Annotated in this window: 95 protein-coding genes and 2 riboswitches (2 of these 97 only partly in view); of the genes, 65 read left to right on the forward strand and 30 right to left on the reverse strand. The window is 60.7% G+C overall.

Going from position 1 to position 115,343, the window contains the following annotated elements; translation table 11 throughout:
- Nucleotides 1-243: the beginning of an HD domain-containing protein gene (locus tag ACI3L3_RS08940; protein ID WP_404844765.1), read on the reverse strand. 1,023 nt of this gene lie to the left of the window's left edge; 243 of the gene's 1,266 nt are visible here — the first part of the coding sequence; it begins with the start codon at nt 241-243; its stop codon lies beyond the left edge, outside the window.
- On the opposite strand from ACI3L3_RS08940, the gene ACI3L3_RS08945 reads away from it, so the two are divergent.
- The 4 genes from ACI3L3_RS08945 (at nt 242) to ung (ending at nt 9,606) form a co-directional block, all read left to right on the forward strand.
- The gene (locus ACI3L3_RS08945; RefSeq protein ID WP_404844766.1) at nt 242-1,210 is read left to right on the forward strand and encodes a biotin--[acetyl-CoA-carboxylase] ligase; all 969 of its coding nucleotides are present in this window, start codon (nt 242-244) and stop codon (nt 1,208-1,210) included. The genes ACI3L3_RS08940 and ACI3L3_RS08945 overlap by 2 nt on opposite strands.
- A 62-nt stretch (nt 1,211-1,272) precedes the next feature.
- Nucleotides 1,273-4,977, forward strand: a complete 3,705-nt coding sequence (locus ACI3L3_RS08950) for a pyruvate carboxylase (RefSeq protein WP_404844767.1) — start codon at nt 1,273-1,275, stop codon at nt 4,975-4,977.
- 220 nt (nt 4,978-5,197) lie between these two features.
- A complete protein-coding gene (locus tag ACI3L3_RS08955; protein ID WP_404844768.1) occupies nt 5,198-8,794 on the forward strand; it encodes a PEP/pyruvate-binding domain-containing protein in 3,597 nt (1,198 codons plus the stop codon).
- Nucleotides 8,795-8,934: 140 nt separating this feature from the next.
- Nucleotides 8,935-9,606, forward strand: a complete 672-nt coding sequence (gene ung, locus ACI3L3_RS08960; protein WP_404844769.1) for a uracil-DNA glycosylase — start codon at nt 8,935-8,937, stop codon at nt 9,604-9,606.
- 480 nt (nt 9,607-10,086) lie between these two features.
- Here the strand turns inward: ung and ACI3L3_RS08965 are convergent, their stop codons facing one another.
- Nucleotides 10,087-11,388: a M23 family metallopeptidase gene (locus ACI3L3_RS08965; protein WP_404844770.1), complete on the reverse strand. Its 1,302-nt coding sequence runs from the start codon at nt 11,386-11,388 to the stop codon at nt 10,087-10,089.
- 598 nt (nt 11,389-11,986) lie between these two features.
- Between ACI3L3_RS08965 and ACI3L3_RS08970 the strand changes: the two genes are divergently transcribed.
- From ACI3L3_RS08970 to ACI3L3_RS08985, 4 genes are all read left to right on the forward strand, one after another.
- A complete protein-coding gene (locus tag ACI3L3_RS08970) occupies nt 11,987-12,940 on the forward strand; it encodes a hydrogenase small subunit (RefSeq protein ID WP_404844771.1) in 954 nt (317 codons plus the stop codon).
- A gap of 62 nt (nt 12,941-13,002) precedes the next feature.
- On the forward strand, nt 13,003-14,721 hold the full coding sequence (locus tag ACI3L3_RS08975; protein WP_404844772.1) for a nickel-dependent hydrogenase large subunit: 1,719 nt from the start codon (nt 13,003-13,005) through the stop codon (nt 14,719-14,721).
- Nucleotides 14,722-14,815: 94 nt separating this feature from the next.
- Nucleotides 14,816-15,319, forward strand: coding sequence for a HyaD/HybD family hydrogenase maturation endopeptidase (locus ACI3L3_RS08980; RefSeq protein WP_404844773.1), 504 nt, complete (start codon nt 14,816-14,818; stop codon nt 15,317-15,319).
- 20 nt (nt 15,320-15,339) lie between these two features.
- On the forward strand, nt 15,340-15,606 hold the full coding sequence (locus tag ACI3L3_RS08985; protein WP_404844774.1) for a HypC/HybG/HupF family hydrogenase formation chaperone: 267 nt from the start codon (nt 15,340-15,342) through the stop codon (nt 15,604-15,606).
- A 279-nt stretch (nt 15,607-15,885) separates the two neighbouring features.
- Here ACI3L3_RS08985 and ACI3L3_RS08990 read toward each other — a convergent pair whose 3' ends face one another.
- Nucleotides 15,886-16,323 carry a CBS domain-containing protein gene (locus ACI3L3_RS08990; protein ID WP_404844775.1) on the reverse strand — a complete coding sequence of 146 codons (438 nt, stop codon included), beginning with the start codon at nt 16,321-16,323 and terminating at the stop codon, nt 15,886-15,888.
- A gap of 190 nt (nt 16,324-16,513) precedes the next feature.
- Here ACI3L3_RS08990 and ACI3L3_RS08995 point away from each other — a divergent pair, with 190 nt between their 5' ends.
- From ACI3L3_RS08995 to ACI3L3_RS09155, 33 genes are all read left to right on the forward strand, one after another.
- On the forward strand, nt 16,514-17,161 hold the full coding sequence (locus ACI3L3_RS08995; protein ID WP_404844776.1) for a protein-L-isoaspartate(D-aspartate) O-methyltransferase: 648 nt from the start codon (nt 16,514-16,516) through the stop codon (nt 17,159-17,161).
- A gap of 45 nt (nt 17,162-17,206) precedes the next feature.
- Nucleotides 17,207-18,166 (forward strand): DUF368 domain-containing protein, encoded by a 960-nt coding sequence (locus ACI3L3_RS09000; RefSeq protein ID WP_404844777.1) that lies wholly within the window; start codon nt 17,207-17,209, stop codon nt 18,164-18,166.
- A gap of 297 nt (nt 18,167-18,463) precedes the next feature.
- Nucleotides 18,464-19,360 (forward strand): Mrp/NBP35 family ATP-binding protein, encoded by an 897-nt coding sequence (locus ACI3L3_RS09005; RefSeq protein ID WP_404844778.1) that lies wholly within the window; start codon nt 18,464-18,466, stop codon nt 19,358-19,360.
- A 50-nt stretch (nt 19,361-19,410) separates the two neighbouring features.
- On the forward strand, nt 19,411-19,995 hold the full coding sequence (locus ACI3L3_RS09010; RefSeq protein WP_404844779.1) for a lytic transglycosylase domain-containing protein: 585 nt from the start codon (nt 19,411-19,413) through the stop codon (nt 19,993-19,995).
- Nucleotides 19,995-20,555 (forward strand): CDP-diacylglycerol--glycerol-3-phosphate 3-phosphatidyltransferase, encoded by a 561-nt coding sequence (pgsA, locus tag ACI3L3_RS09015; protein WP_404844780.1) that lies wholly within the window; start codon nt 19,995-19,997, stop codon nt 20,553-20,555. Before ACI3L3_RS09010 ends, pgsA begins: the two co-directional genes overlap by 1 nt.
- A 68-nt stretch (nt 20,556-20,623) precedes the next feature.
- Nucleotides 20,624-21,706, forward strand: a complete 1,083-nt coding sequence (locus tag ACI3L3_RS09020; RefSeq protein ID WP_404844781.1) for a type IV pilus twitching motility protein PilT — start codon at nt 20,624-20,626, stop codon at nt 21,704-21,706.
- Between the two features lie 13 nt (nt 21,707-21,719).
- Nucleotides 21,720-22,883 (forward strand): type IV pilus twitching motility protein PilT, encoded by a 1,164-nt coding sequence (locus ACI3L3_RS09025; RefSeq protein ID WP_404844782.1) that lies wholly within the window; start codon nt 21,720-21,722, stop codon nt 22,881-22,883.
- 34 nt (nt 22,884-22,917) lie between these two features.
- Nucleotides 22,918-23,553: a zinc-ribbon domain-containing protein gene (locus tag ACI3L3_RS09030; protein WP_404844783.1), complete on the forward strand. Its 636-nt coding sequence runs from the start codon at nt 22,918-22,920 to the stop codon at nt 23,551-23,553.
- Nucleotides 23,554-23,573: 20 nt separating this feature from the next.
- Nucleotides 23,574-23,849, forward strand: a complete 276-nt coding sequence (locus tag ACI3L3_RS09035) for a hypothetical protein (protein ID WP_404844784.1) — start codon at nt 23,574-23,576, stop codon at nt 23,847-23,849.
- A gap of 10 nt (nt 23,850-23,859) precedes the next feature.
- Complete coding sequence (locus ACI3L3_RS09040) at nt 23,860-24,189, forward strand: septum formation initiator family protein (RefSeq protein ID WP_404844785.1); 330 nt, start codon at nt 23,860-23,862, stop codon at nt 24,187-24,189.
- Complete coding sequence (locus ACI3L3_RS09045) at nt 24,173-25,087, forward strand: tetratricopeptide repeat protein (RefSeq protein ID WP_404844786.1); 915 nt, start codon at nt 24,173-24,175, stop codon at nt 25,085-25,087. Before ACI3L3_RS09040 ends, ACI3L3_RS09045 begins: the two co-directional genes overlap by 17 nt.
- A 174-nt stretch (nt 25,088-25,261) precedes the next feature.
- Nucleotides 25,262-26,062: a hypothetical protein gene (locus ACI3L3_RS09050; protein WP_404844787.1), complete on the forward strand. Its 801-nt coding sequence runs from the start codon at nt 25,262-25,264 to the stop codon at nt 26,060-26,062.
- A 194-nt stretch (nt 26,063-26,256) separates the two neighbouring features.
- On the forward strand, nt 26,257-27,279 hold the full coding sequence (gene fbp, locus ACI3L3_RS09055; protein ID WP_404844788.1) for a class 1 fructose-bisphosphatase: 1,023 nt from the start codon (nt 26,257-26,259) through the stop codon (nt 27,277-27,279).
- Nucleotides 27,276-28,376: a tRNA (adenosine(37)-N6)-threonylcarbamoyltransferase complex transferase subunit TsaD gene (tsaD, locus tag ACI3L3_RS09060; RefSeq protein WP_404844789.1), complete on the forward strand. Its 1,101-nt coding sequence runs from the start codon at nt 27,276-27,278 to the stop codon at nt 28,374-28,376. The genes fbp and tsaD overlap by 4 nt, the downstream gene beginning before the upstream one ends.
- 180 nt (nt 28,377-28,556) lie before the next feature.
- Complete coding sequence (gene trxA, locus ACI3L3_RS09065; protein WP_404844790.1) at nt 28,557-28,874, forward strand: thioredoxin; 318 nt, start codon at nt 28,557-28,559, stop codon at nt 28,872-28,874.
- Between the two features lie 218 nt (nt 28,875-29,092).
- Nucleotides 29,093-29,821: an outer membrane protein assembly factor BamD gene (locus ACI3L3_RS09070; RefSeq protein ID WP_404844791.1), complete on the forward strand. Its 729-nt coding sequence runs from the start codon at nt 29,093-29,095 to the stop codon at nt 29,819-29,821.
- Nucleotides 29,822-29,911: 90 nt separating this feature from the next.
- Nucleotides 29,912-30,793: a hypothetical protein gene (locus ACI3L3_RS09075; RefSeq protein WP_404844792.1), complete on the forward strand. Its 882-nt coding sequence runs from the start codon at nt 29,912-29,914 to the stop codon at nt 30,791-30,793.
- Between the two features lie 59 nt (nt 30,794-30,852).
- Nucleotides 30,853-32,904, forward strand: coding sequence for an elongation factor G (fusA, locus tag ACI3L3_RS09080; protein ID WP_404844793.1), 2,052 nt, complete (start codon nt 30,853-30,855; stop codon nt 32,902-32,904).
- Between the two features lie 37 nt (nt 32,905-32,941).
- The gene (locus ACI3L3_RS09085; RefSeq protein ID WP_404844794.1) at nt 32,942-33,451 is read left to right on the forward strand and encodes a DUF2062 domain-containing protein; all 510 of its coding nucleotides are present in this window, start codon (nt 32,942-32,944) and stop codon (nt 33,449-33,451) included.
- 170 nt (nt 33,452-33,621) lie between these two features.
- A complete protein-coding gene (gene otsB, locus ACI3L3_RS09090) occupies nt 33,622-34,404 on the forward strand; it encodes a trehalose-phosphatase (RefSeq protein WP_404844795.1) in 783 nt (260 codons plus the stop codon).
- A 151-nt stretch (nt 34,405-34,555) separates the two neighbouring features.
- On the forward strand, nt 34,556-36,031 hold the full coding sequence (locus tag ACI3L3_RS09095; protein WP_404844796.1) for a trehalose-6-phosphate synthase: 1,476 nt from the start codon (nt 34,556-34,558) through the stop codon (nt 36,029-36,031).
- 78 nt (nt 36,032-36,109) lie between these two features.
- Complete coding sequence (gene rsmA, locus ACI3L3_RS09100; RefSeq protein ID WP_404844797.1) at nt 36,110-36,919, forward strand: 16S rRNA (adenine(1518)-N(6)/adenine(1519)-N(6))-dimethyltransferase RsmA; 810 nt, start codon at nt 36,110-36,112, stop codon at nt 36,917-36,919.
- 303 nt (nt 36,920-37,222) lie between these two features.
- The gene (locus tag ACI3L3_RS09105) at nt 37,223-37,495 is read left to right on the forward strand and encodes an HU family DNA-binding protein (protein ID WP_404844799.1); all 273 of its coding nucleotides are present in this window, start codon (nt 37,223-37,225) and stop codon (nt 37,493-37,495) included.
- An 18-nt stretch (nt 37,496-37,513) separates the two neighbouring features.
- Nucleotides 37,514-37,702: a hypothetical protein gene (locus ACI3L3_RS09110; RefSeq protein WP_404844800.1), complete on the forward strand. Its 189-nt coding sequence runs from the start codon at nt 37,514-37,516 to the stop codon at nt 37,700-37,702.
- A 218-nt stretch (nt 37,703-37,920) separates the two neighbouring features.
- The gene (rpsU, locus tag ACI3L3_RS09115) at nt 37,921-38,121 is read left to right on the forward strand and encodes a 30S ribosomal protein S21 (RefSeq protein WP_404844801.1); all 201 of its coding nucleotides are present in this window, start codon (nt 37,921-37,923) and stop codon (nt 38,119-38,121) included.
- Nucleotides 38,122-38,282: 161 nt separating this feature from the next.
- Nucleotides 38,283-38,732, forward strand: a complete 450-nt coding sequence (locus tag ACI3L3_RS09120; RefSeq protein WP_404844802.1) for a GatB/YqeY domain-containing protein — start codon at nt 38,283-38,285, stop codon at nt 38,730-38,732.
- Between the two features lie 31 nt (nt 38,733-38,763).
- On the forward strand, nt 38,764-41,064 hold the full coding sequence (locus ACI3L3_RS09125) for an endonuclease MutS2 (protein ID WP_404844803.1): 2,301 nt from the start codon (nt 38,764-38,766) through the stop codon (nt 41,062-41,064).
- 111 nt (nt 41,065-41,175) lie between these two features.
- Nucleotides 41,176-42,924 carry a DNA primase gene (gene dnaG, locus ACI3L3_RS09130; RefSeq protein WP_404844804.1) on the forward strand — a complete coding sequence of 583 codons (1,749 nt, stop codon included), beginning with the start codon at nt 41,176-41,178 and terminating at the stop codon, nt 42,922-42,924.
- Entirely contained in the window at nt 42,911-44,680 is a 1,770-nt protein-coding gene (gene rpoD / locus ACI3L3_RS09135; protein WP_404844805.1) for an RNA polymerase sigma factor RpoD, read from the forward strand. The genes dnaG and rpoD overlap by 14 nt, the downstream gene beginning before the upstream one ends.
- A 116-nt stretch (nt 44,681-44,796) precedes the next feature.
- A complete protein-coding gene (locus tag ACI3L3_RS09140; protein WP_404844806.1) occupies nt 44,797-45,495 on the forward strand; it encodes a thermonuclease family protein in 699 nt (232 codons plus the stop codon).
- A gap of 448 nt (nt 45,496-45,943) precedes the next feature.
- Complete coding sequence (locus ACI3L3_RS09145) at nt 45,944-50,512, forward strand: glutamate synthase-related protein (RefSeq protein WP_404844807.1); 4,569 nt, start codon at nt 45,944-45,946, stop codon at nt 50,510-50,512.
- Between the two features lie 401 nt (nt 50,513-50,913).
- Nucleotides 50,914-51,180, forward strand: coding sequence for an RNA recognition motif domain-containing protein (locus ACI3L3_RS09150; RefSeq protein WP_404844808.1), 267 nt, complete (start codon nt 50,914-50,916; stop codon nt 51,178-51,180).
- An 870-nt stretch (nt 51,181-52,050) separates the two neighbouring features.
- Nucleotides 52,051-52,884 carry a carbohydrate-binding family 9-like protein gene (locus tag ACI3L3_RS09155; RefSeq protein ID WP_404844809.1) on the forward strand — a complete coding sequence of 278 codons (834 nt, stop codon included), beginning with the start codon at nt 52,051-52,053 and terminating at the stop codon, nt 52,882-52,884.
- A gap of 292 nt (nt 52,885-53,176) precedes the next feature.
- On the opposite strand, the gene ACI3L3_RS09160 is transcribed toward ACI3L3_RS09155, so the two are convergent.
- The 4 genes from ACI3L3_RS09160 to ACI3L3_RS09175 form a co-directional block, all read right to left on the reverse strand.
- A complete protein-coding gene (locus ACI3L3_RS09160; protein WP_404844810.1) occupies nt 53,177-53,656 on the reverse strand; it encodes a DUF1499 domain-containing protein in 480 nt (159 codons plus the stop codon).
- Nucleotides 53,657-53,758: 102 nt separating this feature from the next.
- On the reverse strand, nt 53,759-56,149 hold the full coding sequence (locus tag ACI3L3_RS09165; protein ID WP_404844811.1) for an FAD-dependent oxidoreductase: 2,391 nt from the start codon (nt 56,147-56,149) through the stop codon (nt 53,759-53,761).
- An 81-nt stretch (nt 56,150-56,230) separates the two neighbouring features.
- A complete protein-coding gene (locus ACI3L3_RS09170) occupies nt 56,231-57,865 on the reverse strand; it encodes a glutamate synthase-related protein (RefSeq protein ID WP_404844812.1) in 1,635 nt (544 codons plus the stop codon).
- Complete coding sequence (locus tag ACI3L3_RS09175; RefSeq protein ID WP_404844813.1) at nt 57,829-58,959, reverse strand: glutamate synthase; 1,131 nt, start codon at nt 58,957-58,959, stop codon at nt 57,829-57,831. The genes ACI3L3_RS09170 and ACI3L3_RS09175 overlap by 37 nt, the downstream gene beginning before the upstream one ends.
- Nucleotides 58,960-59,404: 445 nt before the next feature.
- Here ACI3L3_RS09175 and yajC point away from each other — a divergent pair, with 445 nt between their 5' ends.
- The 3 genes from yajC (at nt 59,405) to secF (ending at nt 62,621) form a co-directional block, all read left to right on the forward strand.
- Nucleotides 59,405-59,758, forward strand: coding sequence for a preprotein translocase subunit YajC (yajC, locus tag ACI3L3_RS09180; protein WP_404844814.1), 354 nt, complete (start codon nt 59,405-59,407; stop codon nt 59,756-59,758).
- A 187-nt stretch (nt 59,759-59,945) separates the two neighbouring features.
- Nucleotides 59,946-61,544, forward strand: a complete 1,599-nt coding sequence (secD, locus tag ACI3L3_RS09185) for a protein translocase subunit SecD (RefSeq protein WP_404844815.1) — start codon at nt 59,946-59,948, stop codon at nt 61,542-61,544.
- A 12-nt stretch (nt 61,545-61,556) separates the two neighbouring features.
- Entirely contained in the window at nt 61,557-62,621 is a 1,065-nt protein-coding gene (gene secF / locus ACI3L3_RS09190) for a protein translocase subunit SecF (protein WP_404844816.1), read from the forward strand.
- A 911-nt stretch (nt 62,622-63,532) separates the two neighbouring features.
- Here the strand turns inward: secF and ACI3L3_RS09195 are convergent.
- The 3 genes from ACI3L3_RS09195 to ACI3L3_RS09205 form a co-directional block, all read right to left on the reverse strand.
- Complete coding sequence (locus tag ACI3L3_RS09195; RefSeq protein WP_404844817.1) at nt 63,533-63,898, reverse strand: hypothetical protein; 366 nt, start codon at nt 63,896-63,898, stop codon at nt 63,533-63,535.
- Between the two features lie 300 nt (nt 63,899-64,198).
- The gene (locus tag ACI3L3_RS09200) at nt 64,199-66,616 is read right to left on the reverse strand and encodes a methyl-accepting chemotaxis protein (protein ID WP_404844818.1); all 2,418 of its coding nucleotides are present in this window, start codon (nt 66,614-66,616) and stop codon (nt 64,199-64,201) included.
- A 624-nt stretch (nt 66,617-67,240) separates the two neighbouring features.
- Entirely contained in the window at nt 67,241-67,510 is a 270-nt protein-coding gene (locus tag ACI3L3_RS09205) for a zinc ribbon domain-containing protein (RefSeq protein ID WP_404844819.1), read from the reverse strand.
- Between the two features lie 1,306 nt (nt 67,511-68,816).
- Between ACI3L3_RS09205 and ACI3L3_RS09210 the strand changes: the two genes are divergently transcribed.
- From ACI3L3_RS09210 to ACI3L3_RS09245, 8 genes are all read left to right on the forward strand, one after another.
- Nucleotides 68,817-69,467, forward strand: coding sequence for a YitT family protein (locus ACI3L3_RS09210; protein ID WP_404845214.1), 651 nt, complete (start codon nt 68,817-68,819; stop codon nt 69,465-69,467).
- A gap of 49 nt (nt 69,468-69,516) precedes the next feature.
- Nucleotides 69,517-69,804 (forward strand): hypothetical protein, encoded by a 288-nt coding sequence (locus ACI3L3_RS09215; protein WP_404844820.1) that lies wholly within the window; start codon nt 69,517-69,519, stop codon nt 69,802-69,804.
- A gap of 198 nt (nt 69,805-70,002) precedes the next feature.
- On the forward strand, nt 70,003-71,412 hold the full coding sequence (locus ACI3L3_RS09220; RefSeq protein ID WP_404844821.1) for a sigma-54-dependent transcriptional regulator: 1,410 nt from the start codon (nt 70,003-70,005) through the stop codon (nt 71,410-71,412).
- A 488-nt stretch (nt 71,413-71,900) separates the two neighbouring features.
- Nucleotides 71,901-72,707, forward strand: coding sequence for a FadR/GntR family transcriptional regulator (locus tag ACI3L3_RS09225; protein ID WP_404844822.1), 807 nt, complete (start codon nt 71,901-71,903; stop codon nt 72,705-72,707).
- Nucleotides 72,708-73,435: 728 nt separating this feature from the next.
- The gene (gene betA / locus ACI3L3_RS09230) at nt 73,436-75,088 is read left to right on the forward strand and encodes a choline dehydrogenase (protein ID WP_404844823.1); all 1,653 of its coding nucleotides are present in this window, start codon (nt 73,436-73,438) and stop codon (nt 75,086-75,088) included.
- Nucleotides 75,089-75,116: 28 nt separating this feature from the next.
- Entirely contained in the window at nt 75,117-76,592 is a 1,476-nt protein-coding gene (gene betB, locus ACI3L3_RS09235) for a betaine-aldehyde dehydrogenase (protein ID WP_404844824.1), read from the forward strand.
- A gap of 394 nt (nt 76,593-76,986) precedes the next feature.
- Nucleotides 76,987-77,913 (forward strand): glycine betaine ABC transporter substrate-binding protein, encoded by a 927-nt coding sequence (locus tag ACI3L3_RS09240; RefSeq protein WP_404844825.1) that lies wholly within the window; start codon nt 76,987-76,989, stop codon nt 77,911-77,913.
- 451 nt (nt 77,914-78,364) lie between these two features.
- Nucleotides 78,365-78,691 carry a MazG-like family protein gene (locus ACI3L3_RS09245; protein ID WP_404844826.1) on the forward strand — a complete coding sequence of 109 codons (327 nt, stop codon included), beginning with the start codon at nt 78,365-78,367 and terminating at the stop codon, nt 78,689-78,691.
- A 1,164-nt stretch (nt 78,692-79,855) separates the two neighbouring features.
- Here ACI3L3_RS09245 and ACI3L3_RS09250 read toward each other — a convergent pair.
- Nucleotides 79,856-80,188, reverse strand: coding sequence for a TraR/DksA family transcriptional regulator (locus ACI3L3_RS09250; protein WP_404844827.1), 333 nt, complete (start codon nt 80,186-80,188; stop codon nt 79,856-79,858).
- 365 nt (nt 80,189-80,553) lie between these two features.
- On the opposite strand from ACI3L3_RS09250, the gene ACI3L3_RS09255 reads away from it, so the two are divergent.
- Nucleotides 80,554-82,062 carry a catalase gene (locus ACI3L3_RS09255; RefSeq protein ID WP_404844828.1) on the forward strand — a complete coding sequence of 503 codons (1,509 nt, stop codon included), beginning with the start codon at nt 80,554-80,556 and terminating at the stop codon, nt 82,060-82,062.
- 210 nt (nt 82,063-82,272) lie between these two features.
- Here the strand turns inward: ACI3L3_RS09255 and nadB are convergent, their stop codons facing one another.
- Genes nadB through nadC form a run of 3 tightly spaced genes read right to left on the reverse strand, consistent with a single transcriptional unit; the run spans nt 82,273 to nt 85,796 of the window.
- The gene (gene nadB, locus ACI3L3_RS09260) at nt 82,273-83,853 is read right to left on the reverse strand and encodes an L-aspartate oxidase (RefSeq protein WP_404844829.1); all 1,581 of its coding nucleotides are present in this window, start codon (nt 83,851-83,853) and stop codon (nt 82,273-82,275) included.
- A 27-nt stretch (nt 83,854-83,880) separates the two neighbouring features.
- Entirely contained in the window at nt 83,881-84,912 is a 1,032-nt protein-coding gene (nadA, locus tag ACI3L3_RS09265) for a quinolinate synthase NadA (protein WP_404844830.1), read from the reverse strand.
- A gap of 5 nt (nt 84,913-84,917) precedes the next feature.
- A complete protein-coding gene (gene nadC / locus ACI3L3_RS09270; RefSeq protein ID WP_404844831.1) occupies nt 84,918-85,796 on the reverse strand; it encodes a carboxylating nicotinate-nucleotide diphosphorylase in 879 nt (292 codons plus the stop codon).
- Between the two features lie 119 nt (nt 85,797-85,915).
- Here nadC and mgtE point away from each other — a divergent pair, with 119 nt between their 5' ends.
- Nucleotides 85,916-87,274 carry a magnesium transporter gene (gene mgtE, locus ACI3L3_RS09275; RefSeq protein WP_404844832.1) on the forward strand — a complete coding sequence of 453 codons (1,359 nt, stop codon included), beginning with the start codon at nt 85,916-85,918 and terminating at the stop codon, nt 87,272-87,274.
- Between the two features lie 112 nt (nt 87,275-87,386).
- Here mgtE and ACI3L3_RS09280 read toward each other — a convergent pair whose 3' ends face one another.
- The 8 genes from ACI3L3_RS09280 to ACI3L3_RS09315 form a co-directional block, all read right to left on the reverse strand.
- Nucleotides 87,387-88,133, reverse strand: coding sequence for a protein phosphatase CheZ (locus ACI3L3_RS09280; RefSeq protein ID WP_404844833.1), 747 nt, complete (start codon nt 88,131-88,133; stop codon nt 87,387-87,389).
- 31 nt (nt 88,134-88,164) lie between these two features.
- Nucleotides 88,165-88,689 carry a PilZ domain-containing protein gene (locus ACI3L3_RS09285; RefSeq protein ID WP_404844834.1) on the reverse strand — a complete coding sequence of 175 codons (525 nt, stop codon included), beginning with the start codon at nt 88,687-88,689 and terminating at the stop codon, nt 88,165-88,167.
- Between the two features lie 21 nt (nt 88,690-88,710).
- Nucleotides 88,711-89,151 carry an NIL domain-containing protein gene (locus ACI3L3_RS09290; protein ID WP_404844835.1) on the reverse strand — a complete coding sequence of 147 codons (441 nt, stop codon included), beginning with the start codon at nt 89,149-89,151 and terminating at the stop codon, nt 88,711-88,713.
- Nucleotides 89,152-89,194: 43 nt separating this feature from the next.
- Complete coding sequence (gene ybgF, locus ACI3L3_RS09295) at nt 89,195-90,205, reverse strand: tol-pal system protein YbgF (protein ID WP_404844836.1); 1,011 nt, start codon at nt 90,203-90,205, stop codon at nt 89,195-89,197.
- Nucleotides 90,202-90,432 carry a PLDc N-terminal domain-containing protein gene (locus ACI3L3_RS09300; RefSeq protein ID WP_404844837.1) on the reverse strand — a complete coding sequence of 77 codons (231 nt, stop codon included), beginning with the start codon at nt 90,430-90,432 and terminating at the stop codon, nt 90,202-90,204. The genes ybgF and ACI3L3_RS09300 overlap by 4 nt, the downstream gene beginning before the upstream one ends.
- 38 nt (nt 90,433-90,470) lie before the next feature.
- Entirely contained in the window at nt 90,471-90,953 is a 483-nt protein-coding gene (gene lspA / locus ACI3L3_RS09305; protein WP_404844838.1) for a signal peptidase II, read from the reverse strand.
- Nucleotides 90,954-91,047: 94 nt separating this feature from the next.
- Nucleotides 91,048-93,870 carry an isoleucine--tRNA ligase gene (ileS, locus tag ACI3L3_RS09310; protein ID WP_404844839.1) on the reverse strand — a complete coding sequence of 941 codons (2,823 nt, stop codon included), beginning with the start codon at nt 93,868-93,870 and terminating at the stop codon, nt 91,048-91,050.
- Between the two features lie 126 nt (nt 93,871-93,996).
- The gene (locus ACI3L3_RS09315) at nt 93,997-94,497 is read right to left on the reverse strand and encodes a hypothetical protein (RefSeq protein WP_404844840.1); all 501 of its coding nucleotides are present in this window, start codon (nt 94,495-94,497) and stop codon (nt 93,997-93,999) included.
- A 228-nt stretch (nt 94,498-94,725) separates the two neighbouring features.
- Nucleotides 94,726-94,959: riboswitch (cobalamin riboswitch) on the forward strand.
- A gap of 250 nt (nt 94,960-95,209) precedes the next feature.
- On the opposite strand from ACI3L3_RS09315, the gene ACI3L3_RS09320 reads away from it, so the two are divergent.
- Genes ACI3L3_RS09320 through cobI form a run of 5 tightly spaced genes read left to right on the forward strand, consistent with a single transcriptional unit; the run spans nt 95,210 to nt 99,470 of the window.
- Nucleotides 95,210-96,004 (forward strand): sirohydrochlorin cobaltochelatase, encoded by a 795-nt coding sequence (locus ACI3L3_RS09320; protein ID WP_404844841.1) that lies wholly within the window; start codon nt 95,210-95,212, stop codon nt 96,002-96,004.
- Between the two features lie 21 nt (nt 96,005-96,025).
- Entirely contained in the window at nt 96,026-97,108 is a 1,083-nt protein-coding gene (locus ACI3L3_RS09325) for a FecCD family ABC transporter permease (RefSeq protein WP_404844842.1), read from the forward strand.
- A complete protein-coding gene (locus tag ACI3L3_RS09330; RefSeq protein WP_404844843.1) occupies nt 97,105-97,926 on the forward strand; it encodes an ABC transporter ATP-binding protein in 822 nt (273 codons plus the stop codon). Before ACI3L3_RS09325 ends, ACI3L3_RS09330 begins: the two co-directional genes overlap by 4 nt.
- A 34-nt stretch (nt 97,927-97,960) precedes the next feature.
- On the forward strand, nt 97,961-98,761 hold the full coding sequence (locus tag ACI3L3_RS09335; protein ID WP_404845215.1) for an ABC transporter substrate-binding protein: 801 nt from the start codon (nt 97,961-97,963) through the stop codon (nt 98,759-98,761).
- Nucleotide 98,762: 1 nt separating this feature from the next.
- Nucleotides 98,763-99,470, forward strand: coding sequence for a precorrin-2 C(20)-methyltransferase (gene cobI, locus ACI3L3_RS09340; RefSeq protein ID WP_404844844.1), 708 nt, complete (start codon nt 98,763-98,765; stop codon nt 99,468-99,470).
- Nucleotides 99,471-99,738: 268 nt separating this feature from the next.
- Here cobI and ACI3L3_RS09345 read toward each other — a convergent pair whose 3' ends face one another.
- Both ACI3L3_RS09345 and ACI3L3_RS09350 read right to left on the reverse strand, forming a co-directional pair.
- Nucleotides 99,739-100,272 carry a bacterioferritin gene (locus ACI3L3_RS09345; protein ID WP_404844845.1) on the reverse strand — a complete coding sequence of 178 codons (534 nt, stop codon included), beginning with the start codon at nt 100,270-100,272 and terminating at the stop codon, nt 99,739-99,741.
- Between the two features lie 226 nt (nt 100,273-100,498).
- Nucleotides 100,499-100,654 carry a rubredoxin gene (locus tag ACI3L3_RS09350; RefSeq protein ID WP_404845216.1) on the reverse strand — a complete coding sequence of 52 codons (156 nt, stop codon included), beginning with the start codon at nt 100,652-100,654 and terminating at the stop codon, nt 100,499-100,501.
- Between the two features lie 341 nt (nt 100,655-100,995).
- On the opposite strand from ACI3L3_RS09350, the gene ACI3L3_RS09355 reads away from it, so the two are divergent.
- From ACI3L3_RS09355 to ACI3L3_RS09365, 3 genes are all read left to right on the forward strand, one after another.
- Nucleotides 100,996-101,733, forward strand: coding sequence for a protein phosphatase 2C domain-containing protein (locus ACI3L3_RS09355; protein ID WP_404844846.1), 738 nt, complete (start codon nt 100,996-100,998; stop codon nt 101,731-101,733).
- 110 nt (nt 101,734-101,843) lie between these two features.
- Nucleotides 101,844-102,206, forward strand: coding sequence for a hypothetical protein (locus ACI3L3_RS09360; RefSeq protein ID WP_404844847.1), 363 nt, complete (start codon nt 101,844-101,846; stop codon nt 102,204-102,206).
- A gap of 70 nt (nt 102,207-102,276) precedes the next feature.
- Nucleotides 102,277-102,732, forward strand: a complete 456-nt coding sequence (locus ACI3L3_RS09365; RefSeq protein WP_404844848.1) for a hypothetical protein — start codon at nt 102,277-102,279, stop codon at nt 102,730-102,732.
- Between the two features lie 157 nt (nt 102,733-102,889).
- Here the strand turns inward: ACI3L3_RS09365 and ACI3L3_RS09370 are convergent, their stop codons facing one another.
- A complete protein-coding gene (locus ACI3L3_RS09370; protein ID WP_404844849.1) occupies nt 102,890-103,255 on the reverse strand; it encodes a hypothetical protein in 366 nt (121 codons plus the stop codon).
- Between the two features lie 491 nt (nt 103,256-103,746).
- On the reverse strand, nt 103,747-104,205 hold the full coding sequence (locus ACI3L3_RS09375; RefSeq protein WP_404844850.1) for a hypothetical protein: 459 nt from the start codon (nt 104,203-104,205) through the stop codon (nt 103,747-103,749).
- A 349-nt stretch (nt 104,206-104,554) separates the two neighbouring features.
- Nucleotides 104,555-104,705: riboswitch (FMN riboswitch) on the forward strand.
- Nucleotides 104,706-104,826: 121 nt separating this feature from the next.
- Between ACI3L3_RS09375 and ribB the strand changes: the two genes are divergently transcribed.
- A complete protein-coding gene (ribB, locus tag ACI3L3_RS09380) occupies nt 104,827-105,474 on the forward strand; it encodes a 3,4-dihydroxy-2-butanone-4-phosphate synthase (protein ID WP_404844851.1) in 648 nt (215 codons plus the stop codon).
- Between the two features lie 387 nt (nt 105,475-105,861).
- On the opposite strand, the gene greA is transcribed toward ribB, so the two are convergent.
- Complete coding sequence (gene greA, locus ACI3L3_RS09385) at nt 105,862-106,341, reverse strand: transcription elongation factor GreA (RefSeq protein WP_404844852.1); 480 nt, start codon at nt 106,339-106,341, stop codon at nt 105,862-105,864.
- A gap of 817 nt (nt 106,342-107,158) precedes the next feature.
- Nucleotides 107,159-108,637 carry a sodium/proline symporter PutP gene (gene putP / locus ACI3L3_RS09390; protein ID WP_404844853.1) on the reverse strand — a complete coding sequence of 493 codons (1,479 nt, stop codon included), beginning with the start codon at nt 108,635-108,637 and terminating at the stop codon, nt 107,159-107,161.
- A gap of 585 nt (nt 108,638-109,222) precedes the next feature.
- Between putP and ACI3L3_RS09395 the strand changes: the two genes are divergently transcribed.
- A complete protein-coding gene (locus ACI3L3_RS09395) occupies nt 109,223-110,722 on the forward strand; it encodes an alkaline phosphatase (protein ID WP_404844854.1) in 1,500 nt (499 codons plus the stop codon).
- A gap of 84 nt (nt 110,723-110,806) precedes the next feature.
- Nucleotides 110,807-112,000 carry a YibE/F family protein gene (locus ACI3L3_RS09400; RefSeq protein ID WP_404844855.1) on the forward strand — a complete coding sequence of 398 codons (1,194 nt, stop codon included), beginning with the start codon at nt 110,807-110,809 and terminating at the stop codon, nt 111,998-112,000.
- A 125-nt stretch (nt 112,001-112,125) separates the two neighbouring features.
- On the opposite strand, the gene ACI3L3_RS09405 is transcribed toward ACI3L3_RS09400, so the two are convergent.
- Both ACI3L3_RS09405 and ACI3L3_RS09410 read right to left on the reverse strand, forming a co-directional pair.
- Entirely contained in the window at nt 112,126-113,580 is a 1,455-nt protein-coding gene (locus tag ACI3L3_RS09405; protein ID WP_404844856.1) for a sigma-54-dependent transcriptional regulator, read from the reverse strand.
- A gap of 96 nt (nt 113,581-113,676) precedes the next feature.
- Nucleotides 113,677-115,343, reverse strand: the 3' portion of a protein-coding gene (locus tag ACI3L3_RS09410) for a PAS domain S-box protein (protein ID WP_404844857.1). The gene runs 286 nt beyond the window's last position; the window shows 1,667 of its 1,953 coding nt (coding positions 287-1,953); its start codon lies beyond the right edge, outside the window — the gene reads right to left on this strand; its stop codon occupies nt 113,677-113,679.

The raw sequence follows: 115,343 nt of genomic DNA on the forward strand, positions 1-115,343 counted from the left end.
AAGCTGGGCCTGCGCCAGCGCGCCGGGACCACTGCCGCAGCATGGGGCGCATGGCGAGCGGGGAAAGGCGTATTCGTGCCCGTCCATGATAAAGACAGGGAAGGCCTTGCCCACCTGCCGCGCGCTGGGAAAGCGCTGCTGGAATTCCTCCGCAGTGGCGTCCAGCACCAAAAAATCAAGATCTGTGGCGCTGCGGCCCGTGAGCATGTCGCGGACGGCGCCACCTACGAGGCATATTTTCATGCCTTCGGCGTATCATTTCTTGGAAATCGGGGCCAGTGGGATTGACCATGGCGACGCGGCGCAGTACTGCTGCGGCATGAACACGAACAAGGGCCTCTTTCTTTTGGGGCGGGGACTGGACGGCTTGGCCGACCCCCTGACCCCACAAACACTTGCGTCCTCGCACCCGGTGTGGGAGCGTGACGTTGCCGCGCACGGGCCGTGGCGTGATGCCGGAGAAGGGGCTTTCTCCGCTGCGTCATGGTCCCGGCAGCAGACAACACTGCTGTGCGGATCGTGTTCGTCCACGCTGGATGTGGCGCGTGATCCTGCCATTCTGGAGCGCCTTGGCGACTGGGACGGCGTGCTTGCGCAGTCGCAGTGGGCGGGGCGGGGACAGCTTCGGCGCGATTGGTCGTCGCCTGCCGGGAACATGTATTGCGCCCTGCGCATTCCCCGGCTGGACAAGGAATGGGACGCGGTTTTGCCGCTGCTCATTGGCTTTTTGTGCGCCGAGGCGCTGGACGCCTTTGGCATCCATGCCCTTATCAAGTGGCCCAACGACCTGCTGGTGGAAGGGCGCAAAGTCGGCGGTATTCTTATAGAAGAGCGCGCCGGATGCGTCATCGCCGGAATAGGCGTCAACATAGTGGCCGCACCGCCCGCAGGCACACTGCGCGAATCATGGTCCCCGCACGCCGCCGCACTTGCCGAGTGGTCCGGGGATGTTACGCCTTTAGCCCTGTGGGCCGCACTTGTGGATCGCTGTAAATATTGGTACAAGTCTGCGCTCTGCGGTGACACGTCTCGAATATTTCTTCAACGCATAGTCGGGCGCATGGCCTGGGTGGGTCATGACGTTCTGATTCATGGAACCGAAAAGGAATTTCGGGTCACCGTTGTCGGCCTTGCTCCTGACGGTGGGCTTGTCGTCAGGCGTGATGGGCGCCAAGAGATTCTTTACGCCGGAAGCCTCTCTCCGGCATAACGCCGGGCTCTCCTCCGGCCCCGCGTCCTGCGGGAGAAACGTTACGCATTGGGAGAATAGCCTTGTCAGGGAACAACTCGCGCGCGACCTCCTTCTCCGAGGTCCTGGAACATGTCAGGGAGAAGCGTATCCTCGTTGCCAACCGGGGTATCCCCGCGCGGCGCATCGCTCGCTCCATCCGCGAAATGTGGGGTGCCATCCCCGTGATGACCGCCACGAAGCAGGACAAGACCTCGCCGGCGTCAAACGGCGTTCAGGAGCTGTTACTGCTGGGTGATAATCCCCGCGCCTATCTTGATATCGACACCATTATCCGAAAAGCGAAAGCTCAGGGTGTCATTGCCATCCATCCCGGCTGGGGCTTTGCCGCGGAGGATGATTCCTTCCCCGAAAAGTGCCGTCAGGCCGGGATTGAATTCCTCGGTCCCGAGGCCGAACCCATGCGCATCCTTGGCAACAAGGTGCAGGTGCGTGAACTCGCCCGCAAACTCGGCGTGCCCGTGGTGCCGGGGTCCGATTCCGCCGTCAGCATCCCCGAGGCCCGCAAGGTTGCCGAGGAAATTGGCTATCCCATTATGCTGAAGGCAGAGGGCGGCGGCGGTGGCCGTGGCATCTATGAAGTCTACAAGCAGGAACAGCTTGAAGATGCCTTCGCCAAGGCGTCCACCATGGCGCAGGCCTCCTTTGGCAATCCGCGTCTGTACGTGGAGCGCCTGCTGACCAGCATCCGCCATATCGAGATTCAGGTCATCGCGGACAAGTACGGCAACGTCTTCGCCTTTGACGAGCGCGACTGTACCGTGCAGCGCAACCACCAGAAGCTGGTGGAAATTACGCCGTCCCCGTGGCCGAAGATGACCGAAGAACTGCGCGAGCAGCTCAAGGACTACTCCCGTCAGCTTGTGAAGGCCGTTGGCTACCACTCGCTGGCAACGGTGGAGTTCCTGGTGGATCAGGACGGGCGTGCCTACCTCATCGAGGTGAACACCCGCCTGCAGGTGGAGCATGGCATTACCGAATGCCGCTACGGCGTGGACCTTGTGGAAGAGCAGATCGCCATCGCCTTTGGCGCGAAGCTGCGCTTCAATGACGAGGACACCAAGCCGCTGAACCACGCCATGCAGGTCCGCGTGAACTGCGAGGACCCGCAGAACGGCTTTGCGCCCAACTCCGGCCTCATCACGCGCTACGTCTCTCCCGGTGGTCCGGGCGTGCGTATCGACTCCTGCGTGTGCGCCGGGTACGAATTCCCGTCCCAGTACGACTCCGCAGCCAGCCTGCTGGTCGCCTACGGCAAGACGTGGAAAAAGACCCTGCGCGTCATGGAGCGTGCGCTTCGTGAATATTTTGTCGGCGGCGTCAAGACGACCTTGCCCTTCCACAGGCAGATCATCCGCAACCGCCAGTTCCGCGATGGCGAGTACGATACCAACTTCATCGCCAAGACGCCGGAACTTATGCATTACCGCTACGAGGAGCCGGAGGCCCACCGCCTGACGCGCCTTGTGGCTGAGATATCCGCCAAGGGCTACAACCCCTATGTGCAGCTGGGCGAGTACCGTGGACGTACGGACAAGCGCATGGCGCGCTTTGAGCCGGTGCTGCCGGAGCTTGACCCCAAGCGCTTTGAGTCGCCCTATCCGCAGGGTGACCGCAAGGCGCTGCTGGACTACCTGCGCGACACGGACCATGTCCACTTTATGGACACCACCGCGCGCGACATCACGCAGTCCAACAGCGGCAACAGGTTCCGTCTGGCCGAGGATAAGCTCATTGGCCCGTACCTCGACAACTGCGGGTTCTTCTCGCTGGAGAACGGCGGCGGCGCGCATTTCCACGTGGCAATGCTGGCCAATATGACCTACCCGTTCACCGAGGCCGCGCGCTGGAATCAGTTCGCCCCCAAGACGTTGAAGCAGATTCTCATCCGCTCCACCAACGTGCTGGGCTACAAGCCCCAGCCGCGCAACCTCATGCGCCGCACGGGCGAGATGATCAACGAGCATTACGACATCATCCGCTGCTTTGACTTCCTGAACCACGTGGAGAACATGCGGCCCTTTGCCGAGGTGGCGCTGGCGTCCAAGGCGAATGTCTTTGAACCGGCCATCTCCATGTCGTGGGCGCAGGGCTTCACCGTCCAGCACTACCTGGGCGTGGTTGAGGAGATTCTGGGCCTTGTGCGCGATGTTGCGGGCGTGAGCCTGAAGCAGGCCGAGAAGATGATCATCCTTGGACTGAAGGACATGGCCGGCGTGTGCCCGCCGCACTTTATGCGCGAGCTGGTCGGCGCTATCCGCAAGCAGTACCCCGAACTGGTTCTGCACTACCATCGTCACTTTACGGACGGCCTCTTTGTGCCTGCCGTTGGCGCGGCCGCGCAGGCCGGAGCGCACATTGTGGATACCGCCATCGGCGCGTCCGTGCGCTGGTACGGGCAGGGCGAGGTGCTGTCCACCGCCGCCTACCTTGAGCAGGAACTCGGCCTCAAGACGAATCTGAACAAGGACATGATCCGCTCCTGCAACTTTGTGCTGAAGCAGATTATGCCGTACTACGACCGCTACACCGCGCCGTACTTCCAGGGCATCGACTACGATGTTGTGGACCACGGCATGCCCGGTGGCGCCACGTCGTCCTCGCAGGAGGGCGCACTTAAGCAGGGGCACATCCGTCTGCTGCCGTACATGCTCAAGTTCCTTGCCGGAACGCGCAAGATTGTACGCTATCACGACGTGACCCCCGGCTCGCAGATTACCTGGAATACGGCCTTCCTCGCTGTGACTGGCGCGTACAAGCGCGGCGGCGAGCGCGAGGTGCAGGAACTGCTGGACGTTCTGGACTTTGTGGTCAAGACGCCCGAAAACGAGCTGCCCGAGAATATGAAAAAGGCGCGTCTGGCGTTGTATTGCGACGCCAACGACGCGTTCCGCAGCCTGCTCCTTGGCGAGTTTGGCCGCCTGCCGCTGGGCTTCCCGGCGGACTGGGTGTACGAGAGCGCTTTCGGGCCGGAATACCAGTGCGCACTGGACCGCCGCACCGAGGCGTCTCCTCTCGAAACGCTGCCGGACGTGGACATCGACGCCGAGCAGGCTTCCTTGTCCGAGCGCCTGCGCCGCACACCCACGGAAGAGGAGCTGGTGATGTATCTGAATCATCCCGGCGACGCCCTTAAGACCATCGAATTCAGCGAAAAGTTCGGCGACTGCAATTGCCTGCCGCTGGATGTTTGGTTCGAGGGGCTGGAAGTGGGACGCGAGATGTTCTTTGAGGACTCCAACGGCAAGCCGCACTCCATGACCATCCTGCATATGTCCGAGCCGGACGAGCAGGGCATGTGCATTGTGCGCTATTCGCTGGATTCGGAATTCCTGAGCATGGAAGTGAAGGTTGCCGAGGCACAGGCCGCCGCAGCCGAGGGGATGGAAATTGCCGACCCCAAAAACTCCATGCAGGTCGGGTCCCCGTCCAATGGCGACCTTTGGGTGATGTACGTCAAGCCCGGAGATATCGTGGAAAAGGGCGAGGAGCTGTTCAATATCTCCATCATGAAACAGGAAAAAGCTGTGCTGTCGCCGGCTGCGGGCATCGTTAAGCGCGTGCTCAGGGCGGCGGATTATCAGGAAGACAGAAAAATGATTCCCGTCAAGGAAGGGGAGCTGCTCGTCGAGCTTGGGCCCATTCCTAAAACCTGCCCAACATGCAGGCAGCATATCCCTGCGGATGACTACGTGTTCTGCCCCGGATGCGGGCAGAAGCTCCAGTAGCGAAGCACCCGGGCAGGAGTCCATCCTGCCCGGTTTTTTTGCGGAGCAATCGTGTTGACGAGGCGAGGGGTGTAGGGGTATGTACAATCAGGTTATATTATTCACTTAGCAGATTGTGCTTGACCTACGCCGCGTTCATTATCTAAAGCCTGAGCGGCGCAAGCTTTTGCGCATGCAAATACAGATCATTATTCCCGATCCGCTCTCATAGGAGGAGAGAATGGCCAAAGGACAGCAGAAGGTAGCTGACGCTGAGAAAAAGACCGCCAAACCCACGAAAAAGCAGACATCAAAAGTGGACGCTCTTAAAGAAAAGATCGTGCTGAATGGCGCGGATATCGTCGCAATTGGCGAAGAGGCAGAGATCCTCGTCGGTGGCAAGAACTACAATACGGCCATCATCAGCCAGGTTGAAGGCATCAGGGCCCCCCAGTTCCGGGCTATCTCCTCCATCGCTTTCCATAAGCTCCTCGACGAAACCAAAGTCGATGCCGCTCTGGTTCGCTCTTCCGTTGAGGAAGAGTACAAGCGCATCGACTGGGGCGATGAAGAAGTCAATAAGGATTCGGATTATCTTCAGAAGTTTGTGCGGAACGTGGCCCGTAAGGTCCGCGATTCCGACTCCGAAGGCACCAAGGTCCGCCTGCGCTCCTTCGTGAATAACGTTGTGGACGGCTTTGCAACCTCTCCCGAGGGCATCGACCAGCTCCGCAAGCGTTCCGTCTTGGTGCAGACCGCCATCCTTTCCGTGGTGCTGCCCGCAGACGTGGAGCGCGAAGTTCGCTCCGCCTACACCGGCATCTGCAAGGAAGCCGGTCTTGAGGACGTGCCTGTGGCCGTCCGCTCCTCCGCAGCAGGCGAGGACAGCCGTAAAAAGGCGTTCGCCGGTCTTCAGGATACCTACCTGAACATCGTTGGCGAAAACCAGTGTGTGGAAGCCTACCACTGGGACTGCGCCTCTGCCTACAACCTGCGCAGCATGACCTATCGCCGCGAAGCCATCCTCGACGCCATTGCCGAGGCAGAGGCCACCGGCGACGACTCCATCGCCACCACGGCGAAGGAAGAGTGGGCCATCGAGAATACCTCCCTGTCCGTGTGCATCATGCGCATGATCAACCCGGTCATCTCCGGTACCGCCTTCTCCGCGGATACCGCCACCGGTTGCCGCGGCACCGACCGCAAGGACCTCGTCTCCGTTGATGCCAGCTATGGCCTCGGCGAAGCCGTTGTCGGCGGTATGGTCACCCCGGACAAGTTCTACGTCTTCAAGCGTGATGACAACGCCGAAGTCGTTATCCGCTCCATGGGCTTTAAGGATAAGAAGATTATCTACGATCCCGAGGGCGGTACCAAGATTGAGCGCGTTGATGATTTCAACGCTTACCAGTGGTCCCTGTCGCTTGCTCAGGCCGAGGAAGTCGCCCGCGGCGTCCGTGGCATCAGCAAGGCCTACGGCGGAATGATCATGGATACCGAATTCTGCATCGATTCCTCCGACCGTCTCTGGTTCGTGCAGGCACGCCCCGAGACCCGCTGGAACGAAGAATTCGAGCAGCACCCGCACACCATTTTCATGCGTCGCCTCGAAGTGGACCCCAAGGCGCTTACCCGCGCCGAGGTCATCATTGAAGGCAACGGCGCATCCCGCGGTGCTGGGCAGGGCGTTGTCCGCTTCCTGCGTTCCGCTCTTGAGCTGAACAAGGTCAACAAGGGTGACGTGCTGGCTGCAGAGCGCACCGATCCGGACATGGTTCCGGGCATGCGTATCGCCTCCGCCATTCTTGCCGATGTGGGCGGCGACACCTCCCACGCGGCCATCACCTCCCGCGAGCTGGGCATCCCCGCCATCATTGGCATCCAGCGCGCCGAAGTGCTGCGTAACCTCGACGGTCAGGAAGTGACGGTCGACGGCTCCCGCGCCAAGGTGTACCGCGGCAAGCTGCCCCTCATTGAGGTTGGCGGTGAGATTGATACCGCGAAGCTGCCGCAGACCAAGACCAGGGTCGGCCTCATTCTCGCTGACGTGGGCCAGGCGCTGTTCCTGTCCCGTCTGCGCAATGTGCCGGACTTCGAAGTTGGCCTGCTGCGCGCCGAGTTCATGCTGGGCAACATCTCCATCCACCCGATGGCGCTGGAAGCCTACGACTCCGGCCTGCTGGATACCCTCGTTGACAAGAAGCTCCGCGACCTTGACGCCCAGCTGACCAAGGTTGTGCGCGAGCAGCTCGCTTCCGGCGTGCGGACCCTCGACCTTAAGCTGCGCGACTACGTCGGCGAAATTACCGACCTCGCTCCGCAGATTCAGGCCTTGACCGAACGCGAAAGCACCCCCGGCGGCACCGAGGAAGTCCTCGCCATCCATCGCCACATGCGCGAACTGGACAAGCAGCTCGACTTCCATCTGGAGCAGGCCACCCATCGCCTCGACGTGCTCAAGACCTCCGAAGACCTTGAGGCCCACGTCGCCGTGGTTATGGGCTGGGCCGACGCCCTTGAGCAGTTCTCCGGTTCCGACACGCACAGCGTCAAGAGCCGTCAGGAGCTGCAGGCCAAGATCAACGAGCACATGCAGCTCGTGAAGGACAACCCCTACATCCAGGACGTCCTGCAGCGCATCGGCGAGATGCGCCGCGAAGTCGCCCGCCAGACCGGTCTGGCCAAGGAAATTGAGGAAGTCCGCACCCTGCCCGAGCGCATCCGCGAGCTTATCAAGTCCCGCGGCTACCGCAACGGCAAGGAGCACTACGTGCAGACCCTGTCCCAGAGCCTCGCGCTCTTCGCCATGGCCTTCTATGGCAAGGACATCGTCTACCGTACCACCGACTACAAATCCAACGAGTACCGCAACCTCATCGGCGGCAACCTCTTCGAAAGCTACGAAGACAACCCGATGATCGGCTACCGCGGTGTCTCCCGCAATATCCATGACTGGGAAATCGAAGCCTTCAAGCTCGCCCGTGGCGTGTTTGGCGGTAAGAATCTCCAGATCATGTTGCCCTTCGTGCGTACGCTGGAAGAAGCGCGCAGCATGAAGCGCTACCTTGAGCAGGTGCACAAGGTGAAGTCCGGCGAGGACGGTCTCAAGATCATCCTCATGTCCGAAATCCCGGCCAACGCCATTCTTGCCAAGCAGTTCATTGAAGAGTTCGACGGCTTCTCCATCGGCTCCAATGACATGACGCAGATGGTGCTCGCCACGGACCGAGACAACGCCAGACTTCAGCACATCTACGACGAAGAGGACCCGGCCGTTATCTGGGCCATCCTCGTGACCATCTTCACTGGTCAGAAGTACGCCAAGAAGGTTGGCTTCTGCGGTCAGGGTGTCTCCAACAGCGTGATTCTGCGCGGACTGGTTGCCATTGCCGGCATCACCTCCGCCTCCGTTGTGCCGGATACCTACCACCAGACCAAGGAAGAGATGGCCGCTGTTGAGGCGCTGAACATCCCGCTCGCCAACCTTGGCAAGTGGCTCGGACAGCAGCACCTCAACCGTCTCATCAAGCTCCTTGAGGAGGAGAACTACGGTCACATCCTCAAGAAGTACAAGACGCCTGCCGACTTCCTCGAATGGTACGAGGGCGAGCTTGCCCGCTTTGCCGAGCAGCTCCGCGAAAACCTCGACGCCGAGAAGGAAGAGTTCTACCGTCAGGAGATGCAGCGCTTCCGTGCCACCTTCCACAAGCCGGTTATTTACGCCAGCTGGGACTGGGAGAGCACCGTCCTCGACGCCCTGCATCAGGCCGGTTTCGCCAACTTCGACGAGCAGATCAAGGCGCTGGAAAAGCAGCGTAAGGCTCTCGGACTGGCCTAGTTCTCCGCACACCGGAGACCGCACGGCATCCGCATGCAAAGCCCCCCGGACCATCGGCCCGGGGGGCTTTTTTACACCGCAAGGGCCGCGCGCCACGCGTCCCGCACTTCGCAATGACAACCCACAGGGGAATCCGCCATATGCCCACTCCACAAGCGTCCCTCGCAGGCTGGGAACTGGCCGTGCCGCTTCTCGCCGAAGGGGCACACACCGCGCTCTTGAACACCGTTCACAGCATGCGCCAGTCCGCCACCATCTACCCGCCCGAAGGCCTCGAATTCAACGCCCTTGCGCAGACGCCATTTGACGCCGTCAAGGTCGTCATTCTGGGGCAGGACCCCTATCACGGCCCCGGTCAGGCCCATGGGCTTTCCTTCTCCGTCCCCGAAGGCGTTCGCGTGCCGCCATCCCTGCGCAACATGTTCAAGGAGATTCAGGCCACCGTGTACAACGGCGAAGAGCGCCAATGCTCCACCGACCTCACCCGCTGGGCGCAGCAGGGCGTTTTGCTCCTGAATGCCATATTCACCGTTGAGGCAGGCAAGGCCGGCTCCCATCGCCGACTCGGCTGGGAGCGCATCTCCGACGCCATTGTTTCGGCCATTTCGGATCAGCATCAGCACGTCGTCTTTCTCCTGTGGGGCAGCTTCGCCCGCAGTAAAGCCGCCCTTATTGACACCACCAAGCACCTCGTCCTCGAAGCCGCCCACCCCTCGCCACTCTCCGCCTATCGCGGCTTCTTTGGCTGCAACCACTTCGCCCTTGCGAATGACGACCTTGTGCGCCATGGGGGAGAACCTATCAAGTGGTAGATGGAAAGGGGATGGGGTAGGGAAAGAGGGAGAAAGTCAATGCCTCCGGCGGGTTAAGGGAATGATTCCCTTAACAATCCCCAGGATTTTATGGGCGGAAGCCGCCCATAAAATAGACGTTGGGCGGCGGGAGTCGTCAGGGGTGACGACAGGCCAGTCTCCGCGCACCCGGTCTGTGCGCACGCAGGATACATAAGGACGGTAGTCCTTATGCCCCCGGAGGGAAAAAAGGGTGGGCGTCGCCGCCCCGGTGGGCTTGCCATGCCGGCGGGTGCGGGAGTCGTCAGGGGTGACGACAGGCCAGTCCACGCGCATCCGGCCTGTGCGCACGCAGGATTCATAAGGATGGTAGTCCTTATGCCCCCGGAGGGAAAAATGGGTGGCATTTCCCGCCTCGGTGGGCCAAAAGCACCATGAAAAAAGGGCGCTCCTGATGTATCGGGAGCGCCCTTGATGCGTTTGGAAGGGTGAGGGTGGCGGTTAGTTCATGCGCGAGGTGATGTTGTTGTCAATCCACCGTCCATCCCACCATTCGATGGGGTTGACGGGCACGCCGCCGACGAAGACGCCGAAGTGGAGGTGGTCGCCACCGGCGAGGCCGGTTGCGCCTGTGCGGCCGATGATCTGGTTCTTTTTGACCATGTCGCCGACGCTGACGTCGATGCTGCTCATGTGCGAATAGAGGCTCATGAGTCCAAGGCCGTGGTCGATGACAACGCTCTCGCCGTAGATGCCGAAGAAGCCGGTGTGCACAACCTTACCGTTGTTGGCGGCGGGGATGGGTGCGTGGCGGACGGAGGCGAGGTCGATGCCGAGGTGCGTCTGGTGGTCCACGTCCTTTCCGGCGTACTTGTAGGTACGGCGGTCGCCGAATCCGGCGCGGTTAGCGGCGTTAGGCAGGCGGGAGAAGCGTCCTTCCCACATGGGGGTGGCGGTACTTTCGCTGCCGAGCTTGTGCATTGCCGCGCGGTTTTTCACGCGCAGTTCGCGGTTGACCATCAGGTAGCGTTCCAGTTGCGTGGGCGCGTCGGGGAACTCGTCCTCGAACTGGGGCATCTTGGCGTTGAGGAAGCGGTCGGGCAGGTTGATGACGTCGTGTCGGAACTTCCGGTCGTTGACGTGGTAGTAGAAGGAATCCTTCCGGGTGTTTCCTGCCTTGTCCGTGGCGATGAGCACCGGGGAGAACTGCTCCACGGTCATGTCCTGCGGGAAGGCGAACAGGCAGAGGTAATTGCCGTTTGCCTGCTTGTACCCACGGAAGAACTCGTCGCCGATCTGTACGCCGGACTTGGAGACATCCTCGTTCACGGTATAGGCAACGCAGCCGGAGCCGCCCCGGTTCAGGTTGTGCTGCCCGGAAAGGACGACAACGCGGGGCTTTTTGGTATCCAGTTCAAACTCCCACGTCTTATTGGCGGTGTTGCCTTGTCCCATATTGTAGATAGAACGGTCCGTGGCGGAAACCGTAATGCTGACCGGTCCGTTGCGGAATTTGGTCTGCGAGAGATCGAATTCCACTGTTGCTTCCAGCGGATTGGCGAAGGTGTCCTGCTTGAGCAGGGCAACGCTGCGGCCTTTCTGCGTGGCGATGACGGACAGGTTCTTGATACCGGTAGTGGGGTCCACGGCGGTGAGGGAGAACGAGGATTCCGCACCGAGGTAGCCTTCACCGGGGGTGAGGGTCAGCTCGGGGGCGCGTCTGTCCTTGAGGTAGAGGATGCCGCCCACGGCTACCGCTGCAAGGAGAAACACGAGGATTGAGACTGTTACGAGTTTTTTCATTCTACTATTGCTCTGTAATGACGGATTTCAGGTTGAACGAGTCCTCTGCGAGGACGGTTTGCCGTTGGGTTCGGCTTTGATGGATACCGTTTTCAGGGGCTTATGCCAACCCTCGGCAACATTTTGTCGCACGCGGGTAGAGCATGGTGTCGGATATTCGACGAAACTGCTGTGCGACGCGGAAAAAGGCAAATACGATGATGCGCGCTTTGGGTGGCAACGCAGTACGACTGATGGGAAAAATTTCGATAGGGGGTGGATTATTCCATAGTTCTCTTGTATGGAAAAATTGTTTACTCACTCAAATCAGAGGCTTATACGGCATTCAGTGAATGCCGTTTAAGAAGTGAATACGATTTACTGAGTTGTGATACTGATTGACATACCATTTCAACCATCATGCAAAATGCGCGAATATATGGCGTTTTACTGAAAAAAAGTCGCCGATTCCATTGACTGGGTACTGTATTTGTGCTCATTCAACAAGAAATACCATTCGTGCAGTGCTGATTCCATAAACACTTGAACGGTAGGATGGAACGCCAGTTTTTCTTTGGCGGATTGGTCCGCCGCTGTTTGGTAACTATGGAGGTGTCTTATGAAATGTTCAATTGGTAGCGGTAAGCATGACGTCATGGAAGCCCTGAAAGCAAAAGGGATTTCACGCCGTGAGTTCATGAAGTTCTGTGCCGCTGTATCCGCCGCTATGGCTGCGGATGCGTCCTTCACTCCCGCCCGCGTGGCGGAAGCCCTCACCGCTAAAGAGCGGCCGACGGTTATCTGGCTGCATTTCGCCGAATGTACGGGCTGCTCCGAGTCCGTCCTGCGTAGCACCGAGCCGGATATCGCGACGGTTCTGTTTGATGTCATCTCCCTCGATTATCATGAGACCCTCATGCAGTGCGCCGGTGAAGCCATCGAAGAAGTTCTGCACAAGACCGTCCACGAGAAAGAAGGCAAGTTCGTTCTGGTCCTCGAGGGCGGCGTGCCCACCAAGGACGGCGGCATCTACGGCAAGGTCGGCGGCAAGACCATGTACTCCACCCTGCAGGAGATTTACCCCAAGGCACTGGCAACCATCGCCATCGGCACCTGTGCCGCATACGGCGGCGTGCAGAAGGCTGCCCCGAACCCCACCGGTGCAAAGGGCTGCAGCGAAGCCCTCGGCGGCGCCCCGATGATCAACGTCCCCGGTTGCCCGCCCAACCCCATGAGCTTCATCGGTACCGTGGTGCACTACATCACCAAGGGTATGCCCGAGCTCGACGAATACGGCCGTCCCTACCTCTTCTACGGCGCAACTGTTCACGAAAACTGCCCCCGCCTCAAATACTTTGAGGAAGGACTTTTCGCCCCCTCCTTCGATTCCGAAGAAGCCAGAAAGGGCTACTGCTTGTACGAGCTGGGTTGCAAAGGCCCCAACACGTTCAACAACTGCCCGAAGGTTCTGTTCAACCAGGTCAGCTTCCCCATCCAGGCCGGCCATCCCTGCATCGGCTGCTCCGAGCCTGATTTCTGGGATGAGATGAGCCCGTTCTACGACGTGTACTAGCGTGGAATTGTAGAACACACTGGTTAACAGAAGACGCTTGAACTACCATTTAGGAGGAAGTTATGGCTGGTTGTAAGTCCAAAGCGGCCCCGGTAACTCCTGTCGGGGATTACACCGGTAAAGTCGTTATCGATCCCATTAACAGAATCGAGGGCCACCTCCGCATCGAAGTGGAAGTGGAAAACGGTCGCGTCAAGAACGCGTGGTCCAGCTCGCAGCTGTTCCGTGGTCTGGAGCTGATCCTCCAGGGCCGTGACCCCCGCGACGCCAAGCACTTCACTCAGCGCGCCTGTGGCGTGTGCACCCACGTGCATGCCTTGGCGTCCACCCGTTGCGTGGACAACGCCATCGGCGTTGACAAGCGCATCCCCGAGTCTGGCCGTATCCTGCGCAACATGCTTCTTGGTGCGCAGTTTATGCATGACCACATTGTCCACTTCTATCACCTCCATGCACTCGACTGGGTCGACGTTGTCAGCGCGCTGTCCGCCAGCCCCAAGGGCGCGGCAGACCTCGCCAACGGCGCAGGCCTTGGCCACCGCAAGCACACCGTGAAGGAACTGGAAGAGACGCAGGCACGCTTGAAGAAGTTCGTTGGCTCCGGCCAGCTGGGCATCTTCTCCAATGCGTACTTCCTGGAGCCTCACGCCGCGTACAAGCTGCCGCCGGAACTCAACCTGCTGGCAACCCATCACTACCTGCAGGCCCTGAAGCTTCAGATTCTGCCCGCACGTATGATGGCCATCATCGGCGGCAAGAACCCGCACACCCAGAGCCTCTACGAGGGCGGCATCACCTGCTACGACGCTCTGAAGAAGGAAAATCTGGCGCAGTTCAAGGCGCTGTATCAGGAAACCATCGAGTTCGTGAACAACACCTACCTGCCGGACATTCTGGCCGTTGCTCCGTACTACCTCGATTGGGGCGGCATCGGCGGAACCACGCACTTCCAGAGCTGTGGCGAGTTCCCCACCGACGAAGCCGACATGTACAGCCGCTTCATGCCCTCCGGCGTGATCTACAACCGCGACATCGCCAACATCCACGACTTCGACCTCAAGAAGATCGAGGAAAGCGTGAAGTACAGCTGGTACAAGGACGGCGATCCCAAGCATCCGTGGCACGGCGTCACGGAGCCGGAATACACCGGCATGGACCGCATGACCTCCGAAGACACCGGCAAGTACAGCTGGATGAAGGCTCCCCGCTACAACGACAAGGCCACCGAAGTTGGCCCGCTGGCGCAGGTGCTGGTTGCCTACGGCCGCGGCCATAAGCCCACTGTGGAAGTGGTCAACAAGGTGCTCAGCACCCTCGGCGTTGGCCCCGAAGCTCTGTTCTCCACCCTCGGCCGTACCGCCGCCCGTTGCATCGAGACCAAGGTCATCGGCGACGAGATGGTCAACTGGATCGAGCAGCTTGAGAAGAACATCTCCATGGGCAAGACCGACATCGTGGCGCCCTTCGAGATGCCCGACAAGGCCTTCGGCGTTGGCCTCGTCAACGCACCCCGCGGCACCCTGTCGCACTGGGTCGAAATTGAAGGCGGCAAGATCAAGAACTTCCAGCTGGTCGTTCCGTCCACTTGGAACCTTGGCCCGCGCAGCGACGACGGCACCCTCAGCCCGGTTGAGGAAGCGCTCATCGGCACTCCGGTGTTCGATCCCAAGCGTCCTGTCGAAATCCTGCGTACCGTCCACTCCTACGACCCCTGCATCGCCTGTGGCGTGCATGTGATCGATCCCGAAAGCAACGAGACCTACAAGTTCAAGGTCTGCTAAAGAGGGTAGACATCACGTTTGAATCGTTTAACAATGGACCCGGCCCGAAATCACGGGCCGGGTCTCTGTTATTCCATGATCTTCAGGAGTTCGAGTGACTGATACGACAAAGATTCTTGTGCTGGGTTGCGGCAACATCCTGCTGCGCGACGAAGGAATAGGCGTACGGGTGGTAGAGCGCCTCCAAGAAGAGTACGAGTTCTCGGACAACGTCCAGCTGGTGGACGGGGGAGTGCGTGGTCTTATCCTGACGGACCTTATTTCGCAGGCGGACCATGTCATCATCCTTGATGCCGTGATCAACGGCCACGAGCCGGGTACGCTGTACCGGCTGGATGGCGAGGATTTGCGGCTGTCGCTGGCCTTTAAGAACTCCGTGCACGACATGGACCTGCTGGAGACCTTGTGCTGTTGTGAGCTGATCACCGGCCACAAGCCCTCCGCGATTATCGTCGGCATTGAACCGAAGGACTACCAGTCCGAGCCGTCCCTCGAAATCAGCGAGGAGCTGACGTCGCGCATCCCTGAAATGATGGCGATGGCGGTGAAGGAAGTGGAGGCCGCCGGTGGACGGTGTGCCGTGAAGAATCCCGCATAACGAGTGGACGAGGTGCGAATATGTGCTTGGCAACGCCCTGCAAGGTGACGGAACTCCTTGAAGAAGAACTGGCCATGGTTCAGGTTGGCGACAGCCAGACCTTTGTGAAGTGTTCGCTTATGCTGATGCAGGACAAGCCCGCCATTGGCGAGTACGTGCTGGTGCACGCCGGTTTTGCCATCAGCAAGGTAGAAGAGGAGGAAGCGCGTAAAACCATCGACCTCATCAACGAGATGAGCGAACTGGCTGGCGACCGCCCCCTTGGAAATACCGCCTTCGACCTGTAGCGCGGCTGCGCCCCAGCGCGCCGCTCCATGAAAATTCCAGAAAAAAGCCCCCGCGCCATTCCAACGCGGGGGTTTTCTTGTGTGAGTGGGGTGGGGCGGTTGCGCGTGACGAGGCCATATGGACCCCGGTGCATGCGGGGACGGGTGGTACAAGGCGTCCCAACGCGGGCTTCTGCTTGCGCTACGCCGTTGCGCATGGGCGCGCTTTTGTATTCCCGCAACCGCGTCAGCCAGCGGTGCTGGAAGCACATGGCAACGCGCCGTGGTTTGCCGTGGGCGCTAATCCTCGGCTTCGAGGTCCAGCGCCTCCATGAGGCGGATGGTCATCTGCAGGAAGTCCGCTTCCGTGATGATGCCCACGAGTTTATCCTCGTCCACCACGGGCAGGCAGCCGTATTTGTGGTGGAGGAGGACCTCCGCGGCGTCCTGCAGGGGCGTTTCCGGGATGACGGCGGTGACGTCGGTCCGCATGATTTCCCGGATGGGAATGCCCGCGTCGATTTCGTCTTGCGTTTTCCTGTCCACCTCCGCAAACTGCGATAAGGTGGCGGAGAGTATGTCCCTGTGTGTGAGCAGACCCTTGAATTCCATATCGTCCGAGACGATGGGGATGTGCCGGATGCGGGCGAGGGACATCATGGAACGGGCCGTCTTGATGGTGTCCATCTCGCGTAGGGTAAAGACGTCCTGTGTCATCAGGTCCTTGACTTTCAGCATGGGGACTCCTTTTTTTACATGAATCATAGTCCCCCTGCGCCCTTGTTCCTGTCAAGTGCTTTGCGCCGTGCGCGGCAGAGTATATTGACTTGATTGAAGAAATCTGGTCAGCATGGCACGCGCCGAAGTCGCCCTGCTTCAGGATGGTCTGAACGGGCGCCTTGGCAGCACTCTTTGAGGATACAACTGCATGGTTCAAATTGATTTACGACGGAATAGGGAACGCATGGTGCGTGAGCAGATCGAAGGGCGGGGCATTACCGACCCGGCGGTGCTGGACGCCATGCGCACGGTGAAGCGTCACCTCTTTGTGGATGAGGCTCTGCAGGCGCAGGCCTATGAGGATCATCCCATACCCATAGGGTTCAAGCAGACCATCTCGCAGCCGTATATGGTGGCGCTGATGAGCCAACTGCTGGACGTGAAGCCCGGCATGCGCGTGCTGGAAATTGGCACGGGGTCTGGCTATCAGGCCGCTGTGCTGGCGCATATGGGGGCGGAGGTCTTCACCGTGGAGCGCATCCGTGAGTTGCACGTCTCCGCGCGCAGCAAGATGACGCGCCTTCGGTATTTCGGCGTCTCTCTCAAGCTGGACGACGGCACCCTTGGTTGGGCCGAGGAAGCCCCGTTCGACCGCATCATCGTGACGGCTGGCGGGCCGGAGTTGCCCCAGCCGCTTTTGGACCAGTTGTCCGACCCCGGAAAGCTCATCATCCCGGTTGGCGCATCGCGCCGCCAGCAGAGCCTTATCGTGGCCCGAAAGGAAAACGGCGAGGTGACGCAGGAGAATATGGGCAACGTGGTCTTTGTCGATCTTATTGGCTCGCACGGCTGGTAGCGCGCCATGCCTCTTCCTCGTGAACCTGAATCCAACGGACAGAACATGACATTTCTTCAGGCCTTGCTTTCCGGTCCGGGGCCGGACTCTCCCCGTCGCGCCTTTGCGCTGGCCTGCAAGGGCTTTTGCATGGGGGCCGCGGATATTGTCCCCGGCGTGTCCGGCGGGACGGTGGCCTTTATCACCGGCATCTACGAGGACCTCATCGCGGCCATCCGCTCGGTGAACCTTCGCGCCATCAGCGCCGCGCTGCGCCTGAACTTTACGGGCGCGGCCAAAGAGATGCACCTGCGCTTTTTGCTGCCTTTGCTCTTTGGGCTGGGTGCGGCGCTGGTGTCCATGGCGGGGCTGATGAATACACTGCTCAAGCAGCACCCGGTGGAGATTTGGTCCCTGTTCCTCGGGCTGATTGCCGCATCCATCATCGTGGTGAGCCGCCGGGTGGAGGAGTGGAACGCCGGGACCGTGGCTTCGCTGGCTTTTGGCGCGGTGGGCAGTTGGTTCATTGTGGGGATGATACCCGTCACCACGCCGGAATCGTGGTGGTTTGTCATGCTGTGCGGCATGATTGCCATCTGCGCGATGATTCTGCCGGGCATCAGCGGCGCCTTTCTGCTTTTGATCCTTGGAAAATACGAGTATATAACAGGGGCGCTCCGCAATCCGTTCGTCCTTGATAATCTGCTGACACTCGGCGTATTTGCCTGTGGTTGTGCTCTTGGCATCGCAGCTTTCTCGCGCCTTTTGCATGTGTTCCTGCATCGCTGGCACGCCCAGACCATCGCGTGTTTGACCGGCGTTATGCTTGGTGCGGCGCGCAAGGTGTGGCCGTGGAAAGAGGTGCTGGAGACGCAGGTCATCCGTGGCAAAGTTCACGTTCTGCGTGATGCCAACGTGCTTCCGGCATTTGACGGGGATTTCCTCTTTGCCGTATTCCTGATGGCCGTCGGCTTTGCCATGGTGATGCTGCTGGACCGCGTTTCGCGCGTTCGCGCGCACGTGTAGTAGGCGAGAGGCCCCGCAGCGCATCACTTTTCGGGTGATACAGTGTGCCCAAACCCGCAGGCCGGGCCGTACCACAGTGTGGCGACGCGCCGCGTTGGACGGGCAGGGCACCCCTGCGGGAGTGCAGGGAAAAAACATATTTCTGTCGGTTCAGTGAAAAGATTCTGCGCCCCACTGGTCAACGGCCATGGAGGCATTATCCTTGAGGACTGACCGCCGCCCGAATGTCGGACGGCACACGTACTGGTACCGTTACGGTGTGAACGTCAAAGCGTAACTACGAAGAGGCGAGAGACAATGACCCAATCCGGATGCAGCTCCTGTTCGTCTGGTGGCGGCGGCGAAAATAAGCCGAACGCCAAGCAGATGATTCAGGACCAGATGATCTCCAGCACGCTGGAGAAGATCAAGTACAAGCTGTTCATCATGAGCGGCAAGGGCGGCGTGGGCAAGAGCTCCGTCACTGTGAACGTTGCGGCCGCGCTGGCCAAGCTGGGCTACAAGGTTGGCATCATGGACGTGGACATCCACGGTCCCAGTGTGCCGCGTCTGCTCGGCCTGTCCGGCCAGCTGGACGGCGACGAGCGTGGCGGCCTCATCAAGCCCAAGGAATACAACGAGAATCTTTCCGCTGTTTCCATGGACAGCCTGCTTAAGGATACGGACCAGGCCGTGCTGTGGCGCGGTCCTATGAAAACGTCCGCCATCCGCCAGTTCATCTCCGACGTCACGTGGGGCGAGCTGGACTTTTTGGTTATCGACTCTCCGCCCGGAACCGGCGACGAGCACATGACCGTGCTCAAGACCATCCCGGACGCCCTGTGTGTGGTGGTGACCACCCCGCAGGAGCTGTCCCTCGCCGACGTGCGCAAGGCCTGCAACTTCCTGCAGTATGCCCATGCCAGCGTCCTTGGCGTGGTGGAGAACATGAGTGGGCTGGTCTGTCCGCACTGCCATGAGGAGATTTCCCTCTTCAAGAAGGGCGGCGGCGAAAAGCTGGCCGAGAAGTACGGCATTCCGTTCCTCGGCGCCATTCCGCTGGACCCGGCCACCGTCGTCGCCAGCGACATTGGCAAGCCCGTGGTGTACCTTGACGAGGAGTCCCCCGCCAAGGACGCCCTGCTGAAAATCGCCAAGAAGATTAGCGAAGCCGCCGAGAACAGCCTCGAAGCGGTGTCCACCATTCACGTGTAGTCCGCCTGCGCCGTAGGGCGCGGCCCGGACCTCTAGCCTGCGGGAGCCGTATGCGCCGACCCCTGGCCATAGCGACAGCCGGTGTCATGCTGGCGGCATCACTTGCGATGTCCGCCACGGATGCTCGCGCGGGCAAGCTGTATTATTACGTTGACGAGGAGGGCGGGTTCCACTTTACGAACCGGCCCTCCTCGACCGCGTACAGCGTGTTTGCGGTGTTCCGCAATTTTCCGGATAAGAGCCGTGACGAGATTATGCGCGTGGTGAAGCGCATGTCCCGCCGTCACGGGGTGGATTCCAACCTCGTCGCCGCAGTCATCGAGGTGGAGTCGAATTTTGAACCAGACGCCGTGTCGCACAAGGGCGCTCAGGGGCTTATGCAAATCATGCCCGCGACAGGCAAGGACCTTGGCCTCAAAAAGCCTTTCGATATGGAAGACAACATTGAGGCCGGGGTGAAGTACCTTAAAGAGCAGCTGAGCCGCTTTGGCGACAACGCGCTTGCTCTTGCCGCGTACAACGCCGGTCCCAAGCAGGTCGAGCGATACGACGGCGTCCCCCCTTTCCCCGAAACCCGGCAATACGTCCAAAAAGTACTTTCCATCTATAAACGACTCAAAGGCGGCAAACCCTAATGATCGAGCTCAACCTGGCGAACAAGCTCACCCTTGCGCGCATTCTTGGTGTACCCGTAATCGTTCTGTTGTTGTATTTTCCCACCAAGATGACCTGTCTGTTGGCCATGCTGGTCTTCATCATCGCATCCCTGACGGACCTGTTCGACGGCCTTGTGGCGCGCCGTTTGGGCATGGTGACCAATTTCGGCAAATTCCTCGATCCGCTTGCGGACAAGATTCTGGTTGGCTCCGTGCTGATTATGCTGGTGGAGCTGGGCTGGGTGCCTGCGTGGGTGGTTATCATCATCGTTGCCCGCGAAACGACGGTGACGGGCCTTCGCGCCGTGGCGTCGGACATGGGTATGGTCCTTGCGGCGGACAAGTACGGTAAGCTGAAAACCGTTATTCAGATTCTGGCACTGTGTCCTTTGCTGTTGCATTTTGAATGGTTTGGATTTGATCCGGTCGGCATCGGTACCTTCTTCCTCTACATCGCGCTTGTGCTTACAGTGTTCTCCGGCGGGAATTACCTGTACAAATTCTATAAGAACTGGTTAGATGAAGAACGTGAGGCCTAGTGCCATGGGGTTATGGCACAACATTGTGTTGTGCCATAAGTGCAGTGCGTTAACTGCGGGGGTGCCGTATGGCTCAGATTGATGCGTTCTTTAAGATGATGCATGAGATGGGGGCGTCGGACCTCCATCTCTCCAGTGGCAGCCAGCCCATCATTCGGCTGCATGGTGAGCTGGAACGGGTGAAATACAAGGTGCTTGAGCATGATGAACTCAAAAAGCTCCTGTTCGAAATCACCCCGGAAGCCAAGGTGAAGGAATTTGAGGAAACAGGCGATATCGACTTCGCCTACGAGGTCCCGAACCTCGCCCGCTACAGGGTGAACTTCTTCAACCAATCCCGAGGCATCGCAGGCGTCTTCCGCGAAATTCCGCAGAAGATTCTGACCATCGAAGACCTTGCCCTGCCGGAGGTGCTCCGCAGCCTCTGCTTGCTCCCCAAGGGGCTTGTCCTTGTAACCGGCCCGACCGGCAGTGGTAAGTCCACCACCCTCGCCGCGATGGTGGACTACTGCAACAGGATGCGCCGCCAGCACATCCTGACCATCGAAGACCCTATCGAGTTTGTCCACACTCCCAACCAGAGCCTTATCAACCAGCGTGAACTCGGGCGTGACACCAAGAGCTTCTCCGCCGCCCTGCGCGGCGCGCTCCGTGAGGACCCGGACGTCATCCTCGTTGGCGAAATGCGCGACCTGGAGACCATCCAGCTAGCCCTTGAGGCGGCCGAGACCGGCCACTTGGTGTTTTCCACCTTGCACACCATCTCGGCGGCAAAGACCGTGGACCGTATTATCGAGGTGTTCCCCGGCGACCTGCAGGCGCAAATTCGCGCCGGGCTGTCCGAGGCACTGCGCGCCGTGGTGGCGCAGAACCTGTTCAAGCGCGTGGATACCAAGGGCCGCGTGGCCGCGTTGGAAATCCTCATCGGCATTCCGTCCGTGCGCAACCTCATCCGCGAGAACAAGACCTTCCAGCTCAACTCCGTCATCGAGACCGGCAAACGCTACGGCATGCAGACGCTTGACGACGAAATCCTGCGTCTGCTCCAGAAGGGCATGATCGACCCCAACGATGCCTACGAAAAGGCGGTGGAGAAGAGCAAGTTCAAGCAGTACCTGACAAAGGACCCGAACGACTTCACCGAAGGCTGACGGAGGGGCTGTCATGCTGCGTTCGCAATTGGATCATGTCATCGGGCAGGTGCTGGACGCCAATCCCGATACCTCGGACATCTTTTTCGTGGCGGGCAAGCCGCTGCAGGCCGAGGTGCACGGCAAGTTGACCGATGTGGAACTGGACCCCGGCCTTGGGGCGCTGTCGCCAAACCAGACCGAATCCTGCGCCTTTTGCATGATGGGGCGCAACCAGCGCGTCTATGACGACCTTGTCCAGCACGGCTCGTGCGATTTGTCCTATGAACTTTTGGGCCGCGCGCGGTTTAGGGTGAATATTTTCAGCCAGCGCGGTTCGCTGTCCATTGTGATGCGCCAGCTTTCCACGGACGTGCCGACGTTTGAAAAGCTGGGGCTGCCGGGCATCTTTGAGGAGATGGCGCTGGAGAAATTTGGCCTTATCCTCGTCACCGGCTCCACGGGCAGCGGTAAGTCCACCACGCTTGCCGCGCTTATCGACTCCATCAACGCCCAATTCCCCGTCCATATCCTCACCCTTGAAGACCCTGTTGAATTCGTCCACCCGCACAAGATGGGTACCGTGAACCAGCGCGAAATGGGGCAGGACTTCGATAGTTTCGCCTCGGGCCTTCGCGCCGCGCTGCGCCAAGCGCCCAAGGTTATCCTTGTCGGCGAAATCCGCGATAACGAAACCATCGAAATCGCCATGCAGGCCGCCGAAACGGGGCATCTTGTCCTTGGCACCCTGCATACGTCCGACACGGGGCAGACCATCAACCGCATCATCGGCATGTTTGAGCCGTCCGAAGAACACCTTGTGCGCCAGCGCCTTGGTGAAAGCGTGAAGTTCGTCGTCTCCCAGCGCCTGTGCCCCAAGGAGGGTGGCGGGCGCGTGGCGGCTTTTGAAATCCTGCGCAACAACCTGCGCATCAAGGACATCATCGTCAACGGCGAAACGCCGGAGAAGACGTTCTACAACGTGCTGGAAACCTCCGAGACCTTCGGCATGATGACATTTGACCAATGTCTGGCCCGGCTGTTTGAGGAGGGGAAAATCAGCGAGGATACGGCGACTGTCTACGCATCCGACAAGTCCGCGTTGATGCAGCGACTTGATAGGATTAAGACCTTGCGCGGTGATCAGGTGACGGATATCTCCGGCTTGGAGATTGACAACGATTACGGCAAGGAGTAGCCCGCCGCTTTTGCGGCGCTTCAGGGAGGCGGCTATGCAGGTGACCTGCTCGTCATGCCAGAATGTGCTGAATATTCCGGATGAGAAGATTCCGGCCAGTGGCCGGTTTAACGTCAAGTGCCCCCACTGCGCGAACAAGATTCTCGTGGAAGGGGCGCCCGCTACGCAGCGGCGTGAGGCCCCGGCCAAAAAGGTTTCGGCCCCGCCAAAGCCGGAGCTGAACCTGCCCGCTGTGGAGCCGGACATTATTCCGCCCGGTACCGAAGCGGCGTTTGTTTTTGTGCAGGACGGCGACTGGAAGAGCGCGGCCAAAGCGTGGCTGGAGCAAAAAGGCTACTTTGTCGGGGGCGCGGATGACGAGCTGGAGGCCATAGCCAAATTGCGCCTGAACAGTTACGCTGTCCTTATCCTTGAGGATTTTGACGGCTCGCGCCGCTTGCGGGACGAGGTTGCCATGTGGCCGGGCCACAAACGCCGCGAAACGAACCTTATCCTCCTTGGCACCGAGGCCAAAAGCCTTGATCAGAATTTGGCCTTTCGCAATGGGGCGAATTTCTATATGAACACCAGCGACGGAGAGAACGCTCCGGAGTTGCTAGAAAGTGCCATTCAGGGTTATGAGCTGTATTACGAATTGTTCAACAAAGCGACGCAAGGCGTCGGGAGCTGACCTCAACCTGACGGAAAACCATGGATTCCAAGACTTCCATTTTGCAAACACGGCTGATGAACTGCCTGGAAACCATCATCGAGCTGGAACAGGACCTCGAGCGCCTGGAGCTTGGTCATGTGCTGCTGGATGAGTTCAGTCAGCTCAAGGCCTTTATGAAACGCATCGATCAGGTGGACGTTGAGGAAGAGGACGTGCGTCGCATAGAGCGGGCTACTGCCAACTTCCTCGAAGAACTGAGAGGGCCGCTCGGGCTGGCTTCCCACGAGGAAGAGCGTCCGAAGCTGGTGCAATGATCCCGGCGCAGTGAGACGAATTTTTCTTGTCATACTCATCCTGCTCAATTTAACCCTTGGATACCGCCTGCTTGTGGGCGACCAAGGGCTTATAGCCTATCGTGAACTGCGTGAAGACCACGAGCAGATGACCCGGCGACTTGCCGAGGCCGAGCAGCGCGCCCGCGACCTGTCGCGGGAAATCCGCCTGCTCAAGTCTGACCGCGACTACCTGAAGGATACACTTCGCAAGAGAATGAACTATCTGGAAAGAGACGAAATCGTCTACGTCTTCCCGGATTCGCAATCCGATACGCCTGACACGCACCCAGGAGCCGCCATCGATGCAGACCAAGATTAAATGGTTCAAGGAAGTGCTGGAACTGGAACCAGCGTCCAAGGTCTTCTTCCCTCTCGCCCGTCTGTACTTTGAGGATGGACAGCTTGAGGAGGCGGCCGCCACCCTGAAGGGCGGTTTGGAGCGCAATCCCGAACACCTTGAAGCCCGATTCCTGCTGGTGGAAGTGCTGAGCGCCCTTGGCCGTAGCAATGAAACCACCGGCGAGGTAGAGACCCTGACGTCCGTTCTGTCCGCGTATCCCGCGTTCTGGAAGGCATGGGCCGAAAGCGGCGCATCGCGCACCAAGGACTCCGCGCTGGCGCTGTCCTTTCTCGCTGCGGATTTTCAGGGCAACAGCATTTCCTGGTCGCAGGTCATTGAGCGCGGTCTGGATTCCCTGTACGCCCAGCCCGGCGCATCCGCCCCGCGCGAAGAAGCGCAGAGCGCTGACGGCGAGGACTTTGACGACGACGTTGATGTCGTTGCCGAGGCCGAAGCCGCAGGTCTGCCCGAAGCCACGATAGTGGCCGAGACGCTTGCCGCCGCTGCGGATACCGAGGGCAGTGTGGCGCCGCCACAGGTCAGCCCCCGCCCGTCCGTGGTGGAACCGCGCGAGGATGAAACGCAGGAGGAAGCCACCCTGCGGACCCGCACCATGGCAAATCTGCTGGCGGAGCAGGGCGACTACCGCGGCGCGGTGGAAATCTATCAGGAACTGCTCACCGTCTGCGACGACGAGACGGACCGGGCGGAGATTGAGGACACCATCGCCGGGCTGAAGAAGCGCATCCGCAAGGGCCCGTCCAAGGGCGCATCCGCCGAGGAGCAGATGCCGCCCGCGGAACTCCCCGGCAAGGAGAAGCTGCTTGGCACGCTGGAAGCGCTGGCCGAGCGGCTTGAAGCCCGGGCGACCCATTAAAATGTTCTAAAAAGGCTTGCGCCGCCGTCTCCGAAAGGGGCGGCGGCTCATTGCCGCTTGACCTTTATGGAGAGATAGCGCTTGCCCAAAGGCGCATCTTCTGTCACACCACCCAAAGGCAACATGTGGGCAGTCTGCCCGCATGCATTGACGACGATTACAAGGGGTTGGATTTTGAAACGCAAGCTCGCGCTGACATGCGCGGTTCTGGCCGCGACCTTTATGCTGCAGGGGTGTGAAACGCTCCAAGGCACATGGAAATCGACCAAGGAATACTACAAGGAATATATTGACGTTGACCCGCAGGTGGACCTTGAGCAGAGAGACTACGACTCCCGCGAGGAGCGTATGGCCGCGCTGTTCTCCCCTGTGGACACGCATTTGGAGTCGCTGTCCATCTACGTGAACCGGCAGGACCGTCTGCCCGGTGAAAAGTGGATTGACGGCCTGTTCTCCGAGTATTCCTGGGTGAACGGTGTTGCCGCGAGCATGCTCGACGGTGATGTTATCCTCCGCCGCCCCGACGCCGCGATGAAGCCGCTGAACATTGCCCCTCTGCTTGAGGACGGCGACGCCCTGCGCGACCGTGAGTTGCGGGTCTTTATTGACAAGACCCCCCTTGGTCCCGAGATGTACATGGGCACCGCCCTGTTCAAGGGCAACGACCTTGCCGGTATTGTCGCCGTGCATTTTGACATGCGCAGCGTCATCAATTTTTGTCCGCAGCCCGGTGAGCTGGTGGTCTTCACGCCCGAGCAGATGCTCTGGGAGGGTGAGGACAAGGCCGCAGCCGAGGCGCTGTTCGACAGGCCTTGGGACGAGATGCTCGCCCAGCAGAGTGCGGGCACCATTACCATTGACAGCCGCGAGTACGATTGGATGAGCCGCTACATCGGCAACAAGCAAATCGTGTACGCTGTGCGCGCCCCCGAGGGCTCCGTCAGCGATTCCGGCAGTTTCTGGAACGTGTTGTAGTTTTCTGCGGCAAGGCAGTGCGGCGGAATATATTCTGCTGTAGGGCCGAGCGCTGTTTGGGCGTTCGGCCTTCGCTTTTTCGGGCCATGTAGGCCGGAAAAAAGCATGTAAGACTTTGCCATGAATGTGATTTTAATGCTATTTATGATCTGTGAGCCGCTCTTTCTCGACCGACTCCTGTAGGAGGACTTGCGATGAGTCAGGTAACGGTTACCGAACATCTGCTTTTGCATCAGAAAAAGACGCCGATGGCGACAGGGCGCTTTACCAGTCTGATTAACGAACTCATTCTGTCGGCCAAGATCATCTCCCGAGAAGTCACCAAGGCAGGACTTGTGGATGTCCTCGGCTTTACGGGCGATACCAACGTGCAGGGCGAAAAGGTCCGCAAGTTGGACGAATTCGCCAACAATGTGCTCATCCACCGCATGCGCCGCTCCGGCGTGCTGTGCGCCATGGCATCCGAGGAAAACGGCGATCTTATCCACATCTCTGGAGATCTGCCGCGCGGTGACTATATTTTGATCTTTGATCCGCTGGACGGCTCATCGAACATTGACGTCAACGTTTCCATCGGCACCATCTTCTCCATCTACCGCCGCCCGCTGAAGAAAACCGGCGACAAGCCCTCCATGCAGGAGGTGCTCCAGTCTTGCGATAAGCAAATCTGTTCCGGCTACTTCATCTACGGCTCGTCCACCATGATGGTGTACACCACGGGAGAAGGCGTGCACGGCTTTACGCTGGACCCCAGCGTCGGCGAATTCCTGCTCTCGCACGAGGATATGAAGATTCCCGATCAGGGCAAGATTTACTCCGTGAACGAGGCCTACTGGAACTCGTGGGACCCGGCCACCAAGGAAGTGCTCGCCCATTTCAAGAGCACCACCAATAACCTTGGCCAGCCGTATTCCTCGCGCTACATCGGCTCCCTTGTGGCCGACTTCCATAGGAACCTGCTGTACGGCGGCATCTTTATGTATCCCGCCCGCACCCTTGACGATGGCAGCAAGGGCGGCAAGCTGCGCCTGTTGTGCGAAGCCGCGCCCATGGCCTTCCTTGTGGAGCAGGCCGGTGGTTTGGCGACCGACGGCACCCAGCGCATTCTTGATTACAAGCCCACGGAACTCCACCAGCGTGTGCCGCTGTTCATCGGCTCCCGCAACGACGTGGAGAAGGTGGCGGAAATCTACACCAAGCATCAGGAGCAGAAGTGAGTCTGACGCTTGGCATTGAGACATCATGTGATGAGACGGCCATGGCACTTGTTGCCGATGGCCGTCTTGTTGCTGAGCGCATTGCCACCCAGATTGACGCGCATGCGCTCTTTGGCGGAGTGGTGCCGGAGCTGGCCTCGCGCGAGCATTTGCGTGTGCTGGCCCCGCTGCTGGATGATTTGCTTGCTGCGGCCGGAGTCGGGCTGGAGGACATCGACAACATCGCCGTTGCGCGTGGGCCGGGACTGCTTGGCAGTTTGCTGGTCGGCCTGTCCTTTGCCAAAGGGCTGGCCCTTGCCACGGGCGCGCGCCTTGTGGGGGTGAACCACCTGTGGGCGCACCTGACGGCTCCCGCTCTTGAGATGGACATCTCGTACCCCGCGCTGGGCCTGCTTGTGTCCGGCGGGCATACGCAGACCTATCTCATCCGCTCCCCCCTCGACTTTGAGGTGCAGGGCCGCACCCTTGACGACGCCGCGGGCGAGGCCTTTGACAAGGCCGCCAAGACCTTCAATTTTCCCTACCCGGGCGGCAAGTTTATCGACGTCATCGGCCAGCGCGCCACGCCGGACAAGTCCATGTTCCCGCGCCCCTACGTCAATAACGACAATCTCGACTTCAGCTTCAGCGGCGTAAAGACCGCTGTGGTCAACTATGTGGCCGCGCATCCGCATTTGCGCCTGCCGCATATGCCCGAAGCGGGGCAGGACGTGGAAGATCTGCTGGCCAAGGCCGGCGTGCTGGACGAATTCGCCGAGGTGTGCGCCTCCTTCAACTGGTGCATTGCCGATGCCCTGCGCATTAAGGTGGACCGCGCGCTTACTGCTGTGAAGGAGCAGGGCGTCACAAGCCTTGTGGTGGCGGGCGGCGTGGCGGCCAACAGTGTTATCCGCCGCGTTATGACAGAACTTGCCGAAAGCCATGGCCTGACCTGCGTTTTACCTCCCCTGCGGCTGTGCACCGACAACGGCGCAATGATTGCGCTTGCGGGCGAGAAGGTGGCACAGGCAGGGTGGAAGCATGATCTTGACCTTGAGGCCATCCCCCGTGGCCGGGCGATTCCTTGGGATTATCAGCGGATAGTTGAAGAGGTCTGACCGCTATGGTAGGTTGCGATGTCTTGACAGGCTCCACCCGTGAACTTACTGTCAAAGACTGCATCGCTCCGCTATCCGGTGTGCTGTCGTGGGAAAGCCATAAAGGCTATGGGCCGCATGACCGAGGAGCAGGGTGGAACACAATCAATGCCACCACCTTGAAAAGAAAAGGAGTACGATATGGCTTCGCAAGTGACTGACGGCAATTTTGAATCTGAAGTGTTGAAGAACGACGTGCCCGTTCTGGTCGATTTCTGGGCTCCCTGGTGCGGTCCTTGTCGAGCCATGGGTCCTGTGGTGGACGAACTGGCCGAAGAGTACGCCGGCAAGATCAAAGTCGTGAAGATGAACGTCGACGAGAACTCCGGTACGCCCAGCAAGTACGGCATCCGCGCCATCCCCACGCTTATCCTGTTCAAGGGCGGCGAAGTGGTGGAGCAGGTGACCGGCGCTGTCTCCAAGAGCAGCATCAAGGAAATGATCAGCTCCAAGATTTAGTGGCTTTTTTAAAAAAGCCTGTGTCAACAAAGGGTGGATTGGCGGTGCGCCGTCCGCCCTTTTTTCCTATGGGGATGCGCCGGGGCTTGACCGCGTGCAGTAAGCTCCTGTAGGTACCGTGACTGGATGTGCAAGGCTCTTGCCGCGCGCACCGTCATCCAAGTACTGCCCGGCCTACGCCGTGGCGTGAGATCACCGAGAATCCGGAAACAGGACACATGAAGAAAGTATTTCGCCTCTTTGCGGCTATTTCCATGGCCGTTGTCATTACGGGCTGTGGCTATATCGACTCCTATTTCATTGAGCCGCCGGAAGACACGGCGCAGGAGCTGTACGAGGCAGGCCGCGACGCCATGCATACCAAGGAATATGCTGACGCCGCAGGCTACTTTAGCAAGCTGCGCGACAGGTACCCCTTCAGCCCCTATACGCCGTCTGCCGAGCTGGCCCTTGGTGACGCCTACTACATGGACGAGCAGTACGAGGCCGCTGCAGACGCCTATATCGAATTCGAGGCGCTGCACCCCCGCCACGAGGAGATTCCCTACGTGCTCTTCCAGATTGGCAAGAGCCGGTATAACCAGTTCTCCTCCATTGATAAGCCGCTGGAGCATGTCTCTCAGGCCATCGAGTACTTTGAGCGCGTGCGCGAAAGCTACCCGGATACCAAGTACGCCAAGGAAGCCACGGCGTACATCAAAGGCTGCCGCCAGTACATGGCCGACCATGAAATTTACGTCGCCGACTTCTACTGGCGCACGGAGCGCTACCGCGCCGCGTGGCAGCGCTATGAATCCATCGTGAAGAATTTCCCCGACCTGCCTAAGGTTGTTGACTACGCCGCCGAGCGTTCCAAGCTCGCGTACCTCCGCTTCCAAAAGGATACGTCCGAGGAAGTGCGGGAAGAAGCGCAGGGCAGTTGGAAGAAATGGTTTAAATGGTTGTAGAATAAAGCGGCCCCTCGCAGGGCCGTTTTTCTTTTTGAGGCCCGGACGGACGCCGATGCGTCGGCCGGGCCTTTTTCTTAGGAGACAAGCATGACCGATGTGCAGATGGTTCCGGACTGGTTGGAAGAGCGCCGCGTGGACGACGCCAATTTTGCAAGCGCCTACGACGGACAGGGCGGCGAGCGCCGGGCGTGGATGAAAAAACTCATCGCCCAGCAGTACGCCATGGATGCGCCTAGCGCCCAGACGCGCGCCACGTCGCGCGCGGCGTGGCGCAGCGGCTTCACCAGCGTGAAGGGAACCTGCGCCCTTGATTTTGCCGTGGTGGTCCTTGGCGCGGACGTGCAGTCCGGGCCGCAGGCTGTGGCGGCGGCGCTTCCGGCTGTGGTGTCCGGCGCGCGGACCGTTTTGGCACTGCGCCTTGGCGAAGGCGGCGCTGATGCGGACGCTGTGCTGGCGGGCATGGAACTGTGCGGCATGGAGAATGTTTTTGTCGTGAGCGTGGACGAGGCGTGTTGCGCCATTGCGCACTTGAACGCCGCCGGGCGCGGCGCTGTGATTGTCCTAGGCAACCGGGACGAACGCGCCGCCGTGTGCGGGGCGGCGCAGGGCGAGGCGCGCTGCGCGCAGGTGCTGACGCTGCCGCAGGCGACGCGCCTTGGCGTGTGGTACAGTGAGAACGCCGCCGAGTGGGACACCGAGACCATTCTCTGGGCGCATCCCGGCGCGCGGGTGGATGTCTGGAATGCCCCGCAGGCGCAGGCTGGCTGCGATGCCCGCACAGGCACGCGTGAGGAATTTGCGGCCGCCGGTTACGACGCTGTCTATGTGCCGGAGTCCCTTTTTGCGGACGTGGCAGAGCTTGCGGGGCGCGCCTTTGGCTCCGGACAGGAGGGGGTATGGTCGTGGCCCGGTGTGGCGTGCGATTTTTTCAGCGTTTCAGGCTTGGCATTGGGTGGTCTTTCCGCGTAAAACTTCCTTAGAACACAGTGGATTCTCAATCAGCCCCCGACTTGTACAGGAAAGGATCAATGGCAAAGAAAACCGCGATTCCCAAAGGGTATATCCAGTCTCTGCGCAACATCGGCATCATTGCCCACATTGACGCCGGAAAGACGACGCTGACCGAGCGCATCCTCTATTACAGCGGCAGGATACATCGCATGGGCGAGGTGCACGACGGCACCGCGACCATGGACTTCATGCCCGAGGAGCAGGAGCGCGGCATTACCATTGGCTCCGCCTGCACCACATGCAAGTGGGGCGACAAGACCATCAATGTTATCGACACCCCCGGCCACGTGGATTTTACCATTGAGGTGGAGCGCGCCCTGCGTGTGTTGGACGGTGCCGTCGGCGTCTTCTGCGCCGTCGGCGGTGTGGAGCCGCAGTCCGAGACAGTGTGGCGGCAGTCCGAGCGCTACAAGGTGCCCAAGCTCGCCTTCATCAACAAGATGGACCGCATCGGCGCGGATTTTGAGGCCGTACTCGATTCCATGCGCGACAAGCTCCGTGTGACGCCGCTCCCGCTCCAGATTCCCGTCGGCGCGGGGCAGGAATTTACAGGTGTGATCGACCTCATCGACATGAAGTATCTTGTCTTTGACGAGGCGACCCATGGCGGCTCCTTTGAGTCCTTTGACCTTACTGACGAGCAGCGCGAGCTGGCCTCCCCGTGGCGGGACAGGCTCTTTGATGCCGCGTCCGAGGTGAGCGATGAACTGATGGAGCTGTACCTTGGCGGCGAAGACGTCCCGCGCGGGATGGTCCTTGATGCCGTGCGGCAGTTGACGCTGGATTTGCAGGTGGTGCCCGTCTACACCGGCTCCGCCCTGCGGAATGTGGGGGTGCAGCCGCTTCTTGACGGTATCTGCGCCTTGCTCCCCAGCCCAGAGGACGTGGCGCGCCAGCAGGCCACCGATGCGCGTACCAGAAAACGCATCGACATTATGCCCTCCATCAAGGAACCGCTGGCGGCTTTGGCCTTCAAGGTCTCCCTTGAGACGGGACGCAAGCTGGTGCTCATGCGAATCTATTCCGGCGAGATTGAGGCCGGGCAGGTGGTCTACAACGCCACCCAGAAGAAGGAGGAGCGCGTGGCGCGCCTCTTTACCCTGCACGCGGGGCACAAGGAAAAGGTGGACCGCGCGGTGGCCGGTGAAATTGTTGCCGCCTCGGGCATGAAGTTCGCCCGCACGGGCGACACGCTGTGCATGCAGGATACGCCCGTCATCCTTGAGCATATCGAGGGCTATAAGCCTGTAATTTCCCTTGCGCTGGAGCCGCGCAACAGCGACGAGGCGGAGAAGCTGGACGAGGTGCTGGAGAAGCTCCTGCTGGAGGACCCCACCCTTGCCCTGGCCACTGACGAGGACACAGAGCAACGCGTGCTGTCCGGCATGGGCGAGCTGCACCTTGAGGTTGTGCTGGAGCGCGTGCGCCGCGAATTTCATGTGGAGCCGCGCGTGGGCAACCCGCAGGTGGTGTATCAGGAAACCGCGGGGCAGAAGGCGTCCGCAGAGGGCGTTTTCGACAGGGAACTCGGCGACGACACACACTATGGCTACGTCGCCCTGACCGTGGAGCCTCTTGGGCGCGGCGAAGGCCGCAGCGTGCGTTTTGGCTTTGGCACCGAGGAATGGCCCGACCAGTGGCTGGATTCTGTGGCCGAGGGCATCGAAGATAGCTTGCAAAGTGGGGTGCTGAGAGGGTATCCAGTTCAGGACGTCCGGGTGACAATCGATGAATTGCGCCGTGAGGAAGGCAAATCCAGCGCAGTTGGATATCACATGGCGGCCGTCTCGGCAGTTAAGGAAGCCTTGCGTGGCGCCAGCCCGCAGCTTCTTGAACCCATCATGCAGGTAGAGGTCAACGTTCCGGACGACTTCGTGGGCGATGTCATCGGCCTTCTTGGGACCAAGGGGGCAAAGATCGACAACATGTACGATATGAATGGACAAAAGATCGTCCAAGCCCTGACGCCTCTGCGGCAACTTTTTGGGTTTTCCACGCAACTTCGGTCAGTCACACAGGGGCGCGGGGGGCTGATGATGCAGTTCTCCCGGTTTGACGTTCTTGGGTGAGTGCAACTCCAGTTTCTGGATTTCTATCTGAAAACATATGCATACAGAGCTTGTTTCAAGGTGGGTCCGGCTGCGGCGCTGGATCCGCTATTCCTACTTGCGCATTATGCGCCTTGGGGCGACGCCGCATTGCATTGCCCTCGGTCTTGCCCTTGGCATTTTCATCGGCTTTATGCCCATTGTGCCATTCCAGACCGTGGCGGTGCTGACCCTTGCGTTTATCTTCAAGGGAAACAAAATCGCCGCTGCCCTCGGCACGTGGATATCAAACCCCATTGATCTGCCGTTTTTCTATTACGGCCTGTATCTGGTTGGGCGCTGGGTTCTGCCCTTTGACGGACCGGGGTTCGACCCCAAGCATTTGGAGATGAGCCAGCTCATCGCCACAGGATGGGAGCTGTTCGCCATGATGGTGACGGGTGGGCTGCTGCTTGGCATCCCCGCGTCCATTGCCACCTATTTCATTACCCGCCGCATGGTGGTGGGCTACAGAAAGCGCCGGATGCTCCGGCTGCTGCGTAAACGCCTTGGCCGTAAGGCCAAATAGGCCGCGTTATTTCGTCCCACAATAAGGCCCCGGAACTTCCGGGGCCTTTTTTGTGCGCGCCGCCCGGAAGGGGAGTGCGGGGGCGAAGTGGTATTGCCACTTGAAATGTTATGTTTTTTTCAGGCATACTCGCAGAAGTGTCTCCACAGTCTCTTTCCGGAGGAAGGTTTGTGAAACGCTGGTCCGTTATTCAAGGCGATGAGGAATTCTGGAGCGACCTGAGTAAGGCGCGGCGCTGCGTGCTTATTTTGGATTATGACGGAACGCTGGCCCCCTTTGTCCCCAACCCCGCGAAAGCCGTGCCCTATGATGGCGTGCGCGAGGTGATTGAGCACCTGATGGAGAATCCCCATTGCCGGGTGGTCTTTGTGACGGGACGCTCCTGCGATGACCTTGTGCGTTTGCTGGGGCTGCCACATCAGCCCGAGGTCTGGGGGAGCCATGGCGGCGAGCGCTTGCTCCCAAATGGCGAGCGGCAGCTGTTTGATATCGCGCCGGGGGCGGAAACCGCTCTGAAACGGGCCGAGGCCATGGCGCGCGAGGCCGGGTACGTGGACAATCTGGAAGTGAAGCCGGGATGCGTGGCCTTTCACCTGCGGAGTCTGGATGACGATGTGCAGGACGAGGCCTTTGCGTGGGTGTCGAACCATTGGCAGAGCTTGGCTGATGGCGGCGGGTTGACTTTTGCCACCTTTGACGGGGGGGCGGAAGTGCGGTCCCCCGGATTCACCAAGGATACCGCCGTGCTCTCCATTTTGGAGGAGGTCGGCGACGATGATGTGGTGTTTTACCTTGGCGACGACGCCACGGACGAGGACGCCTTCGCCGCCATTACCGGACAGGGGATTGGTATTTTGGTGCAGAACGAGGACCGCCCAAGCCTTGCAATATGGGTTCTGCGGCCACCGGAGGAAGTGTTGGCGTTCTTGAGCGCAGTCGATAAAACACTGTAATGATGATGGCGGATGTTGATCTATGTGGAGGGCTGGCGTTGTCTTTTTCTTGAATTCCTTGCATTTGTGGAGTGTTTTCTGTACAAAATGAAGTGATTTTTGGGGCGGGATCAATTCCCGCCCGTTGTGCAATCTCTTCCCAAGGTGTTCAATGCCAAAAAATGCAGTTCGCTTGCTTGTGGTTTCAAACCGTTTGCCCATATCCCTTAAGCGCGATGGCGACGAATGGGAAATCGAATCGGGCAAGGGCGGTTTGGTCACAGCAATGGCCCCTGTTTTACGCAACCGGGGCGGGGACTGGATCGGCTGGCCCGGAGCGGGCAGCGATGTCGACCTTGGTCCCTATCTTGCGGAATATTCCAAGAAAGCAGGCTACACCCTGCACGGCGTCAACCTCACCGAAGATGACGTGCAGGGCTTCTACCAGGGCTTCTCCAACGAAGTCATCTGGCCGCTGTTTCATGATGTGCAGTCCCGCTGCAACTTTGCCCCCGAATATTTCAAAAGCTACTACGATGTGAACGGAAAGTTCGCCGACGTTATCGCCCAGGTCTCCACGCCGGATGACTACGTGTGGGTGCATGACTATCACCTCATGCACGTGGCCTCGCGTCTGAAGGAGAAGGGCGAAACGCGCCGGACGGGTTTCTTCCTGCATATTCCCTTTCCCCCGCTGGATATCTTTTTGAAGCTGCCATGGCGGCATCAGGTCATCCGTGCGCTTCTCGATTTTGACCTTGTGGGCTTTCAGACCTTTCGCGACCGCCGCAACTTCTTGCAGTGCGTGACCACGCTGTGCAAGGGCTACAAGCCCTCGGGGCGCGGACCCGTGGTGCAAATCCGGGGCGAGGGGCGCGTTATCAAGGCCGGGTATTTCCCCATTAGTATTGATTATAAGGACTTTTCCAGTCAGGCGCGCACCCGCGCCGCCGCAGAGCTGGGCGATCAGGTGCATGATGCCTTTCGGCGGCGCGATTTGGTGCTGGGCGCGGACCGCCTCGACTACAGCAAGGGCATCCCCGAGCGCCTTGAGGCCATGCGGATGCTGCTGACCAAGTATCCCGAACTGCGCGAGAAGATATCCCTTGTTCAGGTGGTGGTGCCAAGCCGCGAAAAGGTGCCCGAATATCAAAACATGAAGCGGCGCATCGAAAGCCTTGTCAGCGAGATTAACGGCGAGTTTTCGGAGCCGGGGTGGGTCCCGGTGTACTACATTTTCCGCAATCTCGACCGCAACGAGCTGGTGGCCTACTACCGCACATCCAAGGTGGCGCTGGTGACGCCCCTGCGCGACGGGATGAACCTTGTTGCCAAGGAGTACTGCGCCTGCAACGTCACTGGCGACGGGGTGTTGGTGCTGTCCGAGTTTGCAGGGGCGGCGGCGCAGTTGCAGCGCGGGGCGCTGCTTGTGAACCCGCACGACGTGGAGGGCGTGGCCGACGCGATTTACCGGGGCTACCACATGAGCCTTGACGAGAGGCGCTCCCGGATGCACAAGATGCAAACCACGATTCGTAAGTTCGACATCTACTGGTGGGTTGATTCATTCCTCAAGGCGGCGTTCGGCAAGCATCTGGACGATTTTCCGCCGCAGGAGGTCGTGGACTACCATACAAGCGAGGGATGAGCCGGAGCCTTGCGCGCCGGCCCTGTTGCCTGCCAGCCTTTCGTATCCGGCGTGCGCGCCACAACTGAGTAGAACAGCGTGAAAAAGATTCAGAATCCAGCATACGGGCGCTACGCCAAAAAGCGCTTCGGCCAGAATTTCCTGCACGATGCCAACATCGCCAGAAAAATCGTCGATACCCTGCATATTGAGCCGCAGGATAAGGTCATTGAAATCGGCCCCGGGCACTGCGCACTGTCCGTGCACATCGCTGACGCCAATCCGGCGCTGTACGCCGCGGTGGAGCGCGACCTGGAGCTTGCCATGGAGCTGCGTGACAAGTGCCCAGGCGTCGAGCCGCTGGCGGCGGACGCGCTGTCCATCCGCTGGGAAGGGCTGCCGCAAGACGCCTCGTGGAAGGTGGTGGGCAATCTGCCGTACAACATCGCCTCGCCGCTCATGTGGGAGCTGTTCAGCCGGGGCCGCGCCGTCACACGCGCCGTGTTTATGATCCAGAAGGAAGTGGGGCAGCGCCTCGTTGCCGAGGCCGGAGGGCGTGCCTATGGCGCGCTGACGGTATGGGTGCAGAGCTTTGTGAAGCCGCGCTATGAGTTCACTGTCAGCCCCAACGTGTTCATTCCGCGGCCAAAAGTTGAGTCTGCGGTGCTGTCCTTTACCCCGCATGAGAACCCGGGCCATTTTGACCCACGAGCCTTATCTGGCCTTGTGAAGCTGTGTTTTCAGAACAGGCGTAAGCAGGTGGGTAAGATATTGAAATCATTGTGGAATGACGAGGTGGACGAATGGTTCCGCCAGCAGGGCCTTTCCGCCAAAGTTCGGCCCGAGGATTTGACGCCGAACCACTTTCAGGCCTTGTCAGTTCTCACAAAAACTCATTTTATGGCTTGACATGATTGAGAATCTGTTGCCAATGTTCAATGCGGCGGTAAGGCAACGCCCCATGCGGACTCCGCCCATATACGCCCCCCGAAAGGCAGCAGGTAAAACCTGATAACTACTGGACATAAACGCCTGTATGCTTTAAGGGGCAAGAAAAGCGTATAACGCATTGCCCAATAAGGTTGCACTAGTCTCGCATCGACGCGCAAAGGATGCCGCGTCAAACGTACGGCCCTCCGTCGAAAGCAGACATGGTGATAGGAAGTTGTTTTGGGGAGATAGAGACTAACCACTATGAGGAGGAATGGACTGATGACGAAGGCTGATCTGGTTGTAAAAATCGCTGAGAAGGCCAACATCACCAAAGCCAACGCTGAGCGTTCCCTGAATGCTTTTCTGGATACGGTGGAAGCAACGCTGGTGAAAGACGGCAAGCTGACTCTGACCGGCTTTGGCACTTTTGTGGTTGAGGAGCGCAAGGCTCGCACCGGTCGCAACCCCCGCACCGGCGCACAGATTGAGATTCCCTCTTCCAAGGTTGTTAAGTTCCGTCCTGGCAAGCTCCTGAAAGACGCCGTAAAATAAGTCTTAGGGAGGACAGTTATGATTCACGGAGAAACTCTTCACAGCGCCCTGCCCTGGGATCTCCCCTGGTGGGCCCCCGACCATGTTGTATTTTTCGGAACCTTGTATCTGGTTCTGGGCATCCTCGGTCTCGCCCTTGGCTACGCCGCTGTGAAAGCCTACATCGATACTGTCGCCAACCCGAAGTCCGGCGCTAATTCGCATTAGTCCTCCGGTCTCTCGACGAACGAAGCAGCCCGGTGCGCCTAGTGCGTACTGGGCTGTTGTTTTTTCTGCGCTTTTTCCGCTCCTGCCCGCGAGTGGAGGAGGGGTGAAAATCCCCTTTTCCCTAGATTTTTTCTTGCCCTTTGGGTAAATATGACCTAAAGAAGTCGTCTTTACATTGGCACGGCACATGTCCGTGCACCCAAGGGGAGGTGATTTACGTGCCCGGAGTAACCCTCGAAGATACTGAAAACTTCGATATCGCTCTGCGTCGCTTCAAGAAGCAGGTCGAAAAGGCCGGCATTCTGTCCGAAATGAAGAAGCGCCAGCATTACGAGAAGCCCAGCGTGCAGCGCAAGAAGAAGATGGCTGCCGCCCGTAAGAGGCTCCTCAAGAAGATGCGCAAAATGAACATGGGCTAAGCCCTTCATACCGTGAAGGTCGCTAGCAGTCTGCCGCAAGGCGGGCACCATGACCGATCCCTTTACAGTTATGCGGGGCGGCGGTGACGCCGCCCCGCATTTCCGTTTATCCATCCTTTGCAGTGCGGGTCCGAAAGGGTACCGCAACGGAGCCGAATGTCATGAGCAGTCTCATCAAACGAATCGAATCTGACTTCATTGCCGCATACAAGGCCAAGGACACGGACCGCGTGTCGGTTCTGCGGATGCTCAAGACCGCCGTAAAGAATAAGCAGGTAGAACTCCAGCGCGAGCCGGAAGAGGGCGAAGTGCTCGACCTGGTGACCAAGCAGGTCAAGCAGCGTCAGGAGTCCGTGGACCAGTACACGCAGGCTGGCCGCACCGAACTCGCCGAGCAGGAAGCCCGCGAGATGGCCATCCTGAAGGATTACCTGCCCGAACCCCTCACCGAGGAAGAAGTCGCCGCCATCGTCGACGAAACCATTGCCAAAACCGGTGCCGCAGGCATGCAGGACATGGGCAAGGTGATGGGGGCCATCACGGCCGCCTACAAGGGCCGCATTGACGGCAAGGCTCTGTCCGCGCTTGTCCGCTCCAAGCTTAATTCCTGATTTTTTGCCACGAGAGTAATACTAGAACCATATGGATTCTCGAACATATCAGCTTCTTGAGTTCCCCAAGGTCCTGGCGCTGGTCGCCGGATACTGCGTATCCGAGCCCGGTGCCGAGAGCGTGAAGGGCATCCGCCCCTTTGCGGATAAAGATGCCCTTGCGCAGGAACTCGAAGTCATGAGGCAGTGGCTGGCCTGGAGTGCGGAAACGCGCTTCAGGCTTCGCGGTTTTCCTTCCCTTGATGGGCTTTTTGCGTATCTGGAACGCCCGGCGGCGCTTCTGGACCTAGACGCTCTGTGGGCGCTGGCCGATGTGCTGGGCGTGGTGAAGGAAACCCGTGAGAGCCTCGCCGAGGCCGACGAAGAACGCTTCCCCCTTCTTGCCGAGAAGGCGGGGACAGACTGGCCGCAAAAGCTGCACGCCGCCCTGAAGCGTTGCCTCGGGCGCGACGGCAACCTCCGCGACGAAGCGTCGCCGGAGCTGTTTTCCGTGCGTCAGGAGATTCGCTCCGTCCACAACCGCTGCTCCAAGCGCGTGAAGGACTTCATTGAGGGCGAAGGGCTGTCGCATTTTCTGCAGGACGACTATGTCACCATTTCGTCCGACCGCTACGTGGTGCCCCTGAAGGCGAACGCCAAGGGACGCGTGCGCGGCATCATTCACGACTACTCGCAGACCGGGGAAACCTGTTACTGCGAGCCGCTTTTCCTTGTGGACCTCAACAACGAGTTGCAGGACCTCAAGCAAGAGGAGCGCGAAGCCGAGCGCAAGGTTTTCCGCTATCTGACGGATCTCGCGCGGCAGGAGTTTGATGCGCTGCAGGCAAGCTACGGCTTTGTGGTGATGTGCGATATGCTGTGCGCCAAGGCCGCCTTTGCGGGCGAGTATGGCGCGCGCACCATTGAAATTGGCGAGGACAGCCCGCTGCGTCTGCGCGACGTGCGGCATCCGCTGCTCATGAAGAGCGGTAGCGCCGTGCCCGTTGATTTGGAGCTTGAGGACGGCCAGCAGGCGCTGGTGGTCAGCGGCGGCAACGCGGGCGGCAAAACGGTGTGCCTCAAGACCCTTGGTCTGTGCGCGCTGATGGCGCTGTCTGGTTTGCCGGTGAGTGCCGCCGAGGGCAGTTGCGTTCCGGCGTGGGATAAAGTTTTCGTTGTACTTGGCGATGAGCAGAGCATTGAAAACTCGCTGTCCACCTTTACGGCGCAGATAAAACATTTGTCCAGCGCCTTTGGTGCAGTTGACTCTCGCACACTCGTGATTATGGATGAGTTTGGAGCCGGAACCGATCCGAGTCAGGGCGCGGCCCTTGCGCAGGCGGTTGTGGACTCCATCCTGGACCGTGACGCGTGGCTTGGCGTGGCAACGCACTTTCCGGCGCTTAAGGCCTACGCCCTGAGTAAGGAGCGCGTGCGCGCCGCGTCGGTGCTCTTTCATCCGCAGACCAAAAAGCCCCTGTACCGTCTTGCCTATGATCAGGTGGGCGCAAGTCAGGCGCTGGATGTGGCCAAGGAGCACGGCCTGCCCGCAGAGATTCTGGAGCGCGCCGAGCAGTACCTGCTGCTGGACGGTTCGGATACCTCCAAGATTGTGGAGCGCCTGAACGCGTTGGCCGTGTCCCGCGCGGAAGAATTGGAAGGTCTTGAAGCCGAACGCAAGAAGCTCCACGACAAGCGCGTGCGCTTCAATGAGCGTTTCGAGCGTGAAAAGCGCGCCCTTATCGATGAGATTCAGGCGCAGGCCCAGACTGTTCTGAAGGAATGGCGCGATGGCCGAATCGGTCACAAGGAAGCCCGCAAGAAGCTGGCCGAGGAGCGCAAAAAGCTCGCCGGAAGCGGGGCCGCCTCCGCCACAGCGGAGCAGCCCAAGCAGTTCCAGTGGGAGGACGTCGAAGTCGGCGAGTCCTACGTGTATGGCTCCTGGGGCAAAAGCGGTGTGGCGCAGGAGAAGGACGACAGGAAAAAGCGCGTCAAGATCGACATGGGCGGCGTGTCCGTGTGGGTCAAATTCTCCGAGCTGGCACCGGCCACCAAAAACGCCGAGAAGCCCAAGGCCGCATCCGGCGGCAGTGTGGCGCCCTCGGCGCCCACGGCCTTGACGGTGGACCTGCGCGGCATGCGCGCGGATGACGCTGTGGCCGAGGTGGCGCGCTACTTGGACAACGCGGTGCTGTCCGGCCAGAACCGGCTGGAGATTATCCACGGGCGCGGAACTGGCGCACTGCGCCGCGAAGTGCACGACTTTTTACGGACTTTTCCCCCGGTTGACCATTTCGCTTTGGCCCCAGAGGATCAGGGCGGCGATGGAATGACCATTGTGGAGTTGAAATAGCGAGTCTCGCCTGACGGGGCATGCGGCGCCATAGCGCCCTGAACGTGTTGCGCTCGGGGCGTGCCGCAGAAGCCGCCGCAGCCGGGAGTGGCAGAACATTCAGGAAAGGGCATGGCAAAGTTCGATTCTGGAGTGATTGCAGCCATCAAGTCGCGGCTCGACATTGTCGAGCTGGTCCGCAGATATGTGGACCTGAAGCGCGCTGGTGGTCGTTGGATGGCTCCATGTCCGTTCCATCAGGAAACCAAACCGTCCTTCACGGTGCATCCGGACGGATATTTTTATTGTTTTGGATGCCGAGCGTCCGGTGATGTGATAGATTTCTACTGTCAGATCAACGGACTGGACTTCCGCGAAGGGCTGACGCAGCTTGCCGAGGAACTCGGCGTGGAGCTGGCCACCGTTAAGCCGGATCCGGAGGCGGATGCCAGACGCCGCGCGCGCAGCGACAGCATTAAGATGCACTCGCTGGCCGGAGAGTTCTTTCGCGCGAATCTGGACGCGCCTTCGGGCAAGATCGCGCGGGACTACATCGTCTCACGCGGGCTTTCGCCGGAGGTGGTTTCGGCGTTTGGGCTGGGATACAGCCTGGACGACTGGCACGCGCTGGAAAAGCACCTGCGCGCCCGGGGCTTTGCCCCCGACCGCGCGGCAGCCGCAGGCTTGCTGGTAAAGAACGAACGGGGCAATGTTTACGACCGGTTTCGCGGCCGGCTCATGTTCCCCATACATAACCTTTCAGGTCAGGTTATTGCCTTTGGCGCGCGAACGCTCACAGGCAACGACCCGAAATACCTCAACAGCAGCGAATCGCCCATCTATGTGAAGGGCGACCACCTCTACGGTCTGTTTCAGGCCCGCCGGACCATAGCGCACAAGAAAACCGCGCTGCTCACGGAGGGCTATACGGACGTTCTGTCCCTGCACCAGTACGGCTTCACCAATGCCTGCGGCGTGCTGGGAACGGCGCTGACTCCGCATCAGGTGCGGCGTCTTGGTGGCTTCTGCTCCGACCTGTACCTTGTCTTTGACGGCGACGGTGCAGGGCGCAAGGCGGCACTGCGCTCCAGCGAGATGATTCTTGAACAGGGGCTCAAGTGTCGCGTGGTCCTTCTGCCCGATGGCGAGGACGTGGACAGCCTGTTGCAGACGCAAGGGGCGGACGCGTTCGCGCAGCTTATGGAATCGGCAGAGGACGGACTCAAGTTCTGTCTGAGAACCGTTGGGCGCACCTCAACACGGGAAATGGTGGACTGGGTCCACAAGTTCCTAAGCGGGCTGAAAAACCCGGAGTGGAAATCCTCGCTGATTTCCGAGGTGGCCCTCAATATAGGACTAAACGAACAGGATTTACGAAAACGTCTGCAGGCCAGCACGCGTGAAGCGGCTGCCGCCTCAGGCGGTGCGGGTTCTGGTGGTGGAAACCAGCCACGCCGGACCGCTCAGTCCACACGGGGAGAAAAGCTTGACCGCCAGCTCATGCGGTTTGCCGTACGCAACCCCCGCTTTGTGCGGGAGCTGGAATCAAGGGGCATGGGGGAAGCTCTTTCAACCCCCTTCGCCAATGGTCTGTGGGGAAAGATGGTCACCCAACCGGATGCCGATATCTTTGCGTTGCTTACGGAACCGGAAAAGCGGTATTGGGTGGAATGCAACCTTGATGGACCGGACAGCGAAGAGCAAGTGGACAAAGAGTGGTGCGATGTGTGCGAGCATCTTTCGCGCGTCCAGTTGAACTGCCAAAAGCGGTTCACCATCGACGCCTTGCGACGGGCGCAAATGAATGGCGACCACGCCGAAGTGCAGCGGCTGTTGCAGTTGCAGCAGGAGATCTTAGGGAGGCTAGATGAGCAACATTAAGGAAATCCAGCAGATCAAGGCGTTGATCGCGCAGGGCAAGAAAAAGGGCTTTCTGACCTTTGATGAAGTCAGCAAGGCGCTGCCCTCCGAAATCAACAAGCCGGATCAGATCGAAGAAGTCATCGGCATCTTCGAGCAGATGGACATCGCCATCGTCGACACCGAAAAGGAAGGCGACGAAATCCGCTTGGCCAATGCGCAGGAGAGCAGCGACGACGACTCCGGTCTGGAACTGGCCGAGAGCGAGGAAAGCTCTACGGACTACGCCTCGCGTAGCACGGATCCCGTGCGTATGTACCTGCGCGAGATGGGCGCTGTGTCCCTGCTCGACCGTGACGGCGAGGTGGACATCGCCAAAAAGATCGAAGAGGGCGAGCTGGACGTCTTGTACGCCCTTGTCGAAGTGCCCGTCGCCATCGAAGAACTGGTCTCCATTGGTGAGGACCTTGAGGACGGCAGCGTCAAGCTCAAGGACGTCGTGAAGACCATCGAGGAAGACGACCCCAGCGAAGACGAGATGAACCAGCGCCAGCGCGTTATTCACCTCCTCAACGAAATCGGGGAAATCTACATCGACAAGCGCGACCTGTACATCAAGCAGGACGAGTGCGCCACCACGGAAAAGAAAGTGGTCGATCTCCAGCAGGAGATTTTGGACTACAAGGAAAACATCGTTAACAGGCTGCGTGACATCAAGCTCGAAAAGACGCTTATCGACGGCATCATCGAGCGTGTGAACGACTACGTGCGCCAGATGCACAACTGTCAGCGCGACCTTTCCGCCTACCTGCTGTCCACCGGTAAGCCCACGCAGGAAATCCGCGACCTGTTCGACCAGCTCGACGCCCGCGAGATTAATCCCGTGGTCGCCGCTGGCGAGCTGGGACTCACCGTGGAGGAGATGTTCTCCTTTAAGGAAATCATCTCCGGCAAGATTGAAATCCTCAAGCGCCTTGAGGACAAGTGCTGCCATCAGGTGCACGACCTTGAAGAAGTGCTGTGGCGCATCAAACACGGCAACCGCATGGCCTACCGCGCCAAGCAGGAGCTTATCCGCGCAAACCTGCGCCTTGTCGTGTCCATCGCCAAAAAGTACACGAACCGTGGCCTCCAGTTCCTGGACCTGATTCAGGAAGGCAACATCGGCCTCATGAAGGCCGTGGACAAGTTCGAGTACCAGCGCGGCTACAAGTTCTCGACCTACGCCACGTGGTGGATTCGTCAGGCCATTACCCGCGCCATTGCGGACCAGGCCCGGACGATTCGTATCCCCGTGCATATGATAGAGACCATCAACAAACTTATCCGCACCTCGCGCTACCTTGTGCAGGAGCTGGGACGCGACCCAACGCCGGAAGAAATCGCCGAGCGTATGGACTACCCGCTGGACAAGGTGAAGAAGGTGCTCAAAATCGCCAAGGAACCCATCTCCCTCGAAACGCCCATCGGCGACGAAGAGGATTCGAGCCTTGGAGATTTTATCGAAGACAAGAAGGCCGCCGCACCCGCAGAGGAAGTGGTCAACACCAAGCTTGGCGAACAGATTGCCGGAGTGCTGTCCGACCTGACCCCCCGCGAGGAACAGGTGCTGCGCAAGCGCTTTGGCATCGGCGAGAAGAGCGACCACACCCTCGAAGAGGTCGGCAAACTCTTCAACGTCACGCGTGAGCGTATTCGTCAGATTGAAGCAAAGGCACTGCGCAAACTGCGCCACCCCGTCAGGAGTGCCCAGCTGAGGTCGTACTACGAAAACTAGCCTTACGCCTCCCTGCTCAGACATCGCGGCCCGCATGGCTTACCATGCGGGCCGTTTGCGTTTGGCAGGGCAGGGCGCCTTTTGACGCATTGATGCGCCTGGAGTATTTTGCAGGTATGAGTGGAATTCGGTTCTTTTGGCGCAGGCAGCGCGCGTGGCGCGGTGTGGCGTGCGCTGTGGCTATGGCGCTTTTCCTTCTTGTGGGGCACGGCACCGGGTGCACGACGGCCGCGGATGAACTGGCATGGGCCAAGTGGATTCCCGACGGTGACACCGTTCAGCTTGTTGGCGGCACATGGGTGCGGCTGACGGGCATTGATGCGCCGGAAACAGGCAAGCATGGCGCGCCGGGGCAGTACTATTCCGGCCGCTCGCGCGGCGCGTTGCAGGAGCTTGTGGGCGGGCGTCCGTTTCATGTGCGCCCGGTTGGGCGCGGCACGGACCGCTATGGCCGGGTGCTTGGTGAAATCATTTTGCTGGATGGCACCAATGTGAACGAGGAACTTTTGCGCAGTGGGCATGCCTCGCTGTATTGGTTCCCCGACCATCCGGCGGAGCTCATCTCGCGCTATATCGCTGTGCAGCGCGAGGCCATCAGCCACGAGCGCGGTTTTTGGCCGCGCGTGCTTGGTCAGCCCGTGGCGCGCGGGCCGTGGGTGGGCAACGCCAGAAGCCGCCGCGCGTATCCGGCGGGCAACAGCCGAGTGAAAAAGATATCCCCCCGCAACCGCGTGGAGTTCTCCTCGCTGGAGGACGTCTATATGCACGGCTATAGCGCCGCGCGTTCACTTTCGCCGTGGTGGCAGGTGCAGTGATCGTGTCGTAAGGCTCTGATTTGTATTGTGCTTTCCATTTTTGTCATTTGAAAAATTTCAGAAATGGCAAAAATTCTCTTTCTGTTTGACGCTGTTCTGCGAAAACCGTATTCTGACCGACCCTTACATGAGATAATGGGGAATATGCCCGGCTTGGCGCTGGTTCACGCGTTTGTGCGCGGCCACGCGCCGCCGCTGGCGCAAAAGGCCCACAGCGCGCTTTTTTGCCGCCGCCATGTGCGCCCTTTGCCCGCCGCAAGCCGCGAGGCTATGGCGCGCCGCCATCCGCCGCCGGGCATCCTGATAGTTGCTGAGTCTGCCCCGGCTGCGTGCGCCTTTTGGCTATGGCGCGGCCCCGCGTGCGACCCCGTGCGGTGGGGAAGGGAGCAGACCGATGGACCTCAAACTTTTCAGCAGAGCCTCGGTGTACCGCAAGAGGGAACAATCAATGCAACGCACTCCAATCGCCCAAGAACAAGATGCATGCGCAATCATAGCCTTTATCGATAAGCGTGGGCGCTCGTCCCACGCCAACATCGTCAAGACCATAGAAGCCCTAAAAAAGATGGCCCACCGCTCGGGCGACATCAACAACGAAGGCGACGGCTGCGGCGTCATGACGGACATCCCGCGCGAGGTATGGGCGGGGCGTCTGGAAAAAGCCGGACTGTCGCGCCATTTGGCCGAGAGCCGTGGCTTTTTTGTTGGGCATATTTTGCTCCCCCACCAGACGCGCGACAACGCGGACACCATTATGTCCCGCGTGCGCGCCCTGTTTGCCGAGCGCGGCGCGGAGCTGCTGCACGAAGTCATCGGCAACACGCGTGACGGGGAGCTTGGTCCGCTGGCCGCTGCCGAAGCGCCGCTGTTTTGGCAGGTGGCGGGCATTCTGCCGCAGGCGGAGCTGAATTCCGGCGGTCGCGTGTTGTTTGATGTGCAGATGGCAGTGGAGGCGGAGCTTCCGGACATCCACATCGCGTCCCTGTCCACGGATAGTGTGGTCTACAAGCTGCGCGGCGTGCCGGACCTGTTACCCCGCGTCTATCCCGACTTGCAGAATCCCGAGACGCGCTCGGTGATGACCCTTGGCCACAGCCGCTATTCCACCAACACGCTGCCCACTGTGGAGCGTTCCCAGCCGTTCTCCATGCTGGGCCATAACGGCGAAATCAACACCATTGAGCGCCTGCGCAGCACCGCCCGCACCCTTGGCATTGAGCCAGTGCCCGGCGGAAGCGACTCGCAGGACCTCGACCGCATTCTGCAGGGCCTCGTCAACATCTATGGCTTTGAGCCTATGGAAGCCTTTGCCATGGTCTTTCCGGCGGTGCACTCCGAGGTGGCGGCCTACCATAAGGACCTGCAGGACGTGTACGCCTATTACCGCTGGTTCTTCCCGCCGTCCGCGCAGGGACCGGCGGCGGTCATTGCGCGGCACGGGCATGTGGTCATGGGCAGTGTGGACGCCCTTGGCCTGCGCCCGCTGTGGTTTGGCGAGTCCGACTACGATTATTTCCTGTCCTCGGAGAAGGGCGTTGTGGATATTGAGTTCAACGCCGCAGACCCCAAGCCCCTTGCTCCGGGCGAGAAGATTGCCATCATCTCCGGGCACGAGCGGCGCGGCGTGGTGCTGGATTACTCCGCCTACCAGCGCCGCCTTGCCAAGCTGATGACGGGCCGCAAAAAGGTGCTGGGCGCAGTGAGCGGCCTGTACGAGGCCATTCCGCCGCAGAAGGACGCCATGCCGTCCCTGCGGGAGTTCCTTGGCCGCAGCGACACTGCCCATACAGAGGACGACCTTGTGTCCACCAACGCCCTTGGGGCGCTGGGCTGGCAGAAGTACGACGTGGATATGCGCCAGAAGGTTGCCACCACGGGCCGTCCGGTTATCGGCTCCATGGGTCATATGGGACCGCTGGCCTGCCTGAACGAAGACGCGCTGCCCTGCATTGCCGAGTATTTTAAGGAAAACGTGGCCGTGGTGACCAACCCCGCCATCGACCGCGAGCGCGAGGCGGACCATTTCTCCACGCGCGTCATCCTGGGTGACAGACCGGACGCGGCGGGCGGCAAGTCGCCCTCGCCTGTGGGTTTGAGCCTGAGTACGCCGCTACTACTGGGCGGCTGCTTCGGCGACGCTGTATCCCATGCGGAAATGGCGGACATTGCCCATGCCTTTGGCACGCAGACCTTGGCCGAGGTGCTGGACTTCTTCAGCGCCCAGCGCCGCGACGCTTCGCGCTACCACGTGATGGACGCCACGTTTGACGCCAAGGGCGGTGGCCTACGCCAGCGTCTTGATGTGCTGTGTGATGAAGCGTGCGAGGCCGTGCGCGGCGGTGCGGTCATCCTTGTGGTGGACGACGCCGCAACCTTTGAGGACGGGCGCGTGTTCATCGACCCCGGCCTTGTGGTTGCCAGCCTTGGTCAGGCGCTGAGCAGCGCCGGACTGCGGCGCGACTGCTCCATCGTGGTGCGCAGCGCGGCCATCCGCAACCTGCATGACATCATGTTCCTGCTGGGCCTTGGCGCGGACGCGCTGAACCCGTACCTCATCTGGCGCATGGCCCGCGAGCACGCCACGGAATCCCGCCCGGCGGAGCACGTTATCCGTGTGACCATGGACGTGCTGCAGAAGGGCATCGAGAAGGTCATGTCCACCATGGGCATCCATGAGTTGTGCGGCTACGGGCGCATTTTCTCCTCCATCGGCCTTGCTGATGACCTTGCAGACGTGTTTGGCTGCCCCAATTTCTGCTTCTCGCAGCGCAAGGGCTTGTCCTTTGCCCGCCTTGAGGCCATGGGCGCAATGCGCCTTGAGCGCGCAACCGCCGCCGAAGACCTGCCCCTGTGGCGCGACCCGCGCCGCAACGTGAAGGTCGGCCGCATTCTGCGCGCCGCTGCGGAAGGGCGCTCCGGCTACCGCGAGATGGCCCAGAAGCTGCGCGAAGTGGAGCGCGAATCCCCCGTTGCCCTGCGCCACCTGATGGATTTTCATCCCAAGGCGGACCAGCCGGAATTGGCTATGAGCGATGTGGATATCTCCTGCGGCGACCACGCCATGCCGCTGGTTATACCGGCCATGTCCTTTGGCTCGCAGGGTGAGAACTCGTTCCGCACCTATGCCGAGGCCGCCAAGGAATTGAACATCGTGTGCATGAACGGCGAGGGCGGCGAAATTCCGGACATGATGGGACGCTACCGCAAAAACCGTGGCCAGCAGATTGCGTCCGGACGCTTTGGCGTGTTTATGGACTTCCTCAATTCCGCCGATTTTCTGGAAATCAAGATCGGGCAGGGGGCCAAGCCCGGTGAGGGCGGCCATCTGCCGGGCCAGAAGGTGTCGGACATGGTGGGCGAGGCGCGCCACTGCAAGCCGGGAATCGCGCTGATTTCTCCGTCCAACCATCACGACATCTACTCCATTGAGGATTTGGCGCAGATTATTGCGGAGCTGAAAACCGCCAACCCCGGCGCGCGCATCAGCGTGAAGATACCCGTCACCAGCGGCGTGGGCACCATTGCCGTTGGCGTTGCCAAGGCCGGGGCGGACATTGTGAACGTGTCCGGCTTTGACGGCGGCACCGGAGCGGCGCGCGAGCATGCCAAAAAATACGTTGGCCTGCCCGCCGAGATAGGCGTCTCTCTTGCGCATCGCGCCCTTGTGGAATCCGGCCTGCGCGAACGCGTGGAGCTGTGGTGCGACGGCGGCATGCGCTCCGGCGCGGACGTTTTGAAAATGATTATGCTGGGTGCGGACCGTGTTGGGCTTGGTACTGTGGCGCTCATGGGCCTTGGCTGCATCAGTTGCCAGCGGTGCCATCTGGACAAGTGCCCCAAGGGCATCTCCACCCAGCTGCGCACCAAGGAACAGGCCGCAGAGCGCGGCGTAAAGGGCTTTACTCCCGTTCAGGTCGCGGCGGAGACGGGCAACCTTGTCCGCCTGCTGGGCTACATCGGCGAGGAGATGCGCTCCATTCTTGCCCGCCTTGGCGTGCGGCGTCTTGCCGACGTCGTGGGCCGTACGGACCTGCTGGAGCAGGCCATACTTGACGACGCGGTGGACCTGTCCTCCATTCTCAACGCGCCGTGCGACGCCATCGCCAGCGCAGGGGCTGAGCCTGTGCGTACCACGCGAAAGCCCCTCGACTACCTGACGCGCCTTATCTCCGACATCGCCATGACATCCTTTGGCGAGGACGAGACAACCAGCGTGCGGTACACGGAGCAGGGCATCCGCAGTGTGGACCGCGCCGTGGGCACCTATCTGGCCGGCGCCATGAGCCGTGAATTCGGCCCCGGTACTGACCGCCATGCCTACCTGCGCTTTGACGCGTCCGTTCCGGGCAATGGCCTGTGCGCGTTCAACATTCCGGGCATTGACTGCATCGTGAATGGCGGAACGCAGGACGGCACGGCCAAGGGCTGCTTTGGCGGCAGCGTTGGTGTGTTTAAGGAAGCCAACTGGCAGGGGAAGCGCATTGATGGCTCCACGGGCAAGAGCTTTGCCTACGGCGCTATTGGCGGCACGCTGATGGTGCAGAATTATGCCGATTCGCGTGCGTGCGTGCGCTTGTCCGGTGCGGACGCCATCTTTGGCGCGCGCATCACTGCCCCCGTCAGCGACGAGAGCGGTAATCTGGCTTCCCGCGCGCACCTGAAGGGCTTTGCCTTTGAGTATATGACGGGCGGACGAGCCGTTGTGCTGGGCGATCCGGGACCGTGGATGTGCGCCGGTATGACTGGCGGCGTCATCTACCAGTGCCTGTATCCGGAATACGGCTTTACCAAGGCCTCCGTGGTGCGGCGTTTGGCCACGAGCGCGGATGTGGGCGTTATGCCCCTTGATGAAGCGGGCTTGGACGATGTCCGCGAATTGCTGGAGCGGTATATAAATGAACTGCGCAGCAGTTTTCAGGACGATGAGGCGGACGCGGTGCAGGAACTGCTGCGTGATGCATCCGAACGCTTTGTGGTTATTGCCCCAGCGCACAAAAATCCGCCCAAAGCCGAATGATGGCGGCGTGGCCAAGATGAATAGGTAAAGAGATTGAACATTGTAGGACGGCCCCGGCATTGCCGGGGCCGTCTGTTTTGTGGGTGGGAAGAGCGGAGTTCTACTGGCGGAAGGCGAGGGCTTGCAGACGTTTTTGCCCTGTTATGAACAGCTTTATGATGCGCGGCCCCCGCGCGGGCCGCTGTGCTTCAATGCGCATCTGTAGTGCTACGCAATTAAATGCAAAATTATTTTAAAATAGTTGTTGACCCGGACGGACGTTTAATTATAAGTAGAACGACATTGAGAGGGCGATGGAACGGCAGCTACACGGTGTACTGCTACGCATCACCCGAGCCGGGTAACGGCTAAACAGTGACGACCCGGTGATTTTTTCCTTTTTTCTTTTCGGAGTTTTTTTCTTGTCTAAGAACATTTATGTCGGCAACCTGGCCTGGGGCGCATCTGATGAAGATCTTCATTCCCTCTTCTCCGAGTTCGGTGAAGTGCGGTCCGCACGCGTCATTCTCGATCGTGAGACCGGTCGCTCCCGCGGCTTCGGCTTTGTCGAAATGGATGATGACGACGGCGCTCTCCAGGCAATCGAGGCACTGAACGGTAACAACTTCATGGGCCGTGACCTCCGCGTCAACGAAGCCCAGCCCCGTGAGCGCCGCCCCCGCTACTAAGCGAGGAAATATACGGCATATCACGAAGCCCGCAGCGAAAGCTGCGGGCTTTTTTGCGTTCTGTGGCCGGGGGACGGTGGGGGCGATGTCGACGAGTGGGGGGGAGTGTTGGCTTATCGCCGCGCTGCGCTATGGTGGCGGTGATGAGTGAGGGAAGCTGGTGTTGCGGGATGGTCTTTGCGGCGCGTGTCTGGAGGACGCAGGGCGGTTGTGTCTGGGGGGAGTGTGTGAGAGGCCGCCGCGCGTCGTGCATCGTTGCGCTTGTTGTCTGATTTTGTTGTGCTGGGGGATGATTGTGCCCGGAATGCGTTGAACGTGGGGGCTGGTGTGGGGTTTGCTGAGATGATGGCCGAGAATGGGGGAGGCTGTGGGGCAAGAGAGGGCGTGAAGATACAGCGTTTTGACTGCTGTGCTGGTGGTAGAGAGTGTTGAGGGTCTACTATTCGGGGAGGACTCGTAGGGTTGCCGAGACAGTGTTTGCGGGGCGCAGGTCGTGAAATGTTTCATCCGTGCTGAGTGAGGTGCGGGGACTGAGACTTAGGGGGGATAGTGCCAGCGAAGGGGATGGACTGGTGCCATGGGCGACGGCGTCCGAGAGTGAAGAGGGAGTCCCCCCATTGACGCCTTGCGCTATGATGACGGTCATGAGCGGGGAAAGCTGGTATGGTGAGAAGCAGTCAACGGCGCGTGTCTGGAGGCCGCAGGGTGGTTGGCATTGTGGTGTGTGCAAGCGGCCGCCACGCGTCGTGTCCGCCGTGCTGTTGTTCGATTTTGTTGTGCAGGGGGAGCGTTATTCCGGAGCGTTGAGCGTGGGGTTGGCGTGGGGTAGACTGCGCAGAGTGGCCGTGTGTAGAACGGAGGATCTCCGCTGTGAAGCGTTGTGTTTGGGTTTTGACTCTTTGCTTTCTGTTTGCCGGGTGCCCGTATGCCTTGGCGCAGACGCCTGAACTTGTGGCGCGGTATGCGTCTGTTGCTCCCGTGGTTGATGGCGCGCTTGATGAAGCGGGCTGGGATGCTGGGGCGTGGTCGGGGCAGTTTGTGGACCTTGTGGATGGCGCGCCGGGGTGGCTGGAGTCGCGGTGCGCCCTGCTGTGGGATGAGCAGGCGCTGTACATAGCCTTTCGCTTTGCCGAACCGAACGTGACCGCGCACCTGACTGCGCGGGACGCCCCCATCTACCGCGAGAACGATGCGGAGATCTTCATAGCTGGGCCTGACGCGTATTATGAATTTGAAATCAACGCACGGGGCACCATCTATGAGGTGCTGTGGGTGTGGAACGACGCCTATGAACCGCACGGGCGGCATGCCGCGCTGGACCCGGCGGGGCGGACCATGCGCCTGACCGGTATTGGCGACCATGTGCATCCGCGCGGGCTGCGCATTGGTTTTTTGGAGTGGGATTGGCCGGGGCTGACGGCGGCGGTGGCTGTGGACGGGACGCTTAACGATGCCTCGGATACGGACCGTGGGTGGACCGTGGAGGTCCGCGTGCCTTGGGCGGGGATGGCGGCGATTATGCCAGACGCCGCGCCAACGCCGCGCAAGGGCGATACGCTGCGCGTGGACTGTTCACGCTTTCAGCGCGTTGACGCGGACGGCCGCAGACTCAGTCCCCCGGCGGGATGGGCGCTACGGGCACATGGCGAGTATGACTCCCACATGCCGGAGTGCTTTGCCCGTGTGCGTCTTGTCCGGGAGTGAGGCGGCAGGCGGAAGCGTCTGCAGGAGTCCAATCCCTGTCTTGTCCCCCGCCATGAGCAGGCCTCCGTCTTTTCGCACGGGGGGCATTACACCTCCAAGTGCTCGTCGTACATCGTGCCGACATCCTGCGTTGCGTGCTCCCCGGTACGACGCCCTTTGTGTACGGATGATGCTTCGTCGCATGCGAAAGCCCTCCCTCGCGCCGCTTTGCGCCGGGGGGGGGGAGTCTCCCTCACTTCCTCTGGCTTCTTTTGCGCTAGCCGCTTTCCTTAACGCTGACGCATCCCTGCGGTTACTTTGTCGCATCTTCCGGCAGTGTTGCCGGTTCCGGAATGATGGACAGCAGTTTACGCAGACGCTCCACGCGGCGGCGGTTGACGCCGAAGTCGTAATATCCAGTGCGCGCGGCGGAGCGGATGTGCAGCAGGCCGTTTTCGGCGTCGTACAGGCATTCCAAGTCGTCGTGGAAGCCGAAAAATGTGCTGGTGAAGACCGCATGCAGATAGGGGCCGGTTTGGCGTTCCACCCGGCTGCGCGGCAGGCTCCGCACGGCGGCCTCCACGCGCGCCATGACGTCTGCCACCTCGCCGTCGATGCGGATGGGGGCGATGGCGTGCCCGTCATCCATGGTGGAGCTGACGCAGTTGGGCGACCCCGGACAGGGGGACAGGCCGTCTACGCCGCCAAGGTTGTCCGGTGAAGAGGAGGAACACCCCGCAAGGGCGAGGCAGACAAGGGCCGCGAGTGGGAGAATGATATTTTGTATGGACATGCCGCAAGGATACACGTTCCACACGGGCGTGAAAAGCCGCGAAAAAACAGGGCCGCCATGGCATATGCCACGGCGGCCCTGATGGGTGTGGAGGGGGGCGTGTTAGCCGAGCGGGGTGTTTTTTACCAGCGCCCAGATGCCACAGGGGCAGGCGTCGGCGCAGAAGCCGCACCCAATGCATTTGGCCGGGTCGGCGATCATTTCAAAGTCCCCGTCCGGCAGGCTTTGGCGCGTGATGGCGCCCTGCGGACACAGGGTTTCGCACAGGCCGCAGTCGCGGCATTCGCCGCAGGACGAGCACTGCGCCGCACAGTCGTCAAGGTCCTGAAAGTGCGACACGCGTGGGTCAAAGTACTCCAGCGTGATGCGGGAGTAGTCGATCATTTCGGACAGGCGTCCCTCGTCGTCAACGGAGCCGAGGCGGGCGCGGATGTCGTCGCTCATGGTCTCGGCGTCGCCCAGCGGGCGCTTGCCGGAGAGGATGGCGTCCATGACCACCGCTGCGCGGCGGCCGTCGCCTATGGCCTGTGTGATGAGTCCGGGGCGCACAATGTCGCCAATGGCAAAGACCTTGGGGTCCGTGGTCTGCATCACGTCGTTCACCGTCACGAAGCCGCGCTCCGTGGCGATGGAATCCGGCAAAAAGCCAAGGTCCGGCGCGTCGCCAATGGAGATGACCACCGTATCCGCCGGGAGGACTTCACCCGTGGAAAGCACCACGCCTTCGGCAGTGATTTCCTTTGTGAAGCAGGGCCAGCGGAATGTTGCACCAACCTTCTCCGCCTCTTCGCGTTCCTTGCCGAAGGAGGCAGGCTCCTGCACGTCGATGAGGGTGATGTCGCGCGCGCCAAGGGTGGCGCCCACAGCGGCCACGTCACAGCCCACGTTGCCCGCGCCGATGATGACAAGACGCTCGCCGCACTGCTGTCCGCCGTGCTTCGCCCCGCGCAGGAAGTCCAGCGCGGTGACAAGGCGCTCTTTGCCCGGAACCGGCAGAACGCGGGGCGTTTGCGCGCCCGCCGCCAGTACGACAAAGTCAAAGTCGTCCTTGAGGCGGGTAAAGGCGTCGGCGTCCAACTCTTCATCCAACTGCACGTGCATGACAAGCCGCCGGACGCGTTCCAGCTCCGCGCCGAGGACATCGGCGGGAATGCGGCTGTCCGGGATGGCGGCGGCGATTTTGCCGCCCAGCTCACTGTCCCTGTCAAAGACCACCGGCTCGTGCCCAAGCAGGCGCAGCTGCCACGCCACGGAGAGGCCCGCAGGCCCGCCGCCAACAACGGCAACCTTGTGCCCGGACGATTCGGGAAGCTCCGGGTCGCGCGCCTTGAGGCTGGCTTTACCCATGGCCTTGACGTCCACGGGGATGAGCTTTTGCGTGGTGCGCGTGCAGCCCTCCATACACAGGTTCGGGCACAGGTGGCCGCAGACTGTGGCGGGCAGGGGCGTGTAGCTCATGCACAGGTCCATGGCTTCCTGTACCTTGCCTGCGCGGATGAGCTTCCAGCGCTTGCGGACGGGGATGCCCGTCGGGCAGTTGGCCTGACACGGCGCTTCGTAGCGCCTGTTCTCCCACACCGGCACAAAGCGGCGCATCTCCCCAGTAGGGATGAGGGGGATGGGGCTGCGGTCAAGGTCGGTCAGGTCGCCGATAAGGCCGCCGCGCCCAAGCTCGGCGTCCCACGCATTGGCGCGGAAGTCCGCCATGCTCCGGCGCTTTTTGCCCATCTTCTCGTGCGGGGAAAGGGCGACAAGGCACTGCCACTGGCTGCGGTCGCCTAAGATTTCAAAGAGTTCCGGGCGTCCGATACGCTCCAGAAAGACCATCAGGTTTTCGCTGAGCCATGCCCAGCGCTCGTCGTCAACCCCAATGAGCTTGGCGTCGGCTTGGCTAAAGCCCTTGTGCGGGCCACGGAAGTAGATGGAGCCGCCAACCATGCCCACGCAGGGGCGGTAGCCCAGCACGTTTTCCGGGTCTGCCGGGTCAATGCCGCAGATGACGGCGATGCCGCCGGCCATGAATTCCGCAAATGAATCGCCAACGCCGCCCAGCACCCACAGTTCCGGCGGGGTGTGGCGCGGGTTGTGTTTGGTCATGGTCATGCCGCGTGCGCCAAGGCCGCCATCCACCCAGATGCGGCCCTGCGCCATGGCGTTGGCCGTGCCGTTGGTGGCGTTGCCGTGGATGATGATGTCCGCGCCGGTGTTCAGCCAGCCCGTATCGTCGGACGCGGGGCCAAAGACCTCTATAGTGGTGCCGGGAAAGCCCATGGACCCAAGGCGCTGCCCCGGCGATCCATAGACGGAGAGGTGCAGTTTAGGGGCGGTTTTTTGCCACAGTCTGCCGCCAATGCCGTGCTGGCCAAAGGCGTCTACCTCAATATGTTCCGCGCCCGAGCGTACGGCGGATTGGAGGCGTTCCTCCAGAATGCGCGACTCGATGCGTTTGCCGTCTTCAAGTCCGCTTACGCGGATGTTGTGTGATTCGGCCATACAATGATTCTCCGATAAAGCTCCTGAACGTGATGTCATCCCCGTGCGTGGCGGCGCCAGCCGAGGATATGCGGGCCGCGCCTACACGACGTACTTGATGCCCAGCCGCTCCGCCGCGTCCTTGTCGCCAATGCCCAGCGCGTCGGACATGCCGATGGGCAGGGTGGTGGAACGACCAAGGGGGGCCAGTATTTTGCGCATTTCAAGGTCAAAGGACAAAAACACGTCCACCACGCGTTCGGCCACCTTTTCGGGGTCGAGGCGGCGGTAGATGCGCGGGTCCTGACTTGTGATGCCCTTGGGGCAGACGCCGATGTTGCAGACGTTGCAGCGGTCGGCCTCGGAGCCAACACAGCCTGCGGCGGCCTGCATGATGTATTTGCCCACCTGTACGGCGGATGCGCCCATCATGATGAGCGCGGCGGCGTTGGCGGCAAGGTTGCCGTTTTTGCCGATGCCGCCACCTGCGATGATGGGCAGTTCGTTCTGTTTGCCCAGCTTCACAAGGTTCAGGTAGCTGTCGCGCACGTTGGAGGCGATGGGGTGGCCCATGTGGTTCATGGACACGTTGTACGCCGCGCCGGTGCCGCCGTCTTCGCCGTCGATGGCGAGGCCTGCGGCGTACGGATTGCGCGTTAAGTTGTTCAGAACGGCAAGGGAAGTGGAGGAGGCCGAAATCTTGGGATAGACCGGCACACGGAATCCCCACGCCATGCTCATGGACTGAATCATCTTGGCCACGGCTTCTTCAATGGAATACTTGGTCTGGTGCGTGGGCGGCGAGGGGAGGCTGACTCCCGGCGGCACGCCGCGGATGGCGGCGATAAGGCTGTTGACCTTGTGCCACATAAGCAGGCCGCCGTCGCCGGGCTTTGCGCCCTGACCGTATTTAATCTCCACCGCGCAGGGATCGACCTTCATTTCCGGGATGGCCTGAATGATTTCGTCCCAGCCAAAGTAGCCGCTGGCAATCTGTAAAATGACGTACTTCAAAAAGCGCGAGCGCAACAGGCGCGGCGGGCAGCCGCCCTCGCCGGTGCACATGCGCACGGGCATGCCCAGTTCCTCGTTGAGGTAGGCAACGCCCATTTGCAGGCCTTCCCACATATTGGGCGACAGCGCGCCAAAGCTCATGCCGCCGATGACAAGGGGGTAGATTTTGCGCACGGGCGGGGTCCAGCCGCCTTCAAGCTGCGCCTTCAGCCCATCTTCCGGGGACTGGACGCGCCCGATCAGCGTGCTGAGGTCAAACTCGTGACGGCCTGCATCCAGCGCCGGGTCCGTGAGCATGGAGATGCGGACGAATTTGATGGCGTCCAGCAGACTGCCGGAGTCGTTGCGTCTGCCGCCGCGGGTACGCGCGCCGCCGCCACCGCTTTGGTGCATGCGCAGCTTGTCCGGCTCGTCGCTGTGGTAGGGCATTATGGCGTCGTTGGGGCAGACCTGCGCGCACATGCCGCAGCCTATGCAGGCCGTGGCCGGAGCGGTCTTCTGCCGGATGCCGTAATAGAGGGAAAAGTCGTTTTCGGGTTTTTTGGTCAGCCCGAGGGGCGTGCGCACTTTTCGCTTGCGAAAGACGCCAAGCTCAATGGCCCGCACCGGACAGACCGACGTACACTGGCCGCAGAGCGTGCATTTGCTCTTGTTCCAGTCAATCTGCCATGGCAGATCCTTGCGGCTTAGCGAAGATGGGGTAATGGCTGCGTCTGACGGCATATCTCAATCTCCTCGCACTGGGGCGAAACAATGGCGGTATCAAGGTGCATGGGCTGGAAGTCCGCGCTCTTGTCGCGGTCCGGGATGACGGCGTCTAGCCCGCAGACTTCGGACGAGAAGGCGTACAGGCCGGGGCGGCCACCAACCACGCCGGGGCGCAGCTTCTTCTTGTCCTGAACCATGAACATGCTGCGGTCCGGGGTGACGCCGATAACGCAGTTGGGACCGTCGATGATCATCTTGCGGCAGACCATCTTGAGCCGGGCGAGAAACTCGCCGTCGGCGTGCGCGGCCAGCTGGGCGTCGGACAGCGGGGTGATGATGTGCTTGTAGGCCTGCAGGGGCAGCCCAAGGCGCTTCATCGTATAATGGAGGATATGGGCGAAGACTTCGGAGTCCGAATGGTAGCCCGTGTATCCCGTAATGTTTTGCGATTCCAAATACTCGCGGATGGGGACGAACGCCGTATTCTCGCCATTGGTCATGGTACAGATGCCCTGAATGAAGAAGGGATGGCACGCATAGAGGTTGATGGCGTAGTTGGTGTTCTGGCGGCCCTGCGCGAGGATGGTGCGGGCGTAGAAGTCGTGATGGTCCAGCCCGAGGTATTCGCCAACGCTCAGCGGGTCGCCAATTTCCTTAACCATGACGACGTCCGGCCAAAAGGAGAAGACCGTGATGTCGTCGCGCTCCAGCCCGGCGATTTTGAGGGCGACGCGGGTGGCGAGGAGTTCTTCTTCGCGCGCTTCTTTGGAAAGGTCGTCCCAGCCTGCGGGCGGCTCAAAGGCTTGGACGAGGTAGGCGTGCCGCGCGGGCGTGCCAGCCGGGAGGGTGGCCGAGTGCGACATGGAGAGTCTGTGTCCGGGCGTATAGCCCCGGTGCCGCATGAATTCCATAAGGCGTTCTTCGCCTTGCTCCGTGACGATGGCGGAAAGGATGGGCGTATCCGGCATTTTGCCGAAAGCGCCGTCCAGACCGGTCAGATACAGCCCCACACCGGAGCCGTCGTGTCCCTCTCGCATGACGTCCAGAGCCTGGACCGCCTCCATGGGGGATACGGGGTCGGTGCTTGTAAGGGCGAACAAGCGGCACATTGTCTGCTGACTCCTTTACGTTCTGAGGAAAAAGGGGCGGGAGGGGGCGCGGGCGCGCCGTGTGGCCGGAAGCCATGCCCCTTTGGCCGGATATCGCATCCGACGTGCATCTGTAATTGCGGGACAAATAGTAATAGCCAATAGTTACTTTCAAGTCCAGCAAAGTCAGTGCTGTCCGGGGCTTGCGGGGGTGTTTTGCATGTCGCGCAGGCGACGTTTTGGGCAGAAAAACCCCCGTTTTTCCCTGTGGCCCGCAAAACGGGCAAAAAAGGCACGGCAAGCGGGCTCCCAACGACCGGTAACGGTTGACGAAAGGGTGCTGAGGCTTTATTTGAAGGCGTTGCGGCCTGTCATTTTTGCAGGCCGCGTGATACATGTACGTTGCGTTTGCCGCGGGGCGTCCCGGCGGCAAACGATGATTCCCAACACTTCACTAGGAGGCCAAATGCTTTTCGCTGACATCGCCCATGCCATGGGTGCCGGTGCTCAGGGCGCTGAGGGCGCTGCCAACCCCATTGCTGGGATGGTGCCCCTTATCCTGATGTTCGTCATCTTCTACTTCCTCCTCATTCGCCCCCAACAGAAGAAGGCCAAGCAGCACAAAGAGATGCTGGGTGCCCTCAAAAAGGGCGACTGGGTGCTCACCGGTGGCGGCATCTACGGCCGCATCGTTGAGATTCGCGAAGATGAACTCGTCGTCGACCTCGGCAACAATGAAGTCGTGATGAGCCGGGCCTTCATTTCCAGTGTTCTGGACAAGGCTCCCAAGGCCTTCCCCTCCAGCAACAAGAAGAAGTAGCAATGGCGCGGAGTTCTTCCGCGCCTCGCTTTTCAGGGCAAGCGATGCAGACGGCCGGAATGTTCCGGACCAATATGCGCGCTTGCCTTTGCTATTGATACAACGTAGTTATCAGTAGCTTACAGAGGTAGTTGGCGCGGCCATTTGGGCCTGCGCCGTGTTTGTGTCTGGACCCCGAGGAGAAACAATGAAAGGGAGCCTGCGTTACCGCATCATTCTCGCCCTGCTCGTGGGCGTGCTCGGACTCGTCTATGTGCTGCCCTCGTTTATCGCGCAAGATTCGCCCCTGAGGGGCGCGCTGCCCGACGACGAGATCAGCCTGGGCCTCGACCTCAAGGGCGGTGTTCACCTGACCCTGGGTGTCGATATCCCTGAGGCTATCGAGTACAACCTCAATCAGATGGGGCAGGATATTCGCACCACGGCACGTGACGAGGGCATCGCCGTCCTCAAGCCCAGTGTGCGAGGCAAGGACAAGCTGAACTTTACGCTGCTCAAAAGCGACCAGCGTGCCAAGCTTGATGGCCTTCTGAATAAGCACTTCAACATGCTGAAGGTCAAAGCCCGCGAGAACATTAGCGACGGGAAGGTCCGCTACACCCTGGTGATGACCCCCGAATACAAGCGCGAAGTCTCCAAGCTCACCGTCGATCAGGTGCTCAAGACCATCCGTACCCGTATCGACCAGTTCGGTGTGGCAGAGCCGGACATCCGCCGTCAGCAGGGCGGCCGTATTCAGGTTCAGCTGCCCGGCCTCGACGACCCGCAGCGCGCCATCAGCGTCATCGGCCGTACCGCCCGTCTTGAATTCAAGATCGTGGACGACGCCGCAGACCTGACCAAGGCAAAGCAGGGCATTCTGGCTCCGGGACGCGAACTGTCCACCCTGAAGCATTACCGTATGGACGGGACCTACTCCACCGAGCCCATCGTTCTGCATAAGGATACCGTGCTGTCCGGCGAGTACATCACCGATGCACACGTCAGCTACGACAACTTCGGACAGCCCATGATCAGCATGAACTTCAACTCCCGCGGCGCGCGCATCTTCTCGCGTGTGACCGGTGAAAACATCGGCAAGCGTCTGGCCATTGTGCTGGACGGCGAGGTGTACTCCGCCCCGTCCATCAAGGACAAGATTCCCGGCGGCCGCGCCTCCATTACCGGTTCCTTCAGCGATAGCGAGGCCGCTGACCTTGCTCTGGTGCTGCGTTCCGGTTCGCTGCCCGCTTCCGTTCACGTCATGGAAGAACGCACCGTTGGCCCGTCCCTCGGACAGGAGTCCATCGACAAGGGCGTTACTGCCGCACTGGCCGGTTTCGTTGTGGTTCTGCTCTTCATGGCTGTGTACTACGGTTTTGGCGGCCTTGTTGCCGACACCGCTCTGGTCATGAACATCGTGCTCATTATGGCCGGTCTTGCCGGCTTTGGCGCGACGCTGACGCTGCCCGGTATTGCGGGCATCATTCTGACAATCGGTATGGCCGTGGACGCCAACGTCATCATCTTTGAGCGCATCCGCGAAGAACTCCGCAGAGGACTCACCGCGCGTGCCGCCATTGAAGAGGGCTACGCCAAGGCGACCCTGACCATCCTTGACGCCAACGTGACCACCGTGCTGGCCGCCATCATCCTGTACCAGTTCGGTACCGGACCCATCCGCGGCTTCGCCGTCACGCTGACCCTGGGTATCCTGGCCTCCATGTTCACGGCCATCTTCGTGACCCGCATTCTCTTTGATATGTGGGCCGCCAAGGCCAAAACCGGTGCCAGACTGAGCATCTAGGGGAGTACACAGATGGGACTGCAACTCATCAAGCCCGATACACATATCGATTTCGTTGGCTTCCGTAAGATTGCCTTCGTCATCTCCGCCCTTCTGATTCTGCTTGGCATCGGCTCCCTGCTGATGCACGGCGGACCCCGCTACGGCATCGACTTCGCCGGTGGTATCACCGTGCAGGTGAAGTTCGACGAAGGCATCGAGATCGGCAACCTCAAGGACGCCCTCGCCACCACGGACATGAAAGATATGACCGTGCAGAGCTTCGGCATGGAGCAGGATAACGAGTACCTCATCCGCATCTCCGCCATGGACGTTACCTCCGATCAGGTGCGTACCGCCGTGGAAAGCGCCCTCACCAACCACATGGACGCCGGATACACCGTTCAGCGTCAGGAAATGGTTGGCCCGAAAGTTGGCGCGGACCTGCGTGAAAAGGCCCTTGAAGCCATGTTCTACGCCGTGCTGCTCATCGCTATCTATATCTCCGGCCGCTTCGAGGCGCGCTGGATGACAGCAGGCATCATGGCCGCGGCGCTGTCGGGTGGAATTTATCTGCTCGGCCTCGTCAACCTGCCCATGAGTATGCTCATCCTCGCCGCGATGCTCATCACCGTGGGGCTGTGCTGGTATCTGAAATTGAACTACGCCCTCGGCGCGGTTGTGGCGCTCATTCATGACGTCATCATCACCGTGGGCGTCTTCTCAATGATGGATAAGGAATTCGACCTCACCATTGTGGCCGCACTCCTGACCATCATCGGTTACTCGCTCAATGACACCATCATCGTCTTCGACCGTATCCGCGAAAACCTTCGCAATAAGGTCGGCGAGAACCTCGGCGAAACCATTAATGCCTCCGTCAACCAAACCCTGTCTCGGACACTGCTGACCTCCGGCACCACGCTGCTGGTCGTCTTCTGCCTGTTCGTGCTGGGCGGCGGCGTCATTCACGACTTCGCCTTTGCCCTGCTCATCGGCGTGGGCATCGGTACCTACTCCTCCGTGTTCGTCGCCAGCCCCATTCTCATGGGATTCGGCCCGAGCCTGGAGCCCGACTCCGAAGAAGCCGCCGCCTAAAGCGTGCAGCCATACTCGGTTTGCAGCCCCGGTTCCAACAGGAACCGGGGCTTTTTTATGCCTTCGGCGACTTAAGGAAATAATTTCCTTAAGAATCCTTAGGATTTTCAGGGGCGGAAGCCGCCCCTGAAAATAGGGGGGTAACCCCAACCGCCATAGCCTGTTACCTATGTTCCCGGACAGAAGTCTTACCCATGTTCCGGGGTGTACACAGGGATTCTGACCGCTTCATCTGTGGCACCAACCCCACCCAAAAAAACAGCCTTCCCCCACCGCGAAAGCCTCTCAGGGGTGCCGCCGTCATCCATCCATAAACACCCGTCATGACCGCACTCGGGATTGTTAAGGGGCCGCGCCCCTTAACCCTGCGGAGCAAAAAGAGTTTCGCACTCCCACCACGGACACTCTACGGCTCACACCAGCCCATCGGCCTTGCCCCCAACCTCTGCCAACCTCCCCACCTTCTCCCGCCGCGAAAGCCCCTCAGGGGTGCCGCCGTCATTCATCCATGAGTACCCGTTATGACCGCACTCGGGATCGTTAAGGGGCCGCGCCCCTTAACCCTGCGGAGCAAAGAGAGTTTCATTTTGCCACCACGTACTCTCTACGGCTCCACCTCTACTCACACCAGCCCATCGGCCTTGCCCCCAACCTCTGCCAACCTCCCCACCTTCTCCCGCCGCGAAAGCCCCTCAGGGGTGCCGCCGTCATTCATCCATGAGCACCCGTCATGACCGCACTCGGGATCGTTAAGGGGCCGCGCCCCTTAACCCTGCGGAGCAAAAAGAGGCGTGGGTTTTGGTGCGAATTGGCGCAGGAGGGGGGCGCAGGCTGGGGCAAAAAGTGAGGCCACACGAGCCGTCTGGTGGCTGGGTGTGGCCTCGCCGTAGGGGGGGGTGGGGAGGAAAGATTTAGTTGACGAACATGGGGTAGTCCGTGGAGCGCAAACACTCGATGGCGTCGCTGTGCCAATTATCGCGCGGGGCGTGTTTGCCGTAGTGCTTACCGGGCTGGCCTGTGGATTCACTGACGACGATGGAGGAGAGATTGGGCCAGTCGTTGACGGCGCACCATTTTTCTATGCAGGCGAGGGGACCGGTGAGTGTAGAGGCCTGCCGCGGGTCGCGGTCCAGCATTTCGCAGAGTTCGCGGTAGGTGAGCAGCCGTTGCGGCGCGTCCTCCTTGCGGACGAGGGGCGTTCTGACGCGCCGCTGATGGTAAAGCAACTTGTTGACGACCTTGATTGAGAACGGGGTGAGGGGGGTGTTGTCAAACATGGTGCCTCCTTTTGAGGTGCTTTTCCATGTAATACAAAACGCTGTGAGAAAACTCAACTCCGTGCTACTATAATGGGTTTTTGTCCGTAGTGCATGGCATGCAATGCTTTTTGCATTTGCCGAGAAATGCAGAAACTTGCACATGGCGCAATGAGGCTGGTGGACGGGGCCTTTTGCGGGGGGAGGAAAAAGGAACTTTTTGAAAAAAAGATGGATGGCGGCTCTGACGCTGAAAAGACGCCGCCCCGGAGCGCGGGTGGCGTTCCGGGGCGGCGGTGTGGTTGGTGTGTGCTGGCGGTGCTACTTGGCGGAGAGCTCTTCCAGTTCGCTGGCGAGGCGGGCGAGTTGGGTGACGGCGTCGCCTGCGTCGTTCATGCGACCGGACACGCCGTTGGCCATTTGGGCCACTTCGTCCACGGCGGCGTTGATGTGCTCGCTGGTCATGGACTGTTCTTCGGCTGCGGCGGCGATGTTCTCCACCTGATTGGAGGACGCGTTGACGAGGCTGACGATGGTTTCGAGTGCCTCGCCGGACTTGGTGGCCAGAGTGCTGGCTTCGTCCACCATTTGGTTGGTGCGGTCCACGGCGTCGATGGAGGATTGTGCGCCTTGCTGAATGGACACGATGGCCTTTTCGACTTCGTTGGTGGCTTGCATGGTCTTTTCGGCCAGCTTGCGAACCTCGTCGGCAACGACGGCAAAGCCGCGCCCGGCGTCGCCTGCGCGTGCGGCCTCGATGGCGGCGTTGAGGGCGAGAAGGTTGGTCTGGTCGGCGATATCCGTAATAACGCTGAGAACCTGTCCAATCTCCTGCGCCTGCGAACCGAGGCCGTGCATGGTCTCTCGCATGGTGCGGGCGTGCTCGCTGACGCGGAGTATGGACTCCACGGCCTGCTTGACGACGCCTGCGCCGTTGTCGGCTTCGCTGCGTGCGGCGCCGGTCTGCTCGGCGGCTTCGGTGGCGCTGCGCGCAACCTGTTGCACGGCGGCGTTCATCTGATCCATGGCGGAAACTGTTTCCTGAATGCGTCCCTGCTGAGTGGCCAGGGCGTCCTGCACGCCGCTGAACTCATGGGTGAGCCCTTCGGTGGTGCTGGTGAGGCGCTGTGCGGCGTCGTGCGTGGCGTCGTTGACCTTGGCGATGCGCTCCAGCTTGTCCTGAATCTCCTGCTCGGACTGCACAAGGTCGGTGACGACGCGGGCGACTTCCACATAGCCGATGACGGCGCCGTGCCCGTCGTGCAGGGCGGAGGCGGAGGGCTTGATGTAGATGCTGGTGCCTCCGTGCTTCAGCTCGATGATGTCGGCTTCGGCCTGTCCGCCAAGGCGCTTGACCATATCAATGGGACAGCCCGGCGTGCCGCAGACGGTTGTGTCGAGCTGTTCGTGGCACTTGCACTGGTGCAACTGGTCCTGCGTGATGCCAAGCAGGTCGAGGGTCGCCTTGTTGGCCATCTTAAGGTTGTAGTCGTTGTCTACAACGAAGATGGGGTCGGGCACGGTGTTCAGCACGTTCACATAGCCGCGCATCTCGTCCAGCATGGTCGAGAGCTTGTGAGTGAGGGTGTTGAACGTGCGGGCCAGCTCGCCAATTTCGTCACGCTGGGTGTTCTTCAGTTGTTCGGAGAGGTCGGCGCGGTCTTCGGCGATGTCTTCAATCTTTTGGGTGATGCTGCGGATGGGCGCGCTGACGAACTTGCGCAGCACGATGAGCAGAACAATGACGGGACACAGGGCCATTCCGGCCAGCATCAAGATGAGAGTGGTGTCCGCACGGGCGGCCATGGCGGCGATGTTCTTGAGGTCCACCACGCTGACGATAACGCCAATCTGGTTGCCGTTGTAGTCGCGCACGGGGGCCGCGCCGAGGGCAAGCTCGGGCTGCATCTGGAGGGTGTAGCCGTCGCGGCCGTCGTCCAGCAGTTGACGGGTGAGATGCGTCAGGGAGCTGGTGTTGCGCGGCGCTGTGGCGCGCACGTAGGCGCCATCCAGAACCGGGTACTTGGAGGAATCCTGAAGGGATTTGGTGATGCTGAGCTTGTCGGCGTTCATGTACAGGACAAGGTCGTTGGACTCGTCGCGAACGTCGTTAAGGATGGGGGCGAAGCTCTCCAGCACTTCAACGGAGCCGAGCTGGTGGCCGTCGGCGGCGGTGATGGGCACCACACCGCGGATGGCAAAGCCGCCCCGGCCAAGCTCAATGCCGCTGACGGATTGGCCTGTGCGGTTTACGTCCAGCACAGTTTGGCGGAAGGAGGAGATATCGTCGGAAATATCCACCCAGTGGCCATTGCGTTTGGTTTGTTTGTCGCGCCACATGCGCACAAGGCTTCTGCCGTTGGGCAGGTGAAAATGCAGGCGCAGACGGCTGCCTGCGGTGGCCTTGTAGCTGTCCAGCATGGGGGCCAGCTCGGAACGCAACAATTCGCGGGCGGTTTGGGCCTGCGGGGAGCGGGCGTCGTCTATGTCGCCGGAGGAGGCGATTTCATACGCCTCGCGCACCTTGGGCAGGCGGGCAAAGACGGAGGCAAGCTCCTTGGCGCGGCGCGAGGCTTTGTCGATGTCCTCGGAAATGCGCGTGTACTGGTGATCCATCGTGGAGGCGACGTAGTGGTCCCTCAGCTCGTTGAACGAGGAGAAGATGGTGATGTAACTGGCAAGCCCGAGCGCCAGCACCACGATGACCTGCGGGATGGAGAGTTTCCAGAGAAGTTTCATACTGTTGTCCGTACGGTTTTAAAGTTCCTTAAGCATCCGGTTGTGCATCGCGGCCGCTACGCGGAATGCGCGGCGGGGCGTCGATGTCGCGCAGCTCGTCCGGCGTTGCCGGGGCTGCGCTTTTATCCCCTGTGCTCCCTCATAATTTGCCAACCCTCGCAAAGTCGGCTGGTGTGACGATGTCTTTTCGGAACCCTTCCCAGGTTCCTTAAACTTATCATGTGTACTTTTGGCGGACGGGCGGAACAAGGAATCTCTCCGACTCGTGCCAATATTCACAATCTGGACCTGCCAGATTGGCGGGCCTGTGCATCGTCGCGTGTGGTGGCGTGCGTGAAGACGAAGGGGGAGGCAAGTTGAGAACGGTGCCCGTGTGGCAGAGGCGTGAAGGCAAGGCGTGCGCTGTGCTGATACGCGGAAGAAGTATAGTTCCGGGTGGATGAAAGGGCAAGACCTGTGGGGGCGCGGACATGGCCGGGGAGGCGGAAGAGGGGCGGTGGAGCGTGAAAGGGAGCGAGCGGGGTGCTGGGCAGGGGCAAAGACCACGTGGAGAATCCGCTCACGCACGGGGGAGGCGCGCCGCGTGTGGGCGATGCGCGGCGCCGGGTTGGGTGGCAGAAGGCGCTAGCCGTGCCGAAACAAATGCACAATGCCCTCAGCAATGGCGATGCAGAGACCAACCCCGGCCATGGTGATGGCGTCCTGTGATTCTCCTGCCTTGAGGGCGAAAAGCGCCGCCCCCATGATGACGAGAAAGACGCCGAGGGCGCGTAGCGGTCTATCCAATCCGTATGAGGAAACCGTCGGCGGAATAATGGCAACCCCGCACGAGGGGCAATACCGAGTTTCGGTTGTGATGTCGTGATGGCAATGGGGGCACTTGGTCTTTCCCATAATAACCTCCCGAAGTCTCGCAAGCGGCCGCGTGGACGGCGTGCGTCAGTCCGTGGTGAACGTCTGGTGCTGGTCGCGTTGTGATAAAGCGCGGGCTTGGCCGGTGTCTGCGGCGTGTGGCCTGCGCTGGGTAAGCTCTCTGGATATGTGGTACCAAGGTTGGGCAAAAGGGGCAAGAGGGTAAAGAAAGACGCCCCGTTACGTGTAACGGGGCGTCTTGTGGCGGCGTGGCCAGCGGCTGGTCGTGTGGTGGACCGAATGTGTGGTGTGCCGTTGGCCGATTGGTGCTTTTCCCGTCCTCTACCGCCGAAAATTGGCCTTCACGGTATGTTGCGCGAGGCAATGTGCCGCATGTTCATTTTGAGGCATCCGGACCTGCGGGGCTGCGCGCTGCGTCCATCAGCCGCAGGGGCATACGCCTGCATGATGCTGAAAGCACAGGCAAAAGGGAACATCCGCTTGCCGATATCCCTAACAGGATGCCCCACACCACGCAACCCGCAACACGCGGGTATTGTGGAAAAAACCGCCACAAGCGAAAGGGCGGCCGGATGAATTCGGCCGCCCTTCGCAAGAGGATGCTTGATGCTTCGGTTTCTTTTTCTACACCATTTAGGAGGAGGTTATATGTCTTCGATACGGTTGGAGGAAAGGGTCTGACCTCGCCCGCATCGTCGAAAAGGGAAGTTGTGAGAGAGCTTGATGGTTGCAGAAGGCTTCCCGTGCCTTCTGTCTTTCTTCTTATCAAGTGGCGTGCCAAACATGAAAATTGTAGAAAATCAGTATGTTGTGAGTGCGCGGGCTGTTTGGACCGCTGTGCAGAGTGCAATGGCTCGCACAGAAAAAGTGCAATGTGTGCAGGGCGTTGCACAGGGTGTTGTGCAGGGGCGGGACGAGATGAGAGTGTAACCTGTTGAAGATTTAGGACGTGTGGAGGGATGCGGACATGGAAGGGCCGGAAAAAAGGAGAACCCAGTGTTCCCGTTCCATAAATGCGGTCCTGCTGGTTCCGGTTTGAATTTGGGCTTGGGTAGAAAAAAGAGTGTGATATTCCAGCATGTTAAGCAGGGCATCAGGTAGAAAAGGGGTAGGAAATGGGTAAAAGCGGAACTCCGAATTCCTCTTTTATAACGAAGGAAGAAGCGTAAAATACTGTTTTTATTGATGAAATAGAATTGGCACAAAGCGTGCTCATTGCGTGACGCCTCGCCCGGACAGCGCATCCTGGCGGGAGTTTTTTATGAATAGGTGGAACGCGATGCGCAGAGTGCAATTTCGGGATGTATCCCACGAGGCGGCAAGTCTTATGCTGTTGACCCTTGGGGCGACTATCACGGCTTTTTCGTGCAAGGCCATGGCTATCCCTCAGGGGGTGGTGTTTGGCGGGTTGTCCGGGGCGGCGCTGTTGGCGCACCGTTTGTCTGAGTGGGCGACACCCGGTATGTGGCTGCTGGTGCTGAATGCACCGCTGTTTGTGCTGGGCGGGGCGCTGGTCGGGCGGCGCTTCTTTTTTGTAAGTCTGTACGGGATGCTGTGCCTTTCTTTGGGCATGGACGCCATCGACGTACGGGTAACGTTTCCAAACCCTGTGGCGGGCGCTGTGGCAACCGGCATGGTGATGGGCTTTGGCACCGCGCTGGTGCTGTTGGCGCATGGGTCGCAGGGCGGGCTGGATATTGTCGCAAGATGTCTATCTCAGAGGTTGCAAGCCTCTGCCGGTGCGGTGTATCTGTCTTTCGATGTCGTGCTGTTTAGCTGCGCGGCTATGATCCTTGGAGGGGCCACGGTTGCGACCTCTTTGACGGTGACAGTCGCCATGGCGGCCACGACGGATATTGTCATGCGGTGTGCGGTGTGGTGTCGCGCGCATGCCGCCCGGATGAGTGTTTCCGTGCCGGTTGGTGCCGGCGCTCACGCGGTAGTTCCCGTGCCTGTGCATGTGCGCCGGAAGCACTGAGAGAAGTGATCTTTACCAGAGAAGGGTCAATTGACCCTCGGAGATGAGCATGACCAAGGCACGTTCCGGGTTGCAGACCATTGAGGGGTATGTTGGGCCGTACAGCTGGGACGAGAATGAAGAAATCGTCACGGTGTCGGTCATTACGGATGAGAACAGGGAGTACGTGGTGGAGCATTCCGGGCCGGGCGCCCGCCTGCTCGACTATGTTGATGAGTACATCCGTGCCAAGGGGGCGGTTCGCAAAAGCCGTGACCATTTCAGTCTGACGGTACAGAGCTTCGATGTGATCGACGCGCCCGAACTGGACGACTGGATTGAGGATGACGACTGGTAGGGCATCCTCGCCGCCCGTCAGGGTTTTTCCCACGCAGAACGAGACTCCGCAGGATAATGCCGGCGGGGTCTCCGCTGTTTTAAGCGCGGGAAGCTGGCGGGCTGCTCTTTCCCCTGCCTGTGGGGTGCTGATTTTGGTTGCAAGGGGGGATGGGCCGGACGTACAGTGCCGCCACCGGAGTTCTTGGAGAAAAGTACGATGAAACGTGTTTTGGTCGCGACGCCGGATGCCGCCGTATCCAGCATCATCCGCGAAAGTTATACCACGCCGCCCACCATAGATACCGCCTTGAAGCGGGAGGAGTTCGGCCACCATTTGGCGCGCAGGCAGTACGATACGCTGTTTGTGGATGTTGCCATGCTGGATGTGCCGCCCACCAATGGCGATGCGCAGGCCTTTGTGGATGCGCTGGCGCCCATTGCCCGCACCAGCCCGCATGCGGAAATCGTCATCCTTGCGCCGCCGGAGCGCCTGCGCGCCGCCGTCAGGCTGGTGAAGGCCGGTGCGGACGACTACCTCAATTATCCGCTGGACCGTACCGAGGTCCGCTATGTGCTGGAAAGCCTGTATGAAAGCCTTAAGCTCCAGACCGAGATGGATTACTTCCGCGCGGAGGTGGGCGTGGGGCGCTTTATGCAGGTTGTGGGCACGCGCACGCCATCCATGCGCGCCGTGTTCGACAAGGCGCGCCTTGTGGCGCCAACGTCGTCCATTGTGCTCCTTACGGGCGAAACCGGGACGGGCAAGGGCGTTATCGCGCGCCTTATCCATGCCCTTGGCGCGCACAGTTCCGGGCCTTTCGTCAGCGTGCACTGCGGCGCAATCCCCGACACCCTCATCGAGAGCGAACTCTTTGGGCACGAGAAGGGCGCATTCACCAGCGCGGTGAAGCGCAAGCTCGGCCGCTTTGAGGTGGCCGCCGGTGGCACCATATTCCTTGATGAAATCGGCACGGTGACGCCGTCTGCGCAGGTGAAACTGCTGCAGGTGCTGCAGGAGAAGGTGTTTCAGCGTGTGGGCGGCTACGCGGACATTCCGCTGAAGTCGCGCATCATCGCCGCCACGAATATTGACCTTGGCGAGCTGTGTGCGCGGGGTGAGTTCCGTAAGGACCTGTTCTACCGCCTGAACGTCTTCCCCATTGAAATCCCGTCGCTGCGGGACAGGGCGGATGATATCCCCATGCTGGCGGAGTTCTTTTTGACCAAGCTGAATGAACAGCACATGAAGGACATCCGCGGCATCCATCCCACGGTGCTGGGCGCGCTGGCCGGATACGACTGGCCGGGCAACGTGCGTGAGCTGGAAAACCTCATCGAGCGCGCCTATATCCTTGAGCGCTCCAATGTGCTGACGCCAGAGAGCTTCCCCGTGGACATTGCCGCCAGTGGCGCGCCAGCGGCCAGCCTGCCGCTGGACCTGACGCAAACCCTTGCGGAATTCCGCGAAAGCGCCAAGGAGAGCGCGCAGCGGCACTACCTCAAGGAACAGCTTGCCGCCCACAACGGGCGCATGAACAAGACCGCCGAGGCCGCAGGCATCAGCCCGCGCCAGTTGCGTAAGCTCATGACGCGCTACGGCTACCGCAAGGAAGACTTCAAGGTCTGATTTTTCCCGGATGGCAAGGCTTCGCTACGCAGAAGCCATACCGCCCCCGTGTCTGTGTCCATTGCGACGGCAGACGCGGGGGCGTTTTGCGTTTGTGCCCATATGCCGGGTGGATGTGGAATGGTCCGACCATAGCGGTAGGGAAAGGTCCGACCAAAGCGATGCGAAAAAAGTTTATGGGGTGACACGGGTGGCGTGTGTTTTACATAACTTACTGGTTTTGTTGGGTTAAGTCTTTTCAACACATATCCCCTGTGGGATCGTCTCGCCTCCAAAGGTCCGACCAAACCCCGTGTGAGGGGTTGACAGCGATTCCAGTATTGTGCAGAGTTTGGTCCGACCATTTGACGGGGCAACGGATGCCGCGCAGATGGTGCAGCTGTGCACGTTAACTGAGTTTGGTGAAGATTTCGCAAGAAATGGGCTGGCTGCACGCTTCGTCGCCATACCGGCGGCTGGCATATTTGGACAGAAAGGTCATACCATTCATGGATCAGACAGAAATGAAAAAGGTCTTGGCATTCACTCCGGCGCAGATTGGTCGCGCCAGCGAGGATGTGGCCCTGCAAATTGAGGCGGCCATCACCAGCGGGCGCATTCAGCCCGGTGAGCACCTGCCCAGCGAACGTGAGCTGCAAAGCCTGTTTCAGACCGGGCGCGGCGTCATCCGCGAGGCCCTGCGGACCCTTAAGCAGAAAGGGCTTATCGAGATCCGCAAGGGCGCCAAGGGCGGCGCATATATCAAACAGATAGAGGTCGACAACGTCAGCGAGTCCCTCGCGCTGTTTTTGAAGCAGCACTCCGTGGCTCCCGACCGCATTATCGAGTTCCGCGAGAGCATTGACCGGGCCATCACCTGTTTGGCCATCTCCCGCGCAACGGATGAGGAGAAGCAGCAGCTTGTGGACGGCGCGCACCGTCTGGAAAAGATGCTGGAAGCACCGAATCCGGACCTGAACCAGCTTGGCGAGCTGGACCGGGAGCTTAACATCCTGCTGGCGAACATGGCGCATAATCCCGTGTTCGAGTGGGTGATGCGGGCGCTGCAGTCCGGCTTTAGCTCTCACGATTTCGCGCTATACGAAATGCCCGAATACCGTGAAGCCACCGTCTCCAACTGGACGGACACAGCGCGCGAGATAGCGCAGGGCGAAACGCTGCGGGCGCTGTCGTACATCGGTCATCACTATGTTTTGCTCAGCCGGTGTGTGGAGGCGCGAAGCGCCGAAGGCCGCCCCGGTGTGACAGAATTTTTGGACACGTCCTCGGACGAGGCAACCGAGACGTCGTCCTAAGGCACTTCCGGTACTCTCCTACTGGTTGCACTGCACCTCCGGGCGCTGCCGTGCCCATTATCCCGGCGGCGCCATCGGCACAGCACTGTGCCGCACGGGGAGGCGTGGACGTCACGTTCCACAGACGCCGCCCTCCCCGCCGGAGGAGTGCGCGCCGCGGCCCGCGCCAGAGAGGCGCTAACGCGGCGTAAAGGCTGGTCCTTCCAGCCACGGGAAAAGTGGGAGGCATGGCCCGCAAGGGCGCAGGAAAGAAGGGGAGAAGAAGGGTTTCTTGCACAAACCGGGCGCCGCTGAAGGCGGACGGCACGGGGCTGGCAGGATGTGTGTGTGGAAAAGGCTGCGCTAGGTGTGCGCCATGACAGCCCCAGCCGTACCACGAAGCATCAGCGACGCCCGGTTTGTGCAGGAAAGCCGTGAAAGCCGGTCACCACGGTGACCGCCGGGGGAGCGCTCCTCTCGCGTGCGTTCTCCTCATAGCCATTCTCCCGGCGTTCATGGCCGCCTTGCGGCCATGACGGCACCCAAAAGAAAGCGCGCCACAGTGTGCCCTGTAGGGCGACACGGCGCGCGCACGGCAAGGACGGCCCGTCAGCGTGTGGCGACGGACGGGCCGGAATTCAACACAACACTATAAAGGACAGCCCGCCGCTCCTTGGCAGAGGATATGCGCGGCGGGCCGCCCTGAACCGAACATGCCGTCTGGCAGGACGACATGAGCAGGAGGTCCCATGGCTAAAAAGATGTATGATTACATCATTGTTGGTGGCGGTTCCGCCGGTAGCGTACTGGCCAACCGTTTGAGCGCGAATCCCAAGAACAATGTGCTGGTGCTGGAAGCCGGTCTCCCGGACTTTCGTCTGGATTTCCGCATCCATATGCCCGCGGCACTGACCTACCCCCTTGCAGGCAAGACCTACAACTGGTGGTACGAGTCCGACCCCGAGCCGCACATGCACAACCGCCGCATTTATCAGCCCCGCGGCAAGGTCCTTGGTGGTTCCAGCTGCGTCAACGGGATGATCTACATCCGCGGTAACGCGATGGACTACGAAAAGTGGGCCAAAATCGACGGCCTGGAGGACTGGGACTACGCCCGTTGCCTGCCGTACTTCCGCCGGTTTGAAACCCGCATGGACGGCGCAACCGCCTACGACGGCGCCAACGGCCCCTTGTACCTGACGACCCCCGAGTGCGACAACCCCCTGTTCAACGCCTTTTTCCAGGCCGTTCAGCAGGCTGGCTATCCTATCGTGGACAACGTCAACGGCTACCGTCAGGAAGGCTTCTCCAAGTTCGACGCCACCATCTATCAGGGGCGCCGCTGGAATGCCGCCCGTGCCTACGTGCACCCGGTGCGCAACCGCCGCAACCTCAAGGTTCGCTGCGGCGCGCAGACCTCGCGCATTCTCTTCGACGGCAAGCGCGCCGTGGGCGTCGAGTACGATACCCGCTTCCGCAAGGGCGTCAAGGCATACGGCGGCGAAGTTATCGTCTGCGGTGGCGCCATCAACTCCCCGCAACTGCTGCAGTTGTCCGGCATCGGTAATGCGGACGAGCTGTCCAACCTCGGCATCGATCCGGTGCAGCACCTGCCCGGCGTGGGCGAGAACCTGCAGGACCATCTGGAACTTTATGTCCAGTACGCCTGCAAGAAGCCCGTCAGCATGTACCCGGCCCTCAAGTACCGCAATCAGCCCAAGATTGGCGCAGAGTGGCTGTTCCTGCACAAGGGCGCTGCGGCCACGAACCACTTCGAGGCCGGCGGCTTTATCCGCGGCAACGACGAGGTGGACTACCCGAACCTGCAGTACCACTTCCTGCCTATCGCCATCCGCTACGACGGCTCCGCGCCCAACGAGGGCCACGGCTATCAGGTCCACGTTGGTCCCATGAATACCGACGTTCGCGGTCATGTGAAGATCAAGTCCGCCGATCCGAAGGAATACCCCAGCATCCTGTTCAACTACCTCTCCACCGAGCAGGAGCGCCGCGAATGGTGCCAGGCCATCCGCAAGACCCGCGAAATCATGACGCAGTCCGCGTTTGACGAGTTCCGCGGCGGCGAGCTGGCCCCCGGCGAACATGTGCAGACCGACGAAGAGATCCTGGACTTTGTGGCACGCGAGGGCGAAAGCGCCTACCACCCCAGTTGCACCTGCAAAATGGGCTACGACGACATGGCCGTTGTGGACAGCGACCTCAAGGTGCACGGCGTGGAAAACCTGCGTGTCGTGGACGCCTCCATCATGCCGCTTATCACCAACGGCAACATCTACGCTCCGGTCATGATGATCGCCGAAAAGGCCGCGGACAAGATTCTCGGCAACACGCCGCTGGATGCTTCTCCCGCGCCGTTCTACAAGCACGAAAAGGGCGAGTAGACCCCGAGACCGCAAGGAGACCTGCAATATGATGCAGAAGAAGATGTACATCGACGGCCAGTGGGTGGACGCCGAGTCCGGCCGCACCACGGAAATCATCGATCCCGGCAACGGGCGCGGTGTGGCCGTGGTGGCCGAAGGCTCCCGCGATGACGCCAAAAAGGCCATCGCCGCCGCGCGCGAAGCCTTCGACTACGGCCCTTGGCCGAACACCCCCGCATCCGAGCGAGGCCGCCTCGTCTGCCGTCTGGCGGACCTTATAGAGCGCGACCGCGAGGAGCTGGCCCGGCTGGAGAGCCTGGACACAGGTAAAACAGTTGAAGAAAGTCGTTGGGATATGGATGACATCGCCGGTATCTTCCGCTACTTTGGCGGGTTGGCGGACAAGGAAGGCGGCGAAGTGATTTCTTCGCCCATTCCGGATTCCACCAGTGAACTGGTACGCGAACCCATCGGCGTCTGCGGGCAGATTTCCCCGTGGAACTATCCGCTCCTTCAGGCGTCGTGGAAGATGGCCCCGGCTTTGGCCGCAGGATGCACGATTGTCATGAAACCCAGCGAGATCACCCCGCTGACGACCATTAAGGTCACGGAACTGGCCGAAGAGGCCGGATTCCCCAAGGGTGTGGTCAATACCGTACTCGGCCCCGGCTCCGCCGTGGGCGCCGAACTGTCCGAAAGCCTGGATGTGGATTTGATATCCTTCACGGGCGGCATCGACACCGGCAAAAAGATCATTCAGGCCGCAAGCGGCAACGTGAAGAAGATGGCTCTTGAGCTTGGGGGCAAAAACCCCAATATCATCTTCGCCGACGCCGATTTCGACCTTGCGGTGGACTACGCGCTCAACGGCGTGTTCTTCCACGCTGGTCAGATTTGCTCTGCCGGTGCGCGCATCCTTGTGCAGGACGACATCTACGACGCCTTCGTGGAGGAACTGCACAGACGCATCAGCCGCATCGTTGTGGGCTACGGCTTCGACGAAAAGACCGAGATGGGACCGCTCATCTCCGCCGAGCATCTGGCCAAGGTTGAGGACTACGTCCGCATTGGTCAGGAAGAGGGCGCGCGCCTGCTTTGCGGCGGCAAGCGTCCGGACGACCCGGCGCTGGAGGGGGGCTTCTTCTACATGCCCACCCTGTTCGCCGACTGCGAAAACGACATGCGCATCGTGCAGGAAGAAGTGTTCGGCCCGGTTATCACCGTGGAACGCTTCTCCACCGAAGAGGAAGTCGTTCAGCGTGCCAACAGCACCGTCTACGGCCTGTCCGCTGGCTTCTGGACCCGCGACCCCGACCGTATCAAGCGCGTTTCCCGCGCTTTGCGTTTCGGTACCGTGTGGGTGAATGACTTCAACGTGTACTTCACACAGGCACCATGGGGTGGCTACAAGCAGTCCGGCCTTGGTCGCGAGCTTGGCCGCATGGGGCTTGAGGAATACACCGAAGTGAAGCACATCTTCCAGAACAGCAACACCCAGCCAGTGAACTGGTTCGGTAAATAGACCACAAAAGGGGAGAGCACAGGTGTGTTCTCCCCTTTTTTCATGTGGACGAGAGTGTTCCCGTGGCGGATGCCGCCAGCAACGTGGACGCAGCCCCGGCAAAGTGCCTCTGTGCAGGCAGCAGCCGTGGGCGCGGCCCAGCGTTAGCGGTGGATGCGCCACCAGTGCCGCGCGGAAGGAACGTTTCGCGCGGCGTCCGGCCGGGGTCGTCATTGTGGCGGCGGCCGGTCACCCATGCAGAGTGCGGCGCGGCGGCGCAGGGAACCGGAAGAGTTCCGGCATACGCCGCCCACCGACGCGCACTGATTTGGGGCGGAGCACGGCACAAGCGGGGCATGGCCCCGTTAACAGCAACATAGGAGGTATGATGTTTGATGAAGGCCCAAGGAAGTTGATGACAGTAGTGCTTCTTCTCTTCATGTTTGCCTTCACCGGCGTGGCTCACGCCAAGAACAACGAGGTACGTTTCGTCAGCATCGGCTGGACGGGCGTATCCATCAAGACTGATATCGCAGTAGAAATGCTGAACAGTCTTGGGTACTCGGCCACGAATCTCTTGGTGTCCGTGCCCATCGCCTACAAGGCGATGGACATGCAGGAAGCCGACGTCTTCCTCGGCAACTGGATGCCCACCATGGAGACCATGGCCAACAAGTTCTTCAAGAAGGGTACTGTGGACAAATACGTGGCCAACATGCCCGGTGCCAAGTACACCCTCGCCGTCCCGACCTACGTCGCGGAAGGTGGCTTGAAGAACTTTAGCGACATTGCCAAGTACGCCGATAAGCTCGAAGGCCGCATCTACGGCCTTGAGGAAGGCAACGACGGCAATGCGGTCATCGAAAAGATGATTGAGGATGATATGTTTGGATTGGGCGATTTTACTCTCGTGCCCTCCAGTGAGAGCGGCATGCTCGCCCAGGTGCAGTCCTTCGCCAAGGAAGGAAAATGGATCGTGTTCCTCGGCTGGGCACCGCACAGCATGAACGAGAACATCGACATGACCTACCTTGACGGCAGCACTACGGAGACGTTCGGTCCCAACAACGGTTCGGCTACCATTTATACCAATGTGCGCGCCGGCTTTGTTGATGAACATCCGAACGTGGGAAAATACCTGAAGAATTTGATTTTCCCCATCAGCATGATGAATGAAATCATGGTGGCTCTGCACAACGACGATGGCCTGAAGACCAAGGAAGCAGGCATGCAGTGGGTCAAGAATCATCCGGAAATGTACGAAAAGTGGCTGGATGGTGTGACGACTGCAGACGGCAAGCCCGCTCTGCCTGCCTTTAAGGCATACCTTGAGACCATCTAAAAACGGCAAGCTCTCCGCGTAAGCGGAGAGCGCCGTATGTTGCGTCATTCGGCCGCTTGCGGGGTTTTTCCGCAGGCGGTGAGGCCTTCCGTGCAGAAGGCTGCCTCGCAAGTCGCCGCGCGTGCTCACTGTGAGCCGTGCGGCCGCTGTGCGGGCGGAGGCGCAGCCGGGTGGAGCCTTGTGCCAAATGGGTGAAGCTCGTATTCCATGAATACGCACGTTGAAGGGCGTCCTGCGCTGGCAGCAGCGGCAGGGCGCCCTTTTTGTTCATCATCTCCCGCCAGCGGCATCATCTCTCCACCTTGTGCCTCGCCTCCTCACTCCCGCCATTTTTCGCTTGCGTCCCCCGGTTGCATTTCGCCATGCACAGGCCTACCCTCGGCTCGCCGGTGGGCCGTTGCCCACCTCGGCGCAACAACACAATTCGACACACTCCCAAGCGAGGCGAGATATGCAACTGGACGACGTGGCGCAGGCCGTAGCAGACCTTGCGCAGAAGAATGGCTGGTACAGACCGCAGTCCAAGCGGCCCCAGACGCCAAGGAACCTTGCCGTATCCCTTTCCATAGAAGCGGCGGAACTGCTGGAGTGCTTCCAGTGGACCGAAGACGCCAACCCCGACGCCGTGGCCGACGAAATCGCCGACGTCATCATCTACGCCGCACAGCTGGCCAACGTCATGGGCATGGACCTCAACGAAGTGCTCCAACGTAAAATCAATCGCAACCTCACCCGTACCTGGGATCAGGACGCCGCACGCGAAGAAGCCGAGGCATAGCTGGGGGGTGCCTTTGGCTGGGCCGGGTCGTAACGCCGGGGTCAAGAGGATATCTCCGATGGTTTAAGGGGTGCGACCCCTTAAAAATCCCGAGGTTTTTCGGGCTGGAAGCCAGTCCGAAAAAAGGGGTGGGTGCTTTTTTCGCGTGAGGGCGGTTGCCCGCGTGGGTGGGGCGGCAATGTCGGGGCCGGATAGAGGCCGGCCGTGTGGAACGCTTTACTGGCGTATAAATGGGATCGTTAAGGGCCACGGCCCTTGACCCGCCGGAGGCTTTTCTTGGCTGGGCCGAGTTGTAACGCCGGGGTCAAGAGGATATCTCCGATGGTTTAAGGGGTGCGACCCCTTAAAAATCCCGAGGTTTTTCGGGCTGGAAGCCAGCCCGAAAAAGGGGTGGGTGCTTTTCTCGCGTGAGGGCAGTTGCCCGCGTGGGTGGGGCGGCAATGGCGGGGCCTGAGAGAGGCCGGCCGTGTGGGACGCTTTACTGGCGTATAAATGGGATCGTTAAGGGCCCGTGGCCCTTGACCCGCCGGAGGCTTTTCTTGGCTGGGCCGGGTCGTAACGCCGGAGTCAAGAGGATATCTCCGATGGTTTAAGGGGTGCGACCCCTTAAAAATCCTGAGGTTTTTCGGGCTGGAAGCCAGCCCGAAAAAGGGGTGGGTGCTTTTCTCGCGTGAGGGCAGTTGCCCGCGTTGGTGGGGCGGCAATGGCGGGGCCTGATAGAGGCCAGGTGTGGGGAACGTATTACTGGCGTATAAATGGGATCGTTAAGGGCCCGTGGGCCTTGACCCGCCGGAGGCTTTTCTTGGCTGGGCCGAGTCGTAACGCCGGGGTCAAGAGGATATCTCCGATGGTTTAAGGGGTGCGACCCCTTAAAAATCTCGAGGTTTTTCGGGCTGGAAGCCAGCCCGAAAAAGGGGTGGGTGCTTTTTTCGCGTGAGGGCGGTTGCCCGCGTGGGTGGGGCGGCAATGCCGGGGCCGGATAGAGGCCGGGCGTGGGGAACGTATTACTGGCGTATAAATGGGATCGTTAAGGGCCCACGGCCCTTAACCCGCCGGAGGCTTTTTTATTTTCTGCCACAAGCCGAGGAGGCGGGGCGTGATGACGAACGGGCGCTGGGAGCTGTACTCCCGGCGCCCGTTTGTTGTGTGTCGTATTGGGCGGGGCTACTCGGCGCAGTCCACGCAGAGGGAGGCTTCTGGCATGATGAGGAGTCGGCGGACGGGGATGGGTTCGCCGCATTCTTCGCAGTGGCCGAAGTCCTCGTCGTCGACATTGGCGAGGGCGCGTTCAAGGCCGAGGAGGCGGCGCTTGGACTCGGCCAGCACTTTGCCGCTGATGCCCTGATTGGTCAGCGAATCCATGCGGGAGAGCCTGCCGATGGGTTGGTCCAGATCAACGGTCTTGGCGCTGTCTTCCAGACGGGCGACGGTTTCGCGGAGGGTCTCGATTTCCTCACGAATGCATGTTGCGATCTGTTCTCGTTCTTCCTTGGTCATGGCGATCCTTCCTTCAAGATGTTCCTGCGGGTTTGCCCGTGGAGGGCCGGAAAAACGCACGCAACCGCCGCAGATGCTGTTAGCGCCTGCGCGGTGAACTGTGCGTCGTATGGTGCGCGCCCGGATACCCCGTGCGTGCAAAGTTCCTACTGTAGCAAGGTGGAAAGAGTCCGGCAACCGCTTTGTTTTATTCTGTGCGGAAGGTGGCGTTGGATGGGGCGCAGGGCGAGATGGAGTGAATGTCGTGTGTTGTGTTTTGCATTGCGCTTGGAGTGTGCTATGCATGGTGGGAATGTCAAACAGTCCACCTTGGATGTATGTCCTTGGTTTTGTTGTTCTGTAACCCATGCAGTGTGAGGTTTTCCATGGCAAAGAAGAAGATGACAACCGCTTTTGGTGTCCCGGTAGGGAACGACTTGAATACGATGACGAGTGGTTCCCGTGGCCCGTCGCTTTTGCAGGACGTACACCTGCTGGAAAAGTTGGCGCACTTTGACAGGGAGCGCATCCCCGAGCGTGTTGTGCACGCCAAGGGCGCCGGGGCGTATGGATATTTTGAAGTAACGGCGGACGTGAGCAAGTATACGAAGGCCGCGTTCCTGTCCGAGGTTGGCAAGCGCACGGACGTTTTCGCGCGTTTTTCCACTGTTGGCGGGGAGAAGGGCAGCGCCGATGCAGAGCGCGACCCCCGCGGCTTTGCCGTGAAGTTCTATACGGAGGAAGGCAACTACGACATGACCGGCAACAATACCCCGGTCTTCTTCATCCGCGACCCGCTGAAGTTCCCGGACTTTATCCACACGCAGAAGCGTAACCCCGCCACCAACCTCAAGGACCCGACCATGGCGTGGGACTTTTGGTCCCTGACGCCGGAGTCCATGCACCAAGTGACGATTCTGTTCTCGGACCGGGGCACGCCCGCGACCTACCGCAACATGAATGGCTACTCCAGCCATACCTACAAATGGTACAACGCCAAGGGTGAATACTTTTGGGTGCAGTACCACTTTAAAACCGATCAGGGCATCAAGAACCTGACCGGCCCCGAGGCGGCGGCAATGTGCGGCAAGGACCCGGACCACGCCACGCGTGACCTGTACGACGCCATCGAGCGCGGCGAACACCCGTCGTGGACGCTGGAGATGCAGATTCTCAGCCCTGAGCAGGCCAAGGACTTTGGGTGGGATATCTTCGACATCACCAAGGTGTGGCCGCATAAGGAGGTGCCGCCCATCACCGTGGGCAAGCTGGTGCTGAACAGGAATCCGGAAAATTACTTTGCGGAGGTGGAGCAGGCCGCGTTCAACCCGAGCAACCTTGTGCCCGGCATTGGCGTGTCTCCGGACAAGATGCTGCAAGGGCGGCTGTTCTCGTATCACGATACGCACCTGCACCGCCTTGGGCCGAACTATCACCTCATCCCCGTGAACCAGCCGAAGCACGCCATGGAGCAGAACTACCAGCGCGACGGCAATATGCGTGTGGATGCCAACGGCGGTGGCGGGCCGAACTATTGGCCCAACAGCTTCCACGGCCCGGCGCCGGACGCGGCCTATGGCGAGCCGCCCATTGAAGAGCACGGCCCCGGCGACCGCTACGAGTTCGACCACCCCAACGACGACTTTGTCCAGCCGGGGAACCTGTACCGCCACGTGATGTCCGAGCAGGACCGGACGAACCTTGTCAGCAATATTGTGGGCAATATGGAGAGTGTCCCGAAGCCCATCCAGCTGAGGCAGTGCGCGCTCTTCTTCCTGGCGGATGAGGACTACGGCGCCCGCGTGGCCGAAGGGCTGGGACTGGATATGGCCGAGGTGAAGCGCCTTGCCGCGATGTCGCAGGAGGACCGCGTGGCCGCAACACCTGTAAAGTAGCCGTGATGTGAAGAAAGCGATGAAGCCGGGACGCCGCATGCGTTCCGGCTTTTTTGCGTGCTGGCTGCGGCCCGCGTGTGGCTGGTTGGGGCTGGCACGATACGACGGTGTTGGGCGTGGCCGCTTGACGGCAAAAGGAGGAGCCGGCAAAGAAAAACGGACGCTCCCGGCATGGGGGCGTCCGTGCTGCGTCTGTAGGGGCGGCTGGGGCTATTTGCGGAAGTGGCAGCCCCGGCTGTTTTTGTTGCGCATGGCCGCGAGGGTGACGATGTACGCGGCGTAGCAGCCATGGAACAGGTCCACGAGGGACTTGGAGATGGGCGTTTGCTTGTAGAAGTCCTGCAGGTGCCTGTTCAGGCTACGCATGTCGTCGTAGGCGCGTTTAAGGCGCTGGGAGGTGCGGGTGATGCCCACATAGTTCCACATGGTGGTGCGGATGGTGGCCCAGTCCTGTGCGACGAGGGCGGGGTCCTCGTTTTGGGTGTTGCCTGCCGCCACCCAGTCGGGCATTGCGTCGGCAAGGCGCTGCGGCAGTGCGCTGCGGCGCGGGGACTTTTTGGCGATGTCCTCGGCGGCGGCCACGCCCCACAACAGGCCCTCCAGCAGCGAGGTGCTGGCAAGGCGGTTGGCGCCGTGCAGACCGGTGCAGGCGCATTCGCCCACGGCGTACAGGCGCGAGAGCGTGGTTTTGCCTGTGGTGTCCGTGAGGATGCCGCCACAGAAATAGTGCGCCGCAGGAACTACGGGGATGGGTTCCTTGGTCATGTCGAGGCCGATGTCGCGGCACTTCTTGGCGATGGTGGGGAAGCTGGTCTCAATGTCGCGCGAGACGTGGTTTGCCGCGTCCAGATAGACGAAGTCCGCGCCGGTGGCGAGCATCTCCTCCTGAATGGCGCGGGTGACGATGTCGCGCGGGGCAAGGTCGGCGCGCGGGTCGTAGCGCGCCATGAAGGCTTCGCTCTTGTCGTTGAGGAGCTTGGCGCCAGCGCCGCGCACGGCCTCGGAGACGAGGAAGCGCCGGGGCGCGCGGTGAAAGAGCGAGGTCGGGTGGAACTGCACATACTCGGCGTTGATGGTCTTGGCCTTGGCGCGGGCGGCCATGACCATACCGGACCCGATGGACGACGAGGTGTTGGTGGTGTGCAGATACAACTGCCCAATGCCGCCCGTGGCAAGGATGGTGGTGTCCGCGAGGATGGTCTCCACCTGCGCAAGGTCCTGATTGAAGACATACGCGCCGCAGCATTGGTTGCTGAGCTGGTACTTGAACTCCAGCTTGGTGGAGTGGTGATGGCTGGTGAGCAGGTCGATGGCTGTGCGGCCGGTGAGCAGGGTGATGTTCGGATGCTCCGCCACCGCCGCGATCAGCTTGTCCATGATGGCGCGGCCCGAGAAGTCCGCGCAGTGTGCGATGCGGGGCTTGCCGTGCCCGCCCTCGCGGATAAGGTCCAGCTCGCCGTCGCAGGTGGTGGAGAAATCCACGTGCAAGGTATCGAGCAGCACCCGCTTCACCACATCCGGTCCCTTTTGGGACAGAAAGCGTACCGCCTTGGGATTGTTGAGCTTCCAGCCGGCGGTCATAATGTCGGCCTCAAGGTCACGCGGATTCTCGTCGATGGCTTTGTAGACAATGCCGCCCTGCGCGAGGGCGGTGTTGCCTTTGTCCGGCGCGCTGTCAGCGGTGAGCAGGGTCACGTGCCGTCCTGCCTCGGCAAGGATGAGGGCGCAGGTGGCTCCGGCAATGCCGGAGCCAATGACAAGGGCTTCAGTGGAATAGCGGGTGGTGTTCATGGGTGCTGCTCGATGTGGTTCAGGGTGCTAGGCGCAGGCTTCGAGCATGCGTTCGAGGGCGATGCGCGCGTAGTAGGCCACATCGTCGGGGACGCGGACAGGCTCGGAGGTCTCCAGATTCATGAGGGTTTCGGCCAGCAGGGACTCTGTGGTTTTGGCCATGTTGCGGCACGAGCTGGGGCGCAGCGGGCGGATGCGCTTGCTGTCGCGGTTGGCCTTGGCCAACCGTTCCACAAGGTTGATCTCCGTGCCGATGTAAATGGTGGAGCCGGGAAGGGCGTTGTCCACAAACGTGATGATGGCGGATGTGGAGCCGGCGGCGTCGGCCTTGGCAACCACGCCCGGACGACACTCCGGGTGCACGATGACGAGGGCGTCGGGGTCGCGCTGGCGAATTTCGTCAATGTGCTCCTCGCGGAAGCGCTCGTGGATGGCGCACAGGCCGGGCCACAGCAGCAGACGCTTGTCCGCCGTCTGGGCGGGGTTCATATCTCTGCCGCCGTTGCGGATGTCCAGCACCATGCGTTTTTCTGCCGGGATGCCAAGGGCGTCCGCGGTGTTGTTGCCGAGGTTCTGGTCGGGCAGGAACAGCACGCTGTCGCCGCGCTTCATGGCCCAGTCCAGCATGGTCTTGGCGTTGGCGGAGGTACACACGGACCCGCCGTAGCGGCCCACAATGCCCTTGATGGCGGCGGAGGTGTTTACATACGCAAGGGGGATGACGCGGCGGTCGGTTTCGCTGAGGCGTCTCATGACACAGTCGAGGATATGGGCGGGAGCCATATTGGACATGATGCACCCGGCGTCCGGCGCGGGGATGATGACCTTTTGCTCCTCACCGGCGAGCATGGCCGCGGTTTCGGCCATAAACTGCACGCCGCAGAACACGATGTACTCCGCCTTGAGGGAGGGCACCTGCCGGGCCAGTTCCAGCGAATCACCGCGCAGATCGGTATGCAGGATGACGCGGTCGTGCTGGTAGTGGTGCCCCATGATGACCAGATTTGAGCCGCGCTGTTTCCTTATGTCGGTGATGATTTGGGTGGAGTTGGATGTCATGAGGATTATCCGTGCGTTATACGGACACGCATGCTGAAGTCCGCAGCCGGAGCGGAGTGGGTCAGCCTACCCACGGAAACGTAATCCGGCCCGATCCTTCCTATGTCCGCAATGGTGGAAAGATTCACCCCGCCGCTGACTTCGGATTCGATGCCGCTGGGTATGCGTTCCAGCGCTTCGCGCAGCGTGTCGGGGGCCATGTTGTCAAGCATGATGCGGTCCACACCCAGGTTCGCCGCTTCCGTGACGTCGTCAAGGGTTCTGCATTCGACCTCTATCGGGGGGCAGGGGGAGTAGGTCTTTCGCAGAGCGTCCACCGCCGGGCTGATGCCGCCCGCTTGGTCGATGTGGTTATCCTTGAGCATAAGCATCTCGGCGAGGTCCATCCTATGGTTTTTGCCGCCGCCCAGCAAGACTGCGTATTTTTCCGGATATCTGAGGCCGGGAAGGGTCTTTCTGGTGTCGAGCAGGATGGTGCGCGTGCCGGACAGCGCGTCGGCGTAGCGCCGGGTCAGGTTGGCAATGCCGGAAAGATGACAGATAAAATTGAGGATGACTCGCTCGGCCTTAAAGGCCACGGCGGGGGCGCAGGTGAACTCTGCCACCGTGGTGCCGGGGGCTACTGAGTCGCCGTCGGCAAAGAAATGTGTTACATCATGGGATGTTTCGTGTTCCAATGCGCTGAGGACGATGGGGATGAGGGGCAGCCCAGCGCAGATGGTAGGCTCCTTGGCGATGATGACGCTGTGGGCGCGTTCATTGCCGGTAAACACGGCCTTGGACGTCAGGTCCGGGCCGTCTTCCTCCAGAGCCAGCGAGATGGCCCGGTCAAGATAGGTTCGGGCGTGTCCCTGGAAAAAAGCGTCGAATAGCGTATGGTTCATGGCGTATCCGTATGGCTTGGAGTTGTGTCTGTACTCGGCTCGTAAGGCAACGGCCAGCGCGAGTCAAGATGCTTGAATCTTTTGACCTCAGACCGCATTTAGGATACCTGACAACCGCCATGACAGAGAAGGATAGATACACCTCGCATCCCGGACCCGAAGGTCCGGAAGGGCAAGAGAATCTCACAGCCCAGACAGACCCCGCAGCCGACTTTGAGTACGCTCATCCGGCTGACGGGGCGGCGCAGCTTGAGAGCCTTTCCCTTGAAGAACAGATTGAGGTGGTCAAGAGGCTGGAGCCGGAAGACGCCGCAGAATTCATCGCCGAGATGGAGCGCCACGACCGCGCCCGGCTGATGAAGGACCTGCCGCCGGACTTTGCCGCCGACCTTCTGGAACAGATGTCGCCCGACGACGCGGCGGACGTTTTGGACGACCTTGATGACGCGCATCAGTTCCGGCTGCTGCAACGCGTGGAGCAGGAAGAAGCTCTCGAAATTGAGACGCTTTTGACCTTCGACGCGGACACGGCCGGCGGCGTGATGAACACCGAGGTCACAGTCCTTGACCGCAACCTCACGGCAGATCAGGCCATCCAGCTCATCCGCAGCGCCGCGGAAGAGACGGAAATTCCCTACTACGCCTACATCGTGGACGAGGCGGACCGCCTTGTGGGCGTGCTTTCACTCAGAAACCTTATGCTCAGCCGTCCGGGCCAGCGCCTGCGCGATGTGCTGGGCAAACAGCAGCTTATCTACGCGCATTTTGACGAGGACAAGGAAGAGGTCGCGCGCCTTTTGACGCACTACAACTTCCTTGCCGTGCCTATTGTGGACCACGAAATGCGCCTGCTCGGCGTGGTGACGCATGACGACGTCATCGACATCATCCATGAAGAGGCCAGCGAAGACATGCTCGGCATGGTCGGCGCCGGTCAGGACGAGAGCACGGATACCCCGTGGCTCCAGTCCGTGAAGATGCGTTTGCCGTGGCTGGTGGTCAATGTGGCCAACTCCGCAGTGTCCGCATGGGTGGTGCACCTTTTTGAAGGGACCATATCGCAGATGGCTATCTTGGCCGCCCTGATGCCCATTGTGGCAAACCAGGCGGGCAACTCCGGCCAGCAGTCCCTTGCCGTCATCATCCGTCAGCTCGCCATGGAGGCGTTTGACCGCAAGCGCGCGTGGACAGCCGTCATGCGTGAGGCGCGCATCGGCATGGTCAACGGCCTGATTGTGGGCCTTATGGTTATGCTGGGCGTATTTTTGCTGACATCCAACATTCAACTGGCCGCCGTGATGAGCGTGGCCCTTGGCGTGGATATGTGCATTGGCAATGTGGCCGGTGCGTCCATTCCCGTCATTTTGCAGGAGCTTGGCCGCGACCCGGCGCAGGCGTCCAGCATCTTCCTGACCACGCTGACGGACAGCGCGGGCTTTTTGACCTTCCTTGGTCTGTCGTCGCTGCTTTTGATGTGAAAGGCAGAGGCGGGGCCGCAAAGCCCACGAAAAGCATCAAAAAAGGCCGCTCCATGTGCACCATGGAGCGGCCTTTTTCGTGCCTGAATATATGCGGATGCGCCGTGCGCGGCTATTCCAGCCCAAGCTGCTTGAGCAGGTCGTCCACATCCTCCTGCGAGGAGTCCTTCTGCGGGCCCTTGAGGGCGGAGACCGTCTGCTTGGCTTCCTCGGCAATTTCCGAGGCGTCGCGTTCCGGGGTTTGGTCGCGCTTTTTTACGGCAAGGCCGGTGGACATGTAGACGTCGAAGACCACTTCCTCAATGCGCTTGAGGGCGTTGACCACCCGCTTGATGCGCTGGCCCGTCAGGTCCTGGAAGGAGAGGGCGGTCATGATTTCGATGAGGTCGGCGGTGTGGGCGTCGTTCAGCTCGATGAGTTTATTCACGTTCTCCTTGCTGGCGCCGCCGCTGCGGAATTCGCGCAGCAGTTTGCCGGAGTGGGCGATCATCTCCTGATGCTTTTCAACGATGTCCATGATGCGGACGGTGGCGTCCTCCGTGGATTGGAGGATTTGGTCCAACTGGTCCGAGGCTTCGGACAGGAGCTGGTCGGTGTCCACTTCGTGGGCGGCACCGGCGCCTTCCTCGCGCTTGGCCTTTTTGATTTCCTTGTAGATTTCTTCCAGCCCGTGGCGCATGTCGTCATTGACCTTGCGGAAGAATTCGCCGTCCTTGATCTCCTTGTTCAGGCTCTTGGTCAGAACCGATGTCACTTCCTTTTCGATGGCGTCTTTGATGACGGTGTCGAGACCGGACACCACGCTCATGGTGACTTGTTCAACAAGCTGATCAAGCTGCTCTTCTATCTTCGGGGTCATACAGTGCCTCCTGGGCGGGGGGTGGTATTGGCTATTCCGACCATTTGCGCTCGCGGATGCGCTCGCGCTGTTCGCGGAAGACAAAGCGGACGATGGCCTCCTGGTCGCTTTCGCGCACGGAGGTGAAGTCCACGGCCCAGATGGGCGCGCCGTTTTCGTGGTGCCGCTTTTGTACTACGTTGCCAACTGCGGCGGCGACACGCAAGGGGAATTGTCCGAGCAAGAGGGCAAATTCCAGCGAGTCACCCGGCGTGAAGCTGGCATCGCAGGTAAAGGCAAGGCCTGCGCCGGACAGCTCCACCACCTCGATGGTATGGTCAAATTCCGTTTCCAACCGCTCCTGCCCGATAATGCCGAGCAGGGCGTCCAGCTTGGAATTGATGGATTCGAGAAAATTGACAAGAGGCTCTTGCAGATTAGCCCCGGAGAGGTCCAGCTCTTCCGGCGCGTTTGGCACGATGTGCTCGTTGAGCATGGGAAGAGAGGAGGCCGAGTCCATTCGGCGGATGTATCCTCTGATGCGGGTTGCGACGCTGGAGAATTCTCCTGTGTTCATGGCTCGGCCTCCGGAAGGTGCTTAGAAGTCGGTGTCGTCAAGTTGAACGTTCATGGCATTGACGGGGCACACGCGGGTGCACATGCCGCAGGCGGTGCACTTTTCGGAATCGAAGTGGATGCGGCGGGTGGCTTTGTCCAAGTACAGGGCCTTGGTGGCGCACAGCGCCGTGCACATGCCGCAGTCGATACAGATGTCCTCGTCGCGCGAGATGCGCTGGGCAACGACCTCGACCTTGATCCCCTGGTCGCTGAGGTACTTGATGCCCTTGTCGTAGTTCTCTTCGCTGCCGGTCAGCTCCAAGGTGAGGGAGCCTTCCTGCCGGTGCGAGATTGTGGCCTGAAGGATGTTGAACGAAAGGTCAAACAGCCGTGTCAGGTTGCAGACCACCGGCCTTCCCGAGTTTTCGGGGGGGAAGGACAGATGGACGATTTTCCGGTGTGCCTTGATGACGTCTTGCATACGGTATCCGTCAGATTTCCGGAAGCGTGTCCGGGGCTGAGGTTTAGAGTCCCTTGAGGATGGCCTTTGCGCGGCGCGCCTCGGCGGACTTGGGGAACTTGTCGATGACGTCGTGCAGCAGCAGGCGGCCAGCCTTGACCCGGCCAAGACGCATGAAGGACAGGCCCTGCTTGAGCAGCGACGTGGGGTACTTGTAGCTCTTCTTATACTTGTCCAGCACTTCCTGATACTTCAGAACAGCGCGGGCGTAGTCCTTGAGCTGGTAGTAGCATTCGCCCTGCCAAAAAATGGCGTTGGAGACGAGCTTGTGGTCCGGGAAGTTGGTTGCGAACTCTTCCCAGCGGGCCTGCGCCTCGGTGTAGTCGCGCTTTTCAAAGGCGGCGCGGGCGGAATCGTACAGCGTGGTGGCGGCGTCGAGGGCCGGTGCCTGTTTGGCGATGGCGGCGTCGGTGTCTGCTGCCTTGGTTGCCGTGTCAGTGGGCTGTGCGGCGGGCTGTGCGGCGGCGTCGCCTGCGGCGGAAGCCGTGGCGTTGGCGTCAGCAGCCGGGGCACCGGGCTCGGGAGATTCGCCGGAAGCGGGCTGCGTGGCGGTGGCGTTTGCATCCATGCCGGGCAGCGGCGCGGGCGCAGGCTGTGCCGCCTGCTCGCGGGCGAGGCGTTCCTTGCGGATGGTGTCGAGGTCAACGTCCGCGCCCAGCTGGGTGGTCAGGCTGTGCCAGCCGGTCTGCACGTCGCGCACATCGCCGGACAGCGCCTTGGTGGCGTTGGTATTGGCGGCGATGGCGGCATTCTGCTCGTCCAGCCGGCGGCGCAGGGTGGCCACCTCGTCCTGCAACTCGCCCATCTCGCGGCGCATGCTCTGCACCTGCGACCAGATGTCGGCCTGTTGCGGGTCGGTCTTGGAAAGGTCGTTCACTTTGGTTTCGATGGTGTCGATGCGGACTTTTTGGTCGTAGACGCGGTTGTCCAGCGTCTTGATGTCGTCCGGATTGACGCAGGCGGTCATGGACAGGGTGGTCATGCCCAGAAGGCTGAGGGTGAGCAGGCGTTTCATGATGCGTTTCTCCGTCCACGTTTTGCTCCCCAGAGGAGGTAGATAAGGCCTCCGAAGAACGGGATGAACACGGCGATTGCCAGCCAGATGAACCTCTCCTGCGGGTAAGGGAATACGCGCCAGAAGGCGTGCCAGATGGCCCAAAAGCTCAGCGCGACGCAGACGAGGGCGCCGCCGCAAATGGCGGCGATAATTGCCGGAGGAATGGTGCTGATATCAACGAACATCGTGGTGTTTTCGCTCCTGTGTGACGTAGTGGGGTGGGCTAGGACGCCGTGTCGGATTTCACAATGGTGATGAGCATAAGGCCCACACCAAGGCAGATGCCAATGTCCGCAACATTAAACGCCGGCCAGTGCCATGCCTTGTAGTGAAAGTCCAAGAAATCGACCACCGCGCCCAGATGGACTCGGTCCACAAGGTTGCCCAGTGCGCCGCCAAGGATAAGTCCCAGTGCGGACACGGAAAGCTTGTCCGTAAAATGAGCCGTCTTCAACAGGTACATAATAGCGCCGACGGCGACAAGAGCCACAGTGATAAACAGGGTGGTCTGCCACGCGATGGCGTCGGTATCCAGAAAGCCAAAGGCCGCGCCCTTGTTCAGCACATGGACCATGTTGAAAAAGCCCGGAATGACGGCGTAGCCCTGCCACGGGGGAATGGTGGCCTGTACCCACAGCTTGGTCAGCTGGTCAAGGATAAGGACGCTGCCCGCGATGGAGAGGGCCATGGCGTATCTGTTGCGCATGGGGGTGCCGTGTGCTCCATGGTTAAAAGCCCGGACGCGGTCTGCGCCGCGCCCGGGCCAAATGAAGGCGTAAGGTGAGGGGGCCGCGCGAAAGCTATTTGCTTTCGGCTGCCATCACGGAAGCGCAGCGCGGGCACAGACCGGGGTGGTCCGTACTGGTGCCCAGCTCTTCGGAGTAAATCCAGCAGCGCTCGCACTTGTCGCCGGCTGCGGCTTCGATGCCAATCTTCAGGCCTTCTACCTCTTCGCTCTCGTAGGCGTCCGCCGGAGCGTCGGCCAGAGGTGCGGTGGTGATGGCGGAAACGATGCACATTTCGCGCAGGTTCAGACCCTCGGTCGCCAGATCGTCCAGCAGCTCTTCGCGGGCGTAGACGGTGACCTTGGTGTCCAGGCTATGGCCGATGGTGCCGGCCTTGCGTACAGGCTCGATGGCGCGGTTCACTTCGGAACGCACGGCAGCGATGGTGTCCCACTTGTGGCGCTCGGCCTCGGAGAGCAGGTACTTCTCGTCCATGGTAAAGCGCATGGCGAAGACCGTGGGCACGCCGGGGTGCAGGGCTTCCGGCAGGTGCTGGAAGGCCTCTTCCGCGGTGTAGGACAGGGTGGGCGCAATATCGCTGAGCAGAGTCATGAAGATCTGCCACAGCGCGGTCTGCGCGGAGCGGCGCTCCTGCGAGTCGGCGGCGGACACGTACAGGCGGTCCTTCAGGATGTCCAGATAGAAGGCGGACAGGTCCGTGACGCACATGTTGTGCACCGCATGGTACACGCGGTGGAACTCGAACTCGTTGTAGGAGCGCTCAATCTTCTTATGGATGGACTGGATAAGGTCCATGGCGTAGCGGTCCAGCGGCAGCATCTGCTCCGGGGCCACGGCGTTGACCTTGGGGTCGAAGTCGCCGAGGTTGCCGAGGATGAAGCGCATGGTGTTGCGGATGCGGCGGTAGGCGTCCACGAGGCGGCTCAGGATGTCGTCGGAGATGCGCACGTCAGCCTGATAGTTCTCGGAGGAAACCCACATACGCAGGATGTCCGCGCCGTACTTGTCGATGATTTCCTGCGGGGCCACCACGTTGCCGATGGACTTGGACATCTTTTTGCCCTCGCCATCCACAACATAGCCGTGGGTGAGCACGGACTTGTAGGGGGCCTTGTCGCGGGTGCCCATGGAGGCCAGCAGCGAGCTGTGGAACCAGCCGCGGTGCTGGTCGGAGCCTTCCAGATACAGGTCGGCGGGGTAGGAGCACTCGTCGCGCTGTTCCACAACGGCGGCAAAGCTCGTTCCGGAGTCGAACCACACGTCGAGGATGTCGTCTTCCTTTTCCCAGTGGTTGCCGCCGCAGTGCGGGCAGGTCAGGCCTTCGGGGACGATGTCTTCAAGGGCGGCCTCGAACCAGTAGTCACAACCGGTTTCGTGCTCCTCGAACTTGTCCACGATGTTCATGACCCAGTCGCTGTCGAACCATGCCTCGCCGCAGTCCTTGCAGAGCAGGGCCATGATGGGCACGCCCCACGTACGCTGGCGCGAGATGCACCAGTCCGGGCGCATTTCAATCATATTATGGATGCGCTCGCGGCCCCATGCGGGAATCCACTGCACGTCCTCGTCAATGGCCTTGAGGGACTTCTGGCGCAGGTCGTTGTTCTCCATGGAGATGAACCACTGCGTGGTGGCCCGGTAGATAACGGGCTGCTTGCAGCGCCAGCAATGGGGGTAGGAGTGGCTGATCTTCTCCATAGCGAGAAGGTTGCCCAGCTCCGTGAGCTTGTCGATGACGTGGGGGTTGGCCTCGTCAACGCGCAGACCCGCAAAGAATTCGACGGTGGGCAGGAAACGGCCCTCGTCGTCCAGCGGGGAGTAAATGTCCAGACCGTAGCGGTAGCCGGTCATGTAGTCATCGGGACCGTGGCCGGGGGCGGTGTGCACGCAGCCGGTGCCGCTCTCCAGCGTGACATAGTCGGCCAGCACCAGCAGGGACTCGCGGTCGTAGATGCAGTGGCGGGCCTTCAGACCTTCGAACTTTTCGCCCTTGAGGGTGGCCACGGTGGTGTACTCGTCCCAGCCGAACTTTTCGGCGCAGGAGGCCAGCAGCTCTTCGGCAAGGATGTAGAACTCGTCACCCTTTTTCACGCAGACGTAGTCGTAGTCGGCGTGGAAGGCGATAGCCATGTTGGACGGCAGGGTCCACGGGGTGGTGGTCCAGATGCAGACGAAAGTCTTTGCCGGATCGGCCTCGGGGATGATGTCCGTCACCTTTTTGTCGGTGAGGGGGAAGCGTACGAAGATGGACGGGGACGTGTGGTCCGCGTACTCCACCTCGGCCTCTGCCAGTGCGGTTTTGCAGTCGTTGCACCAGTAGATGGGCTTCTTGTTGCGGACAACGCCACCCTTCGCCATAAAGCGACCAAGCTCGCGGGCGGTGGCGGCTTCGTAGCTGGGGCGCATGGTCAGGTAGGGGTTGTCCCACGTGCCCAAAACGCCAAGACGCTGAAATTCCTTGCGCTGGGTCTTCATCCACTTTTCCGCGTAGCTGCGGCAAATCTTGCGGATGGTCAGCGCGGGGAGGTCCGTCTTGCCCTTGGCTTTGAGTTCCTGCCCGACCTTATGCTCAATGGGCAGACCGTGACAGTCCCAGCCGGGGACGTATTCGGCCTTGATGCCCTGCATGTTCTTGTGCTTGACGATGATGTCCTTAATCACCTTGTTCATGGCGGTGCCAAGGTGAATGTGCCCGTTGGCGTAGGGCGGACCGTCGTGGAGCGTGTAGCTCTCCTGGCCTTCATTGGCCTCGATCATGGTCTTGTAGACATCAGTGTCCTGCCAAAATTTGAGCGTCTTCGGCTCGTTCTGGGTCAGGTTCGCCTTCATGGGGAACTTGGTCCGGGGCAGGTGCAGGGTTTTCTTATAGTCGCTCATGGATGTGCATGTCCTCCACGGAAATTAAACAGAGTCGCCAAAATAAAGAGGACAAAGGTAACCAAGTCTCCTGCAAAGTCAAGGGCAGAGCGGCCTTGCCGCGAATCTCACCCGCGGCGTGCATTTCTATACCACAAGGCACCCCTGCGGCAGAGGCGGCGGACCGGGCGATGGCGCGGTGGGCGGGACGATAACGCCATGTTCCAGACGCTCGCCGTGGGCGTTTTTGCGTATGGCATCGACGGTGAGGGCAATAAGGCGCGAGGCAACGGTCTTGGCGATAAGCGAGTGGTCCGTGTCCGGGGTCAGCCCTGCCGGTGCGGTGACGGCGTCGTCGGCGGTCTGCGCCGGGGCGGCCTTGGCTGGTGCGGATGTGGGAGCGCCCTCGCGGCGCGGCGCCGCGCCGGGCTGGTCCGATGGTGCCTGGGCCGCGGCGTGGGTGCCCCGCGTGGTGGTGGCGGAGTAGGTGGGCGCGTTTACGGCCATGCGGACCACGTGCCGCTGGGGTTGTGCGGGCGCTATGCGGTGCTGTGTTGTCTCCGCGAAGATGGCGTGTTCTGTTTCAATGGCGGTGGAGGTGGTGAAGATGCCGCACAATGTGAGGATGATGGTCATAACGGTCCGCATAATGGCTCCAAGATGGTGAATGGTGGATGCTTTGGCGCGCATCGGTGCGCCGTGAATCTGCCTTTGCGGCTGAAAATGCATCAAGTGGGCCATTTGTGCTGTGGGGTGAAATTGTTTGGAAAAAACCGGGAGGCGGGAGTGTGGCGGCGCAATTTTGACGGCGGCTGGGCTGCGCTGGTGGGCGCTGAGTGGGTGTTTTGTGCAGTGACAAGCGCTGTGAAATCGCCTATGCTTCCCGCGTCTTGAGGTAGCCCCGTACTTGCGGGGCTTGAAGAGGGAACCCGGTGCGAATCCGGGGCGGACCCGCCGCTGTAAGTCCGGCGCCGCGCAGGCATTGCCCGCGCGGACGAGTCTTGCACCCCATACAGAGCCACTGCCACGTGCGTGCAACGCGCACCCGGCGGGAAGGCAGGGGTGGAATTCGGACGAGCCAGAAGACCTGCCTCAGGGCCTTGCGTCAGCCATGCCGGCAACGAGGGCTATTGCCTGCATGGACCTCATCCCGAATGTTCGGGGTACACCCCTGACGCACTCCGGCGCTGCGCGCCGGCTTTCTTCCTGTATTGGCAGGTGACGCCCGCCTGCGGTTTCACTGGAGCGAGTTCAAATGCTCACATCCCGTTTCTCTGGCACGCGCGTTTTCGCGCTGTGCCTCTTGGCGCTGGTCCTGTCGATTTCCACTGCATTTGCATCGCATGGTGAGGGAAAGCCTGTGAAGAAAGGTGTGCTGTTCGTGGCCTTTGGTACGAGTGTTCCTCAGGCCGACAAGGCTCTGCGCGGTCTTGAAGCCACCTTTGAAAAGAGCCACCCCGGTCTTGACGTGCGCTGGGCGTTCACGTCCAACATCATCCGCCACAAGCTGGCGAAGCAAGGCCGCGAGCTGGATTCCGTGACCACAGCGCTCTCCAAAATGTTGGATGACGGCTACACCCATGTTGCCGTGCAGTCCCTGCACACCATTCCGGGCGAAGAGTTCCACCAGAAGGTGCTCAGCGTGGTCAGCCGCTTCAGCGGTGGTCCCGGCGGTTTCCGGCAGGTCACGGTGGGCAGCCCCATGATGGCGACCGATGCCGACATGCAGGCTGTGACTGCGGCCGTTCAGTCCTCCATTCCCGCCGAGCGCAAGGCTGACGAAGCCGTTGTGCTCATGGGCCACGGCACGCATCACTCCGGCAACATTTTCTACCCCGGTCTGCAGTGGTATGTTGCCCAGAAGGACCCCAACATCTTTGTTGGCACCGTTGAGGGCACGCCCTCTCTGGACACCATTGTGGCCGAGCTGAAGGACCGTGGCATCAAGACCGCATGGCTGATGCCCCTGATGTCCGTGGCGGGCGACCATGCCCAGAACGACATGGCGGGCGACGAGGACGACTCTTGGAAGTCCGTGTTCAAGGCCAACGGCATTACGCCGAAATGTGTGTTGAAGGGCACTGCCGAGTACCCTGAATTCGCGGCCATTTGGCTTGGTCACGCCGAAGACGCCTTCGGCCGTTTGGCGCAGTAGACTGTAATGGCAGGGGGAACTATGAACGACGCGGTCCTGACGCAGACCTTTGCGCAGGAAAGTGCGGCCCGAAAACGGCGGCGCGTGCTCCTTTGCGCGCTTGCTGCGGTGTCGTGCGCATCCGTTATCGGGGGCTGTCTGTTCGGCCCCCTGCCTCTTCCCGCACGTGACGTGTTTGCGGTGTTGGCCTCTGCTCTTGGCCTGCCCGTGGATGCGCCCGCAGACCCGACGCTGTCTGTGGTGATTCTTGATATCCGGCTCTCCCGCGTGTGTCTGGCGTGGGTTGTGGGCGCGGCGCTGGCCGCCGCCGGGGCCGTGTTTCAGGGAATTCTGCAGAATATGCTGGCCGATCCGTTCACCATTGGCGTGTCCACGGGGTCGGCCTTTGGCGCTTCACTCGCGCTGTACTTCGGGCTTGCGGGCGTACACACGGTCTTTGGTCCGGGCGTTTTGCCCCTTGCGGCCATGCTTGGCGCGCTTGGCGCGCTGGCCGCTGTTCTTTCCCTTGGCCGTGTGGCCGGGCACCTGCGGCGCGAGACGGTCGTCCTTGCGGGCATTGTGGTGGCGACGTTTCTCTCCGCGCTTATTGCGCTCCTCAAGAGTTTGGACGAGGAGTCCATGTCCAGCATCGTCTTTTGGGTGATGGGCAGCTTTCAGGGGCGAAGCTGGGAGCATGTGGGCTTTGCCGTGCCGTATATGCTGGTGGGCGGCCTTGTCATTATGGCCTATGCCCGCGAGATTGACCTGTTGTCCATGGGCGACGAGCAAGCCGCCATGCTGGGCGTGAATACTGACAGGACCCGCCTTATTGTTTTGGTGGCCGCCAGCCTGCTGACGGGCGCTGCGGTGAGCGTTTCCGGCGTTATCGGCTTTGTGGGGCTGGTGGTGCCGCATTTGGTGCGCATGCGCATGGGCGCGGAGCACCGTCCGCTGATTGCGGCCTCGGCCCTTGTGGGCGGCGTGGCGCTGATGTGGTCGGACGTGCTGGCCCGGTGCCTGCTGCCCGAGGGGCAGGAGCTTCCGGTGGGCGTGATCACCGCGCTGATGGGCGGACCGTTCTTTTGCCTGCTGCTGCGGCGGCGCGCCAAGGAGATGGGCCTGTGATTCGCATAGAGGACCTTTCCTGCGGCTACGGCCAACGCCGTGTGTTGGATGGCATTTCCGCAACCCTGCGCCGTGGGCAGATGGTTGGCCTGCTTGGCCCCAACGGCAGCGGCAAGACCACGCTGCTGTCCGCCGCTGGCGGCATTTTGCCTGCCATGGGCGGGAGGGTGCAGTTGCAGGAGGACGGTGGATGGCGCGACGTGCTCGCCATGTCCGCCAAGGAACGCGCCCGGCGCATCGCCTTTGTGCCGCAAAAGGCCTCGGCGGCGTTTCCGCTGAAGTGTTCGTCCGTGGTGCTGATGGGGCGCTATCCGCACCTGTCGGCATTTTCGGGCTATGGGCGTGAGGACATCGCCGTGGCGCGGCAGTGTATGGAGCGCGCCGGAGTGGGGCACCTGTGGGAGAGGCCCACGGACGCGGTGTCCGGCGGTGAGTTTCAGCGCGTGCTGTTTGCCCGCGCCTTGGCGCAGGAGACGGACGTGATGTTTTTGGACGAACCGTCGGCCAGTCTGGATATGTCCGGCACAGTACAGCTTTTTGACCTGCTGCGCGGCATGGCCGATGGCGGCGGGCTGGTGTTTGTTACCGTGCACGATTTGAACCTTGCCGCCCTGTACTGCGACCGCGTCATCTTTTTGAAGAACGGCGCCGTGGCGGCGGAGGGCGAGACCGGGACGGTTTTTGATGAGCAGATACTTTCTGGAATTTACGAAACGCGCATCCGTGTGGGCAGGCACCCTGTCACCGGTGCGCCGCAGGTGCATATGGTGCCTCGTCACGCTGGCGCTGTGCCTGACGGCGTCTGCGGCCCGTGCTGATGTCGTCACCGTCCGTGATGGCCGTGGGGACACGGTGCGCCTTGATGCCCCAGCGCAGCGCATCATAGCCCTGTATGGCGGATTTAACGAGATACTGCACGCCATGGGCCTGTCGGACCGCATTGTGGCCCGCACCAGCAACGAGACGTTTCCTCCGGGCATAGCGGACAAACCCGGCATCGGCACGCATATGCGCCCGAATATGGAGCTTATCGTCGGGTTGCGGCCGGATGTTGTGCTGCAATTGGCCGGGCGCAAGGCCGCGGGCGAGACCGTGACCCGCCTACGCCAGCGCGGCGTGAAGGTGGCGGCGTTCAGTCCCGCGACCATAGACGAACTTTTTGACACCATCAGGACCATTGGCGCGCTGACCGGAAGCGCTCCGGCGGCGGAGGCGCTTATCGGGCGCATGCAAAGCCGTCTGGATGCCGTGCGCGAGCGTGTGCAGAATGTGCAGCACAAGCCGACGGTCTTTTTTGAGGTTCGTTCACCGAACCTGCTTGGTGCCGGACTCGGCGGCATTGTTAACGATGTCATAGAGCACGCAGGCGGACGCAACTGCGTGCGTGTGGACCGCAAAATGGTCCGGCTGGGCGAGGAAGCGCTCATCGGCTTGGACCCGGAGGTCTACGTCATTCAACAGGGGCCGATGAATCAAAGCCCCCGGCCTTTGGCCGAGCGTCCTTTGTACCGCACGCTCTCCGCCTGCCAATCCGGCAGGACGCTGGTGGTGGACGAGCGGATGTTTTCGCGGCCCGGACCGCGCATTGTGGAAGCTGTGGAAACCCTTGCCCGCTTCCTCCACCCGAACAGAATGAAGAACAGGAACGACTAGCGTGAACTACGGAACCCTCTACGGAATAGGCGTTGGCCCCGGCGACCCGGAATTTCTTACCCTGAAGGCCGTGCGCGTTTTGGGTGGTGTGGACCGCATCTTTGCCGCGGCTTCGTCCAAGAATACCTATTCCGTCTCGTATGATATTGTCCGCCCGCACCTGAAGGCCGATGTGGCCGTGCAGACGCTGGATTTTCCCATGACCAAGGACCGCGAGGTGCTGCAGGCCGCGTGGACCCAAAACGCCGAAGCCGTGCTGGACGCCATGAAGCGCGGCGAGAACGTGGCCTTTTTGACCCTTGGCGACCCGCTGACCTACAGCACCTTTGGCTATCTGCTGCGCACCCTGCGCGAGATGGTGCCCAACGCGCCCGTGGAAATTATTCCCGGCATCACGTCCTACAACGCCGCCGCGGCCGCCGCGCAGACCGTGCTGGTGGAGGCCGAGGAAAGCCTGACCATTGTCTCCGGCGCCAAGGGCGGCGACAGGGTCCGCACCATTGCGGACTGTACGGACAGCCTTGTCGTCCTCAAGACGTACCGCCAGTTTGGCGATATCACCACCGCCCTGAGCGAGAGCTTGCGCCTTAAAGAGGCAGTGCTCATCAGCAATTGCAGTATGGAGGGGGAATGCGTGGTGCGCAACTTGGAACCCGGCATGCCCGCGCCCAAGTACTTTTCCCTGATCATCAGCACCCCGCGCCGTTAGCGCTGGTGCCTGCCTGTCCTGCGGGCGCAGGCTCGCGTCATCGCGCGGTGCCGGCTCCCTGATTGGTTGCGGCAGTGTATGGCGCGCCAGAACGCATCTGGAGCCGGCCGCAGTGCGCTTTTTGGCGCAGGAGGCGGATCCTCTAGAGAGAAGAGCGCCGGAGAGTGGGCGGAGGTCCACGCCGCGTTGCCCGTGAAAGAAAAGCCGCCCCCGGAACCGTGGTTCCGGGGGCGGCTGTCATTTTGGTCTGTCTGCGCGTTGGCGCGGGCTATTCGCCCTTGTTAACGGCGTAGCCCTGCGGCTGTAGCCCCGTGGAGGAGGGGGTTCCGGCAATGCGCGAAAGGTAGGACGGGCCAAGGTCCTTGATGTGTCCGGCGATGCTGTCGAAGTAGTTGTAGTGCTCCTGCTCTTCGTCGATGATTTGCTCAAACATCTTGGCCGTGACGCTGTCGCCGTTTTCCCGACATTCCTGCAGGAAGCGGTTGTACACGTCGATGGTGTCGTCTTCCAGCTCGGCGTCAAAGTCGAAGATGACGCCAACCTCCTGCCCGCGTTCCACCTTGTTTTTGTAGTTGGTGGTCGGCTCGCCGCCAAGCTCCTTGATGCGTTCGGCGAATTGCTCGGCGTGGCGCATTTCGTCGATGGCGATGAGTTTCATGTTCCCGGCCATTTCGCCGTAGTCCATGTCGTCCAGTCCATAGTGCTGGTTCATGTACTGGTTGATGGCTTGCAGTTCCATGGCGCGGGCTTCGTTCAGGATGTCGATAACCTTTTTGCGTCGTGCTTCCTTGTCGCTACTCATGGCAATATCCTCCTTTGTGGATGCGTCAAAGTGCGTGTATTCTCGGTAATGTACAACGCTGCGGCCCTGCGGCCGAAAGTTTTTAAACAACATCATAAATACGCGGCAATGACAAGTGGGTGCACAAAAAGACGTCCGGTTGTCTCCTGTCCCCGCCAGCGCATAAAAAAAGGGCGACCCCAATGGTCGCCCTTTGACTTTGCTCAAGTGTCCGTGGCCGGAGCCGTTAGACTTTTTCGAAGTATTCCTTCTCGGCCCCACACTTGGGGCACACCCAGCTTTCAGGAACATCTTCCCAAGCGGTACCCGGCTCTACGCCGTTGTCCGGGTCGCCCTCTTCGGGGTCATACACGTAGCCGCATGGGCATTCCCATTTCTCCATGGCCATGACGTCCTCCATCGCGGTTGATGTTTGCTGTTGTGGGGAAACAGGTCGAGAATAAGCGTCTTCCCGTAAAAGGCAAACCGTTTTTCTGCCGCCGCTTTTGGGCAGGGCGGGGCGTGTCTGTCCATAATAGGCCGAGAGTGCGTATGATATCACTGACGATTGGACAGCTTCTGCGCGCTGGGTGCCGCGGCGGCGGTGGACCGCGCAGAGGCGGCACCTGTGTGCGGAGGAACAGGATGCGGCGGGGAAAGGGTGGCAACCGGCAGGGCAACGGGCTACTGTTGGGGTGCGGGAATCCTCCCGGCACCTTGTGGAGAGCAACACCGGAGATGAATGTGGAGAGCTTTGCGGCGACACATGTCGGCCTTACCAAACAGCGCAACGACGACGCGGCCATGGCGCACAGTATTCATGGCGGCCCGGGCAAGGGGGGAAGTTGGATGCTCCTTGCTGTGGCGGATGGCATGGGTGGTCACCGCGGCGGAGATGTCGCCTCGCGCCTTGCCCTTGAGGTGCTGCGCGAGCTTCGCCCAACACCCGGACATGAGGAGGCGGCGCTGGAAGCGCAGGTGTATGAGGCGGGCGAGGCGATACGAGACAAGGCGCGGGCGGACGCCAATCTTAGCGGTATGGGCACCACGCTGACGGCAGCGCTTGTGCGTGGCCGCAATGCGTGGTGGGCCCATGTCGGCGATAGCCGCCTGTATCTCCTGCGGGGCGGCGTGTTGGAGCAGATTACCCGTGACCATACTTTTGTGCAGGATATGCTGGATTCCGGCGGCATGACCGAGAAAGAAGCCGAACTGCATCCTATGCGCAACCTGCTGGACCAGTGCGTTGGCGTCGCGCCGTTTCGCGCGGATGTTGGGCATATGACCCTGCGCGGCGGGGATGTGCTTTTAGTGTGTTCGGACGGCGTGCACAAGGATGTTCCGCTGGAGCGCGTTGCCGGGATTCTGTCGCGGGAGGCGCCGCTGCAAGTGCGTGGGAATGCACTGGTTCAGGCCGCGCTGGATGTTGGGGGGGTTGATAATATCGGCGTTGCCATTTTGGATGTGCCGCATGCGGATTAGCGCCCATGGCCGCTGTTTTTGCCGATTGCCATTGACGGGGATGCGCACATCTGCGTTAATTGTGGAAGAATGAGAATCCCTGCGCTGGTGTCTATGGCAAGGAGGCGGATATGGAACCAAACCGGCGGGACGACGACCGTCGTCAGGTTGACCTTGATGTGGATGTGTTGCTGCCGAGTGCGAACAACTCGCACTTGCACCTGCTGAGCGGGCGGGTGCGCAATGTTTCCTGCACGGGGGCGCTCTTGCGCGTGGACCCTGTGTACGCGCCATATTTTCGCCCGTCCTCCCTTGGAACCTCCATCGAACTGCTGTACTACGACCCGGACACCGATGCCGCCATTGTCGCGGAGTACGTCATTGGGCGCATTATCGTGGGTAATGCCGCCATTGAGATTGCCTGTGACGGACGCCATCAGGCGGAACCGGACATTTTGCCCTTTGTGGATTGCGCAGAGGGGAATTCGCCGTAGAATCCTTTACTGTGCGGGCTTCAAGGGGTAGCATCCGCCGCTTGGAAACCCAATCGCCAAAGGAGACGGCATGGCCAAAAGCTACGCTCCGCGGATGCACTCCGCCGAACATATTCTCAACCGAACCATGGTGACACTGTTCGACTGCGACCGCTCGTTCAGCGCCCATATCAACAAAAAGAAATCCAAGTGCGACTACCACTTCGACCGCGACCTCACAGAGGACGAGGTGCAGGAGCTGGAGCGACGCATCAATGCCGTTATCGACAGCGGCGTGGATGTGACCGAGCGCATGATGCCGAGGGACGATGCCGCGCGTGAATTCAACCTGACGCGCCTGCCGGATGATGCCGGGAAAACCCTGCGCATTGTGGATATTGGCGAATATGACGCCTGCCCCTGTATTGGCGAGCACGTGGACAACACCAGCGAGATTGGGGCGTTTCGGATGGTGTCGCACAGCTTTGAGGACGGCGTGCTCCGCCTGCGGTACAAGCTGGCGGCCCCTGCGGAGGCCGAGGCCTAGCCGCAACCTGTTTCTTCCGCCGCATATGGCATACAAAAGCGCCCCGGGGGTCTGGTCTCCGGGGCGCTTTTTGCTTGGGCGTGTGGCGGGCGGAGTCCGACACTGTGCCAACGGACCCCACCCATCCACGTTGCCTAGAGGGAGGTACGATGATGACCTAGCCGCCAAACCAGCCGGGGCTGATGACGGACATGGCTTTTGTATAGTGCGTCCGCAGGTCCTCGAACTTGCGGCCGACTTCGGATTCCACACCTTCGAGGGAGGTGGGGCACTCAAAGCGCATCTTTTCCATCTGCATTTCAATTTCACGCAGGACGGACTTGATTTGTTCCAGGGTGTCCTTCATGTCCGCGTGCTTGTCTGTTTCGGCAAAGACGTCGAACAACCGTGCCTTCCAGGAATTCAACTCCATCTCCATTCCCTTGCAGTAATGTTCGACGCTTTTCTTGCGTGCCTCTTCACTGGCGCACTGGTCAAGGATTTGGCAGTTTGGGCAGGGGCCGGGGTAGTCCATGTTGGGCATGACACGTCTCCTTGTTGGTGGAATACCAATTGTATTTTGCATACTGCGGCCCATAGTAGCATTGCCTGATTTTTCAGTAAAGAGGATGCTGCGCTTTTTGCGAAAAGTTGCAGAAAAGACGGGTGGCTGGGGCTTTGTGCGGAGTGGTTGTGCTGGGAGTTTGGTCTGGTGGGGTGGAGAAGGGGGGCGCGCGTCGTTGCTCTGGGATAAAGGAGAGCGGCATGGTCCGGAGGGGGCGTGGCGCGAGGGCTGTGAGGGGGCGTCATGGCGCGGTATGGAGAGGCTCCCCCTATGGGCGCGTTTGATTGAGGGCTGCGTGGTACCCAAGGCGCCTCGCGCGGGCGAGGAAGGAGAGCAAGCGTGGATGCGGGAAAACGTGTGGTCTGAGCGACTAGGACGGCTTTGAGAAAAGACGGGGGAGCATGCCGAAACGGTGCGGTTTATGGGGCTTCAGGCACACTTGGCGGATGCTGGTGACCGGGGACGGGCGGCTACAGGCCCCGGCGGGGGCGTCTGGTTTCCTTGTAGCCCTTGATGAAGGCGCTGACGAGAAGGGCGAAGATGTCAGAGAGGATGGCCGCGCCAAGACTGAGGTAGAAGAGGCTGTGGGCGTTGCGCACAAAGAGCTGTGGGCGGAATGCAGTGAAGTAGTAGAGCACAAGCAGGGCGACGGAGATGCATGCGCCAATGCTCGCGGACACGCGTTCCGGCTTGCTGAGGTTCATGCCAAAGGGGTCGTGGGGAAAGAATGGACCAAGGATGAGGCCTACAGTGCCACAGACAAAGAACCCCCATGCCGCACCAAGAAGTGCGCTGGCAAAGAAGCCAAAGACAGAAAGCTCGTAGTCCACAACATCGGCAAAGGCAAAGCCCGCGCCAAGAATCCAAAACAGATACCAAACGTACCGAAAGGCACTGTCGAAGAACGTGGGTGTCTTTTTCTGTTGCACAGCCCCCTCCAGCTGTCAGACATGAAAAGCGGCGATAACCCCCATGTTACGCGCGCCGTGTCACACAACGGTAAAACAAACACGGGCGACGCACAATGAAAGACCGCATAAAATCTAGGAAAAATTCCTAAAAATTCGGGAAGGAGAGGGAGAAAACCACAGAAGAGGCGTGGGGGATTCCCCCGGAAGAGGGTCGCGCGCTCCGGCGCGGCGGACGTTGCCGGACGTTTTGGCGCAGGCGGTGAGGGAGAGCGCTAACAGGCGCACTGCCCCAAAGCTCCCGTCCGGGAACGGAAAAATCCAAGAAACTCATTGACAACCGAGGCTCTTTGAGAGCATCAAAGACCCATCTTATTCTCAGGGCGGGGTGAAATTCCCCACCGGCGGTAACCCGAGTTGCTACGGGAAGCCCGCGAGCGCTTTTCCAGACGGGAAAAGGTCTAGCAGATCTGGTGAGACTCCAGAGCCGACGGTTATAGTCCGGAAGGAAGAGGGTAAGACAGCCTAGCATCCGCCCCTGCCACCTCCCCCGCGAGGTCCAGTGGCTGTTCGTCATGCGTACAGCTGTCTGTCTTATCGCCCTGATTCTGGTAATCGAAAATGGTTTTGAGGAGCATTGCCATGAATCAGAAGACCCTTTGTGGTACAGCAATCGAGCGAGTTGAAACTGCACTTGAAGCCCTGCGTAATGGGCAGGGTGTCCTTGTGACCGACAACGAGGACCGAGAGAACGAGGGCGATCTCATCTTCTCCGCCGAGCATTTGACGGCGGACCAGATGGCCGTGCTTATTCGCGAGTGCAGCGGCATTGTCTGCCTGTGCCTCACCGACGACAAGGTGAAGCAGCTTGGCCTGCCCATGATGGTGGAGCACAACAAAAGCGCCTATCAGACGGCGTTTACCGTCTCCATTGAGGCCGCAGAAGGCGTGACCACCGGCGTTTCCGCCGCGGACCGCGTGACGACCATCAAGGCCGCCATCGCAGAAGACGCGACCCCCGCGTCCATTCACAGCCCCGGCCATGTCTTTCCGCTTCGCGCCCGTCCCGGCGGCGTGCTGGAGCGCGGCGGACATACCGAAGCCACAGTGGACCTGATGCGCCTTGCGGGCCTGAAGCCCTGCGGCGTGCTGTGCGAGGTCACCAACCCCGACGGGACTATGGCCCGCTTGCCGGAGATTTTGGAATTCGGCGGCAAATGCGGCTACCCTGTCCTGACTGTTGACGACATTGTGGCCTACCGGGCCAAAGAGCAGAAAAAGGCCAGCTAAGCAGGCAGGCACGGCATAACGCCGCCGGGCCACCGGTCCGGTCCTGCACTGTGTGGAGGGTTAAGGATGCCGGGGTTTCGGCCCCGGAGCGGACATCCCCATGTGTACCCACACGGCGCGCTTTGCCCGGCACGTTAGTTAGCCGCTTGCCGCCCAACAGTTGACCACACGAGCATCTGTTCGCCAAAGAATCCGTTTCCAAGCGATGCGCCCCGGGCCATCGCACCAAGGCATAGTGAAAGCGCCCGTCCAAGTGTTTCTTGGGCGGGCGCTCACGTTTTTGTGCGGCAGGGTCGTGAAAGACGAAAAAAGCCCGGGCCTTGCGACCCGGGCTGAACATACATCAGATGGCTCTGAAATAGTGCGATGCCTCTCAAAGCCGCTGGTCTACTCATCCCCCGGGAACGAGACGGAGACGATTTCGTATTCAATGCGTCCGCGCGGGGCTTCCACAACGAATTCGTCGCCTTCTTCCTTGCCGAGCATGGCCTTGGCGACGGGGGACAGGACGGAAATTTTACCGACCTTGGTGTCCGTTTCGTCGGGGCCGAGCAGGGTGTAGGTCTTGGTCTCGCCGGTGTCGAGGTCTTCGATCTCCACGGTGGCGCCGAAGGTGACCTTTTCGCCATTAAGGGTCCGCAGGTCGATGACATTGAACCGCGGAATGCGCGACTCGATGTAGTTGATGCGGGCTTCAAGCATGCCCTGCCGTTCGCGGGCGGCGTCGTAGCCTGCATTCTCTCGCAGGTCGCCTTCTTCTCGCGCTTTTGCAATGGCATCAATGACTTCGGGGCGCTCCTTCTTGAGCTCCTCAAGTTCCTTTTTGACTCGCGCCAAACCTTCTACAGAAATCGGAATGGTGTTCATTGTTAATCCTTGGCTTCTCTCAACATCAATATTTGCCAACAGTTGATACTGCCTCGTCATGATAGGGCGGGCCGTCGCCTGTGTCGGCTCTACTGGGTGGCGACAGCGTGAAGGAAAGTGTTGGCCCCTTCCCATGCCGGACAGAAAGTACCTTGCGCTGGGCGCTGCCGCCAACGTCGGTGCGCGCTCAGTGCTGGCCATGGGGAAACACACGGTGAGCTTCATGCTATTGCATCACGGGGTTTCCGGCCTCCTCCTCTCCCCTCGAAACGTCAAAAAAGCCCTTGCGCGCGTGCTGCGTGCAAAGACTCACATATGGCGATGGGGAATGATGGAGGGCTGTCAAAACAGATAACAGAATTCACCATGGTCCGCTACCTTTTCAAGCACTGAAAAAAGTTTTTCTATATCGGGGACATGTTGCCCCATAGCGCTTGGCTCAGGGTGCGGTCCATGGTGTCTGGCTATGCACAGACGCTGTGCACCAATGGGGAGTGTGGCCGAAATTGCGTGGAAGGTCAATTGAAGTCTGGGAGATTTTCGCCCAAAAAGGTCAACAAAAGGCGGCGGGCGCAGATGCTTGAAATTATTGCGACTCTTGGTTGGTTGACCAGTTTGCGCGCTGGGCGGGGTGCCCTGTGTGGGGGATGCCGGGGCAATGCCCGCGCAGGGGGCTATGTCTTTTACGGCGCCGGGCGAGGTGCGGGGTGGCCAAAAAGGCGGAGGCAGGGCCGCGCAGCAGGGCTGGCGTGGAAAAGGAAAGGGCCGCTGGAAGGCATTCCAGCGGCCCTTTCGGTCACGAGACGTCCGGGTGGAGCTAATACCCGTTTTTGACGTTTCGGCGCATTTCGTCGAAGCGGGTGAGGATGACCTCATCCTGCTGCGGCGAGAAGGCGTTGATGAGCGTAATGGTCAACAGGTTGGCCGCAAAGCCGGGGACAATCTCGTACATGGTTTTGCCAAGGCCTGCGTGCTTCCAGAACACCAGAACCAGCGTGCCGACGATCATACCGGCAAGGGCGGACTTCCACGTGGTCTTGCGGCTATAGAGGGCAAAGAGGACCACGGGGCCGAAGGCCGCGCCAAATCCGCCCCACGCGTAGGCCACAAGGTCGAGGATGGTCTTGTTCGGGCTCAGCGCCATGCTCAGGGCGATGACGGAGATAATGAGCACACACAGGCGGCCCACAAGGATGAGTTCCTTTTCCGTGGCCTCGCGGCGCAGAATTTTCTTGTAGATGTCCTCGGTCAGTGCGGAGGAGGACACCAGAAGCTGGGAGTCGATGGTGGACATGATGGCGGAGAGGATAGCCGCCAGCAGGATGCCGCCAACCCAAGGGTTAAACAGCTTGGCGATCATGTAGATGAACACTTTTTCCTGATCGCCGCCGGTGAGGCCGTCGAACATGGGAATAGCCACCATGCCGATAACCACCGCGCCAGCGAGGGAGATAAGCACCCACGTGACGGCGATAACCGTTGCCTTGGGGATTTCCTTTACGGAGGTGATGCCCATAAAGCGCGCAAGGATGTGCGGCTGTCCGAAGTAGCCAAGCCCCCACGCCATGGTGGAGATAACCGCCACTATGGACAGTGTTTGCCCGCTGCCGTCGTGGAAGAGACTGGTGGAGATGCTCTTTGCGGCCATGTCGGCCTCAATGGCGGAGATGCCGCCGTTGCTCATGGTGCCTAGTATGGGGACGGCGATAATGGCAATGAACATCAAAGAGCCTTGGAAAAAGTCCGTCCAGCACACGGCGAGGAAGCCGCCGAGGAAGGTGTAGGCCATGATGACGGCGGTGCCGGTAAACACGGCGACCTTGTAGTCCACCTGAAACACGGACTCGAACAGCTTGCCCGCCGCCACCAGCGCGGAGGACGAGTAGATGGTGAAAAAGATGAGAATGATGACCGAGGAGCCAACGCGCAGCAGGCTGGTCGGGTCGTCAAAACGGCGCTCAAAGAAGGACGAGAGCGTCAGGGTATCCGTCATCTGCGTGTAGGAACGAAGACGCGCGGACACGCACGTCCAGTTGAGCACAGTGCCGATGAACAGTCCCACGGCAATCCATGCGTTGACCATGCCGCCAAGGTACACAGCGCCCGGCAGACCCATGAGCAGCCAGCCGCTCATGTCACTGGCCTGCGCGGAAAGCGCCGTCACCCAGCTGCCAAGACCGCGTTCACCAAGGATGTAGCCCTCAATGTTGGTCGTTTTCTTGTAGTAGAACCATCCAACGGACAGCAAAAACACAAGGTAGATGAAGAACGTGATCAGCGTCTCAGTCTGAATCATAAAAGCTCCGTTCCTGCGAGTAGGGATTGAAAGATATCGTCATAGGCGCGGGCAAAAGCCGCGCTTAGATGCGGGACAGGGGCACCGTTGCGTCGGTGTTGCATGCGACGTCCCGTGCAGGCTGGCAGAAATGCATTGCCTGCTCTTCCGGGTGGGGAAGTGCGCATAACATATACGAAAAAAAGATTTTTTCCAATCTCACCCAAGAGAAAAGTGAAAAGTGGCAAAATTCCGAACTTTCGTCTCTGACGACATGTCATCCAGAACAATGTTCACCGTTTGCTTCAATTTTGCGTATATCGTTCGGTGAGTGCGGGGGTATACCAAAGCCTCTGGCCTGTTTTGGGGGTGGGAAGTTAGAAAAAATCTTGAAAATCTTTGGCGAATTTTTTTCGGCGCTTTTCTTCCCGGCGCGAAAGCTGGAGGGGCGCAGCGGGATGACGGCCCGTGTGGCTGTGGAGCGCTGTGCGGGCGGGGCGCATCACCAAGGCGTCTGCCATTCGACACAAAGTCGTCATGATGCCAACGGGTTGTGATCGTATTCTCCCAGCGGATTCACGTAACAGAAAGCCTAGGAGGATTCTCATGAACCGTATTTTGTCTCGTTTGGCCCGCACGGCGCTTTTTGGCGCAGTGGCGGCTACGCTTCTGTGCCTTGCCCCGGTGTTCACCGCCGCTCATGCCGCAGGTGGCGCGCTCTACAGCGGCGCGCCCGCTAAGTACGTGTTCTTTTTCATCGGCGATGGCATGGGCATTCCCCAGCGCGCCGCCGCGTCGGCGTACTCCGGAAAAACGCTGGTAATGGATACCTTCCCCGCGCAAGGGCTGACCACCACCCGCGCCAACGACCGCTTCATCACCGGCTCCGCCGCTTCGGCCACGGCGCTGGCCTCCGGCACCAAGACCAATATCAATTACATAGGCGTGGACCCGCAGTTTCGCCCGCTGAAGACCGTTGCCGAGCTGGCCAAGGAAAAGGGCATGAAGGTTGGCATTGTTTCCAGCGTGTCCATAGACCATGCCACCCCTGCCGCATTCTACGCCCACGTGAAGACCCGCAAGATGTACCACGAGATAGACCACGCGCTGGCCGAAAGCGGTTTTGACTACTTTGGCGGCGGCGGGCTGAAGGACCCCAAGGGTAAGAAGTCCGACAAGCCGCTGGGCGACGCCATCGCCAAGGCCAAAGCGAATGGCTACCGCATTGTTACGGACAAGGACGAGTTTATGCAGTTGACCCCGCGCTCCGGCAAGGTGCTGGCGTGGAACGAGTGGCTACAGGACAGCGGCGCACTGCCGTACGTTATTGACTCCCGCCCGCAGGACATCACGCTGTCGGAGTTTACGGCCAAGGGCATTGAACTGTTGGAGAACCCCAAGGGCTTCTTCATGATGGTGGAAGGCGGCAAGATTGACTGGGCCTGCCACGCCAACGACGCCACCTCCGCCCTGACCAACAATCTTGAGTTCGACAAATCCGTGCAGTTGGCCGTGGATTTTGCCAAAAAGCACCCGGATGAAACCCTGATTCTTGTCACCGGCGACCACGAGTGCGGCGGCCTGACCCTTGGTTTTGCCGGAACCAAGTACCAGTCCTTCTTTGACGTGCTCAGCAAGCAGAATATCTCGTACGTGCAGTTCGATCAGGACGTCATGGCGCAGTTCAAGAAATCCGCAGGCAAGGCGGCCAGCTTTGACGCGGTAAAACCCCTTATCACCAAGCACTTCGGCCTGCGCTTCGCGGGCGACCCGGCGAAGGACCGCCTCGTCCTCGCCCCCTTTGAGCGCAAGATGCTGGCGGATGCCTTCCGCCGCAGCGTCTCCGGCTCGTCGGAAAAATCCGGTGAAGAGGAGTACCTGCTCTATGGTGAATACGACCCCATGAGCGTGACCATCACCCACATCCTGAACCAAAAGGCGGGCCTTGGCTGGACCTCGTACAAGCACACCGGTGTGCCTGTTTCCACCTCCGCCATGGGCGTTGGCGCGGAGACCTTTAACGGCATGTATGACAATACCGACGTGGCCAAGAAGGTGATGGCGATTATGGGCGTCCCTGCCCGCGTGCACATTGCCGAGCGCTAGGCGCGCTGTTTCTGACCACCACCAACGTGTGCGGCGCGGCCACCTTGGCCGCGCCGCACTGCCATGAGAGAGGACAGAGTGCATATGAAGACCGAAACGCGGCGCAACATACTGCTGGTTGCCGTCTTTGCCGTGTTGACCGTTGGGCTGTGGCTGCTGCCCACGGGTTACGAGGACCGTGTGGCGCAGGACGCCGTCCGGTGCCGGGGGACGGTGCTGTCTGTGGATGACAGTCAGGTGATGACCATAGGGATGATCCGTAAGGGCGAGCAGGACGTGACCCTGCGCCTTGAGGACGGCGCGTACGCCGGGCGCGAGGTGCGCGGCGTGAACCAACTGCTGGGAATGCTGGACCGGGACAAGCTCTTCCGCCCCGGCGACAGCGTCCTTGTGGTGCTCACTCTCGACCCGGATGGCGGCATCGCCAGTGTGAACCCGCAGGCGCATTACCGCCTTGGGCTGGAAGGGGTGCTGCTGGGGCTGTTTGCGCTACTGCTCGTTGCTTATGGCGGGTGGACCGGCGCCAAGGCGCTGCTGTCCTTTGGCTTTACGGCGTTGATGGTGTGGAAGGTGCTGGTTCCGCTGTTTTTGGATGGGTACGATCCGCTCCTTGTCAGCCTTGGCGTTACGGCTTTGCTGTGCGGGGGGATTATCTTTCTTGTGGCCGGAGTATCGCGGCGGGGCGTGACGGCGTTTTTGGGGGCCTTTCTCGGCGTGCTGACCAGTTGCGTGCTGGCGGTGTACTTCACGCAGCGTCTGCATCTGCACGGCGCAGTGCTCCCCTTTGCGGAGACCTTGCTCTACTCGGGCTTTGGACACCTGAACCTTGTGGAAATTTACGTGGCGGCGGTGTTTATTGCCGCGTCGGGCGCGGTGATGGATCTTGCCATGGATGTGGCGGCCTCCATGGATGAGGTGGTCCGAAAGCGCCCGGACATCACCCGCGCCGAGGCGCTGCGGTCCGGCCTGCGCGTTGGGCGCGCCGTGGTCGGCACCATGACCACCACACTGCTGCTGGCGTATTCCGGCAGTTTTATCACGCTGCTCATGGCCTTTATGGCGCAGGGCGTTCCCCTCGCCAATACCTTTAACCTCATCTATGTGGCGGCGGAGGTGCTCAAGACGCTGGTGGGGTCCTTTGGGCTGGTGACGGTGGCGCCGTTTACGGCGTGTCTTGGTGCGGTGCTGTTGGTGCGCCGTGCGCCGGAGCCAGCTTCATCCGGCGCGGCGCGTGGCGAGGAGGTTTCGCCACGTGTTGCGCCCAAAGCTGCGTCCTAAGCTGTACCAGATGCGACGCCAAGCGTCGTTGCCGATACAGCGCAATAGGCTACGCCCCGCGCGCGAAAGTGCTTCGCGCCCGTTTGCATATCGACCATCATTCTCACCGCACCACATCCCCGCCGCTATGTATCGGCAGAGGACGGCCCCTGCTCCGGCGGGGGCTTTTTTGCGGCGCTGCTTCCGCGCGGGATGTCGTGGGTTTTGAGCAGGGCGTAGAGGCGGGCGCGGGAGAGGCCGGACACATCGCAGGCCTGCGGCACACTGCCACCGCACAGGGCCATAAGCTCGCGCAGGTAGTGCTGTTCCGCATCGGCCATGCGCTGGGCGCGGTAATCGCGAAAGCTTGGGAAGTCGTCTGTGGCCAGTTGGTCCAGCCCGCGTCCTTGGGGGCTGGGCGTAGCCTTGAGCCGCGCCCGCGCCCTGTGCACGCGGATGGCCGTTGGCAGGTGCCGGGGAAAGAGCGTGCCCGAACCTTTGGCGGCGGAGATGGAGCACGACACCGCGCTGAGGAGTTCACGGACGTTGCCCGGCCAGTCGTAGCTCTTGAGGGCTTCAAGGTACTCCGGCGAAAAGCGCTTGGTGCCGCTGCCTACGCGCCAGCCGTAGCGGCTGATGGAGTGGCGCACCAGCTCCTCAATATCCTCCCGCCGGTCCGTGAGCGGGGGCAGGGTGATGAGAATGGTCTTCAGGCGAAAGAGCAGGTCGCGGCGGAATTCCCAGTGCTCCACAAGGGCGTCAAGGTCGCGGTTGGTGGCGGCAATAAGGCGGAAGTCGCTGGATTCCTCGTGCCTGCTGCCAACGGGCCGGAAGCGGTGCTCCTGCAAAACGCGCAGAAACGCGCGCTGGGCGGAGAGGGGAAGCTCGCCCACCTCGTCAAGGAACAGCGTGCCGTGGTTGGCCTGTTTGACCAGTCCGTCGGCTTTGCGGTCCGCGCCGGTAAAGGCGCCCTTTTCGTGACCGAACAGAGTGCTTTCCACCAGTTTCTCCGGCAGGGCGGCGCAGTCCACCACCACAAAGGGACCTTCTGCCCGGGCGCTGTTTTCATGGATGGCGCGGGCGAAAAGCTCCTTGCCGGTGCCAGTGTCGCCGGTGATGAGCACTTCCGAGTCATTGGCCGCCGCCTGCGCCACAACGTCGAGGCAGGCGCGGATGGCGGGGCTGGAGCCGATGATGCGGCTGCGGTGCAGGACGGGAGCTTCGTGTTCAAGGGCCTTTTGGCGGTAGTCGATGGCCCGGAGTACGGGCAGTTTGATGTCGCTGATGCTGGCGGGCTTGGCAATGTAATCCCACGCGCCGCTGCGGATGGCCATTTCCGCCCCGTCCGGGTCCCCCGCGCCGGTGAGGATGATGACCTCCGGCTCGCACGGGCAGGCGCGGAAGTCCTGCAGCGAGGCCAGCCCGTTGCCGTCGGGAAGCCATACGTCAAGGAGCACCAGCAGATAGTCCCCGCTGGCGGCTTGCTCCAGCCCTTCCTTGAGAGTGGCGGCCTCCACGGGGGTGTGTCCGATGTTTTCGATGACGCGGCACATGGCGTCGCGGAAGAGGTGGTCGTCGTCAACGATGAGTATTGCGGCCATGTATCCTCCCTGTGTAGCTCTGCTGGGGCAGGGTCCACGGGCGTGAATCTGTCCGGCGCGGGGCGGCTCCCTTTGCCGCGCCGGGCTTTTGGCGTTCTACCGCCGGGGGGCGCGGCGTTTGCCCAGCGCCTCGGCCACGGCGTTGGAGAGGTCGCTCAGGCTAAAGGGTTTGCCCAAAAAGCCCTTGGCCCCAAGGCGGCGTACTTTGCCGGGGGTGAGCGTGTCGTTGTAGCCGGAGCACAGCACAATGGGCAGGTCCGGGCAGAGAACGCGCAGGCGGCGTGTCATCTCAATGCCGGACATGCCGGGCATGGTGACGTCGATAAGGGCAAGGTCCACGGCATCCGGGCGCTGTTCGAGCCGAGCAATAGCCTCGGCGGCGCTGCGGCTGGTGGTCACATGGTAGCCAAGGCGCGTGAGCGCGGCGCGGGCGCTGTCGCGGACGCTTTTTTCGTCGTCCACCACCAGCACGCGGCCACGTCCGGGTTGGGGCTTGGCCGTGGTGACGGCGATGATGTCGCGGTCTGGCTGGTCGTCGTGCAGGGGAATGGCAACGTGGAAGACGGTTCCGCGCCCCGGCGTGCTCTCGGCCCGGACCATGCCGCCAAGCTCTGCGATGATGTTGTGCACAACGGTGAGCCCAAGGCCGGAGCCTTTGGCTTTTTTGGTGGTGTAGAACGGCTCGTAGATGCGCTCCAGCACGGTGGGCGTCATGCCTTCCCCGGTGTCGCGCACGCGCAGAAGGGCGTAGCCGCCGGGGGTGAGGGCGTGGAAGCCGTTTGGCGCATCCTGCGAGACGGTGACCGCGCTCACCTCCACCCGCAGGGTGCCGCCGGAGGGCATGGCCTGCACCGCGTTGGTGCACAGATTGACGATAACCTGATGCACCTGCGCCGGGTCCGCGAGGACGATGTCGCGCTCTCCACTGTGGTCAAGGACCACTTCAATGGAGGAAGGGATGAGCGGACGCAGGAGCTTGAAGCATTCTTTAGCCAGTGAGGTCAGGGAAAAGGGTATGGCTTTGCCCATCTTGCGGCGGCTCAGATTCAGAATTTGCTCCACCAGCCCGGCGGCGCGCCGTGATGCGGAGAGAATTTGCGTAAAGGCGTGGTGGGCGGGATGGCTGTCTGGCAGCGCCTCCAGCCCCAGCTCCGCATGCAGGATGATGGGGCTGAGGATGTTATTGAAATCATGGGCGATGCCGCCCGCCAGCGTGCCGATGGCTTCCATTTTTTGCGACTCGCGCAGTTGGCGCTCCAGTTCGGAAATTTGCGTCATGTCGCGCCAGACGCTGACGTACCCCAGCACCACGCCGCGCTGTCCCCTGATGGGGGAAATCATCTTTTCCGTTTGAAAGGTGCGCCCGTCGCGGGCGGTGTTCCAGCACAGGCCGGTCCATGTTTCCCCTTGCTGCACCGTACGCAGAATGGCCCGGAGTTGGCGTTTTTGCCGCGTGCCCTCGTAGAGCACGTCCACCTTCTGCCCCCGCATGTGGTGCGCGGGGTAGCCGGTCATGGCCTCAAAGGCTTGGTTGACGTATTCGATGGTCAGGTCGCTATCCATGATGATCATGGCTTCCGCGGCCTGCTCGATGGCGGTGGCGAGGCGGATGCGTTCCTTTTCCGCCTTTTGTCGCTGGGTGATGTCCGTAAAGAAGACCACGGCCTGCCGGAAGGCGCCGCCGCCGTCGGAAAAAGGGATGATGCGGGCGTTGTAGACGCGGCCCGGACGGCAGATGTCGTCGTATTCCACAGGCTCGCCAA

Source organism: Desulfobaculum sp. SPO524 (assembly GCF_044987625.1).
Lineage (GTDB): Bacteria > Desulfobacterota > Desulfovibrionia > Desulfovibrionales > Desulfovibrionaceae > Desulfobaculum.

Coding starts and splice junctions, on each gene's coding strand:
- ACI3L3_RS09370 (WP_404844849.1), bottom strand. CDS start 103,255: ATGCCCAACATGGACTACCCCGGCCCCTGCCCAAACTGCCAAATCCTT.
- ACI3L3_RS09175 (WP_404844813.1), bottom strand. CDS start 58,959: ATGTGCCGCTTGTTCGCCCTTACAAGCACCGACCCCGTATCCCCCATG.
- ACI3L3_RS09010 (WP_404844779.1), top strand. CDS start 19,411: ATGCGCCGACCCCTGGCCATAGCGACAGCCGGTGTCATGCTGGCGGCA.
- ACI3L3_RS09075 (WP_404844792.1), top strand. CDS start 29,912: ATGACCGATGTGCAGATGGTTCCGGACTGGTTGGAAGAGCGCCGCGTG.
- ACI3L3_RS09365 (WP_404844848.1), top strand. CDS start 102,277: ATGGCCAAAAGCTACGCTCCGCGGATGCACTCCGCCGAACATATTCTC.
- ACI3L3_RS09345 (WP_404844845.1), bottom strand. CDS start 100,272: ATGAGTAGCGACAAGGAAGCACGACGCAAAAAGGTTATCGACATCCTG.
- lspA (WP_404844838.1), bottom strand. CDS start 90,953: ATGCGCAACAGATACGCCATGGCCCTCTCCATCGCGGGCAGCGTCCTT.
- ACI3L3_RS09105 (WP_404844799.1), top strand. CDS start 37,223: ATGACGAAGGCTGATCTGGTTGTAAAAATCGCTGAGAAGGCCAACATC.
- ACI3L3_RS09140 (WP_404844806.1), top strand. CDS start 44,797: ATGAGTGGAATTCGGTTCTTTTGGCGCAGGCAGCGCGCGTGGCGCGGT.
- ACI3L3_RS09110 (WP_404844800.1), top strand. CDS start 37,514: ATGATTCACGGAGAAACTCTTCACAGCGCCCTGCCCTGGGATCTCCCC.
- ACI3L3_RS09170 (WP_404844812.1), bottom strand. CDS start 57,865: ATGCCGTCAGACGCAGCCATTACCCCATCTTCGCTAAGCCGCAAGGAT.
- pgsA (WP_404844780.1), top strand. CDS start 19,995: ATGATCGAGCTCAACCTGGCGAACAAGCTCACCCTTGCGCGCATTCTT.
- ACI3L3_RS08995 (WP_404844776.1), top strand. CDS start 16,514: ATGGTTCAAATTGATTTACGACGGAATAGGGAACGCATGGTGCGTGAG.
- ACI3L3_RS09360 (WP_404844847.1), top strand. CDS start 101,844: ATGGAACCAAACCGGCGGGACGACGACCGTCGTCAGGTTGACCTTGAT.
- ileS (WP_404844839.1), bottom strand. CDS start 93,870: ATGAGCGACTATAAGAAAACCCTGCACCTGCCCCGGACCAAGTTCCCC.
- ACI3L3_RS09070 (WP_404844791.1), top strand. CDS start 29,093: ATGAAGAAAGTATTTCGCCTCTTTGCGGCTATTTCCATGGCCGTTGTC.
- ACI3L3_RS09315 (WP_404844840.1), bottom strand. CDS start 94,497: ATGCGGACCGTTATGACCATCATCCTCACATTGTGCGGCATCTTCACC.
- ACI3L3_RS09035 (WP_404844784.1), top strand. CDS start 23,574: ATGGATTCCAAGACTTCCATTTTGCAAACACGGCTGATGAACTGCCTG.
- ACI3L3_RS09350 (WP_404845216.1), bottom strand. CDS start 100,654: ATGGAGAAATGGGAATGCCCATGCGGCTACGTGTATGACCCCGAAGAG.
- betA (WP_404844823.1), top strand. CDS start 73,436: ATGGCTAAAAAGATGTATGATTACATCATTGTTGGTGGCGGTTCCGCC.
- nadA (WP_404844830.1), bottom strand. CDS start 84,912: ATGACATCCAACTCCACCCAAATCATCACCGACATAAGGAAACAGCGC.
- ACI3L3_RS09240 (WP_404844825.1), top strand. CDS start 76,987: ATGACAGTAGTGCTTCTTCTCTTCATGTTTGCCTTCACCGGCGTGGCT.
- fusA (WP_404844793.1), top strand. CDS start 30,853: ATGGCAAAGAAAACCGCGATTCCCAAAGGGTATATCCAGTCTCTGCGC.
- ACI3L3_RS09280 (WP_404844833.1), bottom strand. CDS start 88,133: ATGACCCCGAAGATAGAAGAGCAGCTTGATCAGCTTGTTGAACAAGTC.
- ACI3L3_RS08975 (WP_404844772.1), top strand. CDS start 13,003: ATGGCTGGTTGTAAGTCCAAAGCGGCCCCGGTAACTCCTGTCGGGGAT.
- mgtE (WP_404844832.1), top strand. CDS start 85,916: ATGACAGAGAAGGATAGATACACCTCGCATCCCGGACCCGAAGGTCCG.
- ACI3L3_RS09395 (WP_404844854.1), top strand. CDS start 109,223: ATGAACCGTATTTTGTCTCGTTTGGCCCGCACGGCGCTTTTTGGCGCA.
- nadC (WP_404844831.1), bottom strand. CDS start 85,796: ATGAACCATACGCTATTCGACGCTTTTTTCCAGGGACACGCCCGAACC.
- secD (WP_404844815.1), top strand. CDS start 59,946: ATGAAAGGGAGCCTGCGTTACCGCATCATTCTCGCCCTGCTCGTGGGC.
- ACI3L3_RS09215 (WP_404844820.1), top strand. CDS start 69,517: ATGACCAAGGCACGTTCCGGGTTGCAGACCATTGAGGGGTATGTTGGG.
- putP (WP_404844853.1), bottom strand. CDS start 108,637: ATGATTCAGACTGAGACGCTGATCACGTTCTTCATCTACCTTGTGTTT.
- ACI3L3_RS09000 (WP_404844777.1), top strand. CDS start 17,207: ATGACATTTCTTCAGGCCTTGCTTTCCGGTCCGGGGCCGGACTCTCCC.
- ACI3L3_RS08945 (WP_404844766.1), top strand. CDS start 242: ATGCCTTCGGCGTATCATTTCTTGGAAATCGGGGCCAGTGGGATTGAC.
- ACI3L3_RS09045 (WP_404844786.1), top strand. CDS start 24,173: ATGCAGACCAAGATTAAATGGTTCAAGGAAGTGCTGGAACTGGAACCA.
- ybgF (WP_404844836.1), bottom strand. CDS start 90,205: ATGAAACGCCTGCTCACCCTCAGCCTTCTGGGCATGACCACCCTGTCC.
- ACI3L3_RS09245 (WP_404844826.1), top strand. CDS start 78,365: ATGCAACTGGACGACGTGGCGCAGGCCGTAGCAGACCTTGCGCAGAAG.
- ACI3L3_RS09400 (WP_404844855.1), top strand. CDS start 110,807: ATGAAGACCGAAACGCGGCGCAACATACTGCTGGTTGCCGTCTTTGCC.
- ACI3L3_RS09085 (WP_404844794.1), top strand. CDS start 32,942: ATGCATACAGAGCTTGTTTCAAGGTGGGTCCGGCTGCGGCGCTGGATC.
- ACI3L3_RS09200 (WP_404844818.1), bottom strand. CDS start 66,616: ATGAAACTTCTCTGGAAACTCTCCATCCCGCAGGTCATCGTGGTGCTG.
- ACI3L3_RS09005 (WP_404844778.1), top strand. CDS start 18,464: ATGACCCAATCCGGATGCAGCTCCTGTTCGTCTGGTGGCGGCGGCGAA.
- ACI3L3_RS09030 (WP_404844783.1), top strand. CDS start 22,918: ATGCAGGTGACCTGCTCGTCATGCCAGAATGTGCTGAATATTCCGGAT.
- ACI3L3_RS08965 (WP_404844770.1), bottom strand. CDS start 11,388: ATGAAAAAACTCGTAACAGTCTCAATCCTCGTGTTTCTCCTTGCAGCG.
- ACI3L3_RS08985 (WP_404844774.1), top strand. CDS start 15,340: ATGTGCTTGGCAACGCCCTGCAAGGTGACGGAACTCCTTGAAGAAGAA.
- ACI3L3_RS09220 (WP_404844821.1), top strand. CDS start 70,003: ATGAAACGTGTTTTGGTCGCGACGCCGGATGCCGCCGTATCCAGCATC.
- secF (WP_404844816.1), top strand. CDS start 61,557: ATGGGACTGCAACTCATCAAGCCCGATACACATATCGATTTCGTTGGC.
- ACI3L3_RS09165 (WP_404844811.1), bottom strand. CDS start 56,149: ATGGCCGAATCACACAACATCCGCGTAAGCGGACTTGAAGACGGCAAA.
- dnaG (WP_404844804.1), top strand. CDS start 41,176: ATGGCAAAGTTCGATTCTGGAGTGATTGCAGCCATCAAGTCGCGGCTC.
- rpoD (WP_404844805.1), top strand. CDS start 42,911: ATGAGCAACATTAAGGAAATCCAGCAGATCAAGGCGTTGATCGCGCAG.
- greA (WP_404844852.1), bottom strand. CDS start 106,341: ATGAACACCATTCCGATTTCTGTAGAAGGTTTGGCGCGAGTCAAAAAG.
- ACI3L3_RS08990 (WP_404844775.1), bottom strand. CDS start 16,323: ATGCTGAAAGTCAAGGACCTGATGACACAGGACGTCTTTACCCTACGC.
- ACI3L3_RS09210 (WP_404845214.1), top strand. CDS start 68,817: ATGCTGTTGACCCTTGGGGCGACTATCACGGCTTTTTCGTGCAAGGCC.
- ACI3L3_RS09025 (WP_404844782.1), top strand. CDS start 21,720: ATGCTGCGTTCGCAATTGGATCATGTCATCGGGCAGGTGCTGGACGCC.
- ACI3L3_RS08955 (WP_404844768.1), top strand. CDS start 5,198: ATGGCCAAAGGACAGCAGAAGGTAGCTGACGCTGAGAAAAAGACCGCC.
- fbp (WP_404844788.1), top strand. CDS start 26,257: ATGAGTCAGGTAACGGTTACCGAACATCTGCTTTTGCATCAGAAAAAG.
- ACI3L3_RS09205 (WP_404844819.1), bottom strand. CDS start 67,510: ATGGGAAAGACCAAGTGCCCCCATTGCCATCACGACATCACAACCGAA.
- yajC (WP_404844814.1), top strand. CDS start 59,405: ATGCTTTTCGCTGACATCGCCCATGCCATGGGTGCCGGTGCTCAGGGC.
- ACI3L3_RS09290 (WP_404844835.1), bottom strand. CDS start 89,151: ATGCAAGACGTCATCAAGGCACACCGGAAAATCGTCCATCTGTCCTTC.
- betB (WP_404844824.1), top strand. CDS start 75,117: ATGATGCAGAAGAAGATGTACATCGACGGCCAGTGGGTGGACGCCGAG.
- ACI3L3_RS09250 (WP_404844827.1), bottom strand. CDS start 80,188: ATGACCAAGGAAGAACGAGAACAGATCGCAACATGCATTCGTGAGGAA.
- ACI3L3_RS09255 (WP_404844828.1), top strand. CDS start 80,554: ATGGCAAAGAAGAAGATGACAACCGCTTTTGGTGTCCCGGTAGGGAAC.
- ACI3L3_RS09095 (WP_404844796.1), top strand. CDS start 34,556: ATGCCAAAAAATGCAGTTCGCTTGCTTGTGGTTTCAAACCGTTTGCCC.
- ACI3L3_RS09020 (WP_404844781.1), top strand. CDS start 20,624: ATGGCTCAGATTGATGCGTTCTTTAAGATGATGCATGAGATGGGGGCG.
- ACI3L3_RS09160 (WP_404844810.1), bottom strand. CDS start 53,656: ATGTCCATACAAAATATCATTCTCCCACTCGCGGCCCTTGTCTGCCTC.
- ACI3L3_RS09325 (WP_404844842.1), top strand. CDS start 96,026: ATGAACGACGCGGTCCTGACGCAGACCTTTGCGCAGGAAAGTGCGGCC.
- ACI3L3_RS08970 (WP_404844771.1), top strand. CDS start 11,987: ATGAAATGTTCAATTGGTAGCGGTAAGCATGACGTCATGGAAGCCCTG.
- ACI3L3_RS09120 (WP_404844802.1), top strand. CDS start 38,283: ATGAGCAGTCTCATCAAACGAATCGAATCTGACTTCATTGCCGCATAC.
- trxA (WP_404844790.1), top strand. CDS start 28,557: ATGGCTTCGCAAGTGACTGACGGCAATTTTGAATCTGAAGTGTTGAAG.
- ACI3L3_RS09195 (WP_404844817.1), bottom strand. CDS start 63,898: ATGTTTGACAACACCCCCCTCACCCCGTTCTCAATCAAGGTCGTCAAC.
- ACI3L3_RS09145 (WP_404844807.1), top strand. CDS start 45,944: ATGCAACGCACTCCAATCGCCCAAGAACAAGATGCATGCGCAATCATA.
- nadB (WP_404844829.1), bottom strand. CDS start 83,853: ATGAACACCACCCGCTATTCCACTGAAGCCCTTGTCATTGGCTCCGGC.
- ACI3L3_RS09300 (WP_404844837.1), bottom strand. CDS start 90,432: ATGTTCGTTGATATCAGCACCATTCCTCCGGCAATTATCGCCGCCATT.
- ung (WP_404844769.1), top strand. CDS start 8,935: ATGCCCACTCCACAAGCGTCCCTCGCAGGCTGGGAACTGGCCGTGCCG.
- ACI3L3_RS09405 (WP_404844856.1), bottom strand. CDS start 113,580: ATGGCCGCAATACTCATCGTTGACGACGACCACCTCTTCCGCGACGCC.
- ACI3L3_RS09225 (WP_404844822.1), top strand. CDS start 71,901: ATGGATCAGACAGAAATGAAAAAGGTCTTGGCATTCACTCCGGCGCAG.
- ACI3L3_RS09285 (WP_404844834.1), bottom strand. CDS start 88,689: ATGAACACAGGAGAATTCTCCAGCGTCGCAACCCGCATCAGAGGATAC.
- ACI3L3_RS09125 (WP_404844803.1), top strand. CDS start 38,764: ATGGATTCTCGAACATATCAGCTTCTTGAGTTCCCCAAGGTCCTGGCG.
- ribB (WP_404844851.1), top strand. CDS start 104,827: ATGAATCAGAAGACCCTTTGTGGTACAGCAATCGAGCGAGTTGAAACT.